At 46.1% G+C, this 115343-nt stretch carries 116 protein-coding genes (1 of these 116 running past the window's edge); 77 read left to right on the top strand and 39 right to left on the bottom strand.

What is annotated here, in order from left to right; genetic code table 11:
* The 5 genes in view from F4V45_RS04415 to F4V45_RS04395 are tightly spaced (at most 35 nt apart) and all read left to right on the top strand, a layout consistent with a single transcriptional unit that may run on beyond the window.
* Positions 1-1330 carry the 3' portion of a hypothetical protein gene (locus tag F4V45_RS04415; protein ID WP_150337236.1) on the top strand. The gene continues 653 nt to the left of window position 1, outside the view, so 1330 of the gene's 1983 nt are visible here — the last part of the coding sequence; its start codon lies off the left edge, out of view; it ends in the stop codon at positions 1328-1330.
* Positions 1327-1917: a Holliday junction branch migration protein RuvA gene (ruvA, locus tag F4V45_RS04410; RefSeq protein WP_150337235.1), complete on the top strand. Its 591-nt coding sequence runs from the start codon at positions 1327-1329 to the stop codon at positions 1915-1917. The genes F4V45_RS04415 and ruvA overlap by 4 nt, the downstream gene beginning before the upstream one ends.
* 35 nt (positions 1918-1952) lie before the next feature.
* The gene (locus tag F4V45_RS04405) at positions 1953-3302 is read left to right on the top strand and encodes an aromatic amino acid transport family protein (RefSeq protein WP_150337234.1); all 1350 of its coding nucleotides are present in this window, start codon (positions 1953-1955) and stop codon (positions 3300-3302) included.
* 33 nt (positions 3303-3335) lie between these two features.
* Positions 3336-4688 carry an L-serine ammonia-lyase gene (locus F4V45_RS04400; RefSeq protein WP_150337248.1) on the top strand — a complete coding sequence of 451 codons (1353 nt, stop codon included), beginning with the start codon at positions 3336-3338 and terminating at the stop codon, positions 4686-4688.
* Positions 4689-4712: 24 nt separating this feature from the next.
* A complete protein-coding gene (locus F4V45_RS04395) occupies positions 4713-5933 on the top strand; it encodes an ATP-grasp fold amidoligase family protein (protein WP_246145043.1) in 1221 nt (406 codons plus the stop codon).
* 49 nt (positions 5934-5982) lie between these two features.
* Here the strand turns inward: F4V45_RS04395 and F4V45_RS04390 are convergent, their stop codons facing one another.
* Together F4V45_RS04390 and F4V45_RS04385 are read right to left on the bottom strand one after the other, a co-directional pair.
* Complete coding sequence (locus tag F4V45_RS04390; RefSeq protein ID WP_150337233.1) at positions 5983-6255, bottom strand: type II toxin-antitoxin system RelE/ParE family toxin; 273 nt, start codon at positions 6253-6255, stop codon at positions 5983-5985.
* Positions 6256-6456 (bottom strand): hypothetical protein, encoded by a 201-nt coding sequence (locus F4V45_RS04385; protein ID WP_150337232.1) that lies wholly within the window; start codon positions 6454-6456, stop codon positions 6256-6258.
* Between F4V45_RS04385 and F4V45_RS04380 the strand changes: the two genes are divergently transcribed.
* A complete protein-coding gene (locus F4V45_RS04380; RefSeq protein ID WP_170235169.1) occupies positions 6445-7014 on the top strand; it encodes an ATP-grasp fold amidoligase family protein in 570 nt (189 codons plus the stop codon). The two genes, F4V45_RS04385 and F4V45_RS04380, sit on opposite strands and share 12 nt — an antisense overlap.
* Here the strand turns inward: F4V45_RS04380 and F4V45_RS04375 are convergent.
* Positions 7011-7538: an ATP-grasp fold amidoligase family protein gene (locus tag F4V45_RS04375; RefSeq protein WP_170235168.1), complete on the bottom strand. Its 528-nt coding sequence runs from the start codon at positions 7536-7538 to the stop codon at positions 7011-7013. The two genes, F4V45_RS04380 and F4V45_RS04375, sit on opposite strands and share 4 nt — an antisense overlap.
* Before the next feature lie 18 nt (positions 7539-7556).
* On the opposite strand from F4V45_RS04375, the gene F4V45_RS09425 reads away from it, so the two are divergent.
* From F4V45_RS09425 to F4V45_RS04365, 3 genes are all read left to right on the top strand, one after another.
* Entirely contained in the window at positions 7557-7799 is a 243-nt protein-coding gene (locus tag F4V45_RS09425) for a hypothetical protein (RefSeq protein WP_170235167.1), read from the top strand.
* Entirely contained in the window at positions 7777-8058 is a 282-nt protein-coding gene (locus F4V45_RS04370) for a type II toxin-antitoxin system RelE family toxin (protein WP_150337229.1), read from the top strand. The genes F4V45_RS09425 and F4V45_RS04370 overlap by 23 nt, the downstream gene beginning before the upstream one ends.
* A gap of 65 nt (positions 8059-8123) precedes the next feature.
* Positions 8124-8537 carry an ATP-grasp fold amidoligase family protein gene (locus F4V45_RS04365; protein WP_342779751.1) on the top strand — a complete coding sequence of 138 codons (414 nt, stop codon included), beginning with the start codon at positions 8124-8126 and terminating at the stop codon, positions 8535-8537.
* Here the strand turns inward: F4V45_RS04365 and F4V45_RS04360 are convergent, their stop codons facing one another.
* From F4V45_RS04360 to F4V45_RS04330, 7 genes are all read right to left on the bottom strand, one after another.
* Positions 8538-8888 carry an ATP-grasp fold amidoligase family protein gene (locus F4V45_RS04360; RefSeq protein WP_281292475.1) on the bottom strand — a complete coding sequence of 117 codons (351 nt, stop codon included), beginning with the start codon at positions 8886-8888 and terminating at the stop codon, positions 8538-8540. It abuts the gene before it with no gap.
* 74 nt (positions 8889-8962) lie between these two features.
* A complete protein-coding gene (accA, locus tag F4V45_RS04355) occupies positions 8963-9892 on the bottom strand; it encodes an acetyl-CoA carboxylase carboxyl transferase subunit alpha (RefSeq protein WP_023929803.1) in 930 nt (309 codons plus the stop codon).
* A gap of 39 nt (positions 9893-9931) precedes the next feature.
* On the bottom strand, positions 9932-11170 hold the full coding sequence (locus tag F4V45_RS04350) for a beta-ketoacyl-ACP synthase II (RefSeq protein WP_150337226.1): 1239 nt from the start codon (positions 11168-11170) through the stop codon (positions 9932-9934).
* 97 nt (positions 11171-11267) lie between these two features.
* Positions 11268-11498, bottom strand: a complete 231-nt coding sequence (gene acpP / locus F4V45_RS04345) for an acyl carrier protein (protein ID WP_023929801.1) — start codon at positions 11496-11498, stop codon at positions 11268-11270.
* Positions 11499-11572: 74 nt separating this feature from the next.
* On the bottom strand, positions 11573-12316 hold the full coding sequence (gene fabG, locus F4V45_RS04340) for a 3-oxoacyl-ACP reductase FabG (RefSeq protein WP_150337225.1): 744 nt from the start codon (positions 12314-12316) through the stop codon (positions 11573-11575).
* Positions 12317-12385: 69 nt separating this feature from the next.
* Positions 12386-13411, bottom strand: coding sequence for a S1-like domain-containing RNA-binding protein (locus F4V45_RS04335; RefSeq protein ID WP_150337224.1), 1026 nt, complete (start codon positions 13409-13411; stop codon positions 12386-12388).
* Entirely contained in the window at positions 13411-13854 is a 444-nt protein-coding gene (locus tag F4V45_RS04330) for a GatB/YqeY domain-containing protein (protein WP_246145041.1), read from the bottom strand. The genes F4V45_RS04335 and F4V45_RS04330 overlap by 1 nt, the downstream gene beginning before the upstream one ends.
* Before the next feature lie 234 nt (positions 13855-14088).
* Here F4V45_RS04330 and F4V45_RS04325 point away from each other — a divergent pair, with 234 nt between their 5' ends.
* From F4V45_RS04325 to F4V45_RS04315, 3 genes are read left to right on the top strand one after another with little or no spacing between them, the layout of a single operon-like run.
* On the top strand, positions 14089-15540 hold the full coding sequence (locus tag F4V45_RS04325; RefSeq protein WP_150337223.1) for an LLM class flavin-dependent oxidoreductase: 1452 nt from the start codon (positions 14089-14091) through the stop codon (positions 15538-15540).
* Positions 15530-16600, top strand: coding sequence for an ATP-grasp domain-containing protein (locus F4V45_RS04320; protein ID WP_150337222.1), 1071 nt, complete (start codon positions 15530-15532; stop codon positions 16598-16600). The genes F4V45_RS04325 and F4V45_RS04320 overlap by 11 nt, the downstream gene beginning before the upstream one ends.
* Before the next feature lie 11 nt (positions 16601-16611).
* Positions 16612-17631 carry an LLM class flavin-dependent oxidoreductase gene (locus tag F4V45_RS04315; protein WP_150337221.1) on the top strand — a complete coding sequence of 340 codons (1020 nt, stop codon included), beginning with the start codon at positions 16612-16614 and terminating at the stop codon, positions 17629-17631.
* Positions 17632-17703: 72 nt separating this feature from the next.
* On the opposite strand, the gene F4V45_RS04310 is transcribed toward F4V45_RS04315, so the two are convergent.
* The 4 genes from F4V45_RS04310 to F4V45_RS09420 form a co-directional block, all read right to left on the bottom strand.
* A complete protein-coding gene (locus F4V45_RS04310; protein WP_150337220.1) occupies positions 17704-18780 on the bottom strand; it encodes a DNA adenine methylase in 1077 nt (358 codons plus the stop codon).
* Positions 18773-20332 (bottom strand): AlwI family type II restriction endonuclease, encoded by a 1560-nt coding sequence (locus tag F4V45_RS04305; RefSeq protein WP_150337219.1) that lies wholly within the window; start codon positions 20330-20332, stop codon positions 18773-18775. The genes F4V45_RS04310 and F4V45_RS04305 overlap by 8 nt, the downstream gene beginning before the upstream one ends.
* Complete coding sequence (locus F4V45_RS04300) at positions 20319-21173, bottom strand: Dam family site-specific DNA-(adenine-N6)-methyltransferase (RefSeq protein ID WP_150337245.1); 855 nt, start codon at positions 21171-21173, stop codon at positions 20319-20321. Before F4V45_RS04300 ends, F4V45_RS04305 begins: the two co-directional genes overlap by 14 nt.
* 187 nt (positions 21174-21360) lie before the next feature.
* Positions 21361-21510, bottom strand: a complete 150-nt coding sequence (locus tag F4V45_RS09420; RefSeq protein ID WP_170235164.1) for a hypothetical protein — start codon at positions 21508-21510, stop codon at positions 21361-21363.
* Between the two features lie 141 nt (positions 21511-21651).
* On the opposite strand from F4V45_RS09420, the gene F4V45_RS04295 reads away from it, so the two are divergent.
* A complete protein-coding gene (locus F4V45_RS04295) occupies positions 21652-21810 on the top strand; it encodes a hypothetical protein (RefSeq protein ID WP_246145039.1) in 159 nt (52 codons plus the stop codon).
* A gap of 87 nt (positions 21811-21897) precedes the next feature.
* On the opposite strand, the gene F4V45_RS04290 is transcribed toward F4V45_RS04295, so the two are convergent.
* The 5 genes from F4V45_RS04290 to F4V45_RS04270 all read right to left on the bottom strand — a co-directional run bounded on the left by F4V45_RS04290 (position 21898) and on the right by F4V45_RS04270 (position 27393).
* Positions 21898-22167 carry a TRL domain-containing protein gene (locus F4V45_RS04290; protein WP_150337218.1) on the bottom strand — a complete coding sequence of 90 codons (270 nt, stop codon included), beginning with the start codon at positions 22165-22167 and terminating at the stop codon, positions 21898-21900.
* Positions 22167-23471 (bottom strand): argininosuccinate synthase, encoded by a 1305-nt coding sequence (locus tag F4V45_RS04285; protein ID WP_150337217.1) that lies wholly within the window; start codon positions 23469-23471, stop codon positions 22167-22169. Before F4V45_RS04285 ends, F4V45_RS04290 begins: the two co-directional genes overlap by 1 nt.
* Before the next feature lie 67 nt (positions 23472-23538).
* Positions 23539-25698: an ATP-binding cassette domain-containing protein gene (locus F4V45_RS04280; RefSeq protein ID WP_150337216.1), complete on the bottom strand. Its 2160-nt coding sequence runs from the start codon at positions 25696-25698 to the stop codon at positions 23539-23541.
* Positions 25695-26708, bottom strand: coding sequence for an ABC transporter permease subunit (locus F4V45_RS04275; RefSeq protein ID WP_150337244.1), 1014 nt, complete (start codon positions 26706-26708; stop codon positions 25695-25697). The genes F4V45_RS04280 and F4V45_RS04275 overlap by 4 nt, the downstream gene beginning before the upstream one ends.
* A gap of 52 nt (positions 26709-26760) precedes the next feature.
* Positions 26761-27393 (bottom strand): DJ-1 family glyoxalase III, encoded by a 633-nt coding sequence (locus tag F4V45_RS04270; protein WP_150337215.1) that lies wholly within the window; start codon positions 27391-27393, stop codon positions 26761-26763.
* Positions 27394-27669: 276 nt separating this feature from the next.
* Here F4V45_RS04270 and F4V45_RS04265 point away from each other — a divergent pair, with 276 nt between their 5' ends.
* The 14 genes from F4V45_RS04265 (at position 27670) to hypD (ending at position 39349) form a co-directional block, all read left to right on the top strand.
* A complete protein-coding gene (locus F4V45_RS04265) occupies positions 27670-27945 on the top strand; it encodes a TM2 domain-containing protein (RefSeq protein ID WP_150337214.1) in 276 nt (91 codons plus the stop codon).
* A 41-nt stretch (positions 27946-27986) separates the two neighbouring features.
* Positions 27987-28334 carry a hypothetical protein gene (locus tag F4V45_RS04260; protein WP_150337213.1) on the top strand — a complete coding sequence of 116 codons (348 nt, stop codon included), beginning with the start codon at positions 27987-27989 and terminating at the stop codon, positions 28332-28334.
* A gap of 122 nt (positions 28335-28456) precedes the next feature.
* Positions 28457-28987: a hypothetical protein gene (locus F4V45_RS04255; protein ID WP_150337212.1), complete on the top strand. Its 531-nt coding sequence runs from the start codon at positions 28457-28459 to the stop codon at positions 28985-28987.
* Positions 28988-29238: 251 nt separating this feature from the next.
* A complete protein-coding gene (gene flgH / locus F4V45_RS04250) occupies positions 29239-30018 on the top strand; it encodes a flagellar basal body L-ring protein FlgH (protein ID WP_150337211.1) in 780 nt (259 codons plus the stop codon).
* 9 nt (positions 30019-30027) lie between these two features.
* Entirely contained in the window at positions 30028-30807 is a 780-nt protein-coding gene (pseF, locus tag F4V45_RS04245; protein ID WP_150337210.1) for a pseudaminic acid cytidylyltransferase, read from the top strand.
* A gap of 49 nt (positions 30808-30856) precedes the next feature.
* Complete coding sequence (gene metG / locus F4V45_RS04240; protein ID WP_150337209.1) at positions 30857-32887, top strand: methionine--tRNA ligase; 2031 nt, start codon at positions 30857-30859, stop codon at positions 32885-32887.
* Positions 32887-33939 carry a hypothetical protein gene (locus F4V45_RS04235; protein ID WP_150337208.1) on the top strand — a complete coding sequence of 351 codons (1053 nt, stop codon included), beginning with the start codon at positions 32887-32889 and terminating at the stop codon, positions 33937-33939. Before metG ends, F4V45_RS04235 begins: the two co-directional genes overlap by 1 nt.
* Positions 33939-35027 (top strand): tRNA 5-methoxyuridine(34)/uridine 5-oxyacetic acid(34) synthase CmoB, encoded by a 1089-nt coding sequence (gene cmoB, locus F4V45_RS04230; protein WP_150337207.1) that lies wholly within the window; start codon positions 33939-33941, stop codon positions 35025-35027. The genes F4V45_RS04235 and cmoB overlap by 1 nt, the downstream gene beginning before the upstream one ends.
* On the top strand, positions 35027-35470 hold the full coding sequence (locus F4V45_RS04225) for a hypothetical protein (RefSeq protein WP_023929779.1): 444 nt from the start codon (positions 35027-35029) through the stop codon (positions 35468-35470). The genes cmoB and F4V45_RS04225 overlap by 1 nt, the downstream gene beginning before the upstream one ends.
* The gene (locus F4V45_RS04220; RefSeq protein ID WP_150337206.1) at positions 35471-36604 is read left to right on the top strand and encodes a glycosyltransferase; all 1134 of its coding nucleotides are present in this window, start codon (positions 35471-35473) and stop codon (positions 36602-36604) included.
* Positions 36605-37339: a hydrogenase nickel incorporation protein HypB gene (gene hypB / locus F4V45_RS04215; RefSeq protein WP_150337205.1), complete on the top strand. Its 735-nt coding sequence runs from the start codon at positions 36605-36607 to the stop codon at positions 37337-37339.
* Between the two features lie 9 nt (positions 37340-37348).
* Entirely contained in the window at positions 37349-37606 is a 258-nt protein-coding gene (locus tag F4V45_RS04210; RefSeq protein ID WP_150337204.1) for a HypC/HybG/HupF family hydrogenase formation chaperone, read from the top strand.
* A gap of 36 nt (positions 37607-37642) precedes the next feature.
* Complete coding sequence (locus F4V45_RS04205; protein WP_150337203.1) at positions 37643-38188, top strand: DUF2147 domain-containing protein; 546 nt, start codon at positions 37643-37645, stop codon at positions 38186-38188.
* Positions 38189-38200: 12 nt separating this feature from the next.
* Positions 38201-39349 carry a hydrogenase formation protein HypD gene (gene hypD, locus F4V45_RS04200; RefSeq protein ID WP_150337202.1) on the top strand — a complete coding sequence of 383 codons (1149 nt, stop codon included), beginning with the start codon at positions 38201-38203 and terminating at the stop codon, positions 39347-39349.
* Between the two features lie 20 nt (positions 39350-39369).
* On the opposite strand, the gene gltS is transcribed toward hypD, so the two are convergent.
* Together gltS and fliW are read right to left on the bottom strand one after the other, a co-directional pair.
* Positions 39370-40725, bottom strand: a complete 1356-nt coding sequence (gene gltS, locus F4V45_RS04195; protein ID WP_150337201.1) for a sodium/glutamate symporter — start codon at positions 40723-40725, stop codon at positions 39370-39372.
* Positions 40726-40808: 83 nt separating this feature from the next.
* Positions 40809-41243, bottom strand: a complete 435-nt coding sequence (gene fliW / locus F4V45_RS04190) for a flagellar assembly protein FliW (protein ID WP_023929772.1) — start codon at positions 41241-41243, stop codon at positions 40809-40811.
* Positions 41244-41384: 141 nt separating this feature from the next.
* On the opposite strand from fliW, the gene F4V45_RS04185 reads away from it, so the two are divergent.
* The gene (locus tag F4V45_RS04185) at positions 41385-41642 is read left to right on the top strand and encodes an RNA-binding S4 domain-containing protein (RefSeq protein WP_023929771.1); all 258 of its coding nucleotides are present in this window, start codon (positions 41385-41387) and stop codon (positions 41640-41642) included.
* Between the two features lie 21 nt (positions 41643-41663).
* Here the strand turns inward: F4V45_RS04185 and F4V45_RS04180 are convergent, their stop codons facing one another.
* Entirely contained in the window at positions 41664-42071 is a 408-nt protein-coding gene (locus F4V45_RS04180; protein ID WP_150337200.1) for a helix-turn-helix domain-containing protein, read from the bottom strand.
* Between the two features lie 143 nt (positions 42072-42214).
* Here F4V45_RS04180 and F4V45_RS04175 point away from each other — a divergent pair, with 143 nt between their 5' ends.
* From F4V45_RS04175 to F4V45_RS04165, 3 genes are read left to right on the top strand one after another with little or no spacing between them, the layout of a single operon-like run.
* Positions 42215-42490 carry a 7(1) septoil knot domain-containing protein gene (locus tag F4V45_RS04175; RefSeq protein ID WP_150337199.1) on the top strand — a complete coding sequence of 92 codons (276 nt, stop codon included), beginning with the start codon at positions 42215-42217 and terminating at the stop codon, positions 42488-42490.
* 4 nt (positions 42491-42494) lie between these two features.
* A complete protein-coding gene (locus F4V45_RS04170; RefSeq protein ID WP_150337198.1) occupies positions 42495-43193 on the top strand; it encodes an ion transporter in 699 nt (232 codons plus the stop codon).
* Positions 43186-44010, top strand: a complete 825-nt coding sequence (locus tag F4V45_RS04165; RefSeq protein ID WP_150337197.1) for a hypothetical protein — start codon at positions 43186-43188, stop codon at positions 44008-44010. The genes F4V45_RS04170 and F4V45_RS04165 overlap by 8 nt, the downstream gene beginning before the upstream one ends.
* 20 nt (positions 44011-44030) lie before the next feature.
* Here F4V45_RS04165 and F4V45_RS04160 read toward each other — a convergent pair whose 3' ends face one another.
* Together F4V45_RS04160 and F4V45_RS04155 are read right to left on the bottom strand one after the other, a co-directional pair.
* On the bottom strand, positions 44031-44339 hold the full coding sequence (locus F4V45_RS04160) for a hypothetical protein (protein ID WP_023929766.1): 309 nt from the start codon (positions 44337-44339) through the stop codon (positions 44031-44033).
* A gap of 32 nt (positions 44340-44371) precedes the next feature.
* Positions 44372-45748, bottom strand: a complete 1377-nt coding sequence (locus F4V45_RS04155; RefSeq protein WP_170235163.1) for an NFACT family protein — start codon at positions 45746-45748, stop codon at positions 44372-44374.
* A 60-nt stretch (positions 45749-45808) separates the two neighbouring features.
* Here F4V45_RS04155 and F4V45_RS04150 point away from each other — a divergent pair, with 60 nt between their 5' ends.
* From F4V45_RS04150 to F4V45_RS04140, 3 genes are read left to right on the top strand one after another with little or no spacing between them, the layout of a single operon-like run.
* Entirely contained in the window at positions 45809-46849 is a 1041-nt protein-coding gene (locus tag F4V45_RS04150) for a glycosyltransferase family 9 protein (RefSeq protein WP_150337195.1), read from the top strand.
* 9 nt (positions 46850-46858) lie between these two features.
* Positions 46859-47944, top strand: coding sequence for a type II secretion system F family protein (locus F4V45_RS04145; RefSeq protein WP_150337194.1), 1086 nt, complete (start codon positions 46859-46861; stop codon positions 47942-47944).
* The gene (locus tag F4V45_RS04140; protein ID WP_150337193.1) at positions 47941-48969 is read left to right on the top strand and encodes a 4-hydroxythreonine-4-phosphate dehydrogenase PdxA; all 1029 of its coding nucleotides are present in this window, start codon (positions 47941-47943) and stop codon (positions 48967-48969) included. The genes F4V45_RS04145 and F4V45_RS04140 overlap by 4 nt, the downstream gene beginning before the upstream one ends.
* Before the next feature lie 17 nt (positions 48970-48986).
* Here the strand turns inward: F4V45_RS04140 and F4V45_RS09415 are convergent, their stop codons facing one another.
* The 3 genes from F4V45_RS09415 to hemE form a co-directional block, all read right to left on the bottom strand.
* The gene (locus F4V45_RS09415) at positions 48987-49154 is read right to left on the bottom strand and encodes a hypothetical protein (protein WP_170235162.1); all 168 of its coding nucleotides are present in this window, start codon (positions 49152-49154) and stop codon (positions 48987-48989) included.
* Positions 49155-49399: 245 nt separating this feature from the next.
* On the bottom strand, positions 49400-51418 hold the full coding sequence (locus F4V45_RS04135) for a methyl-accepting chemotaxis protein (RefSeq protein WP_150337192.1): 2019 nt from the start codon (positions 51416-51418) through the stop codon (positions 49400-49402).
* Positions 51419-51577: 159 nt separating this feature from the next.
* Complete coding sequence (hemE, locus tag F4V45_RS04130; RefSeq protein ID WP_150337191.1) at positions 51578-52621, bottom strand: uroporphyrinogen decarboxylase; 1044 nt, start codon at positions 52619-52621, stop codon at positions 51578-51580.
* A gap of 144 nt (positions 52622-52765) precedes the next feature.
* On the opposite strand from hemE, the gene F4V45_RS04125 reads away from it, so the two are divergent.
* The 14 genes from F4V45_RS04125 to F4V45_RS04065 all read left to right on the top strand — a co-directional run bounded on the left by F4V45_RS04125 (position 52766) and on the right by F4V45_RS04065 (position 67497).
* Positions 52766-52981, top strand: coding sequence for a carbamoyltransferase N-terminal domain-containing protein (locus tag F4V45_RS04125; RefSeq protein WP_150337190.1), 216 nt, complete (start codon positions 52766-52768; stop codon positions 52979-52981).
* Positions 52938-55067: a carbamoyltransferase family protein gene (locus F4V45_RS04120; RefSeq protein WP_246145029.1), complete on the top strand. Its 2130-nt coding sequence runs from the start codon at positions 52938-52940 to the stop codon at positions 55065-55067. Before F4V45_RS04125 ends, F4V45_RS04120 begins: the two co-directional genes overlap by 44 nt.
* A 10-nt stretch (positions 55068-55077) precedes the next feature.
* Entirely contained in the window at positions 55078-56346 is a 1269-nt protein-coding gene (locus F4V45_RS04115) for an SGNH/GDSL hydrolase family protein (protein WP_150337189.1), read from the top strand.
* A gap of 13 nt (positions 56347-56359) precedes the next feature.
* Complete coding sequence (locus F4V45_RS04110) at positions 56360-56728, top strand: hypothetical protein (RefSeq protein ID WP_246145028.1); 369 nt, start codon at positions 56360-56362, stop codon at positions 56726-56728.
* A 100-nt stretch (positions 56729-56828) separates the two neighbouring features.
* Positions 56829-58079, top strand: a complete 1251-nt coding sequence (locus tag F4V45_RS04105; RefSeq protein ID WP_150337187.1) for an SGNH/GDSL hydrolase family protein — start codon at positions 56829-56831, stop codon at positions 58077-58079.
* Positions 58079-58228 (top strand): DUF5989 family protein, encoded by a 150-nt coding sequence (locus F4V45_RS09410; protein ID WP_170235161.1) that lies wholly within the window; start codon positions 58079-58081, stop codon positions 58226-58228. Before F4V45_RS04105 ends, F4V45_RS09410 begins: the two co-directional genes overlap by 1 nt.
* A gap of 281 nt (positions 58229-58509) precedes the next feature.
* Complete coding sequence (locus tag F4V45_RS04100; RefSeq protein WP_150337186.1) at positions 58510-58692, top strand: hypothetical protein; 183 nt, start codon at positions 58510-58512, stop codon at positions 58690-58692.
* A gap of 115 nt (positions 58693-58807) precedes the next feature.
* Positions 58808-59932 carry a sugar-transfer associated ATP-grasp domain-containing protein gene (locus F4V45_RS04095; protein WP_150337185.1) on the top strand — a complete coding sequence of 375 codons (1125 nt, stop codon included), beginning with the start codon at positions 58808-58810 and terminating at the stop codon, positions 59930-59932.
* Between the two features lie 13 nt (positions 59933-59945).
* Positions 59946-61121 carry a pyridoxal phosphate-dependent aminotransferase gene (locus F4V45_RS04090; RefSeq protein ID WP_150337184.1) on the top strand — a complete coding sequence of 392 codons (1176 nt, stop codon included), beginning with the start codon at positions 59946-59948 and terminating at the stop codon, positions 61119-61121.
* A gap of 30 nt (positions 61122-61151) precedes the next feature.
* Complete coding sequence (locus F4V45_RS04085; protein ID WP_150337183.1) at positions 61152-62033, top strand: HAD-IB family hydrolase; 882 nt, start codon at positions 61152-61154, stop codon at positions 62031-62033.
* A 177-nt stretch (positions 62034-62210) separates the two neighbouring features.
* Positions 62211-63098 carry a J domain-containing protein gene (locus F4V45_RS04080; RefSeq protein WP_150337182.1) on the top strand — a complete coding sequence of 296 codons (888 nt, stop codon included), beginning with the start codon at positions 62211-62213 and terminating at the stop codon, positions 63096-63098.
* Between the two features lie 72 nt (positions 63099-63170).
* Positions 63171-64430: an NAD(+)/NADH kinase gene (locus F4V45_RS04075; protein WP_150337181.1), complete on the top strand. Its 1260-nt coding sequence runs from the start codon at positions 63171-63173 to the stop codon at positions 64428-64430.
* Between the two features lie 54 nt (positions 64431-64484).
* The gene (locus tag F4V45_RS04070; RefSeq protein ID WP_150337180.1) at positions 64485-66047 is read left to right on the top strand and encodes an AAA family ATPase; all 1563 of its coding nucleotides are present in this window, start codon (positions 64485-64487) and stop codon (positions 66045-66047) included.
* 835 nt (positions 66048-66882) lie between these two features.
* Complete coding sequence (locus tag F4V45_RS04065) at positions 66883-67497, top strand: outer membrane beta-barrel protein (RefSeq protein WP_150337179.1); 615 nt, start codon at positions 66883-66885, stop codon at positions 67495-67497.
* A 293-nt stretch (positions 67498-67790) separates the two neighbouring features.
* Here the strand turns inward: F4V45_RS04065 and F4V45_RS04060 are convergent, their stop codons facing one another.
* Complete coding sequence (locus F4V45_RS04060; protein ID WP_115010938.1) at positions 67791-68027, bottom strand: hypothetical protein; 237 nt, start codon at positions 68025-68027, stop codon at positions 67791-67793.
* Positions 68028-68276: 249 nt separating this feature from the next.
* Between F4V45_RS04060 and F4V45_RS04055 the strand changes: the two genes are divergently transcribed.
* Entirely contained in the window at positions 68277-71735 is a 3459-nt protein-coding gene (locus tag F4V45_RS04055) for a type ISP restriction/modification enzyme (protein WP_150337178.1), read from the top strand.
* Between the two features lie 27 nt (positions 71736-71762).
* Here the strand turns inward: F4V45_RS04055 and F4V45_RS04050 are convergent, their stop codons facing one another.
* The 9 genes from F4V45_RS04050 to F4V45_RS04010 all read right to left on the bottom strand — a co-directional run bounded on the left by F4V45_RS04050 (position 71763) and on the right by F4V45_RS04010 (position 83282).
* Complete coding sequence (locus tag F4V45_RS04050) at positions 71763-72137, bottom strand: GtrA family protein (RefSeq protein ID WP_150337177.1); 375 nt, start codon at positions 72135-72137, stop codon at positions 71763-71765.
* Between the two features lie 139 nt (positions 72138-72276).
* Positions 72277-74265, bottom strand: a complete 1989-nt coding sequence (locus F4V45_RS04045) for a hypothetical protein (RefSeq protein WP_150337176.1) — start codon at positions 74263-74265, stop codon at positions 72277-72279.
* A 57-nt stretch (positions 74266-74322) separates the two neighbouring features.
* Positions 74323-74970, bottom strand: coding sequence for a class I SAM-dependent methyltransferase (locus F4V45_RS04040; protein ID WP_150337175.1), 648 nt, complete (start codon positions 74968-74970; stop codon positions 74323-74325).
* Complete coding sequence (locus F4V45_RS04035) at positions 74927-75190, bottom strand: class I SAM-dependent methyltransferase (protein ID WP_246145026.1); 264 nt, start codon at positions 75188-75190, stop codon at positions 74927-74929. The genes F4V45_RS04040 and F4V45_RS04035 overlap by 44 nt, the downstream gene beginning before the upstream one ends.
* A 48-nt stretch (positions 75191-75238) precedes the next feature.
* Positions 75239-77512: a DUF8201 family protein gene (locus tag F4V45_RS09710; RefSeq protein ID WP_246145024.1), complete on the bottom strand. Its 2274-nt coding sequence runs from the start codon at positions 77510-77512 to the stop codon at positions 75239-75241.
* A 39-nt stretch (positions 77513-77551) separates the two neighbouring features.
* Positions 77552-78538 (bottom strand): glycosyltransferase family 2 protein, encoded by a 987-nt coding sequence (locus F4V45_RS04025; RefSeq protein WP_246145022.1) that lies wholly within the window; start codon positions 78536-78538, stop codon positions 77552-77554.
* Between the two features lie 367 nt (positions 78539-78905).
* Positions 78906-80558, bottom strand: coding sequence for a GDSL-type esterase/lipase family protein (locus F4V45_RS04020; protein WP_170235160.1), 1653 nt, complete (start codon positions 80556-80558; stop codon positions 78906-78908).
* Positions 80551-81849: an SGNH/GDSL hydrolase family protein gene (locus F4V45_RS04015; protein WP_150337173.1), complete on the bottom strand. Its 1299-nt coding sequence runs from the start codon at positions 81847-81849 to the stop codon at positions 80551-80553. Before F4V45_RS04015 ends, F4V45_RS04020 begins: the two co-directional genes overlap by 8 nt.
* Entirely contained in the window at positions 81849-83282 is a 1434-nt protein-coding gene (locus F4V45_RS04010; RefSeq protein WP_150337172.1) for an MBOAT family O-acyltransferase, read from the bottom strand. The genes F4V45_RS04015 and F4V45_RS04010 overlap by 1 nt, the downstream gene beginning before the upstream one ends.
* Before the next feature lie 288 nt (positions 83283-83570).
* Between F4V45_RS04010 and F4V45_RS04005 the strand changes: the two genes are divergently transcribed.
* From F4V45_RS04005 to F4V45_RS03890, 27 genes are all read left to right on the top strand, one after another.
* Positions 83571-85820 (top strand): TonB-dependent receptor, encoded by a 2250-nt coding sequence (locus F4V45_RS04005; protein WP_246145021.1) that lies wholly within the window; start codon positions 83571-83573, stop codon positions 85818-85820.
* Positions 85821-85927: 107 nt separating this feature from the next.
* Entirely contained in the window at positions 85928-86155 is a 228-nt protein-coding gene (locus tag F4V45_RS04000; RefSeq protein ID WP_150337171.1) for a hypothetical protein, read from the top strand.
* On the top strand, positions 86125-87873 hold the full coding sequence (gene asnB / locus F4V45_RS03995; protein ID WP_150337170.1) for an asparagine synthase (glutamine-hydrolyzing): 1749 nt from the start codon (positions 86125-86127) through the stop codon (positions 87871-87873). Before F4V45_RS04000 ends, asnB begins: the two co-directional genes overlap by 31 nt.
* A gap of 160 nt (positions 87874-88033) precedes the next feature.
* Complete coding sequence (locus F4V45_RS03990; protein ID WP_150337169.1) at positions 88034-89338, top strand: hypothetical protein; 1305 nt, start codon at positions 88034-88036, stop codon at positions 89336-89338.
* A complete protein-coding gene (gene gspM, locus F4V45_RS03985; RefSeq protein ID WP_150337168.1) occupies positions 89331-89873 on the top strand; it encodes a type II secretion system protein M in 543 nt (180 codons plus the stop codon). The genes F4V45_RS03990 and gspM overlap by 8 nt, the downstream gene beginning before the upstream one ends.
* Complete coding sequence (locus F4V45_RS03980) at positions 89873-90202, top strand: hypothetical protein (protein ID WP_150337167.1); 330 nt, start codon at positions 89873-89875, stop codon at positions 90200-90202. Before gspM ends, F4V45_RS03980 begins: the two co-directional genes overlap by 1 nt.
* On the top strand, positions 90199-91764 hold the full coding sequence (mshL, locus tag F4V45_RS03975; protein ID WP_150337166.1) for a pilus (MSHA type) biogenesis protein MshL: 1566 nt from the start codon (positions 90199-90201) through the stop codon (positions 91762-91764). Before F4V45_RS03980 ends, mshL begins: the two co-directional genes overlap by 4 nt.
* On the top strand, positions 91754-92512 hold the full coding sequence (locus F4V45_RS09405; RefSeq protein ID WP_170235159.1) for a hypothetical protein: 759 nt from the start codon (positions 91754-91756) through the stop codon (positions 92510-92512). Before mshL ends, F4V45_RS09405 begins: the two co-directional genes overlap by 11 nt.
* Positions 92427-93914 carry a GspE/PulE family protein gene (locus F4V45_RS03970; RefSeq protein WP_170235158.1) on the top strand — a complete coding sequence of 496 codons (1488 nt, stop codon included), beginning with the start codon at positions 92427-92429 and terminating at the stop codon, positions 93912-93914. Before F4V45_RS09405 ends, F4V45_RS03970 begins: the two co-directional genes overlap by 86 nt.
* A 31-nt stretch (positions 93915-93945) precedes the next feature.
* Positions 93946-94527, top strand: a complete 582-nt coding sequence (locus F4V45_RS03965) for a hypothetical protein (RefSeq protein ID WP_150337164.1) — start codon at positions 93946-93948, stop codon at positions 94525-94527.
* Positions 94528-94570: 43 nt separating this feature from the next.
* Entirely contained in the window at positions 94571-95539 is a 969-nt protein-coding gene (locus F4V45_RS03960) for a hypothetical protein (protein ID WP_150337163.1), read from the top strand.
* Positions 95540-95575: 36 nt separating this feature from the next.
* Positions 95576-95806 carry an NAD-dependent epimerase/dehydratase family protein gene (locus F4V45_RS09910; protein WP_281292473.1) on the top strand — a complete coding sequence of 77 codons (231 nt, stop codon included), beginning with the start codon at positions 95576-95578 and terminating at the stop codon, positions 95804-95806.
* Positions 95772-96689 carry a UDP-glucose 4-epimerase GalE gene (gene galE, locus F4V45_RS03955; protein WP_342779750.1) on the top strand — a complete coding sequence of 306 codons (918 nt, stop codon included), beginning with the start codon at positions 95772-95774 and terminating at the stop codon, positions 96687-96689. The genes F4V45_RS09910 and galE overlap by 35 nt, the downstream gene beginning before the upstream one ends.
* A 9-nt stretch (positions 96690-96698) precedes the next feature.
* Positions 96699-98609 carry an FAD-dependent oxidoreductase gene (locus F4V45_RS03950; protein WP_150337162.1) on the top strand — a complete coding sequence of 637 codons (1911 nt, stop codon included), beginning with the start codon at positions 96699-96701 and terminating at the stop codon, positions 98607-98609.
* Between the two features lie 9 nt (positions 98610-98618).
* The gene (locus F4V45_RS09400; protein WP_170235157.1) at positions 98619-98780 is read left to right on the top strand and encodes a hypothetical protein; all 162 of its coding nucleotides are present in this window, start codon (positions 98619-98621) and stop codon (positions 98778-98780) included.
* 15 nt (positions 98781-98795) lie between these two features.
* Entirely contained in the window at positions 98796-99494 is a 699-nt protein-coding gene (locus F4V45_RS03945) for a hypothetical protein (protein ID WP_150337161.1), read from the top strand.
* Positions 99463-100161, top strand: a complete 699-nt coding sequence (locus tag F4V45_RS03940) for a hypothetical protein (protein ID WP_150337160.1) — start codon at positions 99463-99465, stop codon at positions 100159-100161. Before F4V45_RS03945 ends, F4V45_RS03940 begins: the two co-directional genes overlap by 32 nt.
* 42 nt (positions 100162-100203) lie before the next feature.
* A complete protein-coding gene (locus F4V45_RS03935; RefSeq protein ID WP_150337159.1) occupies positions 100204-102102 on the top strand; it encodes a DUF1561 family protein in 1899 nt (632 codons plus the stop codon).
* Between the two features lie 80 nt (positions 102103-102182).
* Positions 102183-102443, top strand: a complete 261-nt coding sequence (locus F4V45_RS03930) for a hypothetical protein (protein ID WP_150337158.1) — start codon at positions 102183-102185, stop codon at positions 102441-102443.
* A gap of 24 nt (positions 102444-102467) precedes the next feature.
* A complete protein-coding gene (locus F4V45_RS03925; RefSeq protein WP_150337157.1) occupies positions 102468-104417 on the top strand; it encodes a hypothetical protein in 1950 nt (649 codons plus the stop codon).
* Between the two features lie 98 nt (positions 104418-104515).
* Positions 104516-104716 (top strand): hypothetical protein, encoded by a 201-nt coding sequence (locus F4V45_RS03920; RefSeq protein WP_150337156.1) that lies wholly within the window; start codon positions 104516-104518, stop codon positions 104714-104716.
* 82 nt (positions 104717-104798) lie between these two features.
* Positions 104799-106217: a glycosyltransferase family 61 protein gene (locus tag F4V45_RS03915; RefSeq protein WP_170235156.1), complete on the top strand. Its 1419-nt coding sequence runs from the start codon at positions 104799-104801 to the stop codon at positions 106215-106217.
* A gap of 73 nt (positions 106218-106290) precedes the next feature.
* Positions 106291-107334 carry a DctP family TRAP transporter solute-binding subunit gene (locus F4V45_RS03910; protein WP_150337154.1) on the top strand — a complete coding sequence of 348 codons (1044 nt, stop codon included), beginning with the start codon at positions 106291-106293 and terminating at the stop codon, positions 107332-107334.
* 10 nt (positions 107335-107344) lie between these two features.
* Positions 107345-107965 (top strand): TRAP transporter small permease, encoded by a 621-nt coding sequence (locus F4V45_RS03905; protein ID WP_342779748.1) that lies wholly within the window; start codon positions 107345-107347, stop codon positions 107963-107965.
* A gap of 33 nt (positions 107966-107998) precedes the next feature.
* Entirely contained in the window at positions 107999-109294 is a 1296-nt protein-coding gene (locus F4V45_RS03900) for a TRAP transporter large permease (protein WP_150337153.1), read from the top strand.
* Positions 109295-109471: 177 nt separating this feature from the next.
* A complete protein-coding gene (locus F4V45_RS03895; RefSeq protein ID WP_150337152.1) occupies positions 109472-109987 on the top strand; it encodes a glycosyltransferase family protein in 516 nt (171 codons plus the stop codon).
* Positions 109956-111008, top strand: coding sequence for a hypothetical protein (locus tag F4V45_RS03890; protein WP_150337151.1), 1053 nt, complete (start codon positions 109956-109958; stop codon positions 111006-111008). Before F4V45_RS03895 ends, F4V45_RS03890 begins: the two co-directional genes overlap by 32 nt.
* 77 nt (positions 111009-111085) lie before the next feature.
* Here F4V45_RS03890 and thiC read toward each other — a convergent pair whose 3' ends face one another.
* On the bottom strand, positions 111086-112444 hold the full coding sequence (thiC, locus tag F4V45_RS03885; RefSeq protein ID WP_150337150.1) for a phosphomethylpyrimidine synthase ThiC: 1359 nt from the start codon (positions 112442-112444) through the stop codon (positions 111086-111088).
* Positions 112445-112626: 182 nt separating this feature from the next.
* A complete protein-coding gene (locus F4V45_RS03880; RefSeq protein ID WP_246144998.1) occupies positions 112627-113208 on the bottom strand; it encodes a YceI family protein in 582 nt (193 codons plus the stop codon).
* A gap of 352 nt (positions 113209-113560) precedes the next feature.
* Here F4V45_RS03880 and F4V45_RS03875 point away from each other — a divergent pair.
* Positions 113561-115343 (top strand): hypothetical protein (locus F4V45_RS03875; protein WP_150337149.1); only part of this gene is annotated, 1783 nt, incomplete at its 3' end.

The raw sequence follows: 115343 nt of genomic DNA, 5'->3' as shown, positions 1-115343 counted from the left end.
TGAGTTTGGCGATGGTGGAGTAGCTGGGCGCAATCTCCTAGGAGAATACTGCACGCCAAGTAGCGCAAAGCAGCGCATAATCCCAAGCGAACAAGAGCATATCACCCATAAAGCCTACGATGATAGGATAGAATACTTCAGCCAAGTCCAAGGCTTCATCGCCTTGCATAATCAATTCACCGCCCCTTTTGCCAAAAAGAGCCACAACACAGGCGAGCAGGCGGATATTTTTTGCTTCTACACGCTGCCAAGCTCCCCGCTAAAATCCACCCAAACCCCGCCCCTACTAGGCGGGATACAAGCCCACATCACACTTAGCATAGAATCTAGCGACAGCAGTATCGATGCGCTAGGCGATGGCGTGTATATCGAGGCGGAGCATATAGAAATTAGCGGTGATCTAGGGAGCAGCACTACCATTAAAGCAAGGCATTTAGTCATCAATGGCGCGACACACAAAAGCTCTAAAATCCTAGCCCAAAATGCCAAGATCCTAACCCACAGGGGGCTTTTGATCACCCAAGATTGCACGATTAAAAATGTAGATTCTGGCACAATCTATGCTAAGAGTGCTAGAATCCAAGAGGCTAGGGCTAGTAGCATTTATGCAAAGTCGATCCACATAGATCGCCTGCGCTCTGCCAACTCCTGCCACTTTAGCACACAGCTCCAAGTCCAAGAAATCCCCAAAAGCCACGGCGATGACAATGCCCTAATCTTTAGCCTACTAGGCTCTAGCGATTATCGCGACTATCTCTACAATGCTAGAGCCTACCACCGCGATAAGTCCCAAACCCTAGCACGCATAGATTCTACCCTAAATGCCCTGCTCCCTAAGCTTAGTAGCGCGCAAGTCTTTTTGCAAAAGCTCCAAGGCTTTACCAAAGAGCAGCAAGCAATCGCGCTAAAAGAAGCCAAATTCTCCCAAACTTATGCAGAGTCCTTGCTTCTTATCAAGCTCTACAAAGCCACCCTAGCGCGCAAAAACGCCTTGCAAAAATCCTTACACACCCTAGCGCACACCACAATCCCAGCCCTACAAGCTAGGCTTGCAAATGCGCGGCTTTGTATCGGCAATGTGCTAGGCTTTGAAAACTACGCGCATATACAAAAGCTAGAGCTGGGTCCTAGCGAGCTAATGAGCGAATCTCTCTTGCTTGAGTATAATAAACGCGCTGTAATCACTATCGCGAAAGTCAAAGAGCCTAGCGGGCAAGCAAGCACGCCAAATGCGCAAGCTAGCCTAGAATCTAGCGCGAGCTTAGATTCTAGCTCTTTAGATTCTAGCGCGAACCACACCCCACTAATCCACTTAAAGGTAGAGCAATGATCTGCGGTCTAATTGGCACAATCCACAAGCTAGAGCCTATGCGTGTAGAGCTCAATGTCCAAGGCGTGATTTACGCCATTGCTATCAGCGTGCAAACAAGCGCGCATTTGCGTATCAAGCTAGAATCTAGCCTAGATTCTAGTGCTATCCACCTACACACCACACATATCATTAGAGAAGATATGCAAGCCCTCTTTGGCTTTGTGGATACTTTAGAGCAAGAGACTTTTGAGCGACTGCTGAAAATCAATGGCGTAGGCAGCAAGGTTGCCCTTGCAATCCTTAGCACCTTTAGCGCGCAAAAATTCCTAGAAATCATCGCTAGCAAGGATATTAAGCTACTGCAAAAAGTGCCCGGAGTGGGCGCAAAAAGTGCGGGTAAGATTCTGCTAGATTTAGCGGGCTTTTGCGAGCAAGTGCTAGAATCTAGCAAGCCCCAAACCCACATAGCAAGTAAGCACGACATCACTAGCGCGCTAGAAGCCCTAGGCTATAAGGCAAGCGAGATTAGGCAAGTGCTACCAAATATCACAGCTACCGATACACAAAGTGCGATCAAAGAAGCCTTGCGCTTACTTGCACGCTAATGTATAATAGCCGCCAACCAAGCTAAGGAGAGAGTATGCAACACAACACACCCACAAACACACCGCCCAAATGGAGCTCATTTGATACGCGCTGGATGTTATCACTTTTTGGCACGGCAGTAGGTGCTGGGATCTTGTATCTGCCCATTAAGGCTGGAGGCGGGGGCTTTTGGCCCGTGGTGGTAATGTGCTTTGTCATTTTTCCTATGGTGTATTTGAGCCACAGAGCATTAAGCCGCTTTGTCTGCCAAGCAAATGGTAATGACAAAGACATCACCCACGCCGCAGAAGAATACTTTGGACGCAATGTAAGCGTGTTTATCTCTATTTTGTATTTCTTTGCGATTTTCCCTATTTGCTTGGCGTATTGTGTAGGGATCACCAACACATTTGAAAGCTTTATTTATAATCAGCTTTTGCCCCTGCTAGATTCTAATGGTGGATTAGCCGCATTTATCAGCTCTATCTATACTACCGAGCTTAATGAGCGAGGCACACAGGTGGCGAGCTTGCTGCCATTATGGCGGGCGATTTTGGTATTTTTAGGTGTAAGTGCGTTTATGCTTATTATGCTCTTTAGCGAAGAGTTTATCACCAAAGTGTGTGAATGGCTTGTGTATCCGCTATGTGCGATACTTTTCATCTTTTCACTCTATCTTATCCCACATTGGAATCTAGATAGCTTAAGCGAAGTGCCAAATATCAAAGAGTTTTTGACAATCGTATGGCTTACCCTGCCTGTGCTTGTCTTTAGCTTTAATCACTCTCCGGCGATTTCTACATTTTCTTTAAGTGTGAAGCGAACTTATAAGGAGCATTCCGTAGCAAAGGCAAATCAGATTCTATTGCGCACAGCGACTATGCTTTTAATCTTTGTGATGTTTTTTGTCTTTTCTTGTGTGCTGTGTCTAAGCCCGGCAGAGCTTGCAGAAGCTAGGGCGCAAAATATCCCTGTGCTCTCCTACTTTGCTAATAAGCTTGATAATCCTTTCATCTCTTATGGTGGTCCTTTGATAGCGTTTTTGGCGATTTCTAGCTCGTTTTTTGGGCATTATTTTGGGGCGCGTGAAGGAGCGTATGGAATCGTGCGTAAATGCTGCAAAATCGCGGGGAATGAAAATCCAAACCTTAAAGTTATAGCCGTAGTTTGCACAAGCGTAATGTATGTGGTAATGCTTCTTGTAGCGTATATCAATCCTAGTGTGCTTGGCTTTATAGAAGACTTAGGCGGTCCAATCATCGCAGCAATTCTTTTCCTTATGCCAATCATCGCTATTTATAGCGTGTCAAAAATGAAGCAGTTTAAAAACCCAGCCCTAGATGCCTTTGTGTTTATCACAGGGCTTTTGACAATCTTCACCGTGGCTTATAAGCTCATAGGGTAGCGCGTGAGTGAATCTAGTGTAAGCGATCTTGCTATGAGCAATCTTGGCATTTGCAAAATCGGCGTAGGTCCTTCATCATCGCACACGCTAGGACCGCTGATTGCTGGCAATAGATTTTGCGAGCAAATTGCCCCCAAGCTAGAATCCATCTCTAAGCTTACTATCACGCTCTATGGCTCGCTCTCACTCACAGGCAGGGGGCATTTGAGTGATAAAGCGATTTTATGGGGGCTAGAAAACTTGCAGGCAAAGACCCTTACCAAAGATCTCCAAGCCGCCACGCTCACACGCGTCTATGACACAAAGCAGCTTAATCTCTGCGGAGCAAAGCTTATAGATTTTGATAGCAGCAGCGACATCATCTTTAGCGATGAGTTTTTACCCCAGCACGAAAATGCCCTACGCATAGAAGCTTACAACGCACAAGGGGCAAAAGTGGATTCTAGCACTTACTTCTCTATCGGCGGGGGCTTTGTCAAAAGTGCGCAAGAGCTAGAATCTAGCCAAGAAGAAAAAGTGGATTCTAGCCTTTGGCAGATAGAAAACGCCACCAAAGCCCTCTACCTCTGCGATGAGAAGTCCTGCGATTTAGCCGCGCTCTCACTAGAGTATGAGCTGCAGTTCCGCGATGAGAGAAGCATTAAAACCTACTGCCTTGAAGTGTGGGAGTGTATGCAAGAAGCCTACAAGCAAGGCACGCACCCAAGTGAGACCTATCTCCCGGGCAAGCTGCATTTAAAACGCCGCGCGAAGGGCTTGTTTGAGCGCGTGCATACCACAAGCGATCCGCTGGGGATCATTGACTTTATCTCGCTCTATGCCATAGCCATAGCTGAAGAGAATGCCAGCGGCGCGCGTGTGGTAACAGCCCCTACAAATGGTGCTTGCGCGGTGATCCCAGCAGTGATGCTCTATCTAAAAAACCACACCATAGGCTTTAGTGATGACAAAGCCATAGAATTTCTGCTAACAGCTATGCTTATAGGCTCTTTCATTAAGAAAAATGCCAGCATAAGTGGCGCGGAAGCAGGCTGCCAAGCAGAGATCGGCTCGGCTAGCTCTATGGCAGCAGGTGCTATGGCTACCATACTAGGCGCAGACCCTAGGAAAGCTTGCAATGCCGCGGAGATGGCTATGGAGCACCACTTAGGGCTTACTTGCGACCCTGTGGGCGGGCTTGTGCAAATCCCTTGCATAGAGCGCAATGCCTTTGGCGCGATCAAGGCGATTTCTGCTGCTAGAATGGCAATGACACGCAAAAGCACCCCCATAGTCAGCCTAGATGAAGTGATAAAGACAATGTATCAAACCGGCAAAGATATGAATGCCAAATACCGCGAAACCGCCCTAGGTGGTCTAGCCAAGACGCTCTCAAGCGTTTGCTAGCCACCCCACACATAAGGAGATCCAATGAGCCAAGAGCCACAATCTTTCAAATCCCGCCTTAAAGAGAGCATTAAGCATAATCCCATCTACACAAGAGCGATCCGCCCACTGCGCGTGAAGCTAAATACCCTCATAGAATCTAGGCTCACAGATGAGGAATACTTCCTGCGCCGACATAAAAAGATCTTTGGCTACACGCCAGACTTCCGCAATCCCAAGACCTTTAATGAGAAGATTATCCACCGCATTTTGTTTGACAGAAGCCCTGTTTATACCGCGCTAGCCGATAAGCTAAAGGCTAGGATCTACATCGCTGCCACACTCTACCCACTCTATGAAAACGCGATAAGGGGGGGGGCAGAGTGTAACGCAAGCCTAGATTCTAGCTTAGATTCTAGCGCACAACCCACCATACAAGCCCTAGCTAAGACCAATCTCCTAGAGCCTAGCTCCCCACTCTTTGCCCCCATCGATACGCTAGAATCCACCCTTTTTGCCACCAATATCTGCCCCTATTTGCCTAAGCTCTATGGGATTTACAAAAGCTTTGATGAGATAGACTTCGCCCACCTGCCCCAAGCCTTTGCGATAAAGACCAATCACGACTGCGGTGGCGTGGTGCTTGTGCCAAATAAGCAGGAGTTTTTGAGCGATCAAGCACGCTTTGAAGATGCTAGGAGCAAAATCCAGCAGCATCTAGCCACCAATTTCTACACCCTTTTCCGCGAGTGGCACTATAAAGACATTGAGCCGCGCGTGTTTATCGAAGAGCTTTTAGGAGCTTCTAGCCCCGCAAACACCGCGCCTAATGCAGAATCTATCGCAGACTCCAGCGCAAAAACATTTGAAAATAACGATTTTCATAACAAAATTGCCCAAAACCTAGAATCCTATAAAGCCCCAATAGACTATAAATGCCATACTTTTGGGGATAAAATAAGTCACATTACTGCCATTTTGGATAAATTTACCAACCAAACAGAAATTGCTATGGATACAAATTGGCGAAAAATGCCTTTTGATTTTGAAAAAAGAGCAAGCAATCCTCCAGCCAAGCCGCATAATCTCGCGCTTATAATCAATATCGCCCAATCACTTGCTAGCCCCTTTTCCTATGTGCGCGTGGATTTGTATCTCATTGATAATACCGCTATCGTAGGTGAGCTGACTTTCACGCCCACAGGTGGGACAGAAAAATTCACCCCAAATGAGTGGGATAGAAAATTAGGCGACTTGTGGAGATAGGGCAATAAGTAAAGGCAAGGGGCAAAAGCAGAGAAGGCAAAGCTAGAATCTAGCCTTTAAACAGCTCGCTATGCGAGCCTACTTCTACGCAAGTGAGTATAAGGGCGTTGCGATTTTTGGCATAGATGAGTAGCAAATCTGGCTTGATATGGCACTCGCGGAAGCCCTTTAGCTCGCCTGTGAGTTTATGATCTCTGTGCTTTGGCTCTAGGCTCTCCCCACTTGCAAGCGTGTAAATCACGCCATCAAGCAAATCTCTATCATCTTGGCTTAGTTTCTTGCGCTGTTTTTTGTATTTGGCAGTAGTGTGGATTTCAAACATCTAAGAATCCATAGCCTTTTTGTAGCTTGCAAAGTCTTTAAACTTCTCTACCCTGCCATTTTTCACAGCTCTCACACTGCGCAAAAGCTCTTCGCTTGGCTCTTTTTGTATGGTGAGCTTGACATTTGCTAGCTTGGCTAGGCTTTTTAGGGCGTTGGTGAAGTCTTTGCTGGCATTTTTGGCGGTGATGTGGATAGTCATTGTCGCTCCTTTGTTTTGGTGGATTATACACTAGAATCTATAAGTGATTGGATAGATTTCCCCCACCTTGCAAATAACGATTTTCATAACAAAATTGCCCAGCAAAAGGGCTTAGATTCTAGCTCTGCAAAGGTGGATTCTAGGTATGTAGCGGATTCTACCTCGCCCCAGCCCCTAGAATCCACCTTTGCCTACAAAGCCCCTGATGATTATAAGTTCCATTGCTTTGGGGATAGGGTGTTTTCTGAAACGATTATCGATCGCGGGAGCAATACGCGCTGCACATTTTTTGATGAAAGCTGGAATCCGCTTGAAGTAAAGATCACCTACGATTTTGCGCAAAGAGCGATAGAGAAACCAAGCGTGCTGCCTCTAATGCTTGAGATAAGCAAGCGACTTTTTGATGATTTGGGATATTTGCGCTGCGATTTTTACTTGCAAGAAAATAGGATTTTACACATAGGCGAGCTGACTTTCACGCCCGGTGGCGGAGTGCTACCAATCTCGCCTAGGGAGTTTGATAAGGCTTTGGGGGAGTTTTGGGAGATAGCGCGCTAGTGCCATAAATCGCCTAATTTTTTATCCCACTCATTTGGGGTAAAATGTCCTGTGCCGCCCTCTGGAGTCATCGTAAGCTCGCCCACAATAATCGCCCCACAAATACTATACAAATCCACGCGCACGAAACTACAACTTTTGCTTAGTAGTCTAGCTATATCAAGCATAGTGGGGAGATTTTGCGGCTTTGTTGGGGTGGTGCTTGGCAGCGGGTAGTAATACACCACTTCTAGTGCATTCCACTCTGTATCAAACATTGTGCGTGTGTGGCTAGTGAATCGCTCTGTATCGACTTGGATAAAGATTTGCCCCCCAAAGCAATGGAACTTATAATCATCAGGGGCTTTGTAGGCAAAGGTGGATTCTAGGGGCTGGGGCGAGGTAGAATCCGCTACATACCTAGAATCCACCTTTGCAGAGCTAGAATCTAAGCCCTTTTGCTGGGCAATTTTGTTATGAAAATCGTTATTTGCAAGGTGGGGGAAATCTATCCAATCACTTATAGATTCTAGTGTATAATCCACCAAAACAAAGGAGCGACAATGACTATCATCGTAGAGAATGTCAAAGAAGAGTTTCTGCCAAGTATGAAAGCATTTACAAAGGCGATCAACGCCAAGTGCAAGGTGGAGAAGCCTGCGTGCCACAAGCTTAGTGAGTCAAAGGCTATGCGACAGATTGCAAACGACTTTGCCGCGATGCCTAAAGAGCAGCAAGATCGCTTGCGCGATGAGCTAGAAACTTTAGTAAATGGGCAGGGCTATGCAGATTCTACTAACAAATAAAGCGGAAAAGTTCCTAGCTAAGCAGTATAAGGGCGATCCACACGGGATACACTTGGTGCGGCTTTTCATCGATACGCATTTGCAAGAGTCTCCAAACCCAACGACCCTGCCCAACTGCGCGAAACTTCAGGGGCGGTATAAATCTATGGGCAATCTTTGGCGGTGGCGTGTGGGGAAATACCGCATAATAGGCGATGTCAAATCTCAGCAGCTCACACTTGAGATTATCGAAATCACCACGAGAGAAAACGCATATTAAACCATAGTGCGCGACTTGGCGTTACTAAACCTGCAAAAACTTAAAGCTTAGGTCTCTTTTTAAAAATCATTCCCCACCTTGCAAATAACGATTTTCATAACAAAATTGCCCAAAACCTAGAATCCTATAAAGCCCCAACAGACTATAAATGCCATATGTTTAATGGCACATTGAGTCATATAGATGCAATTATTGATAAATTCACCAATCAAACTGAAATCGCTATGAGTCCCACTTGGGAGAAAATGCCCTTTGACTATGACAAAAAAGCCACGCATATCCCACCAAAGCCACATAATTTAGCCTTAATGCAAAAAATAGCCACAGCACTCGCTGGCAAGTTTTCTTATGTGCGGGTTGATTTATACGAAATTGATAAGCAAATTATCGTGGGTGAGATTACTTTCACGCCCACAGGTGGCACGGATAGATTCTCGCCTAAGCAGTGGGATAGGAATTTAGGGGATTTGTGGGTCTAATCACGCGTGCATTTTCCAGCGATCGCCAAGGATATGATCCCACTCTTGTGGGCTAAATTTATCTGTCCCGCAAGCAGGGGTAAATGTCATCTCTCCAAAAAATATCGCAGAATCTATCTCATACAAATCCACACGCACATACGCAAAAGGCTGCGATAATAGCGAAGCGATTTGCTTCATAGTGGGTAGGTCTTTTGGCGGTGGCGGGAGTGCGGTAGCTCTTTTTTCATAGTCAAATGGGAGCTTTTGCCACTGCTCATCTAGGGCGATTTCTTCTTGATGGACAAACCGCCCTCTAATCACTTCTATATGACTCAATGTGCCATTAAATATGTGGCATTTATAGTCTATTGGGGCTTTATAGGATTCTAGGTTTTGGGCAATTTTGTTATGAAAATCGTTATTTGCAAGGTGGGGGTAGAAAGCTACTCGCTAAAAGCTCCGTAGCGCATAATCTTATCATAGCGTTTTTGTAAATAGTCTTTGTCTTTTAGAATCTCGCTTAAGCTCGCTAGGAAATACTCTTTAATCGCTTGTGCCGCACTCTCTCTATCTCTATGTGCCCCACTTAGTGGCTCTGGGATAATATCATCGATCAGCTGGGCTTTTTTCAGCTCATCAGGGGTGATTTTCATCGCCTTTGTCGCGGACTCGATTTTAGCAGGGTCATTCCACAAAATCGCCGCACAACCCTCGGGAGAAATCACGCTAAAGATAGAATACTGCATCATAGCAAGCCTATCAGCCACAGCGATAGCAAGCGCGCCACCACTGCCCCCCTCACCTATGACGACAGAAATCGTAGGCGTGCGCAAAGCTGCAAACTCTTGGAGATTCTTTGCGATAGCTTCACTCTGCCCCCGCTCTTCTGCGCCGATCCCCGGATACGCGCCAGCAGTATCAACAAGCATAAGTATAGGGAGTTTAAACTTCTCTGCAAGCTTTGCGGCTTTGAGTGCCTTGCGATAGCCCTCTGGGTTTGGCATACCAAAATTTCTAGTGATTTTGTTCTTTGTGCCCCTGCCCTTTTCTTCGCCAATGACCAGCACAGGCTGCTCATCAATCTTGCCTATCATACACACGATCGCTTTATCATCGCGGAAATGCCTATCCCCGCAAATCTCATACGCATCTTTGAGAAGTAGCTCGATATAATCAAGCGCGTAAGGTCGATCTGGGTGGCGGGCAAGCTGGAGCTTTTGGTAGTCGCTCATATTGCCATAAACTTTTTTAAGCTCTTTTTCTAAGTCTTTTTGCAAAATCTCTTTAGCCGCAGTATCTCCGCGCATAGAAGCTAGCTCAATGTCATCTTGAATACTCTTAAGCTGTTTTTCAAAATCTAAACAAGTCGCCATTGCCACTCCATTCTACGCACTTCTGCCCTTATGCGCTCGCTAAATCTTCTTAAAGATAATCACGCCATTAGTGCCGCCAAAGCCGAATGAATTGCTCATCACGGCGTTGATTTGTGCATTTCTAGCAGTATTTGGAATATAGTCAAGATCACATTCTGGGTCGCTATGCTCTTGGTTAATCGTAGGGGGGAGAACGCCAGCTCGCATAGCCATTATAGAAATCACCGCTTCAATCGCCCCAGCAGCACCTAAGCAGTGCCCGATCTGTCCCTTTGTCGAGCTAACAGGCGGGACATTATCTTTCCCACCAAAGACCTTCTTCAGTGCCATTGTCTCAAAAAGATCATTATACGCCGTGCTAGTGCCGTGTGCATTGACATAATCTACCTTAACATCTGCCATAGCAAGCGCGGCTTTCATCGCACGCGCGGCACCCTCGCCCTCTGGAGCAGGCGTGGTGATATGGTTAGCATCACCGCTCTCACCAAATCCGGCAACTTCTGCATATATTGTCGCTCCGCGCGCTTTGGCGTGCTCATACTCTTCCAAAACAAGCGCACCAGCACCCTCACCCATAACAAACCCGCTGCGGTCCTTATCAAATGGGCGAGAAGCCTTCTGCGGCTCATCATTGCGCTCAGATAGTGCTTTCATCGCGGCAAAGCCCCCAATGCCCACAGGGCAAATGGTCGATTCTGCGCCGATGACTAGCATCGCATCTGCGCCATTTAGCATAATTGTCTTGGCTGCTTCTATGATAGCGTGTGTGCCGGCTGCACAAGCAGTAACACTAGCAAGATTTGGACCCCTAATGCCAAACTCTATGGAAGTAAAACCACCTAGCATATTCACAAGCGCACTTGGTATGAAAAATGGCGTGATTCTCCTAGGTCCCTTGTCAAAGCAAGTGATAGAGTTTTTTTCAATATTTATCAAGCCGCCAATCCCAGCACCAGAGCTCACGCCAAAGCGATCGCCAAGCTCTTCAGCGCAACGCCCATCGCTCCCTAGCAAGCCACTATCACTCATCGCTTCTTTGCTAGCTTTGAGTCCTAGCTGGATAAATCTATCCGCTTTTTTCACATCTTTTGGACTTAGGACTTCCTCGGGATTAAAGCCCACAATCTCCCCTGCTATAGAGACAGGGAAGTCGCTAGCATCAAAGGAAGCTATTTTCTTTATGCCGCATTTGCCCTCAACAATCGCAGAAAAAGAATCCTCCCTATTGAGTCCAACTGCGTTAATCATACCAATGCCCGTAACGACTACACGACGCATATCACTCCTTCATCATCAAACTTCCACGCAAGATCCCACAGACCCTGCAAGCTCCGCGGCATAAGTCATAGAAAGACGCTAGCCGCGCGCAAAATGGCTATTTATTTGCTTCGATAAATGCTACGACATCGCCGACTTTTTGGATTTTGTTTGCTTCTTCATCTGGGATATTTACGCCAAACTTCTCTTCAAGTGCCATAATAAGCTCTACAACATCAAGAGAATCTGCATTAAGATCTTTTACAAACTCTGCCTCTGGGGTAACTTTATCTGCTTCTACACTAAGCTCTTTTACGATTACTTCCTTGATCTCATCAAACAATGCCATACGATACTCCTTACAAGTGTGTTTAGAATTTGGGATTCTAACAAAAAAATTTTAGAAATTACCTTAAATATATATTACATATACAAGCCGCCATTGACCTTAAGCACTTCGCCTGTGATATAGCTCGCACCATCACTTAGTAGAAATGCCACCGCTTCAGCTACCTCAGCACTCTGCCCCAAACGCCCTAGTGGTATGGTCTTTTGATACTGCTCTTTTACTTCTTGGCTTAGAGCTTCTGTCATATCTGTTTGGATAAAGCCCGGAGTAATGCAATTAAAGCGCACATTGCGTGCAGCTCCCTCATAGGCGAAGCTCTTACTCATAGCGATCACACCGCCCTTGCTTGCAGCGTAGTTTGTCTGCCCCATATTCCCACGCTCGCCCACGATAGAAGCGATATTGACCACCGCGCCAAATCGTTGCTTACTCATAAGCTTTAGCCCTTCTCGGCAGCCGATAAAGCAAGAGAGTAGATTTGCATCAAGCACCTTTGTAAAATCCTCTGTCTTCATACGCAAAGCAAGCTTGTCGTTGGTGATACCAGCATTATTGACAATATAGCTTAGCTCGCCATCACTTTGCACAATCGCTTGAAGCCCACGCACAAAGGCTTCTTCATCGGTTACATCAAACTCCACGACCGCTGCCTTGCCGCCACTGGATTCTATCTCGGCTTTGAGTGCGTCAGCAATTTCTGGCTTGGAGCGGTAGTTGATCCACACCTTTAGCCCATAGCCTGCTAGCACTCTAGCAATCTCTGCGCCAATCCCACGCGATGCGCCTGTAACTAAAACATTTTTCCCACTAAATTTCATACAACGCTCCTATCAATAAAATAAGCCCACATACTAGCGAAAATTTGTAACGCGCATTTATTGCGTAAGCTACACAAGCTCTATGCCTACTTGTGGGTTTAGGATAATAAGCTTTCGCGCAAGCAAATCGCTCAATGCGCGCTTTAAAGCCTTTTTGCTCATACCAAGCAAAGCAAAAGTGGATTCTGGGCTAGAGTCATAATGCACCGCGAGCTTGCCGCCATTATCGCGCAGCACTTGCAGAAGCTTTGCCGCACTCTCATCAGCGCGATCGCGCTTATGCAGCACGAGATCAAGCTTGCCATCTTTGCGGACATTATGGATAAACGCGCTAGACTCTAGCCCAAGCCCAAGCCCCATCGCCGCTAAAGTGGATTCTGGGCTTTTTTGTTTATCACGCACGCTTTGGGGCAGATACACTAGCCCATAGTAGCGAGAATCCACCACCACGCTCACACCTAGATCGCTCACAGAAAAAGGCAGTATAGAGACCTTTTTGCCCCGCGCATAGCCCTTGGTGCGATAGGGTAGGAGATGAGATTGTATGTCCTTTTTGGCGATGAGTCGGCTAGATTTATCAAGTGTGATATACACCGCCACACGAGAATCTAGCGGATACTTTGCAGGGGTTTTACTAGGCATAAAGATGTCTTTATCAAGCCCCAAGTCTAAAAACACGCCATTGCCAGCATAGCTCACCACGCGTAGAAATGCCACTTCACCACACTGGGCTAAAGGCATTTGAGTTGTAGCCACGGGGCGATCAAGCGAATCTGTATAGACAAAGGCTAGCACTTTATCGCCGATCTTTGCTTGCGCGGGGCAGAATTTCTTGGGCAGTAGCACTTCATAGAGCGCGGGTGTCGTGGCTTTTAGCTTTGGTGATTTGGTGGAATCTAGCCTTTGATAAGCACTAGAATCTAGCCCTTTGCATACTTTAGATTCTAGTGTTTCACGCGCGCTAGATTCTAGTGTGAGATATGCGCCGTGCGGGCTTAGGCGCGCAATTTGCAGGCGATTTATCTGCCCTATGGTTATGCCTAGATTCTTAGGTTTATGCTTTTTTTGGGGAGATGTATTAAATGTGGCAGGCATTATTGTAGCAAGGACTTTGCCATTGTGGAGATCCTGCGCCCATCGGCGACATCGCTTAAGCTCTTGGCTTCTTGCATTACCTTGCCCAAATCTTTTAGCCCGCTAGCTTGCACGCGCGCGATAATCTCTTCTAGTCTTTGGCGCAGCTGCTCATCACTAAGCTGGGTGGGCAAATAGCGTAAAATCACTTCCATTTCTTTGCTCTCTTGCTCATACAAATCCGCTCGCCCTGCTTGCTTATAGGCTTGCGCCGCGTCCTCTCGCTGCTTATACGCGCTTTTTAAAATCTTTAGCACAGCATTATCATCAAGGCTAGATCGCGTATCGACTTCGACTTGCTTAATCGCAGCATTAAGCAGCCGCACACAATCGCGCAAAAATGTATCCCCACTTTTCATCGCTTCTTTTAAATCCGCCTGTAACCGCTCTTTGATACTCATCATCACTCCTTCTCAATTATGGTGCAATACTTGCAAATGCGTGCAAATGCGTGGAAGTATAGCAAATCTAACTAGTTTAAATGATTGAACTGGATTCTAGCTCTTTACAAAATCTATAAACACAATATGTGTTTAATAGTAACACTCTGCAAAAAAATCGATAAAATTATCAAACACATATTGTGTTTATAGAAAAATTAGCCTATTATTCCACCAAATATGACTTAAGGAGAACCTATGAGTAAAACGGACAAGCAAATTAGCTTCAACGCCTTTGAGATGAATTGTATTTCGCATTTAAGTCCGGGGCTGTGGCGGTATCCAAACGATCAAGCCCTAAAATATAAAGACATTGAATATTGGCAGAATATCGCACAAATCGCTGAAAAGGGGCTGTTTGATGCGGTGTTTATCGCTGATGTTTTGGGCGTGTATGATGTGTATGGGGGCAATGATTGTGGGGCGTTAAAGACTGCCCTGCAAGTGCCTGTCAATGACCCCACACAGCTTGCAGTCATTGGTGCGGCGGTTACTAAGCACATAGGCTTTGGGGTAACCGCTGGCGTGCCTTTTGAGCATCCCTATCCCTTTGCTAGACGCCTTAGCACGCTAGATCATCTCACAAAGGGGCGAGTCGGCTGGAATATCGTTACAGGCTATCTGCCAAGTGCGAATAAAAATATGGGCTCAAGTGAGCTGCCCCACGATGAACGCTACGATGTGGCTGATGAATATATGGAAGTGATTTATAAGCTTTTAGAGGGTAGCTGGGAAGATTCTGCGGTGATTTTAGATAGGGAGAGTGGGGACTTTGCCGATCCAAATAAAATCCATCACATAGGACATCACGGCAAATATTTTGATGTCCCGGGTATTCATCTGTGTGAGCCAAGTATCCAAAGAACCCCTGTGCTATTCCAAGCGGGGAATTCTCCGCGTGGTAGGCAGTTTGCCGCTACTCACGCAGAGGCTATTTTCATAGCCCCACCTACAAAGGAATACGCTAAAATCGCCGTCAAACAAGTGCGAGATGCTTTGATACAAGCCGGACGCGATCCATATAGTGCGAAAATCTACATTCTAGCTACAATCATCACTGATGAGAGTGAGAATCTAGCACAGGCTAAATATAATGACTTACTTAGTTATTCTAGCAAGGAAGGCTCTTTAGTGATAAATTCTGGTTGGCTAGGCGTAGATTTAAGCCGCTATGACTTAGAAGATCCATTAAGCAACATTAAATCAAACGCCATAGTCGCACAAGTAGAAGCCTTGAGTAACTCCACGACAGAATCTGGCAAGGAGTGGCGACTAAAAGACTTGCTAAAACTCACAGGGCTAGGCTGTCAAGGACCAAAGTTTGTAGGCTCACCTACGCAAGTTTGCGATATTTTACAAGAAGTGATCGCATATAGCGATGCTGATGGCTTTAATCTAGCCTACGCGACAACGCCCGGGAGCTTTGAAGATGTGGTGCGATTTATCGTGCCAGAGCTTCAAAATCGCGGCGTGTATAAGCAAGAATACACGCAAGGCTCACTGCGGCATAAACTCTTTGGCAAGGGCGATAGGCTAGATTCCACACATATCGCTTCACGCTATCGTGTGGGCGGGGCAAAAAGCACAATCAATGATTATGCGAACACAGGGCGATTTAAACACAATAAGGAGCAAGACTATGTTATATGATTCACAGGGCATTTACATAATCCACGAAAATCCCGAGTGGATACCGCCTTTTAAGGAGGCGTTTGATAGGGCTGGGGTGAGTTTTAGCGAAATCCTTCTCACACAAGGGGGGATCACTCTAGATTCTATCCCACCAAATGGGGTGTTTTGGAGTAGGCTTAGTGCCTCAAGTCATACGCGTGATAATGCCTTTTCTAAGGAATATGGTCGTGCGTTGTTAGCGTGGCTAGAAAGCTATGGGCGTTGCGTGATAAATGGCAGCTCTGTGCTAGAGCTTGAAGTCAGCAAGGTTAAACAGGCTTTGCTTTTAGAATCCTTTTTTAAGTCTCAAGGCGTGGATTTTAAAACGCCACAAACACTTGCGGTATTTGGGAAAACTGATTTAATCAATGCGGCAAGTAGTTTTACCAAAAAGCTAGACAACAAGCCCTTTATCACAAAGCATAATCAAGGTGGCAAGGGCTTAGGTGTAAGGCTTTTTGAAAATATAGAAGAGTTTAGAGACTATGTGGATTCTAGCGAATTTGAGCTGCCAATTGATGGCATTACGCTATTGCAAGAGTATGTAGAATCTAGGGAAGCTTTTATCACGCGATGTGAGTTTATCGGCGGGAAGTTTCACTATGCGGTGCGAGTGGATACGAGTAATGGAGCTTTTGAGCTATGCCCGGCTGATGCGTGTCAAATAGATTCTTTAGATTCTAAAGCGGATTCTAGTAGGGATTCTAAGTCGGCGGATTCTAAAGCAGAATCTACAAAGCGACCTGCTCTTGCTGGGGCGGCGTGTGAAGTGGGAGCTGGGGATAAGTTTAGTCTGCGGAAAGAGATAGATTCTAAAAGTCCTATTGTGCGGTGTTTAGAGCAGTTTTTAGCAGCGCATAATATCGCTGTGGCGGGGATTGAGTTTATTGAGAGTGTGAGTGGGGATATTGTGGTCTATGATATAAACACAAACACAAACTACAACTCTACACTAGAATCTAAGATTAGAGAGAGTGGCGGCGTGGCAGCGGCGGATAGACTTGTGAGTTTTTTAAAAGAGCAGTTTGACAAACAATAAAGGAGCGTAAAATGAAGTTTGGGTATTGGAGTCCGGTGTTTGGCAGTTGGCTTAGGAATGTAGATGATGATAGCACGGAGTGTTCTTGGGAGTATATCCGCGATTTAGCAATAAGGGCGGAGAATCTAGGCTATACACTCACCCTTGTGCCAGAGCTGTATTTAAATGACATTAAGGGTGAAAAAGCCCCAGCCCTTGATGCGTGGGCTATCGCTAATGGTTTGGCAGCGGTTACCAAAAAGATTGAGATTCTAGCGGCTTTGCGTCCGCAGTATCATCAAGTAGCACTCACTGCCAAGCAGATTGCTACCATTTCACAGATTTGCAATGGGCGATTTTCTATCAATATGGTATCAGCGTGGTGGGAAGAGGAGGCTAGGCAATATGGCATAAACTTTGACGCACACGATGATAGATATACGCTCACACACGAATACACCGATGTTTTACGCGGATTTTGGAGTAAAAGTCCATTGCATCATAGCGGTAAGTATTTTAGCTTTGAAAATTCCTATAATGAGCCTAAACCGCCTAAGATTCCGCTTGTATATGCCGGGGGAGAGAGCGAGATAGGTAGGAATGCTATCACACAATTTGCAGACTTTTATCTCCTGCACGGCGGCACACTTGAAGAGGTGAGAGCAAAAATTACTGATATGAAAGAGCGAAAGAAAAGGGCAGGATTGCCGCCATTTAAGGGCTTTGGTATGGCGGTGTATATGATTGTGCGAGATAGCGAAGAAGAGGCACAAGAGGAGCTAAAGCGAATTACTACCATTAAAAATTACGCCGATTATGAAAACTCCTATAAGAATTTCACAGGCAATTCACAGCTTGATGTGGAGATTAGTAAGCAGGAATACAGCGTGTCTAATCGCGGTTTGCGTCCAAATCTAGTTGGCACGCCGGAGAGTGTGGCACAAAAGATTAGAGCCTATAAAGAAGCAGGGCTAGATTTGCTTATCATTCAGTGTGCGAATATGCAAGAAGAGCTAGAATATATCGCTAAAAAGGTTATGCCGTTGGTGTGAGAAGCTTAAGCGCAGCATATCAAGCTTGAAACCATATTTATTTTTGTCCTAGATTTTAGCAGTCGCTAGAATCTAGGAAGGCTTTTGCTTTATCTCACACACAAACACACATTCTTTATGCTCTTTGAAGCTTGTTTTTCTATCTGTTTTGCCGCTGCTAAAAGGCGTGTGTGGGAATGTGAAAAGCGTTGTTTTACCGCTAGATTCTAAGATATTTTGCAAGGCTTGTAGAGAGATTTTATTTGCACTTGAGCTTGATTTGGAATTATAAGTATTATTATAGGTTACTACTAAGATTCTAGCGATGTTGCTAAGATTTGCAACTAAATCTTTGAACGCCTCTTCTGCTCTAGCTGTGCAGTATAGACTTAAATTTTCTGGCTTTGGTTTTAGGGCTATGCCATAGAGTTTTGGGCTATGGTTTTTGGCTAGGGTATCTAAAAAGTGATAGAATCTGCTGTATTGCCTAGAGTTATAAGGCGGATCAATAAAGGCAATATCAAGCTTTGTATTTTGTGCGCGAAGCAATTTTGCAAGGGTATTAGAATCTTGCTGATAAATCTCTGTGTGTATATGTGGATTTACATAAGGCTTAATAAGCTCAAATTGCAATCTATCTTTTAGCATTGATTTTTTGCGATAAGCATCATAATGCCCCACCGTATTTGCGACTTTATCCACGCTATAAAGTAAGCTTGCAAGCAGGATAAAATATTCTTTTTGATTGATTGCTTTTGTATGTAAAAGCTCTTGTATTTTCTCTCGTATATATCCCATAAATTTGCAATCATTATGGCTAAAAAATGTGCCACTAAAATGCAGAGAATAGTAATTTTCACCTAGCATAGCAGAATCTAGCTCTAAAAATTCCTGCCTTATAGAATCCAACTTTTCTTGGCTAAAAGACTCTTTAGCAAAAAAGCCTTGATATATCACAAAATTCGCATATAAAAAATCATTGATATAAAACTGCTTAAATTCTGGCTTTTGCATAAAATAATGGCTCACCACACCTGTCCCAGCAAACACATCAAAAAAGCGTAAATCACTCTTTTTAGTGTAGTCAAAACAATGTATAAGCGCGGAATCAATATGTGCTAAAAGCTTTGTTTTTGCTCCTGTATATCGGCGATTATGGGGGTTAAACATTGATTATTTCCATAAAACTTTTAGCTATCTTAAGCTTATGTATAAAATCTACAATATCAAGGTTGTAAATAGCTAAATTTTCATCAAATTTTAAAAAGGCTGCATAGCGTTTAGAATCCTCAAAAATTTTAGGAGCAATAAATAAAGCAAAGACTTCTTTATCTTGCGATTTTTCTTTATGCTCCCTTAAATGTCTGCTAATAGGCAAAAGTTCATTATTTACCTGTCCCCTACCACATATCAAACTTACTTCCACAAGAGATTCTAATGTGTTATTTTTGCAAACAATATCAGGCATATTGCCACTTGCGTGGCTTTTAGGTATGCCCTCATCATCAACACTATAATTTGGCAAAACAATCAAATCTATAAAATGTTGCTTTAAAGCAATCGCACTTAAAAATTCAAATCTTGTAGGCTCTGGGATAAACTTAAATATCGCATCTTTGCTTGATGATTTTTTGCTACTTAAAATGTGTAATTCTTTATAAATTTGCTCCTTTGTATAGCGATGAGCAAAATCTTGTAGGGCTTGTAGTCTAATATCTTTTTGTTCTTGGTATGATATTTTTTGTAAAGATAATATGTGAGAATCTATATTTCCCATATATGTAAAATATTCTTCTTTTGAAGTGAAGTCTGGCTGTTTTGTATAAGTTTTTAGTATATATTCTATTTTTTGATTTTCAAAAGTATTAAAGTCAATAAATCTGCCACCTCCGCGCAAAGAGATAATGCCTGTAATTCGCATTTTGCGGATATAATCATCAATGCCTTCAGCACAAACTTGAGAGATTTTAAAGCGTGTTGTATTTGTAGATTCTAAAATTTCTAAACAAAGCTCATAAGCATTCTCATTAGAATAATTAAAGCTAGGATATTGTGTTCTTAAAGATAAAATTTTATGCGCTAAATCTTTAGCATTATTATCTTTCCAGCACAAAAATAAAACAATTTCTAGCCTATGAATCTTAGAATCTCCACACAAATTTTTAAGTTCTTTCATTGTGTTTAAAAGCAAAATTAAAGGCATATTTGCATTAAGCGTATTTCTAAATGGATTGTTACTATAATATTTCATTAGACAATTAAGAAAAACATTATTTATTTTTTCATCATTGCTTGGAGTCTCTCTATATGCGTCAATCAACAAATGCCCTGTGTTTGAGATTTGCAAAGGCTTATCCATAGCATAAAAACAAAACCCAAATTCCATACATAGCTTATACCAAGTATCAAATCTTGAATCCCAACCTTTAGTAAATCCTGCTTCTTTATGTTTTTGCGGTGAATTTGTGATAATTTCTTGTATTTCTTGCAGGTTAAATTCTCTATCAGATTCTAATACTTCTTTAAAATGTCTTTGTGCATACATAGGGGTATAAAGTTTTTTCTGTATAAGTTTTTCTACAATGCTCATAATAATTGTATGTGTCAATAAGTGATTTTCATAAGGCAATAAAACCTCTAAAAATGCAGGCATACGCTCTGGATTTCGGATAGTTGTGCTAAAGGATAAAAGTTTGTATTTCTTACTTCTAGCTTTTGACATTGCTTACATATACCTCTTTAGAATCTTTTTTAATAGAATTATCATTAAAGCTTATGTAATTGCTTTGTATTGTGTGGCTATGAAAATCTTGCATAAATGTTTGTAAAAGCGTGTTTGTTTTGCCTTTGTGAATTAAAAGATTGCTTAGCCCCCATTGCACTCCTTTAGAATCTAGCTTTTTTAAAAGCGTATAAAGCTTAGATTCTAAAGTTTCATTCCATAGCTTATTATACTCGCTACCGCTAATAAGATAAGGTGGATCAAAATAGATAAAATCCCCTTTTTCACATTCTAAAGATTCTATAAAATCTATAAAGTGAATATTAAAAAAATCTATATTTTTATTTTCCATAAAATGAAAATAATCTTGCAAGGCTTGATATACATTAGCATTAAAATCCACATTGCCAACAGGCAGATTAAATTCAGCCTTACTATTAAATCGCAAAACACGATTAAAGCCATAGATAAGCAGCACATAAAGTCGCAAAAAATCATTTTTATTTGTATTAAAGTCTTGCCGCAATTGTTTGTAAGAATCCTTATTGAATTCTGCGAAATAGGTTTTCTTATAGCGTGCTTTTAGTGCTTTATCTGGCGTGTTATTTAAAAAAGAGCAAGAGAGATTATAAGATTCTATCAAGTCAAAAAGCTTGTCAAAAAAGCCCTGTGTATCCTTGCTGTGTTGTGCTAAAAATCTATGCAAAGCAATGAGATTAGAATCTATATCATTAAGTTTATAAGATTTTGCATTGATATTTAAAAATGAGCTTCCGCCACCACAAAATGGCTCGATATAAGTATTTATCATCTTTGGAAAAAGCTTTTTAAGTTGTGGCATAAGCTTATATTTATCGCCGACATAAAACAAAGGCGAGCGGATAATAGTATTATTTTGCCCAGAATCCTTGTAAGGCAAGTCGTGATAGGTGAATAAATTTATTTGTTTTAAAGCCTGCGTCAAATATTTTCCTTAAAAATTAACTTGGTGAATTTTACAAAAAGAATCATTAAGCTTAAATTGTTTTTTACACTCCCACCAATAAATCTACACAAGCCCCCATTTCTCTTGGGCAAAGCGGCAAGATTTGCGGCAATAGCTTTGCCTTAGAGTCTGTGTAGTTAATAGGGCTTTGAATGGGTGTAAAATATGAAATATCTTCACAAACTTTTGTCAAATATAATCCCTTATTAAGTAAGACTAGTTACCTAAAGATAAGTTGAAATGCTAGTATTTTACATAATGCTTGTGTAATTTTATCCTTATTATGATGAAACTTAACAAGTTTTGAGTAGAGATTAGCAAGCAAGGATATAGCGTGTCTAATCGCGGTTTGCGACCAAATCTAGTTGGCACACCGGAGAGTGTAGCACAAAAGATTAGAGCCTATAAAGAAGCAGGGCTAGATTTACTCATAATCCAATGTGCTAATATGCAGCTAGAATATATCGCTAAAAAGGTTATGCCGCTTGTGTAATGGGCTTTAGACTAAGTTTAGATTCTAGCGGCTAGAATCTAGGGCTATATTGATCCCCAAAGCCCTACAAGCTAGAATCCACTTCAATCACTCACCTGTAACAATTGTCGTGCGCTTAGTGTAAATATAGGGGAAGCCATTGCGCGCGAAGTCTGTGGTAGCGATTTTCTCTATCCCGCCATTGCGCGCAGCAGCGGCGATCGTGCAGTCTCCAAAGTCAAAAAAGTAGAAAAAGTTCTTACATATCCCTATGCCCGTTTTCTTACTACTTGCCATACCTGTGGCACTCCCGGGCGTATAGACCGTGCCACAGCCATAGAGTAAAAAAGCTAGCATAAACGCGAGACTTTTGCGCATTATTTTTGCTTCTTTTTTGCCTGATTTTTTGCTTCTTTTTTGCCTGATTTTTTTGCGCCATTAGATGACTTATCAAGCTTTTTGGATTTTTTAGACTTTTTGCCTTGTGCCTTGCCTTCGATGATAAAGCGCAGGGCATTAAGCTTGATAAAGCCTGCGGCATCTTTTTGATCATAGACGCTATCTTCTTCAAAGGTGCTATATGCCGCGCTAAAGAGTGAGTTGCTAGACTCTCGCCCTAGCACCATTACGCTGCCTTTATACAGCTCTAGGCGCACAAGCCCATTTACGCTTTTTTGCGTGGTGTCAATGAGAGCTTGCAGAGCTTCTCTCTCCTTGCTAAACCAAAATCCATTATAAATAAGACTCGCATAGCGCGGCATAAGCTCATCTTTTAAATGCGCTTCTTCTCTATCAAGCGTGATAGATTCTATCGCGCGATGTGCTTTTAGATAGATCGCGCCACCCGGTGTCTCATAGCAGCCGCGTGATTTCATACCGACAAAGCGGTTTTCCACAAGATCAAGCCTGCCGATGCCGTGTTTAGAGCCTAGTGCATTGAGCTTTTGCCAAAACTTCGCAGGGCTTAGCCTTTTGCCATTTATCGCTATGCCATCGCCCTTTTCAAACTCTATGGTGATGACTTCAGGCGTATTGGGGGCATTTTTAGGGCTGACACTCCACCGCCACATACTCTCTTCTGGAGCTTGGCTTGGGTCTTCAAGATTCTGCCCCTCATAGCTAATGTGCAGCAAATTTGCGTCCATTGAGTAGGGGGACTTTTTCTTCGCATTCTCAATGGGGATTCCAGCCTTTTTGGCATAGGCTAAGAGCTTTTCTCTGCTATTTAGGTCCCACTCTCTCCACGGGGCGATGACCTTAATCTCCGGGTCTAGCGCATACGCACCTAGCTCAAAGCGCACTTGGTCATTCCCTTTACCTGTGGCTCCGTGGGCGATCGCATCTGCACCGACTTTTTGCGCGATTTCTACAAGCCTTTTGGCAATCAGTGGGCGCGCGATACTTGTGCCCAGCAAGTATTCCCCCTCATAGATTGCATTAGCACGGAACATCGGGAAAACAAAATCGCGGATAAACTCTTCTTGCAAATCTTCTATGAAGATATTTTTTGCCTTAATGCCAAGCTTTAAGGCTTTAGCGCGCGCTGGCTCGACTTCCTCGCCTTGCCCAATATCTGCGGTGAAAGTTACCACCTCGCAGCCATAAGTATCACCAAGCCACTTGAGAATCACGCTTGTATCAAGCCCGCCACTATATGCTAGCACTACCTTTTTTACTGCCATTGCTACTCCTTTGTGCGTTATGGATAGTCGATTATAGCAGATTTGGCTAGAGCTTAAGAGCTTTAGGCTAGATTCTAGCTTGAAGCAAAGCTCTCGTGCAAGGGTGGATAGGCGCGCTAAAAACTTGTGCCACTGCGCCTTGCTCCACCACCTGCCCAGAATCTAGCACGATCACTTCTGCACACATCGCCTCTATGACATTAAGATCGTGGCTTATGACAATATAGCTTAAGCCAAGCGCACATTGCAGCCCTATAAGCAGCGTGATAATGTCTTTTTGCGTGCTTTTATCAAGTGCGGAAGTGGGCTCATCAAGCAGCAGGATTCTAGCCCCACTTGCCAATGCCCTAGCAATGCACACGCGCTGGGCTTCTCCACCGCTAAGCGTGTGGCTATATCGATAGAGAAAGCTGCTGGATAGCCCTACTTGCTCTAGCAGCTCTATAGCCTTTGGGGTAAGGGCTTTGGCTTTTTTCGCCTTATAGCTCTCTCTAGCTTGCAGAGCTTCTTGTAAAATCTCTAGCACGCACATTCGCGGATTAAGGGCTAAAAGCGGATCTTGGAAGACGATTTGCACCATAGAGACAAACGCTTTATCGCGCTTTGTGCTTGTGTAGATAAGTGGCTCTTGTGCGGCATTTGGCAGGCAAAGCTCTCCACTATGCCCCTCTAGCCCCAAAATCCCAAGGGCTAGGCTAGACTTCCCACTCCCACTAGCTCCAATGATACCAATGCTATCCCCCGCTCTTAGTCGCAGATTTACCCCCTGTATCGCTAGGGTTTTGCGCCTTGTGAAAAAGCCCTTAGTCGTGTAATACACGGCAAAGTCCCGTAGGTCTAAGCACACCTCGCCCGCACTAGAATCTACTTTTTTAGGTAGGGTTATGGCGGCAAGGAGCTTGCGTGTGTAGGGGTGTGTTGTTTTGGCTTGGCTGGAGAATTGGGCTTGGTTTGGTTTGGGCGTTGGCTTTTTGCGAAAAAGCGGGGAGTTTGTGTCTCGCTGCGGAGATAGACCGCAAGTCTTATCCCCTTGCTCACCACTGCACAACCCCACTTTTTCATCAAAAATCCTGCCGCCTGCGGTGTTTTGAGAAAACATATTTTGCGTGTTTTCATCGTCATTGCGAGACACTGCGCTAGCAGTGGCGTGGCAATCCATTTTCGCACTAGAATCCACTTGTGTGGATTTGTGGATCGCCACGCTTTGCTCCCGCAAAGCTCGCAATGACGAGCAGGAAGCGCGACTTTCTTCTTCTAGGATTCTAGGAATTGCGGTGGGGCTTTCGTAGTTTTTAGCAAATTTTGGGGCAGAGCAAGAGTCTGCGGTTGTCCCAAAATTTGCTAAATCTGCGAAATGACTACTTAAAGCGCAATCCCCCAAGTCGCTTTTGGATTCTAAGATTGTGGAGCTAGAATCGTGGCTTTTCAAGCCGCGTGCGGAGATAAGGCTAGGTCGCCTATCGCACAAGCGCGGCGAAGAAATCCACGATTCTAGCCCACAAGCTGAATCCATTATGTTGAGATGATCGCAGATTTTCCCCCCTTGCATCACATACACCCTCCCCGCAAACCTCCCTATCAAGCCCAAATCGTGCGTGATAAATACAATTGCCATCTCTGTAAAAGAATCTAAAAGTGCTAGAATCTGGCTTTGTATATGCGCATCTAGCGCAGTTGTAGGCTCATCGCAGATAAGAAGCCTAGGGCGCGCCAAGCTCATCATCGCAATGCACACGCGCTGGGCTTGTCCGCCGCTAAGCGTGTGGGGCAAGCGGTGCTTCAAAGTGGATTCTAGCCCCACAGATTCTAGTGCCTGATCGATTAGGGTTTGATACTTGGCTTTTGGTGTGTGTGGCAAATGCAAGGCACACATTTCTGCTAGCTGCTTTCCTATGGTGTGGAGTGGATTTAGCGATAGCTTTGGAGATTGGGGGATATAGGCGATTTTTTGTGCGCGGATCGTGCGCCAAAGGGGCGAGTTTATGGGGATAGTGGCTAGATTTTGCTCTATGCCTTGGAAGCGGATCTCCCCGCGCTCATTGCCTTGCACAAGTCCCATAAGCAGCTTTGCTAACAGGCTCTTCCCACTGCCAGACTCCCCCACAATCCCCACACGCTCATTTGCCCACACTTCTAGTGCTATATCTTGCAGGGCAAAATCCCCAAACTCTGCACACAAATCCCGCACACACAGCAAAGGCACGCTAGGCTCTAAAGCAGACTTCATCGCCGTTGCACGCTAGGGTTTAGCATATCTCTCACCCCCTCGCCAATAAAACACAGCAAAGAAAGTAGCAACGCCACCGCGCTAAAGCCGCTTAGGGCTAAATGCGGAGAGGCAAGATTGTTTTTCCCCTGCTCTAGCAGCTCCCCTAAGCTTGCACTCCCCACAGGCATACCAAAGCCCAAGAAATCAAGCGTAACAAGCGTGCCAATGCTCCCCACCATAAGAAAAGGCACATAAGCAATCGTGGCGATACAGGCATTTGGCAAAATATGCACGAGCATTATACGCATATCACTAGCCCCCAAAGCACGCGCAGCTTTGACATACACACTCTCACGCACCCTAAGAAACTCCGCCCGCACAATCGCGCTTAATGGTATCCAGCTAAAAGCTAGCACAATGCCTAGAATCCACCAAAAGCTAGGAGTAACAAAGCTTGAGAGAATGATGAGTAAAAAGAGTAGCGGGATACTTGCATACACTTCTATCCCCCTTTGCCCGATGAGATCGATTAGCCCTCCATAATATCCCTGCAGCCCCCCAATGCCAATGCCAATCACCACACTGCATACACTCACAATCAGCCCAAAGGCTATGCTTGTGCGCAGACCATAAATGAGCCTTGCTAGCACATCTCTAGCTTGATCATCAGTGCCTAGCCAGTGCTTGCTTGAAGGTGGCGTTGGAGCTGGGGCGTGCAAATCTAGCACGATAGTGTCATAGCGATATGGGATAGGGGCTTTTAGCACGAAGCTATCACGCAAAAGCTCTTGCATATATGGGTCGTTATAATCAGGCTCGGTGTAAAAATCCCCGCCGAAAGTGGATTCTGGGTAGCTCTGCCATAAGGGGAAGTAAAAATGTCCGTTGTAGTAGATAAGCAGGGGCTTATGATTAGCAAGCAGTGGTGCTAGCAGGGCTAGAGCACAAAGCGTGGCAAAAAGATAGAGCGAGATTCTAGTGCGCGAGTTTGTGGCGAAGATTTTCCAGCGATTTTTCCACAAGTGCAGGCGGTGGTGTGCCAAAGCCCTAGAATCCACTTTTGCCAAGCCTTAGCACTGCCTAGCATATAACATACATACTAGAAGCAAAAGAAGGTATATCATCTAGTAGCAGCTCTTTTCTCACCGCTTGGGCGCGATCATTTCCTAGCAAGTAGCGCGCAATCTCTAGGGCGAAAAGCGGCGCGCTAGCAGGACCAGAAGCAGTGATTTGAGAGCCGTGCGTAAGGACACCTTCTTGTTGATAGTGCAGATTTTGGGCTTGGCAGCTCTCATAGCAAGAAGACTCACAGCCCGGATAGCAGGTGAAGTATCCCTGCAGCACATTGGCGCGTGCTAGCACAATGGGTGCGGCACAAATAGCAGCGATAAGCTTGCTAGCCTTAGCAAAATCCTGCAAGATTGATGTAACTTCAGCACTCGCGCTAAGATTTTCCACCCCCCTAAGCCCACCGGGCAGGGCTATGCCGCTTAGAGATTCTAGCGTGCTAGAATCTAGGCTTGCTAGATCATAAGGTGCTAGTATCTCTATATCGTGTGCGCCTTTATATGCCCTAGCACCGCTAATGCCAGCTAGCAGGACATTGACCCCACATCGGCGCAAAATATCCACCACACTCACGCACTCAATCTCCTCAAAGCCATCAGCTAGGGGGACTAGAATGGATTTAGCCTGATCTTGGATCGCTTGCATAATCACTCCTTTACTTTGTGTGTGGGCATTGTAGCTAATGTTTAAAAATACACGCGCAAATAAAGCGCGATGATGGCTCTCTCAACATAGCAAGCAGGACTTAGAATTAAGGTGGCAGATGCGCTTACTTCGCACTCATTACTTTGCCCTACTCTACAAGGCAAATAGCACAAGGTAGAGTGGCTTTGTGCCTGTCGGCTGCTTGCGTTTTTTTTTTTTTTTGTGATAGGGTTGCGCCCTGCATTTTGGTGCAAAATTTAACACAAAGGACTTCTTATGGCAGAGACAAATACGGCAGCAGAAAAAGTTGTAATTGTAGGAAAGAAAAAGTCGCCTGTGCTTGGATTTTTCCTAAGCTTCTTTCTTGGATTTTGGGGTGTAGATAGATTCTACAAAGGCGAGATGGGACTAGGGCTGCTTAAGCTTTTCACGCTTGGTGGGCTTGGGATTTGGTATGTTATTGATTGGTTTGCTGTGCCTATGGGGATTAGCTCAAATAATAAGCATATAGAATCGCTTGAGCTTATGGCTGTGGCTACGGCTAATTCTTAATCTACTTTTAGATAGGCTCACAAAGTTGAATAGGAGCAAAAATGGCAAAGGTTGTTGTAGTTAGTGAAAAATCTGCAGTTTTAGGTTTTGTGATCAATCTGCTTGGGCTTGGATTTTTTGGCTTTGATAGATTCTATAAGGGGGATTTTATCCTTGGGACTTTTAAGCTGATAATGGGGGTATTTATGGCTATTGGCGGCTTATTTTTTGGTTTTTATTTGGTAACCGATGAAGCTTCGCAAGCTATAGAAAACGGCAATACTTTTTTGCAGTATTCTCGTTATGTGGTTGGTGGGTATTTCTTTTTGTGGATTTTTGATTTTATCCTTGTGCCACTTGGGATTATCAAAGATAATGCCAAAAAACGAGCCAAACTCGCTATGTCTTAGGGCTTAATCAAGGGTGTGCAAATTTCATTAGGTGATAGATAGCTTTGCGATACAAGGGCTTTGAGCCTTGTATCGTAGCCATAGAATCTAACAAGATTCAAAACTACAATAAGGAGTGAAAAATGGATATGCAAGAGCTAGTTAAAAAGCATATAAAATTTACAAGTCAGGGGGATTTTATAAGAAGTGTAAAAACACTTAAAGCTAGATATAACCTTAGCGATAGTGAAGCAGAAGCTTTTGCTAATAGCAATGAAATGGAGCATATTAAGCTTATGAAGAGTAAATTTACACACAAACAATCTAGTGCCAAAAGACAAGGTATAAAGTTTGGATTCAAAAATTTTGAGGAATTTTATTATTGGTATGAAGCTCAAGGGGATAGGTGCCATTATTGCAATACGGAATTTGCATTGCTAAAAAAAGTGTTTGCTAAGGAGCTTTTAGATTCAAAAAAGTTTAATAGCACACCACATATGGAGCGTAAAGATTCTAATGCTGGGTATAGTGTTGATAATTGCGTGTTGGCGTGTTCCTTATGTAATAATGCTAAAAGTGATATGACGAATGATAAAAATTTCAAAACCTATTTTGGCGAAGCGATAGGGAAGTTTGTCGCTGATTTATATAGTGGTATCATCACAAATAAATAAGATTCTATACAAAAAGAAATAGAAAATTTAGCATATAGATTCTACAAACCCCCCGCTAGTCTTGCCACCACTACTCCACACAGCGTATGTAAATATATCCTTATGTATAGCCATAATTCGCATAGTAGTCTATATGCTCATGCGTATAGCTTAACTCTCTCTAAGGCTCTGCGATTTGCTCCACACTTACATAGTGAGTGGAACGCCCTTTGCTTTAACCACTACCAAAACACCACTTAAGGATAGCCTAGATGAGCATTGTAAGGACACAGCCAGTACACACAGCCAAAAGCCCTAGAATCCAGACCCGCACATCACGCAAGGCGCGCGCGATCACCGCACTAGCACTAGTGGCTAGCGCGCTAAGCCTAGCCCACGCCCTAAGCCCAGAGATCGACTTCAATCCCCCAGCCTATGTCGATGAAATGCCTAGCAAAGAGTTCCTCCCAGCTCCTGCGCAAGCAGGCTCACTCTTTGGGCAAGGCGATCGCCCACTTTTTGCCGATAGGCGAGCTATGCGCCCAAATGATCTTATCACCATCAATATCGATGAGAGTTCCAACGCCTCACTCTCTAGCTCCAAAGACTACACAAGCACAAGCGGTGGCGCAGTCAATGCCCCTGTGCTAGGCTATAATGGCAGCGATGAGCAAGCCGCCAAAGACACCCAAGACCTAAACAACCAAACCAACTACACCCTGCAAAAAACCGCCGATAACTCCAACTTCAAAGGCAGCGGACAGCAAAGCCGCAATGACGCGCTGAAATTCTCAATAACCGCTAGAATCCTAAAAGTGCTAGAAAATGGCAACTACTTCGTCTATGGGCACAATGAAGTGCTAATCGATGGCGAAAAGCGGCTAGTAACCATTAGCGGCGTGATCCGCCCATATGACATCGAGCGTGACAATAGTATTTCATCAAAGTTTATCGCAGACTCCAAAATCGCCTACACAAGCATTGGCGCGATCGGGCAGACCAACCACAAAAAAGATGGCACAAAAGCCATAGAAGATGAATTTCCATTTTAAGCAGATTCTATGCCAAATGCCGCTGCTTTAAGCCCTAGCGCGCCAAAAACTATCGCGCTAATCCCAGCGCGAAGCGGAAGCAAGAGAATCCCACATAAAAATATCAAGCCCTTTTGCGGCAAGCCCATCATCGCCTATCCTATCACCACTGCGCTAGAATCTAAGCTTTTCTCACGCGTAGTGGTGAGCACAGACTCACAGCAAATAGCCGATATTGCCCAAAGCTATGGCGCGGAAGCTCCATTCCTACGCCCAAGCTCTTTAAGCGATGACTTCACGCCCACTGCCGCGGTGGCACGCCACGCGATCAAAGAGCTAGGGCTAGATTCTAGCTCTTGCGATGTGCTTTGCGTGATCTACCCCACTGCCCCACTTTTGCAAGCAAGCTTTCTCGCTCAAGGCTTGCAAGCTCTGCTAGATTCTAGCGCGGCATATAGCTTTGGCACTCTAGAGTATAGCTACAATCCTTACAGAAGCTTTAGCATTGATGAGCGCGGTATTGCTATGCTTTTCCCCAAGCACTATCTTAAACGCTCCCAAGATCTGCCTAGGATCTACCACGATGCCGGGCAGTTCTACTTCGGGCGAGTGTGGGCGTGGCAAGACGAGCTAGCCATATTTGCGCCGCACTCTTGCCCAATCATTCTCCCCCACTCCCTAGCCCAAGACATAGACACGCTAGAAGACTGGAATCTAGCAGAGCTAAAATACCGCGCCCACCTAGAATCTAGCTTTTTAGATTCTAGCTCTGCTGCTAGGCTTCACCAAACCACAGGCGATGGCTACTAGATTTAAGCTTGAAAGCTTATAATACGCACTATTTACACCAAGGACTTGTATGAAGCAGCTCATCACCACGCCCATTTACTATGTCAATGATGTCCCCCACATCGGACACGCCTATACGACTATCATCGCTGATATGCTGAAGAAATACAAATGGCTTAGGGGCGAGGAAGTGTTTTTACTCACAGGCACTGATGAGCACGGGCAAAAGATCGAGCAAGCCGCCAAAGCAAAGGGCAAAAGCCCCAAGGCTTATACTGATGAGATTAGCGGGCAGTTTCGCAGTTTGTGGGATTTGATGGGGATTGATTATGACTACTTTATCCGCACCACAGATGAGCCGCATAAGCAAGCGATTGTGCAAGTGTTTGAGCGACTATGTGCTAATGGCGATGTGTATTTGGGAGAGTATGAGGGGGATTATTGTGTAAGCTGTGAGAGCTTTTTCCTAAATGTAGATTCTGGGATTTGCCCAGATTGCGCGGGGAGCAAGCCACTTAGCAAGATCAAAGAAGAGAGCTACTTCTTCGCCCTAAGCAAGTATGAGAAAAGGCTTTTAGAGTGGTATGCAAGCAGTGAAGATGTGATCTTGCCCAAATATCGCAAAAATGAAGTAGTGCGCTTTGTAGAAAGCGGCTTGCAAGATCTCTCCATTTCTCGCACAAGCTTTGAGTGGGGGGTCGCCCTGCCTAAAAAGAAAGGTGCGCAAAAGCAGCATATCGCGTATGTGTGGCTTGATGCGCTCTTTAACTATATGAGTGCGCTTGGGCTTTATCAAGGCAACAAGGCGGAGTCTAGCGAGCTAGAATCTAGCCTAGATTCTAGCTCTTTATCAGTGCTTGGAGAGAAAATGCCATATTGGGAGTGTGCCACACATATCGTAGGCAAAGATATTTTACGCTTCCACGCGGTGTATTGGCCTGCATTTTTGATGAGTCTAGGGCTGCCTCTGCCTAAGCATATTTATGCACACGGCTGGTGGATGCGCGATGGACAAAAGATGAGCAAGTCGCTTGGCAATGTGGTTGATCCTAAAGCTTTCACCAAAGCTTATGGAGCAGAAGTGCTGCGCTACTATTTGCTTAGAGAAACACCCTTTGGGCAAGATGGCGACTTTAGCCAAAAGCTCTTATGTGAGCGGATCAATAGCGAGCTAGCAAATGATCTAGGCAATTTGCTGCATAGGTTTTTAGCTATGTGTGCGAAATATGCTCCAAAGCAGGCTGGCAGCCGCTATATGCTGGATAATAAAGAAGTGGCGGAGTTTGTTGTAGAGCATTATGGCGATGAGCTCAAAACTCAGTGCAGTATCATAGATGAGATAAACAGCGGGCTAATAGAATCTATGCAGATAAAAGCATATATAGAAGCTATTTGGAAGCTGCTGCATTGTAGCAATGCAATGATCGCTAAATACGAGCCGTGGAATCTCTTTAAAAATGGCAAATATATGGAGCTAAATGCGATTTTAAGCTTTGTGGGATATACCTTGCTAAAGGTCGCGCACGCGCTATATCCCATAATGCCAAAGACTGCTAGGACTATCGCTAGCGCATTTTGCCAAGAAATCTCACCAGCTTCTTATATCTACTATATCAAGCAAGATAAAATATTTCACTTCTCACTTGAAGTGCATACAATGCCTCCCCTTTTCCAAAAGCTAGATTCTATGCTAGTCCCAGAAGCCGCGCTAGAATCTAGCCCCACTCAAAAAGCGCAAGTAGATTCTAGCTCCACACTAGAAGATGGGCTTGCAAATCTTGTGAGCATAGAGGATTTTAGCAAGCTTGATATACGCGTGGGGGAAGTGCTAGAAGCAGAGCCTGTGCCTAAATCTACTAAGCTTTTGCGCCTAAAGATTGATCTAGGCGAGAGCGAGCCTAGAGTCGTGCTAAGTGGTATCGCGCAATACTACGCCCCACAAGATCTGCTCAACACGCAAGTCTGTGTCATAGCCAACCTAAAGCCTGCCAAAATTATGGGGCACTTTAGCTATGGAATGATACTTGCTAGCAAAGATGATGAGTCCCTATCGCTTGTGCGCATAGATGGGAAGAGAAAAAATGGGAGCAGGATAAGCTAGTGCAGGAAGTTACACAAAAAGTCCAAGATATTGTCGAAATCATCAATGGCGAGCTGATCAACTCTCCAGCTATCGGGGGGTTTAGCGGGTATTGCACAAAGCTTGAGAATATCAAGCGAGGCAGCCTATTTTTCGCCGCGCACCCTAGAGATATAGAGCCAGCACTTGAGAAGGGTGCGTTTGGCATTGTGTTTGATAAGTTTTTGCAAACAAGGCTCAATGACGATGAAATCGCGTGGGTTAAGGTAGAATCTATACAAGATGCCATTATCCGTCTTGCGCGCTTTGAGCTGCTAGCGCGCTCTATCCGTGTGATCACCACCAACCCCACACAATACCTAATCGCCAAATCCCTAATCCATAGCAAAAGTGTGCTGTTTTTTGATGAGAGTCCCATCGACTTGCTTGATGTGGTTGAAGAAGTGCGCCCCGCAATCATCATCGCCAAATCCCAGCAAGTGCTTGATCTAGCTCTAGAGCCTATCCCCTGTGAGACTCCAGAGCAGCTACCCTTTGAGCTAATCACGCCGATGTCGATGTTTGAGATTAAGTTCTACTACAAGCTATACTCTTACAAAATCTCCCTGCCTTGTGTGTTTGTCCCAGAGCTTGGGGCTGTTGTGGATCTATGCTTGCGCGAGCATATCGAGTGTGATTTCGCACATTTTGAGCCTAGCTCCACACTCCTGCCAATCTCTCTAACCAACGATGCTAGAATCCTATCTTTTGGGCAGAGCTCACGCGTGATTATCCCCACAAATGATGAAGAGATCTTTATGCGCTATGGTGAGTTTCTTAGCAAAGAAGCCAAATGGGCGAAAGTCGTGGTGTTTGTCCCTACAATCCTTGATGATGAGCAAAGATTCTACGCCCTTTACAATCAGCGCAACAACCACCCACTCCAAGCAATCCGCTATGACTCATCTAATGAGCTGCCCCTACTGCTAAAAACCACAGAATACAACTTCGGGCTAATCTTTGGCATAAGCACGCAGGGGCTAGTTTTTGTGCTATCACAAACCCCACAAGAATATGCCCCCACACTTTTTTAATGCCAAATCCACTAGAATCTAAACATATAGCTCCCCTATATCGCGCTATCACAGAGCTTGATAAAATCGTGCCAAAGGGTTGCGCGAGCTTTAGCTATGAAAATGGCGTGCGAATTAGCAGCGAGCTATTTGATAAGCCGCTAGATTCTAGGGGGCTTGAGCTTTGCACTATGGTGGGTGAGCTAGCAGAGCTAGAGCAAGCCCACACGCTCCTAGACTCTCACACACTAGAATCTAAGCATTGTGTGCTTAGCGCGCTAGCCCTGCTAGCCTATAAGCTTAAAGGCTGGCGCAAAGGTCCTTTCACCCTTGCTAGCCCTAGCTGCTCACTCCACATCGATAGCGAGTGGCAGAGCTATATGAAGTGGGATCTGCTAGCACCCTTTGTGCGCGCAAATGGAGCAAAGATAGCAGATGTGGGGTGTAATAATGGATTTTATATGCTAGCAATGTCCGCTAAGGCATTGCAAGAAGCAGGAGAGAGTGCTCCTTATAGTAGCAAGGGAGCTTGCGCGCGGATTTATGGCTTTGACCCTAGTGCGCTGTTTTACTGCCAATTTGCCTTCATCAATCATTTTGTAAATCTGCCCATTACTTATGAGCTTTTAGGGGTGCAGGATCTGCCTAGCTTCACCAAAAAAGAGAAGTTTGATGTGATTTTTTGCCTAGGGGTGCTCTATCATCGTAGCGATGTGTTTGCCTGCCTAAGGTCCCTAGCCCAGAGCCTAGACAAAGGCGGGGTGGCGTTTATCGACACGCTTATCTTTGATATAAACGATGTAGCTAGCGCGCTAGATTCTAGCGTTAGTGGGCTTCCCCTAGTCCTTAGCGTGCGCCAAAGTTATGCTAAAATGAGCAATGTGTATTTGCTCCCAAGCCTTAGTGCATTAGAGGGCTGGTGTGAGCGGTGTGGGTTTGAGTGTGTGGAAGTGCTAGCGATTATGCCTACAACCACGCAAGAGCAGCGCAAAACACGCTGGATAGACTCTCTAAGCCTAGAGAATTTCCTAGACCCAAATGATAGCAGCAAAACCATAGAAGGCTACCCAGCACCCAAACGAGCCTATATCAAAGCAAGGAGAAAATAATGGACGAAGAAGAGTTCCAAGAGCGGCAGATTGTAGGCGATAGGGTCGTAGGCACGACAATCAATATGCACTTTTGCGGGCAAGTGGGGGAGATGAGCAAAGATAAAGCACAAGTTACACTCACTACGCGCGAAGATATGGAAGTAGAGCCCGGGATCACGCACACAGGCTTTGTGCAAGCAGCCGCAGGCTTTGCCGCACTATGTGCGATCAACAAAAAAAACTCCATCATTATCGGCTCTGATGTGAAGTTCCTAGCTCCTGTGGAGACAAATCAAGTCGTCGAGCTAAAGGCAAAGACAATGCTTGGCGATATGCGCAAATGCGAAGTGAAAGTAGAAGGCTTTGTGCTAAATATTAAGATTTTTGATGGGCTATTTTATATCGTAATCTTTGACAAAAAACTCTTCAAGCTTAAGCTTAAAGACGACAAGGAGCTTTGATTGGTCATCGTGCTTGTAGTCGATAGCTTCGCGGATAAAAGCAATGGCACTTCAATGACAGCCGCGCGCTTTGCTAGCGCACTTAAGGAGCGGGGGCATAGTGTGCGCGTAGTCGCTCCCTATGTGCAAGGAGATGGATTCTACCCTGTCAAGGAGCGGTATATCCCCATTGTTACAGAAGTCTCAAAAGCGCAGCATATGGTCTTTGGCAAGCCTGATGTAAAGGTGCTAGAGCAAGCCATTAGAGGCGCGGATATTGTGCATTTGTTTTTGCCCTTTAAGCTAGAGCAAGTCGCCTTGCAAGTGGCAAAAAAAATGGGCGTGCCATATATGGCAGCCTTTCATCTCCAGCCAGAGCATATCACCTATAATATCGGCTTGCAGAAGTTAGCCCTGCTTAATCGCTTCATCTTCTGGCTTTTTAAACACCGCTTTTATCGGTATATCGCCCATATCCACTGCCCTTCCCAGCTCATTAAAGATGAGCTTGAGAAAGCTGGCTATAAGGGCAAAAAGTATGTGATCTCTAATGGCTTTGACCCTAAGTTTAAGCCATTAGATTCTAGTGGCAAGCCTAGCGATGAGCTTATCCATATCACAATGGTTGGTCGCTACTCTAAAGAAAAGCGACAAGATCTAATCATCAAAGCCATCGCGCAAAATCCTTATAGAGATCAAATCAAGCTCCACCTAAAGGGCATAGGACCACTAGAATCTAGCCTAAAAAAGCAGGCAAAGATCCTGCCAAATGCGGTGGATTTTGGATTTTTACCACCAGAAGAGCTAATAAAAGTCTTGCATCAAAGCACGCTCTATATCCACGCTGCTGAAGTAGAAGGCGAGGCGATTGCAGCACTAGAGGCGATAAGCTGCGGGGTCGTGCCAATTATCGCAGACTCTAAGGTCTCGGCTACTAGGCAGTTCGCGCTAGATTCTCGCTCACTTTTTAGAGCTGGAGATGCGAGTGATTTGAGCGAGAAAATCACCTATTGGATAGAGCATACACAAGAGAGAGAAGAGGCGAGCAAGCTCTATGCTAAGTCTGCGCAAAACTACACCCTAGAATCCTCCATCACCAAGGCTATCGCGATGTATGAAGAAGTGATACACGACTATCAAGCACAAAGGAGCTAAATGCCAAAGGAACAAACGATAAACAACCCAACCCTTTCACCAAAATCCCTACAAATTGTAGAGAAAATCCTAAGTAAAAACGACAAAAAAGCCAACCAAATGCGCGAAGTGTATGCGCGCGATAATCTCTATGTGATCAATCTTATGAGCTCGCCCGGTAGCGGGAAAACGACTTTGCTCGAGCATTTTGCAGCGATTAAGGCGGTGGGGGAAGATAGCTTTAGCTTTGCGGTGATTGAAGGAGACTTGCAAACCAATCGCGATGCCACTAGGCTAGAATCTAAAGGCATAGCCGCCCACCAGATTCTAACAGGGGCTGCCTGCCACCTAGAAGCCGCTATGATAGAAGACGCCTATAACGCTCTAAAGGCGCGAAATGCGCTTAGCGTGGAGTATCTTTTCATCGAAAATGTGGGGAATCTCGTATGCCCAGCTAGCTATGATTTGGGCGCGGATCTTAATATCGTCTTGCTCTCAAGCACAGAGGGCGATGATAAGGTGCTAAAGTATCCTACGATGTTTTTATGCGCTGATGCGGTGGTGATTTCTAAAAGTGATGTGTGTGAAGTGTTTGACTTTAACATCGCTAAAGTGCAAGAAGATCTAGCAAAGCTAAAGCCCGATATCCCGCTGTTTTGCACAAGCAGCAAGGATAGTGCGAGTATAGAAAATCTCGCGCGATTTATTGTAGATTGCAAGAAAGGTGGCTATCATTCTAGCCATTCTTTCAGCTAAGGAGTGTGTATGTGCCTAGCGATCCCTTCTAAAGTGCTCTCCATAAATAGTGAGACAAACACCGCCACCATCGAAACGCTAGGTGTAAGCAGGGAAGCAAGCCTAGATCTTATGCAAGAAGAAGTGCAAGTGGGCGAATATGTGCTGCTGCATATCGGCTATGTGATGAGCAAGATCGACACGCAATCCGCACTAGAATCTATAGAGCTCTATAAGCAAATCGTGCAAGAGATAGAGCGGGATATGGAGGAAGAAGAGCTCGATTAAACCCCAAGAGACTATACAAACTACCAAGGAGCAATAATGCAAACACTTAAGATTTTTCAAGCGGCTTGGCTGGCATTTGCCCTACTAGCAGGGGCTAGTGTGAGCGCAGGAGCTAGTGATTCTAGCGTATTAAATGGCTACTATATGACACATATAGGTGATAGTGGGCGGCAGAGTATTGTGGAGTTTTTCACTAAGAATGGCAAGTTTTATGCCTATGGATTTGCCAATGTCGATGGCAGTGGTCCTAAAAAAGACAGCAAAAACCCAGACCCAAAGCTAAGGGAGCGATACGACAAGGGCGCGGTATTTGTCTATGGGCTAAAGAGTGATGGCAAAGGCAGCTTTAGCGGTGGGGAGGTGTATAACTATGATGATGGCAAAACCTACCACCTAAAAATCACTAAAGATTCTAGTGGCAAGCTAACTTTGCGTGCGAGTATCGATAAGCTAGGAATGATGGGGCAGACACTTACTTGGACGCCGCTCACACAGGAGCAAATCGCCAAATATGAGGGCGAGAAGCCAGAGCCAAAGGTTGTAGAGGACTCTTACCAAGCATTGCCACAAGCGTTTAAATAAGGCTGTGAAAAAGTGGATTCTACAAATACTCCAAAGAGTCCCGCGCTTAACACAAAGCTCCTTTTAGAAGGCTTCCGCGATAAAGATGCGATCCTAGCCCTTAAGCGCGAGATACACGCTATCGCCAGAGATCTCCCAAAGCCACTTTATATGATGGAAGTGTGCGGCGGGCATACGCACACACTTATGCGCTATGGGCTAAACCAGCTCCTACCAGAATCTATCCAATGTATCCACGGACCGGGCTGCCCTGTGTGCATAATGCCCAAAAATCGCATCAACCAAGCCTACACCATCGCTATGCAAAATGATGTAATCCTCCTAACCCTAGGGGATATGATGCGCGTGCCCGGATCGCTAGGGAGCTTGCAAGATGCTAGGGCTAAGGGGGCTGATGTGCGCTTTGTGTATTCGCCTATGCAAGCCCTAGAAATCGCTAAAGCCAATCCGCAAAAGCGCGTGGTGTATTTTGCCATAGGGTTTGAGACAACCACGCCAATGACCGCAGCAGTGCTTGCACGAGCGATAGAATCTAAGCTTACTAATCTCTTTATCCATAGCAATCATGTCTTAGTCCCGCCGCCTTTGTATGCGATTTTAGGCAGTGGAGATTCTAAAATTAACGCCTTAATCGCGCCATCACATGTAAGCGTGATCGCAGGCTCTAAGATTTATGAGCCAATTTTTGAGCGATTTGGCATACCCATTGTGGTAAGCGGCTTTGAGCCTGTGGATATGATGGAGAGCATCGCGATGATCGCACGCCAAGCCGTGTGCAATGAGCCTAAGCTTGAAGTGCAGTATAAACGCGTAGTAACACGCGAGGGCAATACAAAAGCCCAAGAGCTTATGCGCACTTATTTTGAGCCAAGAGAGAGCTTTGAGTGGAGGGGCTTAGGGGAGATAGCAGGCTCAGCACTGCGCTTACGCGATGAGTTTAGCGCATTTGATGCAGAGAGAGAGTTTGCAAATGTGCTAGACTACACGCCAATAGCAGACAACAAAGCCTGCCGATGTGGCGATATTTTGCGCGGTGTGGCAAAGCCGCTTGATTGCAAAGTGTTTGGCAAGTCCTGCACCCCAGAGCACCCACTAGGAAGCTGTATGGTAAGCAGTGAGGGGGCTTGCGCGGCGTATTATAAATACGGGCAAGCTCTTTAGATCTAGCTAGAATCTAAGCTCTAGCAAAGGCTCATAAGCGTGTGCGCTAAGCTTGATAGCACTTGCGCACTAGAATCTAGGAGCGTGCCAGCTTGCTCGCTGCTAGATTCTACCGAGCCTTGTGGAAAGATACGCAGTAGCAAAAAGCCCTGAATCACAAGCAAATTGATAATATCGATGAAAAATGCCCCCACAAGCGGGACGATCATAAATGCCGCGTGGCTTGGACCATAGTGGTTGGTAACTGCTTGCATATTGACCATAGCCGTAGGCGTAGCCCCAAGTCCAAACCCACAATGCCCCGCTGCAAACACACTTGCATCATAGTCTTTGCCCAAGAATCTAAAGGTTACAAATATCGCATAGGCTATCATCATCAATGTCTGCACGACCAAAATCACAATAAGCGGCAGCGCAATGTCTGCTAGCTGCCAGATTTTGATAATGAGAAACGAAAGAGCCAAGAAGAGTGCCAAGCTCACATTGCCCAGCACGGATACTTCCCTATCAAAGACGTGGTGGATTTTAAGCGCGGCTAGGGCATTGCGCAAGATAATCCCGCAAAACAAGCACCACACAAATGTAGGGACATTGATCCCTAGTTGATCGCGCAAGGTAGGCGCGCTCACTTGAGTCATAAAATTCCCCACAAGCAGACAAATAGCAATAAGTGCCAAAGACTCTAAGAAAGAAGCAGTGGTGATGAGCCGCTCCTTTTGCGGGGCTTCAAAGTTGCTCGCTAGCGTGTTTTGCTCACTAGTATCGCTTGGGGCTAAGACTTTGCCTTGGTTTGGAGTTTGCAGCTTATGCCTGCGTATAAGGAAACGCGCGACAGGACCACCGATAAACCCGCCCATCACAAGCCCAAAAGTCGCGGCTGCAAGCGCAGCTTCTCTGGCGTTGCTAAGTCCATACTGCTTGTTTGAGAAAACATCTGCCCAAGCCGATCCCGTGCCGTGCCCCCCACTCATCGTAATAGAGCCGCCAAGCATACCTACTAGTGGATCTATCCCCATAGCAAGTGCCAGCCCCACGCCCACGATATTTTGCAAAAACAACAGCCCCACCACAATCACCAAAAACAGCACCAAAAGCCGCCCGCCCTTTTTCAGCGATGAGAAGTCCGCACTTAGCCCTATGCTTGAGAAAAACGCCAGCATTAGCGGATCTTTCAAAGCTTCATCAAATGTGATATGCACAGAAAAATACTTATAGCCGATAAAAATAGCGATACAGACAAACACGCCCCCCACAACAGGCTCTGGCAGATCAAAATCCCGCAGAAATTTAATGCGCGCTAACAGAAACCGCCCAAGCAGCAGCACCGCCACCATAGCCACCAGCGTGGAATAAAAGTCCAAAGAATACTCTCTCATATCAAACCCTACTTAAAAAATACGCGTGGAAAATACGCGCACCTAGTGTGCCACAGCACAAAAAAAGCGAAAAATACAGCAGGCTACTGCGGATTAGTGTCATTGGGAGAGTCTTTACCCGCAAGATCTTCCCCCTCTTTATACCACTTAGAAATAGGCTCGGCAATGCTATATGCTGGGTATTTGAAGCTATCTAAGACAATTTGCGCCATTGTTTGATTATCAAAGTTAAACACTAGGGGAGCTAGAAAGTTAATTGTGGATTGCTGGATTGGCGTTTGCATTACCATAATATTGGCGACAAAGATATTTTTCGCATTTTCTAGGTCTAGCAGAAGCTTTATAGCCACGGGCACTTCGAAGTCATACTCTCGCAAGATGAAAGGATTGACAAGCACAAATACCGGTGCTTGCGCATCGACATTACTCAAGCGCATAAAAATCTCATCGATTTTTTCAAGCTTCATCTTCACAACATCTTCAAAGCCTAAAATAGGCGACTTGACTTCAAAAACCATCACGAACCTTTAAATTTGCAAACTTAAGTTAGTCGCCGATTCTATCTAATTTTTTGTGAAAATCAAATATACACCGCGGATATTCTTGGGATTTTGCTACAATCTAGCCGCGATCTATCTAGTAAATGAGCGGGAGAATCTATGCGGATTGATAGCTTTCTTAATGCCACAAATATTGTCAAAAAGCGTTCAATCGCACAAGATATGTGTGCAAATAATATTGTCGAGATAAATGGTGTGCGCGTAAAAAGCAGCAAAGAAGTGCGCATAGGCGATGTGATCACTCTCTACTTTCTCACTTATAAAAAGTCTTACAAGATCCTAGCTATCCCCACCACGCGCACCACGCCCAAATCTCTCTCTGCGACTTTTATACAAGAGATCCCCACACAAGAGTAGCAAACATAATGCAGCAAAAGACTATAAGCTTTGTAGAATCTCATTGAGCTGGATTGTCTTTTCTTTTTGACTAAGGAGCGTTTTTTCAAGCGTTTCTAGGGACTTTGGGCTGATGTATTCTAGCAGTTCTACAATATGGCTATATTTAGCAAGATTTGGGTCTTGTAAGCAGAATCTTTGAAGCATTTTGTGCGGTGAGCTTTGGGAGAAAAGCTCCTGCTCATACACACCCAACGCATCGGCGATAAATGGAATCATATCTGCCTTTAGCTCGATATTACCATTAAGATAGGCATAAATGCTAGAGATTGTGGGCGTCTCACCCGTTTTATTTGCACGCAAGCCCAAGTCTATAAGGCGATTGACAAGCTCTTTTTTGCTTAGATTTTTTCGCTTTAGAATCTCATTTATTTTATCAATAACTTTCATTCCGCTTTCTTCTACTCTTTTTGGTTTATCAAAGATGTAGATTTTAGTCAGTAAATTATAGGTTTTATATATATAAATTATCGTTTATCAATAAAGCAGTTTCATACAATGCTAGCTCAAAATTTCATTGAAAAGGAGCTGTTATGGCAAAGGTTTGTGTAGTAGCGGAAAATAAAGCAGATGTAAAATGCTTCAAGGTTACACAAGAATTCAAGGCGGATTTACTTGTGTATGAAGTAGATAAAGACTTTAAAGCAAAGCACGATGGTTTGTGGTATTTTGAAGATAGAGATAGTAAGGCTACAAGCACTATTGCTTGGGTAGATAAGGATTTCAAAGCCGATTTAAAAGTATTTTTTGTAGATAAAGACTTTAAAGCCAAATGGAAAAAGCCACATAAGCTTCAAAATAGACTTTAGCATTATGAATACTTTTATTCATTCTAGGTTGTTTCAAGGCTTAGTGCTTAGTATTATCATTTTAGATTCTATAGTTTTGGGAGCATTGACATTTTCATTTTTGAAAAACAATTCTATCCTTATCGCTATTGATAGAATCTGTTTATTGTTTTTTTGCATTGAAATGTGCGTGAAAATCCTTGTGCTACGCAAAGAGTTTTTTCTCTCAAAGTGGAATCTCTTTGATTTATGTATAGTGGTTTTATCTGTCTTACCGACGACAATCATAGGCAATATTGCTATCCTACGATTGTTTAGGGTGCTTAGAGCCGCGCGACTCTCTTCATCTGTGCCACAGCTTCGGTTTGTCATCGCAGTTATCACAAGGAGTATCCCTAGTGTTGTATCCATAGGTGTTTTGCTCTTGCTTGTGTATTACATCTATGCGGTGCTTGGCACACAACTTTTTGCCACAGCTGCGCCAGAGTATTTTGGTGATTTGGGTAAGAGCTTTTTCACACTTTTTCAAGTGATGACAGGGGAGAGTTGGAGCGGAGCGATAGCACGACCTATTATGCGAATATATCCTTATGCGTGGATATATTTTATAAGCTATATGATCATTGTGAGTTTTATCGTGCTAAATATGGTCATAGGCGTGATTGTTGATAGCATTAGTGAGATAAAAGCTCAAAAACTAGAAAGGGATAATAAAGATGTATGAATACGATATACACAAGCGGTTTAGCGAGAAAAATGCGAGATGGTATGAATGCTACTTAGAAGACTCTCTCTACAAAAGCGATAGCGTGAATGCAGGGGCAAACACAGGGAGTGGGGCTAAAGGCGGTAGAAAGCTAAAGAGCTTTTATGATGAGCTTTGTCGGCATATTTTTGATATAAACCTTAACTTGCTTGAGCAAATAGGGGACTTTCCTATCACATACAATGAGCGCAGCAACTCTGCTGCTATTGCTATGGCGCTCTCTCGTCTTACGCCTTATGTGATGAGTGAGTATGGTGTGGATTGCAAAGGTGTAGATTTGCGAGAGGACGAAAGCCAAAATAAGAAGCACAGGCGCACGATTGACTTTTGGTGTGCGACAGAGGATAATAGGTTTGATATATGGATAGAATCTAAACATTTATGGCTTAATGTCGGCAAAAGGGCTAGGTGGGAGTTTAGCAGCAGCTGCATAGAGCGCATTAAAGAAGCCATTACGCAAGTGCGCGATATAGGGCAGTTACAGCAAGCAGGAAAACTCGCGGATTACGATAGCTTTAAGCTCGCGCTTTTTTCTATCAATGTCTATTGCGCTAAAGAGCAAGCCCCAGATATGAATGAGCTAGATTCTATTCCCTACGAAGTGGCAGAGATGATACAAAATGTCGCAAATGATGAAATGGGGGTGCGCCCACAAGGTGTGCTATGCTCCGCCCTTGATTTGCGCCCTAGTATTGATACACCTAAAGAAAACACCTATCATCTCTATGAGAAAGAATACCTGCCCTTTGTGCTTCTATGCGGCGTGGTGCTATGAGTGTGATCTACACCTAGAATCTACACTTTGATATTGAGCAAATGCGCACTCTCATCGCTATTTAGGCTAGAATCTAGCGGGTTTGACTCTTCTTGCTCGCTTGGCTCTCGCTCTTCTTGCTCTCCCTCCTCCCACTGCCCATTGCCCTTGGTGTCTTTGTCGATTTTGTTGCCCGTTTCTGTGGGGCGCACTTCTTGGATTTCTTTAAGCTTGTCTTCAAACTCTTGGGGGATCATATCGCCGCGCTGCATAGCGTTTGCGTGAGTGGCAGAAGTCGCTTGCATATTTTGATTGATATAAGTGATATTGCCAATAGGTGAGATTGCCATAATGCCTCCTTGTATAGCCTTAAGCTTCCTTGCTAGCTTATGCGGTAGTGCAAGCTTTTATGCTTGCTATACACCACCTGCGCACCGCTAATAATCTTCACAAATTTTCTCTTTGTATAATCGACACAAAAATCCCCTTGCTTAAGTCCGCTCACCCCTAGTAGAATCTCGCCCGCTTTATGGATAGTGGATTCTGGGGCGGTATTTTTCCCACAATGGATAATCAAATGCGAAGAGGGAATATCACGGATATGTAGCCATAAATCATCAGCACGCGCGGATTCTAGGAGCTTGACATTCTCCCTTTCATTGCGCCCTATGGAGATCTTTATCCCTTGGATAAACACGACTTCTGCTTGCTCATTTTGGGGCTTTTTCTTAGCACTCTGCTTGGCTTGGGGCAAAAGGATAGCGAGTGTGTCAAGCTTGCTTGCACGCTCTATAAATGCCAGCTCCTTGTCTAAAAAGCTAATTTTCTCCTCTAAATTTGTAGCTTCTTTGTGGATATTTTTTGCCTTTCTAGCGAGCTTTTTGGACTCTTTGAATAGCTGATTGATCGCAGCTTGTGGCGTGCTGTGAAGGGGCAGTGTAATGCGCCAAAGCTCTCCGCTCTCATCAGTGATCTCCACTTGGGTTTGGTAGGGCTTTAGCGTGTGTAGGTGCATTAGTGCTAGATTGGCTTTGTGTTGTAGCTCTGTGGATTCTAGTAGCAAGGACTCAGCTTTAGGCAAGGACTCTAGCAGAGCTTGCGCGCGCGTCTTTATGCGCGTATAGTGGGCTAGCAGGGAGTGCTTCATAGATTCTAGCTCGCGAGCATTTGCAAGCTCATAGGCACGCGCCAAAATATCAGGCATAGATTCTAGTGCTATGGGGGGCTCTTGCATTTGTGGGCGTGGGTTTGGGGGCATTTTGGCAAGGGGTGTCCCTACTTTCACAGGGCGGCAGGAGATCGCTTGAGAAATATGCCGCAATGCTTCTATGACAACCCCGCTAGCATTAAGAATAATCACATTTGTATGCTTCCCGCTAAATTCAAACTGCACGATTGCTCTGCTTTGCTTATAGCTTCCTTGCTGCAAAAGCTCTAGGCGCAGGATTCTGTCATTATCATAAAGCGTGCTAGAGAGAATCTTAGAGCGATGAAGCTTGGATAGAGCGACATCAAAGGGGGCATTATAGTGCTTGGGACCTAAGGGGGTATCTTTGCTTGTGTAGGCATAGCTATTGCCCCTTACCATAGAGAGATAGAGAGCAAAGCTTGCGTCCCCATTAAGAGCGGCTTGGAGCTCTGGGCTATGGCAGTGGTCTAGGGTGAGCCTTAGCACCATATCTTGCACGCGCTCTATGCGCACAAGCCTTTCAAAGCACGCACAAAATCGCGCAAGCGCATCGACTTTAGCAAGTGTCATTGAGCTCCTTTGCAATGGGCGGTGTGTTATAATGCCATAAAATCTAGGCAAAGAGTAGCAATGATTGGATTCTATCGTGCGGCGTTTCTTGGGGATAATGTGATTGCCATAAAGGCTCTGCTTATGCTGCGCCATAGCTATGATGGAGACATTATCATCTACACAAATACCCAAGGGGCGCAGATTTTCTCAAAGCTTAGTGGCTTTATCTGCGTAGATTCTAGTGCTATGAGTAAGCAAGAGCTACTAGCTCATATCAACGCCCAGCACTTTGAGTGCTTTATCCTAACGCAGCCCAACCGCTGGCGTTGTAAGCTCCTAGCTCAAAGCAATGCCAAGCGCATCATTTCCTTTGCCACTTTGGCAAATCTCCTTAACCCACGCATTAGCAAGGTGTTTTTCTCGCGCGCATTTTCGCAAATCCCTTACCACAAAGCACTATGCAAGCTTGTAGCAAAGGTAGATTCTAAGAGATTTGCCAAAGCTAGCACAGACTTTTCTAGCTCTATCTACCCCCAATTTCGCTACCCCATAGATGAAGACGCAAAGGCACGCGTGCAAAACACACTAGATTCTGCTACACACTATTTGATCACGCCAAAGCACACGCCAAATCCTAAAAGCCCAGCAAACTTAGCCCCTATCATCTGTCTTAATCCCTTTGTCAAATCCACGCGCATAAATCTCCCCCTATCAGCCTACATCGATCTAGCCTATAAGCTAGCTGCGCGCTTTGAGTCTATGCGCTTTGTCATCTTGCACTATGAGGGTGCGCCCACACCCTGCCTGCAAGATCCACCGCCAAATGTCTTTGTCTTTAGCAACGATGATAATCTCGCTAATCTCATCGAGCTACTGCGGCTCTCTTGCTTACTCATTAGCCCAAGCACAGGCACAATCCACCTTGCAGATATGCTCCATATCCCAACCATTGGGATCTATAACCGCAAGGACTCTAGGCTATGGCTAGGCGATAGTATGCAAAAGCAGCATTTAGTCCTTCTCCAAAAGCCCCTAGAGCAAAGCTCAGCGCAAGCCATAGAGCAGGCGCAAAAACGCGTCTATACCCTTGCGTGCGCTATGCTTGAGCCACACTCTTAAAGAGCTTCTATGCTCCACACCCATACGCCAAAGCCCAAAAGATTAGCCTACACGCCAAAGCCTAGCCCCTTGCATATCGCACAAGACTTGCGGCTTTTGAGCATTATGCTGCGAGCTAGTATCTCACTCCAAGAGACCCTAGCCACACTAGCGCACACTAGCCAGAATCCACTTTTAGCCCGTGCATATAAGCAGATTCTATCCCAGCTCCAAGCAGGTGCTAGCCTACCTAATGCCCTGCAGCCCTTTAGCCATATTTTCTCCCCTATGGGCATAGCTCTAATCCACTCTGGCGCAGAGTCGGGCAACCTTAGCCAAATCCTAGAGGTCCTATCGCGCTACTTCCACACCACGGCTAAAACGCGCAGCAATTTCCTTAAGGCATTGTTTTATCCACTCTTTGTGCTACTTGGCATTGTGGGGGCATTTATCATTATCGCGCTTTTTGTGATCCCACAATTTAGCGAGATTTTCGCAAGCTTTGGCGCAGCCTTGCCCCTTAGCACGCAGGCTTTAATTGCTGCTTCATCGCTTGTGCAGGAGTTTTGGTGGGCTTTTGTGCTGCTTTTGGTGGCTCTAGTGTATGTGGGCGTAGTTTGTAAGCGTAGTCAAAATGCCATCTATATGGCGAGCTTACGCGCTCTGCTGCGCGCACCACTGCTTGGCAGAATGCTTGTGTATAAGGATTTGTGGGGGTATTTTCTAGGGTTTTTCTATCTCTATCAAGCTCGCATAGACTTCCACAAATCCCTGCCCATAGCCCTATCTAGCGTGCAAAATCCAGTCATTAAACAAAGCATAGCAGAATCTTGCAAGCAAGTCTCACTAGGGCTTGCGCTTGATAGGGCGTTTAGCTCTTGTGTCTATATTGATCTAACCTTACAGAGCTTCCTTGCCACCGCGCAAAAATCCGGCGAGCTAGAATGCGTGCTAGAGCTATGTGCGCAGTATTGCCAAGATATTTATGAGCAGCAAATCACAAAGATTCTAGCCCTTATTGAGCCATTTTCTACGATTATCATCGCGCTTTTTGTAGGCTGGCTGGCATTTGGGATATTTCTGCCTATTTGGGAGCTAGGGAGCATTAGTCTATGAGTGGAGAAAAAAAGCTAGCCATAAGCATAGGCGATAGCAATGGCGTAGGCTGTGAAATCATCTTGCGAGAGCTTGAGTGGGTTTTGTATCAATGTGGGCAGCTGCCTAAGCAGTCCTCTAGCGCGCTAGATTCTAGCCCTGCGCTTTGCACGCCTATTATTTGCGCACATAAGAGCCTACTAGAATCCGCCCTACAAACGCTACTTGCGCGCGGCGGGGTAGAATCTAAGCGCGCTAGCTATATCCACTGCTTGCTTGATATGGTGCGCTTTGAGCCTCCAAGCTTAAAGCCCCCGCCAATCCACATCGCCCAAATCACCGCGCAAAGCGGGGCATATAGCTTTGCTAGCTTTGCGCGTGCTGTGGAGCTAGCAAGCCAAGATCCACACACTGCCGTGCTAACACTGCCTATCCACAAAGCCGCGTGGAAGCAAGCGGGGGTGCAATATGCTGGGCATACGGAGTATTTGCGCGCGCATTTTAAGCAAGAAGTCATTATGGTGCTAGGCTGTAAGCAAATGCTTGTCGCGCTTTTTTGCGACCATATCCCACTAGCGCGCGTAAGTGAGCGCATAAGCGTGGAGAGCTATAAAGAATTTTTATGCACGCTGGAATCTAGCCTAGATTTTACCCAAGCCCTTGTGCTAGGCTTTAATCCACACTGCGGAGACTATGGCGCAATCGGCGGAGAAGAAGACGCCCTAATCCAAGCCGCGCTAGAATCTGCTAATGCTGCCATAGGCAGAGAGGCGTTTGTAGGGGTGGTCGCGCCAGATAGTGCTTTCACCCCTGCTATGCGCGAGCGATTTTGTGTCTTTGTCGCGCCCTATCACGATGTAGGGCTCGCGCCGCTAAAGGCACTCTACTTTGATCAAAGCATCAATATAAGCCTAAATCTCCCTATAGTCCGCACTTCTGTCGATCACGGAGTAGCATTTGACATCGCTTATCGGGGCATAGCTTGCACCGCCAGCTTTCGCAATGCGCTACACTTCGCCCTTACATCACTCCAAGCTAGAATCTAGCGTGAAAGCCCCTTTTGTCATTGCGAGACTTGCTTGGGCAAGGCGTGGCAATCTATACTAGAATCCACTTTTAGTTTTGGGGGCGTTGGCTTTTGCGTGCTTTTGGTGGATTCTACGGCAGTGCCTGCGGTTACATACGACCAAGTATGCGCCCTTGCCACTGCCTTGAAAGCCCCCAAAATCATCGCAAAATCCTGCCGCCTAGTTACTTTTTTAGATTTCTGGCATTTTTGGAAAACTTGCCCTTTTTATCCAAACGATTCTAAGGGTTGCGGTGGGGCTTTTGGAGTTTTTTGGGGATTTGGGGGCAGAGCTAGACTAGAGGTCTGCGGTTGCCTCCAAAACAAGGGGCACCGCTCGGCGTAGCCGATGTTTCTTTAGAAATCCCCAAAATCTGCGGAATGCCTACCCAAGACTGAATCGCTTGTGGTTAGATCTTTTTCTTATTTGCATCATCTAAGATCGCCTTGGCAATCCCTGATACATCTTGTGAGATTTGTGAGCTAGCATTAGCGATGCTTACATTCTCTTGGGTTACAGACTCTAGGCTAGAGATGGCTTCGTTGATTTGTGTAATGCCTGCGGTTTGCTCTTTGATAGATTCTGCCATATCATTGATTGATTGCACAAGTAGGTTTGTGTTGGCTTCTATCTCACCTAGAGATTTACTTGTGCGCTCTGCTAGCTTTCTCACTTCATCAGCTACGACTGCAAAGCCTCTGCCGTGCTCCCCAGCTCTAGCAGCTTCTATGGCAGCATTTAGGGCTAGGAGGTTTGTTTGATCGGCTATGTCGCGGATAATGCCGATGACATTTCTTATATCTTCTGTTTGCTGGATTACTTCATTGGTCCTGCCAGAGACATTTTGCATAGATGAAGTGATCTCCTCTACGGCAGTGGCAGTTTGCTCTAGGCTGCTGGCTTGGGAGTTAGAAGATTTCGTAAGGGCGGCTACGGCTTCTTCTAGCTTATCACTTTGAGAGTGGAGAGAATTGGCAAACTCTAGGGAAGTTTTAAGCATTTTTCTAATCTCTTCTCCTAGAGTGTTAGTAACTACTTCTACTCGCCCTTGTGCATTTGCTACTTCTGTGGTGAAGTCTAGGCGGGTGTAGGAGTCAAAGACGCGAGCGATTTCATTAGTATCACTACCGATTTTCTTTTGCAAATCATCGAGCATATGGTTTAGCACATCTTTTAGCTCTTTTAGTTGAGGGTTGTGCGGAGTCTCTGTGATGCGTGCTTGCAAGTCGCCGGCTTCTATCTTTTTGGCTGTTTGGACAGACTGCTCCACGGCTTTTGTGTCTTGGGCTAGCCCATTTTGCGTGCGCTCGATATTTTGATTGATAGCAGCTGCCATCGCCCCTAGCTCATCTTGGCTTTTTAGCATAAGTGGCTTTGGCGCAGTTTTAGACTCGTGGTTAAGATATTGAAAAAACCCTACAAGCAGCTGCTTAATCGTATTGATCGGTGCAGTAAAGTAGCGGACGATGAAAAATATCCCAACCGCACCAAGCACTATCATAATGCTTGCCAAGATAATAGTCTCAATCAAGTTTTTATTCACCGCGCGAGTATAGTCTGATTTATCCGCAGTGGCAACAATCGTCCAGCCAAAGGGAAATTGCTTATAAAATCCTAGCTTATCAACAACATCGCCATTTGGCATACGCAAGTCATAGTCAATTATCCCCTCGTGGTCAGGGTCATTTCGTAGCTTCTCTTGCAGGGCAACTTCTACATCTTTTGATAATCCACTTTTGACAAACTCCATATCCTCGTGTGAGAAGATCGCACCACCATTATCCGTCATAAATACACTCATCGATGGTATCTCGGCATTTTTGAACGCCTCAAAGCGCGCTTGGAAGCCATCTACCGGTATGTCAAAGCCCACCACCCCAACAAACTTGCCATTTTTGATGATAGGCATTGTCGCAGTGGCAAAGTCGTGTCCTTTATACTTACCTACGGCACTTTTATACACAGGCGTGATAATGCCAGCGTTTTTCTGCTTAGTTTGGATATACCACGGGCGAGTGCGTAGATCTGTCCCATCTGTGCTATCCCACGCAGGTGATAAATGTCCATTGCCATTCTCACTATAATCCTGCAAAATCGTCCTGCCATCATCTTCATAAACAACAAACATTAAAGGATATTTCGCAAGTGAAGAAGTGGTGCTAAGGATCAGCCGCTGGGATACGACATCGTTGCGATCAGTTTTGGCTATATCTCTTGCCACCACGCGCAAATGCTCTTGGGCTTCATCGCCCATAGTGATGAAAATACTCTTATAGCTAGCTTCTAGGGTCTGCTTCTGGATACCTTGGTAGAGATCGATAACCTTGCTAGAAGTCTTTTGGAAGTTAAAGTAGCTTATGATGACGATAATGACAATAAAAATGCCCATCGCGCTTATCGTAAGCTTCCCACCTAATGAACGAAACATGCAAATCTCCTTAAAGCATAAGTTATACAAGTGTCAAAGTATCGGTCAAACAAAGGCGCGATTTTAGTAAAATCTAGCTTTTTATTTGCTTAATATTTTAAGCAAGCTAGAATCTAGCAGCGCGGGATCACACAGCTAGGTGAGTGGCTATCGCTTGGTTTATCGCTTTGTCTTCTCGCGCACCATTTGCACTAAGGCTATGGCATTTTCTCGCGGCAAGTCTGGGAGCATTCCGTGCCCTAGGTTGAAGATATGTCCGCCTTGCTTACCCATAATACGCACAATCTCATCAACGCCTCTCTCCATAGCCGCCCTGTCATAGAGCAAGGCTGGCTCAAGATTGCCCTGCAGCACAAACTTATCCCCTAGGATCTGCTTCGCCCTCCCCATACCAACGCCCCAATCCACTCCAAACACTTCAAACTCCGCCCCACACATATCCACCTCATAGCGGATCTCCTCTAGCAGTGCGCCCACACCTTTGGGGAAAAGCATCACCGGGACACTTGGGAAGTCCTTTTTAAGCGCGCGCGCGATCTCACACATATAGCTAAAGCCAAACTCTATATACGCGCGTGGGCTAAGCGCACCTGCCCAGCTATCAAAGATCTGCACCGCATTTGCTCCCGCTCGAATCTGCGCACTCAAATAGGCTATAAGCTCTGTGGTAAGCTTGCTAAGGAGTGTGTGCAAGGCTTGCGGATTGGTATAAAGCAGTCTTTTGCTCTGTGCATAGCTCTTGCTGCCTTGCCCCTCTATCATATAAGTAGCAAGTGTCCAAGGCGCACCGCAGAATCCTATCAAAGCCTTGTCTTTAGCAAGCTTTGCGCGCACGCTAGAAATCGTGTCATACACATAGCTAAGGCTCTCTTGCACGCCACTTTTAAGCGCGTTTATGCTTGACTCATCACGCGTAGTTTGCAAAAATCTTGGACCCTCCCCCGCGACAAACTCAAGCTCTAGCCCCATAGCCATAGGCAGCACCAAAATATCACTAAACAAAATCGCCGCATCGACATCAAGGATCTCAACGGGCTGGAGCGTTACCTCCGTGGCTAGCGCGACATTTTGACACAGATCCAAAAAGCTCCCCGCTTTTGCACGCGTAGCCTGATACTCGCTTAAATACCTGCCTGCTTGGCGCATAAGCCATATAGGCGTGTATGGAGTGTCTTTCTTCAATGCCGCATCGATAAAAATCATCGCTTATCCTTAAAAGTAGTATCGCTTAGTTTGAGCGTAAAGTATGGGCTGGATTCTAGCTAATATCGCTTAAAAGTGGATTTAAGCAAGCACTGCTATAATCGCGCTTTATTTCCCCGCACACACCATACTCAAAGGATAGCGATGAGAATCCTAGGGATTTCTGCTTACTACCACGATAGCGCAATCGCGCTTTTAGAAAATGATCGCATTGTATTTGCGCTGCAAGAGGAGCGACTCTCGCGCATTAAAGCAGATAATGCGTTTCCCAAACTATCCATTGAGGCGTGTTTAGAGTATCTTAGTAAAACTTCTAATGATGATATTTTGCGGGGGGGGGGGGGAATTAGATTCTATTGATTCCTTTGTTTTCTATGACAAACCCTTCCTAACCTTTGAACGCCTGCTTGAGACCTACTTTGCCACCGCACCAAAGGGCTTTCTAAGCTTTGTAAAGGCGATTCCTGTATGGCTTTCAACAAAGCTTTTTTTAAAAGAAACTATCGCACGAGAGCTAGAATCTTTGTATAAAAAACTCTATCCGCAAAAAAGTAAGCAAGAGATTAAAGCATTTAAACAAAAAGTGCTAAATAATCTCTACTTTAGCGAACATCATTTAAGCCATTGTAGTTCCGCATTTTTCCCAAGCCCTTTTAGTAATGCTGGGATTCTAACCCTTGATGGCATAGGTGAATGGGCGACTACTACCATTGCTAAGGGGCAAAATAATCATATTGAGATTTTACAAGAGCTGCATTTTCCGCACTCTTTAGGGCTTTTATATTCTGCTTTTACTTATTATCTAGGTTTTAAAGTCAATTCTGGTGAATATAAAGTGATGGGTTTAGCCCCTTATGGAGAGCCAAAGTTTGTAGATATTATCAAAACGCATTTAGTAGATATGAAGCCTGATGGGAGCTTTTCACTCAATATGAAGTATTTCTCCTACACCTATGGGCTAAAGATGACAAATGCCAAGTTTGATAGCCTTTTTCACGCACAAAGAAGCCCAGAATCTAAGCTAGAACAAATCCATATGGATATAGCTGCAAGCCTGCAAGTTGTAACTGAAGAGATAATGATAGCCCTAGCTCGCACCACAGCTAGACTAAGCGGTAGTAGGAATCTCGTCTTAAGCGGTGGTGTCGCACTCAACTGCGTAGGCAATGGCAAGATTTATCAACAGCTTATCAAAGAAGAAAAGCTGCTCGATCATATTTGGATACAGCCGGCAAGTGGAGATGCAGGAAGTGCGGTGGGGTGTGGGCTAGCGTTTTACCATATAGAATGCAAACAGCCTAGAAATGTGAATTCGGTCTTGGGTGAGTATTCGCACGATTGCCAAAATTTTGGGGCAGTCATTACCGAAAAGGTAACTCCTGCCCCCAAATTTCAGCAAAGCCTACAAAGCCCCACCGCAATTCCTAGAATCCGTGAAGAAAAACAAGCCGAGTGTGAAAAAGCGGATTCTAGCACCGCTCAAAATCTAAGCGAGCCAGCACAGGATTCTAGGATTTTAGAGAGCAAAGACTCAAATGTGTTTTTTCAAAACGCAGATAGGCGGCAGGATTTGGGTGATAGAATCGTGGCTTTGCAAGGCGAGTCAAGGGCGCATACTAAAGCGTATGTAACCGCCGACTCGCCGCAGCAATCCGCGATTCTAGCCCCAAAGCCAACGCCCTTGCTAAAAGATTCTATGCAAGGAAGCTATTTAGGATTGTCTTACTCCAACGATGAAGTCCAAGCCACACTAGATTCCCTAAACGCAGTCTATGAAAAGCATCATTTTGATACGATTAAAACACTTACTGCAAAAGCCCTAACACAAGGCAAAGTTGTGGGCTGGCATCAAGGGCGGTGTGAGTTTGGACCTAGGGCGTTGGGGGCTAGATCCATTCTAGGCGATCCTAGAAATACCACAATGCAAAAGACAATGAATCTAAAGATTAAATACAGAGAATCTTTCCGCCCATTTGCCCCAAGTGTGCTGGACTTTGCCATAAATGAGTGGTTTGAGTGTGATTACATTAGCCCGTATATGCTGCTTGTAGCCCCTGTGAAAAGGGAGAAATGCTACCCACTCACACAAGAGCAAAAAGAGCTTTTTGGCATAGATAAGCTTAATATCGTTAGAAGCGAGATTCCAAGTGTTACGCATATTGACTATTCTGCCAGAATCCAAAGTGTGCATAAAGAGACTAACCCGCGTTATTACGCACTTATAGAGGAGTTTTATAAGCTTAGCGGTGTGCCTGTGCTAGTGAATACAAGCTTTAATGTGCGGGGCGAGCCTATGGTGTGTAGCCCTTATGATTCGTATGCGTGTTTTATGGGGACAGAGATGGATATGCTAGTGATTGAAGATTTTATTCTTTACAAAGAGAAACAGCCCCAAGAGCATATCGCAAGGTTTAAAGATATTAAAGACAAATATGAGCTTGATTAAAGGAGAGCGTATGGGAGTATATAGCAGGCTAAGTGTGAGAGTGCGCGCGCTATTGTGGGCTTTAGTGTGGGTGCTAGGGAGTCTAGCGGCTCTAAAGCTAGATAGCGTGCTAAAGGGGCGCGCAGGCTTTGGCATTATGCCCTTTGTGGTCATTGGCATAGGGGCTTTAGGGCTGCTCATCTACCTTGCCATAGCTTCAAAGCACAAAGCCCTTAAGCTCGCACTCTCTTATCTCACCATACTCCCACTCTGCCTAATCATTGGCGAGCTTTACGCACACTACAAGCTAGAATCTAGCAGCGAGCAGGACTCTTGCGCTGCTAGCACGAGCGGCACTTATGCGAGCGATTACTTCACCCCAAGCCCCATCACAGGCTACAAAGGCAAGCCAAACACCACCGCCACCGCGCACAAGAGCACACAAAGTGGGAAAAGTCTCTACAATGTCTCCTACACCACCGATGAGCTTGGCTGGCGGATCACGCCTAGCAGCAAGCTAGATTCTAGCTCGTGTGTGCTCTTCTTTGGTGATAGTTTTACCATAGGCGAGGGCGTGCAGGACAATGAAACCCTGCCCTTTTACTTTGGCAGAGCATTGGGCAAGCAGGCAAATGCCAGAATCTATAACTTCGGCTTCCACGGCTATGGACCCCACCAAGCCCTAGCCCTTGTGCAAAGCGGGGAGATAGCGCGCATAGTCAAAGACTGCCAAAGCGTGCTAGCTATTTATGAGAGCTTGCCCGGGCATATCGCTAGGGCTGGTGGCTTCTCGCCTTGGGAGCAAGGCACAAATGCCCCTAGATTCTACCTTGATCCTAGTGGCTCGCTAAAGTGGGGCAATGCATATTTGCATAAAAGCCCCGTGCTAGCCAAGCTTGCCCCTAAGCTTAAAGCCCGCCTAGCACAGAGCTATCTCTACAAGCTTTTGCAGCCTAGCTATGGCTATGATGAGAGCTATAACGCCCTGTATTTTGCGATTATTGACACGCTGCAAAAGCAGCTAAAAGAGCAGTTTGGCGCGCACTTTACGCTTGTGCTGTGGGACGCTACGGATTTAAGCGATGAGATAGAGCGCAAGGAGTCGCACGCGATTATTAAGCATTATAAAAACGGCTTAGGGGGGGGGGCTATGGATTTAGTGCTAGTTAGCGAGATTTTGCCCAACTATAAGCGGCAAAGGGAAGCATATAGCATAGATAGGTGCGATCTACACCCAAATGCTAGGGCTAATGAGCAAATTGCACGCTATCTAGTGGATTTGCCAAATCTCATAAACTAAAAAAGGAGCTATTATGAGCACACACGACTTACGCATATTCTTAGGCATCTGGGCAGGGATTTTCGCCCTCTTTCTCCTTAGCGGAATCGTGCTACACGATCATTATAGAATCTGGGCGATTGTGGGGCTAGGAGTCGCCCTAGCCTTGCAAGCTTACCCCAAAGCCAGCCACCCACTCTACATCGCGCAAATAAAAATCGGCAGCATACTTGGCTGGTGCATTTCTCGTGCAACTTTGGTGGTGCTCTTTGCGCTTGTGTTTGTGCCTTTGGGGCTAGTGTTTAAGCTAGCTAGGCGCGATACTCTCGCCCCAAAGCTTCATAATGATAGCTACTTAATCAAGCGCGACAAGCAGCCCACAAGTATGAAAAACCAATTTTAATAAGGAGTCCTATGCTACGCAACAAATATCTAACGCTTGCATTATGGATTCTAGCTTGGCTTGCACTTAGTGCCATAGTGCTAAGCTAGATGGAGTGTGTATGCAAAAATTTGAGTTTAGTATCGTGCCTTATGCGTGGATTAGCGCAGCATTTACGCTACTTCTCATCTACTTCGCGCGCAAGTCCCACACCCAAGCCCTTAAGCTCACGCTCTCTTATCTCACTATACTCCCACTTTGTATAATCGTGGGCGAAGCATTTTTCTACTACAAAAAGCTTGCTATAAGCAGCAGTCGGCTTACACAGCCGCACGAGATTTTAGGCTTTGCTAATACGCCCAAACTCTTTATCCAAACTCCTTTTTCAGTAGATGGCAAGCTTGTTTATAATCCCACTTACACGCACGACACTTATGGCAACCGCATAACACCAAACAACCCAGAATCCACATCTTGTATCAACATTTATGGCGGCAGCTTCGCCTATGGATCTGGGCTTAGTGATGATGAGACTTTAGGAGCGTTTTTAGCCAAAGATCTGTCAAATTTCCATATCAATAACTTTGGCATAGGTGGCGCAGGGGCGCATACAATGCTAGCGCGGCTGGAGTTTGGTATCGATAGCCACGAGCTAAATAAATGTGAGCAAAACATCTTTATCTACATCATCATTCCGCATCATATTTATCGTGCATTAGGCGCGGTGCTAGGTCCAAAATACACGCTAGATTCTACCGGCACGCCACACTATCAAGGCATTTTCACCAAAGAAGCGCAAAAGCCCTTCTATAAAGAAGACTACGCAAAGCCCAAGCACTTCACCATACAAGAGAAGCTTATAAATCAGCTTGAGAAATCCTATATAGTTAAGTTTGTCTCAAACCCTAATCAAAACTATGATTCTAAAGATCTTTTAGCCTTAGAATCGTATCAAATCGGTGTCGCCTCTCACCCTGACATATCATTACCCATTAAAGACACGCAAACCTACTTCGCCATTGTGGGCAGAATCCAAGCCCTTTTGCACGAGCGATACAACGCGCCTTTATATGTGCTTGTGTGGGACTACGATATGCACGCGCAGTTTTTAGACAAATACGATAGCCTAATACAAGAGAGCCTAGCAAAAATGGGCATAAAGTTTTGGAAAATGAGCGAGATTTTAGGAGATGAGTATAAGCAGGATTTAGCACGCGTTAGGCGCGGAGATTTGGAGCATTTCGCTTATAGGATCTCGCGCTGGGATACCCACCCAAACGCTCGGGCAAACGAGCAAATCGCACGCTTTATTGCCGAGCGGATTAGGGGCGGCAACATAAAGGCAAGCAAACCAACCAAAAAGGAGCAGTAATGAACCTCATAAAAGAACTCTGGGCGTTTTTGAAAGAGCGCAAGAAATTTTGGCTTTTCCCTGTGATTGTGGTGATGCTTTTTCTAGGTGCGCTTATTGTGCTGGCTAAGGGCTCAGCAGTCGCACCATTTATTTATACGATTTTTTAGCGCGAAGGATTCTGGTGGATTCGGCTTTTAGGTAATCATAGCGGCGATTTTGTGGATTTTCTAAAGAAACATCGGCTAACGCCGAGCGGTATCCCTTGTTTTAGGGCAACCGCAGACCACTAGTCTAGCTCTACCCTAAAATCCACAAAAAGCACCACTAGCAACACCGCAATTCCTAGAATCCTAGGGGGAAGAAAAGAAGCCCTCCTCCCGCTCGTCATTGCGAGCCGATTTATCGGCGTGGCAATCCACAAATCCGCAAAGCGGATTCTAGTGCGAAAATGGATTGCCACGCCTTGCCTAGCGGCAAGGCTCGCAATGACAGAAAGCACGCACTAGTAAAAGTAGATTCTAGCCCAAACGATTCTAAGATTTGCGGTATTGCTTCGCTTGTTTTGCGTGATTTTTGGGGTAGGAGTTACCTAGGCGGTAATGACTACTCCAAAAATCACGCAATCAGGTGAATGATTACCCAAAGCTGAATCGCTCAAGGCGGTTTAATGAATTTTTAAGGGGGGGGGAGTAGCATTCCCACCCAAATCCCAAGTGCTAGCCCTAGCACTAGGACTAAGGATAAGAATGCTAAAGCCCCTTGCCAAGTCTCTCTACAAGCGCGCCAAGTCCGCTTACCACACTCGCCAAGCGATGAAGTATTTTGACCAAAAGACGCAAAATTATCTAGCCATACACAAGCACCTATCCCCACTGCCAGAGCCTGCCAAGCAAGAAGCCCTAGAGTTTTGGCAGCCCCTTTTGCCCAAGCACCGCTTAACGCACACGCTTAGCTGGCATACTATCATCTATAATTCTAACCGCTTCTGCCCCACGCACCCCGCCTATTTAGACAATGCTTTCTACTATCTCACACTCCTGCCCTATCTCAACACGCAAGGCTACGCCAAAGCCCTAGCGGATAAAAATTACGCGGATATGCTTTTTACCTCCTATAACCGCCCAGCCACCATCGCCAAGCGCATAAATGGCAGCTACTATGCGCTAGATTCTAGCTCTCCACACCTGCGCCATAAGCTCATCACCAAAGATGACTTCATAGCACTTCTGCGCGCAAGCACGCCCTGTGTGATCAAGCCCACAAAAGCTAGTGAGACAGGCTCTGGCACTAATATCCGCCTGCTAGAATCTAGCCTAGACAAAGATGAGCTAGAATCCTTGCTGCGCCACTATCCAAGCGACTTCATCGTGCAGGACAAAATCGCGCAACACCCATTTCTAAGTGCGCTTAATCCCACAAGTATCAACACGATCCGCGTAGTAAGTCTGCTGTATGAAAACCACTTTAGCATACTTGCTTGCACGCTGCTTGTTGGTGAAGATGGGCTCACTTCTAATGGCGGGCATTTCCGCATAGGGATCGATATGGACTCTAGGCTATTGCGGGACTTTATCATTAGGGGCAAGGGCGAGCCTATCGCTACCTTGCCAAATGCTAAGGATCAAAGCTACAAAACCACGCCGATCCCTAGCTTTGATAAATTGCTAGCGATGAGCAAAGATATGCACTCGCTTTTGCCACACTTTGGGCTAATTGGCTGGGACTTTACTATCGATAGCAATGGCAGCCCACTCTTTATAGAAATCAACCCAGATGTCCCAAGCTGCGAGATCCCCGAGCAGACAAACTACCCACTCTTTACAAATCATTTGCACATTATCAAGCGCGCCGCTACGCATAAGAGCCTATAAGCAAAGGATAGCGATGATACACCTTAATGCCAATGACTTAGCCCTAGCACATAGCCTTGCCAAGCTTAAGGCTGCTTCTGGCTCACATAGCCCAAGTATCGCTACTTTGAGAGAGACACTCCCCGCCCTAAAGATCAAAATCGATGCGTGCTTTTTGTCCAATCCTTATGCGACCGATCTCTTTATGCAAGAGCTAGAATCTAAGCTTATCGCTCAAGGTGGCTTGCGCGATGCCCTAGAGTTCTACCCTAGTCAAAACGCAGCCATAGCCCAAAAGCTAGCAAAGTATCTACACATAGACTCTCCCCATATATTCATCGGTAATGGCGCGATAGAAGTGATCCAAGCAGTGCTGCACAACTTCGTGCGCACAAACCTAGTCGTGCCAATCCCTACTTTTTCATCGTATTATGAATTTGTGCGAGATGGCGTAGAAGTGCTGCTCTACAAGCTTCCTAAAGAGCAAAACTACGCCCTAGATATAGAAGCCTACACCAAGTTTATCCAAGACCACAACGCCAAAAACGCCCTAATCATCAACCCAAACAACCCAGATGGCGGCTATATCCCCTATGACACCTTGCGCGAGTGTTTGGCTAGGCTAAGGCATTTGGAGAGCGTTATCATAGATGAGAGCTTCTTGCACTTTGGCTATGAAGATAGCAGCCTAGAGCAAATTAGCTACACCAAGCTTGTAGAAGAGTTTAGCAATGTCGTGCTTATCAAAAGTATGTCTAAAGACTTTGGCGTAGCGGGCTTGCGCGCAGGCTATGGGGTGATGGCGAAAAATCGCGTGGAAGCTTTACTACACAATGGCTACTTATGGAATGTCAATGGCTTGAGCGAGTTTTTCTTCAGTCTATTTGGTGATGATGAGTTTCTGCAAAAATACGAGCGCGTGCGCAAGTCCTACATCACCCAAACGCAAGAGTTTTTCAAAGCTTTGGGGCAGATAGATTCTATAAAGACCTACCCCAGCAAGGCAAACTTCGCACTAGTTGAGCTACTCAATGGCGCAAAGGCGCAGGATTTGTGCATAAAGCTTCTTAGCAGCTATGGGATTTATACTCGCTCTTGTAGCGATAAAATCGGCTTAGATGGAGAGTTTTTGCGCATAGCTAGCCGCAGCGAGCAGGAAAATACGCAGATTTTACAAAGCTTGCAAGAGATTTTTAAGGGAGATTTTTAAGGGAGATTTTCAAAGTGCTAAAGGGGTGCGATGAAGCAGATTCTAGCGATTTTTGACTTTTGTGAGAGTATTGTAAGTATCCAAAGTATCCCGCCGTATTTGGAGCTAGCGCGCAAGGCTAATAGCGCGTATAGGTCGCCGACAAGTTTGAGGCAGAGGCTGCTGCGTAAGGGAGCTAGGCTTATATACACCGCAATTCCTAGAATCCTTGAAGAAGAAAAAGAAGCTGAAAAAGACAAAAACGCCACAACTCTAAACGACTTGGCGCAGGATTCTAGGATTTGCGATGAGAAATCGGGGCTTTTCAAGGGCTCTCAAGGGCGCGCACTTGGCGTGCGTAACCGCAGAGAGTCCGCAGAAATCGCCGATTTATCGCGCAAAGCCGAATCCACCAGCAAACTCCGCTTCTACCTACACCCCCCTACTTATCCAGAGCTAGCTGGGCTGCCTCTATCAACAGCCCTATCCCTAGCCCAATCCTATGCCCTAAGCTTGCGCACTTATAGCAACCAAAAGGTCCTAGACAAGCTTTTATGGCACAAAGCGCAGGGGCACACCATAGTCGTGGTGTCTGGCGGGCTTGGCATTTATATCCGCCCATTTATGCAAGAATTTGGCATAGATACAATCCTAGCCGTAGAGCTAGAATCCACTTTTGATAAGCAGGGGCGAGAGATTCTAAGCGGCAATCGAGCGGGGCTACACACAATGCAAGAGCGCAAGCTCTATGCCCTAGATAATCACCTAGACTTAGCGCAATACGACTTGCCAAACTCCTATGCTTATAGTGATTGCCCAAGTGATGTGCCGCTGCTCTCTCTTGTGGGGAAGCCCTGCGTGATCCAAGGTAGCCAAGAGACGCGGTGGGCAAAGTGGGCAAAGATTCTAGGCTATCCAATCTTAGTGCCTTAGTGTTGCTGGGATTCGGCTTTGGGTAATCATAGCGGCGATTTTGTGGTCTGCGGTTGCCCCAAAATTTGCTAAACCTGCGGAATGATTACCCAAAGCTGAATCGCTCCCCTTAAGTTTCTTCAAAAAATGCCGAATATTAGGAATATTTATTGCTAGAATAACGCCAAAGGACGCGCGATGAATATTACTTATTGTGATCGATATGTGCAAATCGAGCTGCTTAAAGGCACGCGCTTGCTCGATAAAGTCCTAGAATACGCGCAGAAGCACTTCTCTAAGCACTATCGCCTATCTAGCTCCTTGCTAATCCTAGATGATGGCGAGCGGTTTAAAAAAGACTATTTAATCAATTGGACTTACCACGCCACTTTGCAAAGTGAGCAGGAGAGCACCAAGCTCCTACCAAGTCCCACTAAGCCCAGCCAAGCCCAAAAGCTAGAATCTAGCCTAGAATCTGGCGCGCAAGCAGATGAGCAAGAGAGTGAGCCTAGCGAGCTTGAGCTACTTTTGCGCCACTCGCACTTGCCTATACGCATTAAAATCACTAGCCCTAATGATATGCTAAAGCGCGTCAAAGTCCATATCCATCTAACCAGCCTTGATCAAGTGCTTTTGCGCTTGGAGGAAGACGACAGAGTCGCGCGCCGCTATATCCGCACGCTCTTTGGCAGTAAGATCATCTATGAAGTGGAAAATGAGTTTTGCATTAACGCTGCGGGGTATAGTGAGTCGATGTGGGAGAGTGTGATGAGCCTGATTAGCTCGCGCGTGATCCACAATGTCGCCCTAGAGTTTGAATACCAAAAGCCAGAAGAGAGCGAGAGCTTTTTGACACGCGAGGAATATCTCTTGCGCAAGTGTTATAGCGAGCTAGATGTGGGCTTTGATGAGTCGCTAGAAGCGGTCAAAAAGCAGTATGTCAAGCTTGCCAAAATCTTCCACCCAGACAATGCCCTAGACAAAGACCCTCAAACCCAAGAATACTACCAAGACCGCTTCAAAAAAATCTCCCACGCCTACAAGACGATCAAAAACGCCAAAGCTCACAAGCGCGCCACTGCTTAGAGTTATGCTAGAATCTACTTTCAATTAGCGCGCGCCAAAGAGTATGGCAGAACAAGTAGTAAGGTATAAAGCGTGAGAGAGTCGCAAAAAGTCGCAGCAAAGCCCAAACCCCAAAAAATCGACAAAATCGCCCTAATCGTGCGCCCAGAGTCCCCTGAGCTTGCAGATGCGTGCAAAGAAGTCATAGCGATATTTGAGCGATTTGGGGTAGAAGTGTGCGTGCTAGAATCTAGCGTGGCAAGCTTGGGGCTAGATCCTAGGCTTGCTTGCAAGGAGAGTGAGCTGGGGGAAAGGGCGCAGGCATTAGTGAGCTTAGGGGGTGATGGCACGCTCATTTCTGCGGTGCGCAAAAGTCTAGGGCTAGGTCTGCCTGTGCTTGGTATCAATATGGGGCGGCTGGGCTTTCTCACTGCCATTAAGCCTAGCGAGCTTGAAGAGTTTGTGCCGTTGTTGAAGTCTGGGGGGTATGTGATAGATTCGCATCATCTGCTACAAGGACTCCTTGTGGATTCGGTCTTGGGTGAGCAATTTGACAAGATTGAAAATTTTGTGAAAGGCACGGACAGGGAGTCCGCTAACCTTCCCCAAAATTTTCAAAACTTGCAAAGCCCCACCGCAACTCCTAGAATCCTTGAAGAAGAAAATCAGGCTGAAAATGAAACCCAAACCGAGCTAGAATCTAGCTTTAAAAAAGCGGATTCTAGCAACGCCCAAATTTTCAATGAGTCCGCAAAGGATTCTAGGATTTGCGATGAAAAATCTTTGCTTTGCGAGCGCACACAAGGGCGCATACTTGGCGTATGTAACCGCAGGGCGCGCGATGCAATCAAAGATTTATCGCGCAAAGCCGAATCCACCAGCGAGCAACCAGCACAAGAAACGCCCAGCCCCTTCTATGTCCTAAACGAAATCCTAATCACCAAAAAAGACATCTCCGGTATGACCAAAATCTACGCCACTATCAACAACGAGCACTTCCACACCTACCGCGCTGATGGGCTCATCATCGCTACGCCCACAGGCTCTAGCGCGTATAATATCTCCGCAGGCGGCTCGCTCGTGCATCCACAATGCCGCGTGATTTTGCTAACGCCTATATGTGCGCACTCCCTCACGCAACGCCCCATTATCATAAGCGACAATTTTTGCCTGCAATTTAGCGTAGAAGAAGACTCGGTGATAATGCTTGATGGGCAAGAGCGCATAGACTTCCGCAAGGGCGACACACTCTTTGTGCAGGGCTCTTTCCCTATCCAGCTGATCCAGCACCCCAAGCGAAGCTACTTTGCCGTGCTAGAAGAGAAGTTTGGCTTAGGCGGCAAGCAAGTATGATGAAGTAAAGCGACTTAGCAAAGCACGATAAAAAGAAGCGATGAAGGAGAAGCGATGATCAAAAAGCTACACCTAGAAGACTCTATGCTATTTGGAAGCTTGGAGCTAAACTTTAGCGCGGGGTTTTGTGTCTTTAGCGGTCCTAGCGGCAGTGGGAAGAGCGTCCTTATGGACTCGCTTTTAGCCTGCTTTGGGCTCAAAGAGCCAAATGCTTCTGTGATTGAAGCAGACATTCTGCTAAGCCCTAGTCTCATCAAAGTCTTTGAAGAAGAGCTAGGCATCGATAGCGAGCTGCTCAACATCAAAATCATCAAAAAAGACAAAATCCGCTATTTTGTCAATTTCACCCCCATTGCCAAAAGACAGCTAGCCCAGATCCTAAGCCGCTTCACCACCCATATCCACTCACGCGGCGGCGATGAGCTAGGGGCTGCAAGCTTGCTAGGCTTGCTAGATCGCCTAGCCATAGCTAGCACACAATCCCACGCCAAAGCCCTGCAAGACTTCGCGCAGGATTTTGCCCAGCTAGATTCTAAGCGCAAGCAGCTAGATGAGCTACAAAAGGCAGAATCTAACCGCCAAAGCCTTATAGAAATCGCGGAGTTTGAGATCGCCCAGATTCACTCCATAGCTCCCAAAAGTGGCGAGTATGAAGAGCTACTAGCACTCAAAAAGACTCTCTCACATAAAGAAAAGCTCCTAGAGTCCATCGCCAAAGCCACCGCCGCGCTAGAATCTAGCTCCGCGCTAAGCTCTGCCCTAGCCCTGCTAGATAAGCCAGAGCTGCAAGCCACCCTAGAAGAAGCCCTAAACGACACCCAAGCCACCCTAGAAGAAGAGTCCCAAAAGCTAGAAAACTTGCAAGACTTAGATGTAGAGAGCCTGCTAGCTAGGATCTCTGCTCTCTCAAGTCTCATCACGCGCTATGGCAGCATAGAAGCCGCCCTAGCACACGAGCAAGCCCAGAGAGAGAAGCTAGAAGCCCTGCAGGATTCCAGCACTAAGACAAAAGAGCTAGAAGACCGCATTGCCGCGCTAGAATCTAGCCTAAGCTCCCAAGCCCAAGCTCTCACGCAAACGCGCCAAAGCGCGCTAAAAAGCCTGCAAGACTCCTTGCAAGCCCTATGCCTTGCCCTAAAGCTTAAGCCCATCTCCTGCACGCTTTGCCCAAAGCCCCTAGACCATAGCGGCAGCGATATGCTAGAGCTTAGGCTAGATCACAGCAGTATCGCCACACTCTCTGCCGGGGAGTTTAACCGCCTGCGTTTGGCAGTGATGTGCGTGGGCGCGCGGCTGGAGAAGAAGCAGGGCGTGCTAATCCTAGATGAGATCGATGCGAATTTAAGCGGGGAGGAGAGCGAGGGCGTGGCACGCGTGCTCCAAGAGCTAGCCAAAAGCTATCAAGTCTTTGCCATCTCTCACCAGCCCCATATGCCAAGCCTAGCCACCGCGCACTACCTAGTGAGCACTGATGGCGCAAGCTCGCAAGTCCGCCTGCTTGATAAGCAAGGCAGAGTGCAAGAGCTAGCTAGAATGATCAGCGGAGCAAATATCACCCAAGAAGCCCTAGACTTTGCTAGCAGGCGACTAGAGCAAGGGCAAGTCTCTGCAAACTAGATTCTAGTAGCAACGCCTTTTCTCGTCATTGCGAGCCTTCCGCAAGGAAGGCGCGGCAATCCAAAAATCCACAAGCAACAAAACAAAAAAGCACAAAACTAGATTCTAGGGCAAAATCCATTTCACAAATCCTTAAGCAAAGAGCCTATATGCAAGAAAACCTAAGCACTCCAAATATTTTACAAGCTACTCAATCCTACAAACAAGCCCTACTTGACACCGCTAAGCTAGATAAAGCCAGCGTGATAGCTACCGCACACAGCTAGCGCGTAAGCGCGCAGATTGCCCTAGTTATTTACTTGTTTTTTTATCGTGTATGATAGCTCTAAGAGCCATTAAAGGAATAACAAACACCGATAGAGCTATACAAGCAAGAATAATCGTGTTTAACATCACAAATCCTCCAATTCATCTATTTTCTTATCAATGTAAATTGAAAGCCATACTACAACAAGCACCAGAAATACGATAGATAGTAAGCTTAGAAGTAGTAGCCAAGTTTCTAATTTTGAAAATTAGTAATGCTCCAGCCAATAATCGCTAGCAATGTAGCGACGACTATACCTAGCCAGAATCTAAGCATTGTCAATCGCTCTTTGTGCTTATCAATCTTTGCCATTCTTGGATTATATCACACTCCCCAACTAATTAAAAAAGTGCAATATTGCTTCTTTTTGGCGTAGTCCCCAGCGTAGTGCAGAGCAATTAGGCTGACAGGCGAACGCCTAAGGGGTGAAGCGACTGCTAATGACTGCCGCACTACGATATTTTTGTAATTTAAGCTTAAACAAAAAAAATAGAATTGTGCTTCAATTTGAGATTTAAGGAGATTGATGTGAAAAGTCGTTTGTTTGGTTTAACTGCAATTATTTGTTCTTTGGCGTTTGGGACTCTCCAAGCAGAAAATGCTACAAAGTCCAATGATTCACAGGGTTATGGCAAGTTTTTTATCGGTGCTGGTGCTACATTTTTTGGTGGGGAAATGCATTTTGGTGCAGAAGCTTTGGCTGGATATCAATATTATTTCCCTAAGGAATACTACATTGCTGATAAATTCAGGCAGGGCATTAGGGGATATGGAGTTGTTGGATATGGCTTTTGGAGTGATAGCCACACATACTACGATGGGGATAAGTGGTCTTATACAACGCATAGCTTCCCTATACTTGCTTTTGTGGATTATACGCTAGACTTTACACCAAAAGAAAAGTATGTATGGGGGATATTTGGTGGGATTGGTTTGGGGGCTCTTCCTAGATATGGGACATACACATACACAGATAGAGAATACGCAGGTGCGTATAATAGCTCAGGAAGTGCAACTAATTTTGATGTTGGATGGGCTGTTCGAACAGGCGGAAGCCTAACGATAGACAATAAACATCGATTTGAGCTATCTCTTGGTGGTGGGTATCAGTATGTAGGGCTACGATATATGCTCTTTCTCTAAATCCAACTTCTACGCCCGAATTTAAAGCATATAGGCAAGTATGTAGGGTAAAATCCATTTCACAAATCCCTAGCAAAGAGCCTATATGCAAGCCACCGCCCAAAGTCAAAAACTAGATTCTAGTGTGAAAGTGGATTTGTAGATCGCCACGCTTTGCTCTAGCAAAGCTTGCGATGATGGGTTAAGGTAGATTGCTTGGGCTATTTGTTGTTTTCTAATGTCGCAGTATATGCACTATATGCTATGATACAGAATCCAAGAATAATAGAGCCAAATACAAGATATTCCATTTCTTACTCCTTTTTGCTTTCATAGATTTGCTTGATGATTTTTCTCATTTTCTTGTTGATTAACAATGCGATAAATGCAAACATAAACAAAAGAATAATAGATGAAATTATAATCCATAATTCGCTTTTGTTGTAGTTTGTAGCTAGCCAGCCAATTATAGCTAAGAATGAAGCGACAACTATCCCTAGCCAGAATTTTAATATTGCTAAATCCTCTTTTAATCCATCTAGCTGTGGCATTATTCTCCCTTTAATAGACTTAGCTAGTCTTAGCCCTTGTGCTTCTCTTGGCAGTGCTTATACTCTAGGGTATTTGTGCTTGTCAAGCGCAAATTGTAGCAAATGTTTAAAATAGGGGCAATGCTCCACATAATACTTAAGCGAGCAGCCGACACTTTGTCATTGCGAGCGGTGCTTGCACCGCGTGGCAAAGCAAGCGTAGCGCAGCTTCTTTAGTAATCCACAAGCAACAAAACAAAAAGCACAAAAGTGGATTCTAGGGTAAAATCCATTTCACAAATCCTTAAGCAAAGAGCCTATATGCAAGAAAACCTAAGCACTCCAAATATTTTACAAGCTACTCAATCCTACAAACAAGCCCTATTAGACACAGCCCAGCTAAATAAGTCAAATGAGCATAGCTATCGCACACAGCTACAAAATCTGCTTAATACCCTAAAAGACCCGCCTGTCCGCATTATCCACGAGCCACAAGCAGAAGCAGGGCAAGGAGACATTCGCCCGGATTTTAAAGTATATAGGCAAGTAGATTCTACCACTAGCCTTAGTTATAATGCCCTTGTGGGCTTTATAGAGTGTAAAAAATGGGGCAAAAGACTAGAGTTTGATGTCAAGGGCAAACAGATTGAAAAATACCTTGAAGTGTGTCCTAATATCCTGCTAACTGACTATAATCGCTTTATACTCCTTAGCTTTGGTAATGTGATTGATGATATTACGCTTTTCCCTTATGGGATAGATTCTAATCTCTTTAACAACAATGCTACGCTAGATTCTACCACTGCGCTCAAGTTTTCTACCCTACTTAGCACCTTTTTTACCACTACGCCAAATATCACTAGCAAAGATGAGCTTATCAAAGTGCTATCCACACAGAGCTTTTACCTTGGGCTAAAAGCTAGAGAATCTTATCACTCCACACCACGCACAAGCTTTCACAAGTTTTTTGAAAAGACTTATGAGACCTTTGGGGCTATCACGCGATATGGCTTAAGCATTGAAGAGTTTTGCGATTTATTAGGACAAAGTGTCGTATATGGGCTACTTGTAGCGTATTTAGAGAGTGAGTTAGATAGTGCTAGTCCTTTGGAGTATGTTGGCGTTGAGAGTATAGCCACGCTTCTGCCTAAAGAGTTTCATCTTTTAAGCGAGTTTATCTACTTTTCAATCCCTAGCTTCCATATCCCAGAGCCTGTATCCTACGCGCTTGAAAATATCAAAAAAACCATTGCTCTTATAGATAAACCCGCCCTTGCCACAATGCTCAACACACAAATAGAATCCATATCCATCTATCTCTATGAAGACTTTTTAAAAGCCTATGATGATTTGCGTGGCAGTGAGAAGCGTAAGGAAGGGGGCGTTTTCTACACGCCAGAGCCCATTATCAACTGCATTTGCTCTAGTGTGCATTCTCTACTCAAAAGCCACTTCAACAAGCCAAAGGGCTTTTTGGATAGCAATGTCAAAGTGCTAGATTTTGCCACAGGCACAGGAAGCTTTCTCGCTAAAGTTTTTGAGCTTATTTTAGATGAAGAAAAATCACGCGTATGGCAGCAAGAAGCCATTAGAGAGAAGTTTCTTAAAGATATTTATGGCTTTGAGCTAAGCTTTGTGCCTTATATCGTAGCACATATTAAGCTTTCTTCTATCCTTAAATCAAGGGGCTTTAGCAGCTTTGATAGTGAGAATAAGCTCCAAATATTCCTTACAAACACGCTAGATTTAAGCACTCAAGCTGATTATCAAATGACTATGCCTTTATTGCTCTTAGAAGAGCAAGACAAGCTTGCACGCAGGATTAAGCACACAGATGAAGTGCTAGTGATTATGGGCAATCCTCCATATAACAATAAAAGCAAAAACAATCTCCCTGAAATCCAAAATCTCCTTAGCACCTACAAGCAAGGACTTAATGAAACGAAAATCAACCTTGATGATGACTACATTAAATTTATGCGATTTGCACAATGGAAGCTCCTAGAGCGGTATAATCCAGCTGAGTGCGCTCCTTTAGTGCTAGATTCTAGGCAGGGGATTATGGGCTTTATCACAAATAATTCTTACATTTGGGGACGCACTCATCGCAAAATGCGAGAGTCTCTCTATAATGCCTTTGATAGAATCTATATCATCAATCTCCACGGCGATAGTGAGAAAGATAGGAAAGAAGATGAGAATGTGTTTGATATAAGAGTAGGAGTTTGCATATCACTATTCATCAAATACCCTGAAGGGCATTCTGGCAATTCGTCTTTGGGTAATCATTGCGTTGATTCCACAAATTTTGAGAGAACCGCAGACCTCAAGTCTAGCTCTCCCTCAAAATTTGTGGAAAACAGCACAAGCACCACCGCAAATACTAGAATCGTGGATTCTACAAACACAGATTCTCAAAAAGTGGATTCTAAAATCTTCTACTTCTCCACAAGTGATAATGCAATTTACAAAAGAGCGGATAAATATGCCCTGCTCAATGACATAGCCCAAAAGGGCTTAGATTCTATCTCTTGGCAGAATCTAGAGTGTGAAGCACCTTACTTTTGGTTTATCAAACGCGATTTAGACTCACACGAGTATGAAGAGTTTTTTGCCCTAGCTGAAGATAAGGCATTGGGAGATTCTAAAGCGATATTTGAGACTTATGGCAGTGGAAATAAAGCCGAGCGAGATAGAATATGTATCCATTTTAATGAAGCAGATTTGCATAATCTCTTGCACGATTTTTGCACCCTAGATACAGAAGCTATCCGCACAAAATACACACTCAAAGAAGATTCTAGGGATTGGAGCGTGGATAGGGCAAAGGCTGATGTGCTAGAGCATTTTACAAAAGCTGAAAAATCTCCTTTAATCCAGCAAATCGCCTATCGTCCCTTTGACACACGCTACACATTTTTTAGCGGTAAGAGCAAGGGGTTTTGGGGGACACCATCAGCTAAAATTTCTAAGCATTTTCTTCTAGGGGGGGGGCAGAATCTTGGGCTATGTTTTACCAAAGATTACACAGGATATTACGAAGCTCCTTTGATAGCAGATTCTCCTATTGACATTCACTATAATGGCGGACAATCCTACATCGCCCCACTCTATCGCTACGAGCAAACAACAGGCGATGATGAGAAGCAGACGCATAAGCTAAAAAAACTCCCAAACTTTACAGAATCTTTTAAAGCCTACTGCCAAACTCATAAGATTCTAAAATCCAAAAGCCCGGAGCAGATTTTACACTTCATCTATGCGAATTTGTTCCACCCACACTACCGAGCAAAATACGCACAATACTTACGCATAGGCTTCCCGCGTATCAACTTTGAAGTAAGCAAAGAGAGCTTTGAAGCCCTAGAGTCTATCGGCAGGGAGTTAGTAGAGCTTCATCTGCTGCGTAAGATTCCACAAGATTCTAGCATTTACATTGACTTTAGAAGTGAGGCTAAAAGCAGCCCTAACTACACGATACAAAAGCTCAATACCAAAAACCGCTTTGTAGATTCTATGCTGATACTCAATGATGATTTATGTATCAAAGGTGTAGATACAGCAGTCTATGACTACACCATAGGCGGTTACAAGGTGATAGAAAAGTGGCTAAGCTACCGCAATGACTACACTTGTAGTAAGCTTGAGCTAGAGCATTTAGAATCTATCTGCAAGATTCTAAAACGCACTATCGCCCTGCAAAAAGAGCTAGAGCAAATTGCGTTGTAAGCAAAGCCCCTACCGATACACCCCCAGCTACCGATACACCCCAAGGTAGCGCGCTAGGAAGTTAAACACAAACGCCACGCCTGTGGCGATGATCTTGCCCACCATAGCAGAAGTGCCCAGCCACTCCACGCAGGCATAGAGCACTCCCATATCAATCACAAGCCCCCCAAGGCTCACCAAATACACCAGCACACCCTCTTTGAGCAAGGAATGCCTACGCGATGTGAAGATGAAAATCCTAGCGAAGATGAAGTTCCACAAAGTCGCTATGACAAAGCTTAGCACCCCAGAGAGCAGGTATTGCAGCCCAGCTTGCAAGCCTAGATAGAAAACCGCCCAGTTAATAAGCGCGGCACTCCCGCCCACGATGACATACTTCACAAAGCTAGCAATATGCCCCATAGCACTGCACTCCTAGAATCTAAAGCCGCGATTATACCCAATAGAAGCTGGTAGAATCTAGCCAAATGCAAATGGATTGCCGCGCCTTGCCAAGCAAGTCTCGCAATGACAAATAGCAGCATTAGTGAAAGCCTAGATTCTACTCAATGGGCTTAAACTCCACCTTGATCTCACGCCCTATAATCCCAAACTGCCTAAGCGTGTGCGCAAACCAAGGGAAAAACCACCCCTCCCACTGCCAGTGTGGAAACTCCTTTGGCACAAAAATAGTTACAGAATCTAGCCCGCTAGATTCTGTAACTATCACCTGCGCTACCCACGATTTGGCATAGCTTCTATACTGCAAGTAGGCATCTCTAGGTCGCTCATCATAGCCCTGAAATGGATGTAAAAAGCCAAAGCCCACGACAAACACAGCAGGCGCGATGAGCCTAGGCATAAAGCGCAGCAGAAGAGAGAGCCACACGCAAGCAGTGAGCGCGACACTTAGCAGCAGCCCACTCATCAAATAATGCTTCGCCCCACAAGATGAGACGATCCCTATATAGCCGATCATCAAAATCGCAAGCCAAAGAATGTGCGCTGCAATAATGCCGCGAAGCTCTCTATGCCTAAAGGCTAAGGCTAGCACGCACAATGCCAGCACGATAAAAAGCACCCAAAATCCAGCGCGGAAACTTTTGAGATGCTTTATCGCATAGGAAATCCCAAAGCCAAAGTCATAGCCGCTGCAGTAGCTCCCGCGTCCGCCATTTAGCCCATACCACACCGCTATGAGAAATAGCCCCACGCAAAGAGCTAGGCAGAGCGCATAGAAGTCAAGGGACTTGATAAGTGCTAGTGGGCTTAGGGATTTGTGCTGCTTGATTTTGGCAAGGGTGGCAAATAGTAGCGAGATCCCACAATAGCTTGATAGGATAAGCGCGGAGCTTGTCATAGAAAACTGGCTAAGATAGAGTGCTAGTGCTCCTATGCCTATAAGTGCGTGTGTGGTGGGATCAAAGCTCTTGCAAGCGTGCGCATACTGCTTGCTAGGGCACAGAATCTGTGCAAATTGGTAGCGCATAAGCAGGGTAAGCAGGGCTAGATTTAGGAGATTTGGGATAATGTAAAAGGCTGTGAGAGTAAGCGTGTAGCCTAGCCCCTCTGCCTGCAAATCCGCTGGCAAAAATAGTGGCATATAAGAAGCCTTACTCGCGCAAAAGCCGATGATGACAAAGCTGCTTGTGCTAAAAAGAGCTAGAATCTGGTGGCGCGTGATAAGCAAGCTCAAGCGATAGAGAAGATAGCACAAAGCAAGCGTAGAAGCACTTAGCACAAACGCACAGGTATAGACCATCGCATCGATGAAGTCTAGCCCACTAAGTGGCATAAACACATACGCACACAGCACGCCAAGCCCAGCGTGTGCTAAAAGCGGCAGAATCCTATCTGGGATCCAGCCATTATCGCCCGGCTTCATCGTGCCATAGATACTAAGGTATTGCCAATCATCACCCCAAAAGGGCAGCGTAGGATAGGCATAGCCAAAGAAGAGTAGAAATACACCAAAAAGCGCGAAGAAAAAGACAAAGGTATAGAGCTTGCTGGACTCTGCTTGCTTGTCATTGCAAGCAGGCACACTGGAATCTCTGTCATTGCAAGCATTCTTGGGCGCGTGGCAATCCACTGCGGTGCTGTCATTGCGAGACTTGCTTGGCAAGTCGTGGCAATCTATACTAGATTCTAGCTTTTGGGCGTTTGGTCTATGGATCGCCACGCCGCTTTGCGCGGCTCGCGATGACGATGAGCTAGAATCTAAACCACTAGATTCTAGGCAAACTTGCTCGCGGTTGGATTTTTGATCTTGCGCCTGTTTTTTATTAACGCTTTTGGATTCTAGGATTGTGGAGCTAGAATCGGGGCTTTGCGCTTTTGATTCTACTTGCTCGCGGTTGGACTTGTAGTTTTCATTACTGCTCTGGGATTCTAGGATTGTAGATGAGAAAGGCTTGCTTTGCGAACGCTCGCAAGGGCGCATACTTGGCGTATGTAACTGCAGCGAGCGTGAAGCAATCAAGCCTTTATCGCTACAAGCCGAATCCTTACAAGATTCCCCCCCCCCCCGTTTGGCTGGTATCTCTCGCATATTTTCTCCTTTAAACATCAATAGCAAGCCGCGATTATACCCAATAGAAGCTAGATTCTAGGCGCGCTTGTGGATAATGGCGAAGTTGTTCATACCTAGCTGAAAGTATGTATGCTTTGTGAGTGTAAGCTCTGGGACAGAAGCGACTAGCTCGCGTAAATCACGCTTGTTGTAGTAGCGTTTATGGTCGGCTATCTCTGCTTCGCTTACAATCTTTAGCCTAAAGGCTAGAAACTCTAGCACAGGCTTGGCTAAATGGCTAGGCACGGTGAGAAGCAAGATGCCATCTGGCTTTAGCACGCGCGCGATTTCTTCTAGCATCGCTTGTGGGTGGTGCAAATGCTCTAGCACTGCTAGCATTGTAATAATCTCAAAGCTTTCGTTGGGAAAGGGCAAGTGGCAGAGCTTGTGGGGTGGGGGCGTTGGGTTGGTGGATTCGGCTAGCACACTAGAATCTAAGTTTTGGGTGTTTGGACTATGGATCGCCACGCCGCTTTGCGCGGCTCGCGATGACAGGGAAGCCTGATTTTCTTCTAGGATTCTAGGATTTGCGGTATTGCTTGTGCTGTTTTTCACAAATTTGGGGAGAGAGCTAGACTTGAGGTCTGCGGTTCTCTCAAAATTTGTGAAATCAGTGCAATGACTACCCGAAGCCGAATTCTTACAGGATTCCCCCCCCCCCCGTTTTGGCAGACTTAGGCTCAAAAAAGTAGCTAAAAGTATGAAGCTTTTCTGTGCGTATCTCTGGGGCTTTGAAGTCAATGCCAACGCCGCGCGCGATATAAGGCTCAATCTCGTGCAAAAGCCTAGCCTCCCAGCCGCAGCCAATATCAAGCACGCTAGGGTTGCTAAAGGCTTGTATGCTAGGCAGGACACGAGCTAGGCGCATTTTGCGTAGGGTGGATTCTAGTAGGGCTTCTTTCATTCTATATTCCTTTGCATTGGCTCTTCCTTTGATTTGCTATCGCTTTTGCTAGGGCTTAGGCTCTTGCGTGTAGAACATCTCTCGCCCTAGGAACTCTCCCTTGCCTAGATTCTGGTTGAAGTAAGGCGTCATCGGGCGCGCTTCATACAAGATAGCTTGCGTGTTTTCATTTGGCGTATCAAAGCGCACATACTCCAGCACACCTAGATCACTCACACGCTCTTGCACATACACTTCACGCACTTTAGGATACTCAAGTATCCCCCATTTATCGTGGCGGTAGAGATTAGGCACGCTAATTAGGCTAAAGAGCACAAAAGTCCCCACAAGCCACCTTGGTCTCTGCCACATACACGCCACAAGCAACACCCCCCACACGATCACAAACATATATCGCCCATTCATAAACATCGGCGCACACGCTAGCACAAAGCCAAGTGCCAGCCACAAAGAGCCAGCCCTATATGCTTGGCTTAGCACATAGGCAAAGAGTATGCCAAGCAAAGGGATCAAATACACCATACCAAAGCGCGGATCAGGTCCAGCGAAAAACCAATACAACACCCCTATGACAATGCACACAAGCACCACGCCAAAGCCACTCACGCGCCTGCGTGTGTAAAGCCTAGAGGCAAGCACAAAACCCAGCCCGATAAAAAAGCTATACACAAAGTATTTGAAGTAGCTAAAGTAGCGCGTCTTCATACTAAACCACTCCACCATCCACGCAGAGTCTGCCAGCACTTCACGGCAGTTTTTAAGCGGGGCGCGCGCCCAGCTCATAATCCAGCATACTTCATTTTGCCTAGCTTCTTCACTCACCGCCCAAGGCAAGCTTGTGATATAGCCAATGCTTGCAGGATAGGCAATCATACCTGAAGTCGCCAGCCCTTTAAGCACCCAAGGCAGCACAAGAAGCGCACTAAGCGCGCCTAAGCCCAAAAGCCCTAGCAAAAACTTCTTGCTTAGGATTTGGGATTTATACACCAGCACAAAGCTTATGGCGACGGCTAGGATTAGCGCGAAGTTGGCGATTTTGACCATTGTGGCAAAGAGGGCGAAGAGAAAGAGCAGCGCAAAGAGTGGAAGTTGTGATTTGGGCGTTGGCTTTTTGGCTAAAAATGGCGATTCTAAAGAAACATCGGCTAACGCCGAGCGGTATCCCTTGTTTTGCTGCGGCGATTCTGCGGTTACATACGCCCAAGTATGCGCCCTTGAATCGCCTTGCAAAGCCCCATTTTTATCACCAAAATCCTGCCGCCTAGTTGCGTTTGTAGAATTGTGGCTTTGTAGATTTTGGGTGTTTGGACTATGGATCGCCACGCCGCTTTGCGCGGCTCGCGATGACGACTCTAGCGCGGTTTTGCTTTCAGCTTGATTTTCTTCTAGGATTCTAGGATTTGCGGTGGGGCTGTGGGAGCTTTGCGGATTTTCTAAAGAAACTTCGCTTCGCTCGTTTTGGGGAAGGTTAGCGACCTTAGCGGTCGTGCCTTTCACAAAATCCGCAACACTACCGCATTGCTCACCCAAAGCCGAATCCATTATGTAGAGCAAAGTCGCAAAGATTGCTACTCCAAACACCACGCCCACCCCCTCCACATACAGCCCCATAAACTCGCCCCACTTCAAAATCAGTGGGAATGGCATAAGAGCGCAGATGATAAAAAGCTCATAGAATCTAGCTATGCGACTTTGAAGCAGCCGCACAAACGCCAAAAACGCGCTAAAAAGGAGGCTAAAATACATCACTTCATTGCCCACGAAGCTGCGTAAGCTTGGGATCATCTGCGAGACATCAGTAAGCGCGTAGAATCCATAAATCAAGCCATTGTATCCCAAGCGCGTATGGACATTACCTAGCCCAAAGACTAGCGGGGACTCTTGTATCCAAGTAACAATCTGTATATGGTAATTCACACTATCGCCCACAGAATCACTAAGCGTGCTTAAAGGCAGCACCACAAGCAAAGCAAGCAAGCCACTAAGAGCTACTTGCTTACCAGCACCTGCCACAAATGCCCTAAGCCCAACACCAAAGAGTATAAGCCCAAGTAGAGCCACCACCACACTTACCCACCCCCACAGCGGGAAAAACAAATGCCACACGCAGACAAAAAACATAAGCATAAAGCTCCCAGCGATAAATGCCAGCAAGCTTGCTAGAGCTAGTGAGCTACCAAGCAAGCTCCCAAAGATCGCATACCGCTTACACGCTAGCTTTAAAGCCATAAGCCCATAGCCATACACCGCCAAAATCCACGCACAAAGCACCAAGGCTATTGCCCCATTTATCACGCCAATATGTAAAAGCTTTTCTATCATCGCTATATCCTTGTTGTGTTAGTTATCTAGTGTAGTTATCTAGCCCTTGAAGCGATACTTCACTATCGCCCAGAGCGCGCGGAAGCCATCTTTGACTCCGATCTTTTTGCCCTCTTCATAAGTCCTGCCGTAGTAGCTTATGCCCACTTCATAGATTCTAATGCCCTTGATTTTGGCGATTTTTGCCGTGATTTCAGGCTCAAAGCCAAAGCGATTTTCTTCTATGGTGATGCTTTGAATAATCTCGCGTTTAAAGACCTTGTAGCAAGTCTCCATATCAGTTAGGTTTAGGTTTGTCATCATATTTGAGAGCAGGGTTAATAGCCCATTGCCCATTCTATGCCAGAAGTAAAGCACGCGGTGGGACTCCCCACTCACAAAGCGCGAGCCAAAGACCACATCTGCCACGCCCTTTTCAAATGGGGCTAGGAGCTTTGGGTATTCATTTGGGTCGTATTCTAAATCTGCATCTTGGATAAGCACGAGATCGCCACTTGCGTGGGCGATTCCTGTGCGAAGGGCTGCGCCTTTGCCTTGGTTTTTGTCGTGGTAGAGAATTTTTAAAGAGCAGTTTTCTTGGCTAGGCTGCAATGTGGCTAGAATCTCCCTTGTGCCATCGGTGCTGCAGTCATCTACGATAATGATTTCTTTGTGGTAGGGGATTTGCACGCTTTGCACCGCTTGCAAAATATCTGCGATCGTGGATTTTTCATTAAAGCAGGGAATGATAATGGAGATAGAATCTAAGATGTTTTTGCTGTCATTGCAAGCATTCTTGGGCGCGTGGCAATCTACTGCGGTGCCGTCATTGCGAGAAAAATCGCTAGATTTTTCGTGGCAAAACAAGGGATACCGCTCGGCGTTAGCCGATGTTTCTTTAGAATCTATACTAGATTCTAGATTTTGGGTGTTTGGACTATGGATCGCCACGCCGCTTTGCGCGGCTCGCGATGACGAGTGGGAGGCTTGGCTTTCTTCTTCTAGGATTGTGGAGCTAGAATCGGGGCTTTGTGTTTTTGATTCCACTTGCTCGCGGTTGGATTTGGGTGATAAAAATGGGGCTTTGCAAGGCGAGTCAAGGGAGTTACCTTGAGTGGTAATGACCGCAGGCTCGCCGCAGTAATCGCCATTTTTAGCCCCAAAGCCTACGCGCCTAAGTTGTTCCCCCCCCCCGTTTGGCTGGCATCTCTCGCATCATACTCTCTCCTTTACACATCAAGCCCTAGGGCTGATAAAAGCGCAGATTATAGCAGATTTCACTAGAAAACAAGCGAAGCGATGTTTCTTTAGAAAACAAGCGACAGCGGTGCGAGGCGAAGCCGCAGCAGGTTTCTTTAGAAAACAAGGGATACCGCTCGCTGATAGGCGATGTTTCTTTAGAAATGCTTGGCTCTTAGAAATCTTTAAGCTCCAAGTCCTGCCATATCTCTTCTGGTGCGCTAGACTCCGCTGGCATAGGCAAAGGGCTAGAATCTAAGCTTTGGGGCTTGCTTGCAGGGCTTGGCTCTTGTGGGGCGGAGTCTTTGGGGGCTTTAGGGCTATCTTTTTTAGATTCTAGGGGCTGGGCTTGGCTTGGCTCTTGTGGGTCTTGCACTAGCTCTTTTGACTTGGGTGTAGAATCTAGACTTTGAGGCTCTTGGCTAGAGTCTTGCTCCTTTGTATCTGGCTCTTCTTTTTCTTCTTTGGTGAGTTTTTGGGGCTTTTGGGTGGGCTTTGGCTTTTTGCTAGGGTGCTTGGCGTGCTTTTGCGCTAGCTCTCTTAGGTGCAAGGCAAGCGACTCTGCTACAAGCTTGTAGCCATAGGGACTCAAATGCACATCAGGCTTGGAGAGAGCTTGCGTGATCCACTTTTGCTTCCCGCCGCTCTCATCGATAAAATCCTGCATATCAAAATACAGCGTGTTCTCATCTTTAGCCAGCTCTCTTGTGGCTTGGCGCACGCTTTCATAGCTTTTGCTTTGGACATAGCTGCCATTTTTTTGCTTCAAGCGCACTTGCGGCGCGCCTAGCAGGAGGATACTCGCCTTTGGCTGGAGCTTGCGCAGAGTGCGGATAAGCTTGGCGAAGTTCTGCTTATAGAGCTTGGTGTTGATCGTTGTAGCAATCGCGTCATTTGAGCCATAGGATAAGATGATTAGATCAAGATCAAGCTCCTCTAGCTCCGCTTGCCACAGCCCTTGCTCCCACTTTTGATACAAATCACTGCGCGCGCCATTTATGCCTAGATTTATCACATAGTTGTCGTTTTTCTTGCTAATGATATAGCCTCCTAGCATTGCATTAGGCAGTAGGGACTCTATATGGATAGGGAAGCGCAGCGACATAGGCTCGCTAATGTGCCATTTATCCGCCTTTTTCGCCCCAAGTCGCTTAGACTTACCGCTAGAATCCTTCACCACAAATGCCCCCAAAGTGCTAGGAGCTTTAAACACAAAGCGCGTGCTGAAGTCTTGATTGTCTTTAGAAAAGTTGAGCGAGAGCTTCACAAATGCGCCCTCTTGCTTAGCTCGCGCGATGATCCCACCTAGTGGGTAGCTGTTTGCCCCATCTTTTCGCGAGTTGATAAGCTCAAAGCCTTTGTGCTGGTAGTGTGTGAGCAGATTTTGGTGGAATGCCGGGAAAATCGGGTAAGCAAAGCCGATAGAATCCACCTCCATAAACCGCTCGCGCAGCACGCGCGGGATAAAGTCCCCTGCGATATGAGAGTCCCCAAACACCGCGATCCTTAGCCCTAAATCCTTAGTGTGCGGCTCTGCTTCTCCCCCAAGTTTATAAGCTAGATGTGGGAAATTCTCTTCGCCAAAGTCAATTAGCTCGCCCTTTTTTGCCATAGAGTCTAGCACGCTTTGGGCTGGGAGCTTGGGCAGTGGCTTTGCGGGCTTTTTTTTAGACTTTTTGGCTTGGGGCTTGGATTTAGCCGGAGTCTTTGCCTGCGTGGATTTGGGCTTGGCTTGGGAGCTGGGCTGGGCTTTTGAGCTTTGTGTATTAGCTAGGGTAAAGCTAGTGATACACGCACAAAGTGCGCAAAAAAGTAGAAGCCTAGTCATTATCGCTCATAAACAAGGATTCTAGCGCGGTGGCAGCTGATGTGTCTTTAGAATCCATAGATTCTACTTGCGCACTAGAATCTAGGAGAATGTGATTGCTGGGCGTTGTGGATTGCTTCGCCGATAAATCATCTCGCAATGACGGGGAAAAGCTAGAATCTAAAAAGTTAGATTCTAGCGGGGCGGATTTTTCGCGTTCAGCTTGGTTTTCAATTTCAGCCTGATTTTCTTCTTCAAGGATTCTAGGAATTGCGGTGGGGCTTTGCAAGTTTTGAAAATTTTGGGGAAGGTTAGCGGACTCCCTGTCCGTGCCTTTCACAAAATTTTCAATCTTGTCAAATTGCTCACCCAAAGCCGAATCCCCACTAGAATCTACCATCTCTAGCCGCTCTAACAACAGCCCCCCCAACACCCTAGACCCATCTCCACTAAAGTGGATTCCATCATTTGCGCGCAGCTTCACGCTCTTGCCAGCTTGCGTTTTGCCATAAGCAGTATAGACTCCTTCAGGTGCTAGAGCCGCATTTGATGGCAGAAACACTGCCTTGAAGCTCGCCACTTCTCTAGCATACAGGGTGTTTAAAAACACTAGCTTGGCATTAAGGCTAGGCTTTTTGACAATGGGAGCTTCATACCACACGACAATGGCATTATGCGCATTTGCCGTCTCCAAGATCGCCCTAATGCGCGCGCTATAAACCTCCACCCACTCGGGGCTAGCGTATTTGATCTTGGGCATATTGTAGGGATCATTTGCACCCACCATAATCACCACGACCTTGATATGCGGATTTTTGGTAAAGGCATCGTTAAGCGTCTTACCCCAATCAAAAAAATCCACATAAGTAAGCCCTGTGCTTTGCTTAGCTATATCAATCACGCTAAATCCGCGCTTTTTAAGCTCCCTGCCAAGCGTCATACCAACCCCTTGCATCAAGGAGTCCCCGATAAACAAAAAGGTAGATTCTGGCTCTAGGATAATGCGCCCCTCTTGCGTGATAAGCGGGTAGATCACCTGCTCAATCTCTGGCTCTGGCTCTTGCTCTATCTCGGGCTCAAGGCTATGCTCTTGCACACTTAGTGCTAGCTCTTCTTTAGATGGGAAAAGCCACGCACGCACAGAATCTAGCGCGCGCGCTGGAGTGCCTAGCGCGTAAAGCACAGGCGAGCTAGGGTCAAAGGGCGTGGTGTGGTATTTTTGCTCGATGTAGGAGAGCACGCTTTTGTTCATCACTGCAAGCACAAGCACAAAGCCTAGCACAAGCGTTAGGAAAAACTCATAAATACGCATCAAAACCCCGCGTAGATGAAGTTTGGAATCCCATCAGGCATTAGGCAAAAGACCACCACAAGCACGACCCCTAGCAAAATGGGCTTTAAGATATTTGGGATTTTGTAGAGAGAGAAAACACATCGCCGCAAGAGACTCTCACACAATGGATAAAGAGCAAAAAGCACAAAGCCCACCACTAGAAGCACCACTTCAGGCAAGTGGATAGGCTGGGAGAAATTCTCCACAAACGCCCCCAAAAACGCCATAGAATCACCAAAATCCTTGTAGCAGAAAAATACCCACGCAAATGTTACAAAGCAAAAGGTGCAAGCTCTTGCCACAAAGCCTGCAAGCACGCCGCTGCCAAGCCCTAGCCCCAAAGCGCGCAGGCTATTTAGCCACACAAGTCCTAGCCCGTGCAGCACCCCCCAGATAAGGAAGTTGATCGTATTGCCGTGCCAAATCCCAGAGAGGACAAATGCCACCATCACAGCAAGCTGCGCGCGCCAAAATCCGTGCCTAGAGCCACCTAGTGGGATATAGACAAAATCGCGGATAAAGGTCGATAGGCTTATATGCCACCGCTCCCAAAAATCCTTGAGATTGCGCGCCATATAGGGCATATTGAAGTTTGACGGCAAAGTGAAGCCAAGCATTAGTGCAAACGCACACACAAGATTGACATACCCGCTAAAATCGCAATAAATCTGCACGCTATAGCCAAAGATCCCAAGCAGCAGCTCGATAGCGTTGTAGTTAAGTGGGTTGCGCAAGATGGGCTCTGTGTATTCCTGCACATAGGTGGCGATTAAGACCTTTTTGACAATCCCAAAGAGCAAAAGAGTGATGATGAGATTTGCACTCTTGCTCTGCCACAACCGCAAAGACTTTAGCTGAGAGAAGAAAAAATCACTCCACATAATGGGACCAGCGATAATGGTGGGGAAAAATGAGAGATAAATAGCGAGATTAGGCAAGGACTCTAGCTTGGGATTAGTGATATAGACATAATCACTTGGCGCGTGCTTTGCGTGATAAATTGCCACAAGATAGGTGATAGAAGCAAAGCTATAAAAGCTAAGCCCTAGAGGGAGCAAAATATCTATATCGATAAAATCTAGCCCAAAAAAGCGCAAGAGATTTTCAAAGCCATCTTTAAAGCTAGCAAAATACTTAAAAAAGCTAAGATTGCATAGCACCAGCGTAATAGCAGCCAGTAGCCCCGCCTTGCCACTGCCTGAACTCCCAGCTATCATAAAGCTAGCCCCAAAGATAAAGAGCGTATAAAGCGCTAGCACCAGCGCGAAGTAAAAGCTCCCAAACCCCCATAAAATCGCATAGTTGAAGACAAGCAGCAGGGCATTTTGCCACGCTAAGTGCTTATGCAAGCACCAATACGCGATAAAAAATGCCGCAAACACCAGCCCAAACTCTATGGAGAAAAAAAACATACCGCTCCCACACCGCTAGATCTAGAATCTAAAGCGCGAAGTATAGCAAAGCCTAGCTTAAGGCGTAAGAAGCGCGCCCTAGAATCTAGCACATTGCATAGAGCAGAGCTAGCTAATGTTTAGTCTAGGAGTGGGGCGCAAATGCGGTATCACCGCGATAGTTTTGCATAAAATGAGAATGATATTTATTTTTTAAGAAACATATAAATAAAAATTAGGAACTATTACCATTTTATAAATGCTGCGCTTGCGCAGGCAAAACCACCAAATATTCTTAAAGGATCTATAATGAAACCAAACCTTACTCTCTCACTTAGTGCGAGCTTGCTTATCCTAGCTCAAAGCCTAAATGCTAACACCAATGCAAAGCCACTAGAATCTAGCCAAACTAGCCAAGAGACAAGCGCGCCCCAGAGCTTACCCCAAGCTTTAGGCTCTAGCAAAGCTCAAACCCCCACAATGCTAAATCAAGTCAGCGCATTTGCTAGGAAAAATGCCCAGCTAGATAGCCTAAACCGCAACACCTACACCCTAGATAAATCCCAAATCACTGATAAAGGCTACACCTCTAGCACTAATATCTTCCAATATATGCCCTTTGTCCAGCTTAATGACACAGGGCTAGGGAGCAATATCGACCTGCGCTCTCAAGGCGCGCGAGCTAACACATCTGTGCAAGTGCTAGTTAATGGCGTGCCGACAAATATGCTAGATTCTAGCCACGGCGTTACGCCCATTAGCACACTCTCCCCTAGCTCCATAGAAGCCATAGAGATTCTGCCCGGCGGCGGTGCGGTGATGTATGGCAATGGCACGCGCGGCGGGGTAGTATCTATCACCACGCAAAAACGCTATGAGAAGCCTTATTTCTCCGCGGGACTTAGCTATGGCAACATTATCGCTAGCACAGGGAATAATATCAATGCTGATGTGAAGCTTGGCACAAAATTTAGAGGTGATACACGCAGTCCCATTTATGTCTCTTTAGGCGCAGCCTATATCCATAAAGGCGGACCAAGGGTAGGCGATCTCACCCAAGGAGCGCAGGCAAGCGGCTCTCTTGCCATAGATTTTGGCGATAGGGTGAGTATGGATTTTAGCCTAGATTACTTTGGTGGGAGTATCAAAACAAGCCCGAACAATTCTTTCCAAATCACGCCAAACCCTAGCAGAGATGAGCGCACCAAAGCTGGCTATGGTAGCTTGCACAACACGCAGCACAGACTTGATGCAAGCCTAGGGCTAGTGGCAAATCTCACCCAACAATCCAAGCTTGATGTGCGCACATTTTTCCACCTAAATCGCATTGATTATGTGGATTCTACGACTAATCTCGCGCTCTATATGAACGCCTTTAATAATGTCCGCGCGGATCAAAATGGCTCATTTTTTGACGACAAAAAGGCGGGTGCGATTGTGAAATACGACTTACACCACGATAAAGGTCGCTTCATCGCCGGGCTAGAATCTATCTACAATCGTGGGGAGAGAGCGATGAATCAGCATATATTCTGGCAAGGCGATCCTGTGTCAATGATGGGGCAACAAGTCAGCAAATATGACCACACGATGAAAATCCCATTTCAAGGCAGCAAGTGGAGCAATGCGGCTTTTGCGATAGAAAAATACGATTTTACCAAGCGATTTTCACTCACAGGCGGGGCGCGCTATGAGTGGGCTTACTATGACATTGATGTCGCTTATGACTCTACCATAGCTATGACTATGGGCAATCGCCCTATGCAAATACCCACCACCGCCAAAGGCAGCCTGCAAGACTCGCTACACAACTACGCCCTAGAGCTTACCCCAAGCTATGCATATAGCGACTCTGGCGCGCTGTATTTGAAGTATGAAAAGGGCTTTTTCTCCCCAAGTCCCAACTCTTTACTAAAGCGCGATGGCAGGAGCTACACTGCTACAAATCTCAAAAAGGAAGAATACCACACCATAGAAGCGGGGATTAAGGACTTTTTTGGCGATTTTTTGAGCCTATCTCTTAGCGCGTTTTACACACTTACTACTAATGAGTTCTACACCATAGGCAATGCCCACTCCCTAGGCGGCGTAAGCTACAACAACTACGACTTCACGCAGCGCGCTGGGGTGGAAGCTTTCTCCCAGCAGTTTTTCTTCAACGATGTCCTGCACTTTAGCGAGAGCTTCACTTATGTTGATGCAAGGATTTTGCAAGATAATGGCAGCAAAACTAATCGTGCTATCCCCTACACAAGCAGCTACAAAGCTACTTTAGGAGCGAGTCTCTCTCTAGGGCGACACTGGAATCTATGGACCCAGCATAGCTTCTTTGGCGCGCAAAAGGACATTGTAGGCGGCAATATCCCCGCATATAGTCTAAGTGATATTGGCGTGGAGACAAACTATGGGGGCTTTTCTTTAAGTGCTGGGGTGCGCAATGTGTTTGATACCTTTTATTACAGCTATTACAACAGCGATAAAAGCGACCCCATCGCGGGCTATGGATTCTTAATAGGAGCTGGGCGCACGCTATTTGTGCAAGGGCGATATAGCTTCTAGCCTTTTATAGATTCTAGGCAGATGAAGAAACAAAGCGTAGCTGCAGCTCTTAGTGAAAGCCAGCGCATAAAATTGTATAATTCGCCATTTTTATGCAAGGAGCTACTATGTGCGGGATTTTAGGGATTTTGGGGCGGAGCGATGAAGCAAATTTCACCAAAGCACTCCACACACTCACCCACAGGGGACCAGATGCCTTTGGCGTGTATGCAGGGGAGTCTATCACGCTAGGGCACAGACGCTTATCGATCATCGATACCAACGAGCAGAGCAATCAGCCAATGCACTTTACAAATAGTAATATTTGCGGGGGGGGGGGGCGAAGTGGATTCTAAATAGAAGTGATCAAAGCCCGCTTTATAGCATAGTTTTTAACGGAGAGATTTATAACTACATCGAGCTAAAAGAGCAGCTCAAAGCCAAAGGCTATATTTTCCACACGCAAAGTGATACTGAAGTCGCGCTAGCAAGCTTTATAGAGTGGGGGGAGTCCTGCTTAAACCGCTTCAATGGTATGTGGGCTTTGGCAATTTATGACCATAGAGCTAAACGCCTTTTCCTAAGCCGCGATCGCTTCGGCAAAAAGCCGCTATTTTACGCCTTTATCACCACGAGCAAAGGAGAGAAGCAGCTCATCTTTGCTAGCGAGATGAAAGCGATTTATCCCTACTTAGCACAAATTTCCCCATCACACACCTTTAGCGCGATGAGTGCTAGGGCAAATATCTTCTCCTATCCACAAACCCACGATACCCTAGTAGATGGGATCTACCGCTTCCCCTACTCACACTATGCTTTTGTCAATCTAGGAGATGGCAGCCTCACCCCCACGCGCTACTACAATATCCTAGACCACTTGCGCCCAGCCCCTAGCACCTATGAGCTAGCAAAGCAGGAGTTTTTCACACTCTTTTGCGATGCAGTGAGAGTGCGAATGCGCTCAGATGTAACCATAGGCACTGCGCTTAGTGGGGGGCTGGACTCTAGCGCGGTGATTTGCACGATGGCACACCTTGCCAAGCAGGGAGCAGAAGCGCAAAAAGACTGGCAGCACGCCTTTGTCGCCTGCTTTAAAGACACGCACCAAGATGAGAGCTGGTATGCCAAGCAAGTAGTCGATCATATCGGTATAAACGCGACTTTTAAGGAGATTGAGCCGCTAAAGGAGTGGGATAATATCTATAAATATTTCTATATGCTAGAAGATCTCTATGGGCGCATACTCCTGCACGATATTTTGATTTATAAAGAGCAAAGGAGCAATGGCATCACCGTGAGCCTTGATGGACACGGATCTGATGAGCTATTTTGCGGATATGGGCATATCCCCTATGCTTTGTGGGATAGCCGCTATCACCCACTGCGATTATGGCAGCTTTGCCACACGACTAATGGCACGCGCCTGCACCCAGAATCCACTTTTAGCGTGCTAAAATCTAGTCTAAATATGTTTGCTCGCACGGGGGTAAAAAGGCTTATCGGCAGAGAGATTATTAAAAGCGCGGATTCTAGCCACCCAAATTTCAAAGCTATGGATACGCTTAATCAAGTGCTGTATGTGCTGTTTTTTGAGACGCTGCTACCTGTGATTATCCGCGACTATGATAAATGCTCGATGATTTCAAGCATAGAGATACGAATGCCCTTTATGGATCATAGGCTTGTGGAGTTTATGTTTAGCCTGCCTTATCACTACAAAGTCGGCGGCGGCTATACTAAAAAGCTCTTGCGCGATAGCATTGGCACACTTATGCCAAGCTCTGTTACTTGGCGCAAGCCCAAGCTAGGCTTTAATGCGCCTATGGCAGACTGGATAGCGCGAGATAAAAGCCACAATGGGCTAAAAGAGTGGTTTTTAGACATTGCGCACTCTCAAGACTTCCTAGAGTGCCCCCTTGTGCCTAATGCCAAAGAGACAAAGGAGCAGATTCTAGCCCTAGCTAATGGCAATATCGCCCAAGAAAACGCCCAAAACACCGCAGAAGAAGTATGGTGCGCGCTCAATCCTTACCTATGGCAAAAGTCCATAGCCCAATACGCGCTTAGATTCTAGGGCAGATATGGGCTAGCACGCTTGCATAAAATGTAACAATCTAGAGCAAAAAGCTAGAATCCATATTGACAAAAATTTAGGCATTTAGTTAGAATCGAAAGCTTTTGTGTAAAGAGACTTGAAGCAAATCTCGCCCCCCTGCAAAATTGTAAGGATATGTATGACTAGCTTGGCTCAAAAGTATGCGACTACTGCAAAATATTTCGCCTACGCAAGCCCACAAGAAAATGCAAGAGAAAATCCACGCTCTGCTATGAGATTTCTCAACGATCAAGGGCAGGCTATCAAGCCTAGCTTCCGCCATATACGCGTCTCTTGTATCTCACACTCATCATTACAGCTAGCCACTATCCCCTGCCCAAAGCTTGACCCCAGCCAAAAAGAGCTCTATGACATCTGCGTGCAAAAGCAGATCCTTGAGCCTAGCAAGGCATATCTCTTTAGTGCTATCCCCCTTGGTGCGCCAGCCCCGCAAGCCCCTATAAGGCAATACAAAATCTTCGCGCGCGAGCTTGCAGAGACTCAAGTAGATTCTAGTAGCATTAGCCCTAGAATCTATGAAGATTTAAGCGCGCAAGTCCTTATCCCACTAATCCTGCTCCCACTCGCGCAAGATAAGCAAGTAAGCGGAGTGTTTTTACTCGATGATTGGCTTTGTGTCTATGACAAGGGCGCGCTACTCTATGAGTGCGTGTGCAGCGATCTCTCATCGCTCTATGATGCGCTTAGCTTCATTGGCTCAATGTATGGCAGCCCTAAGGCGATCTTCTACTACCAAGACTTTTTGCAAGATCTCTCGCAAGATCTTTTGCCAAATGCGCTAGATCCACGCACGCTAGATTCTAGCCTAGTGCGCATAGAGCCTATCACAAAGCCACTCTACCAGATCCTTGATGACTCCTTGCACTCCCAGCGATTTACCCCGCTCCATAATCCCCACGCCAAGCAGCTTTTACAAACAAGTAGCTTCTGGCAGGGGCTGGGGCTTGTGGCGTGCTGCGTGCTTATCCTTGCGCTGCCATTTTGCAAGCTTTTGTATGCGAGCTACCTTGATAACCAAGCAAGCGATTTACGCGAGCATAATGCCCAGCTCACCCAAACTCTAAAGTCCCAAAACCTAGCCATAAGCAAGCTACCTCATCAAAACACCCAAATCACCGACACTATCCACCATCTCTACACCATTAAGTCCCGCTACACTTCTCGCCTAGAGATTCTCTCCACACTCTCGCAAATCGCGCGCAAGCACGAGACTTGGATCACTTATTTGCAGCTAAGTGGTGGGCTAGAAAAGGGCGAGACACTCCTAGAGCTCTCCTGCCAATCGCAAAATCAAGAAAATCTCCAAACCCTGCTACTCTCCTTGCAGCAGAGTCTAAACCTTGAAATCATCTCCACAGAAGAAGAGTCAAACCCAAGCGATGTCTTTGGCACAAAAATCACGCTAAAGATCGGCTATGCCTAGACTCTTTACCGCTTGCGATCTTTGGCTTATGCAAAAAAGTGCGCGCGAAAAGCTCGCGCTCTTTGCCCTGCCCTTGGTGCTGTGCGCTGGCGTGGCTTTCCTTGTGATCTTACCGCCAATTGATACTACCTTGACACAAAGCAAGTTTGCCTATGACACGCAAGAGAAGCTTGCAAACGAGCTAGAATCCACTTTAGCCCAGCTAGAAGCAAACTCAAGCCAAGAAGAGCTAGCAAGCACCCTAGCCTACAAGCAGCAGCTCCTACATAGCCTGCAAGAGCGCGCACTTACCAATGCCCAGCTTGCCACAAAGCTAGCGAGCTTTAGCAAGGGTGAGAAGCGCAAAGGCGCGCATTTATCCTTTAGCACTATGGGTGATGTGGATATGCTAGAAGATATTATTGAGCTCTTAGAAGCGCAGTATTTTGTCTTCATCGAAAATCTTGCCATTAACGCCCCTTTTGCAAGTAGCCTAGAGCTGTCCTTTGATGTGCTAAATCTAGGAGAAACACTCCATAAGCTTAAAGAGCTGTGATGAAGCGGTGTGTGTGGGCTATGCAGCTGTGTATGCTACCCCTTTTTGCCCAAAGCCTACCCCAAAGTTTGCAAGAGCAAGTAAGCGTGCTTTTGCGCCAGCCTCCAGCGCATAATCATCGCATATATAATGTCTTTGGCGAAAAGGAAGTCGAGCTCAAAGTCTCTGCGATTTTAAACCACAAAGCCCTAATCCACAACACTTGGTATAAGGTGGGCGATAAAATCGGCATTTTTATCATCACGCATATCAACGCACAAGAAGTCGCACTCATAGACAAAAAGGGCAACAAAAAGACCCTAGCCCTGCAAAAAAGAGTCTTTGAATGATTGCCCTAGAATCTGCCACACACTCACTTAAGCCTAGATTCTACTGCGCTAGCTTTGCGCGCCAGATTCCGCACCGGATTCTAGCTATATTGCTAGTATGCACCCTCTTACTCTCCATAACCCAAGCTAATGAATGTGCTAATAGATCTTTCACCCTCCAAAGCAAGCCCAATCTCTCCCCCAAGCTCCTACTAGAAGAGATCGCACTTGAGTGCAAGCTCTCTTTAATCCTAGAAAACAACGCCCAAAACGCCTTAGATAAAACAAAAGTAAGCTTCTCTTTCCACAAGGCAAAGATACAAGAGATCCTCTCCACCATAGCCAAAGCCAGCGATACACATTACTCCCTAGAGCAGGGGCTTATCCGCTTTAGCCACCTACGCACGCAAACTTTCCATATCAACTACATCGCCACCGCACGCGTGGGCAGCTCCAATACCGATGTCGTCTATGGGCAAGAGTCTCAAGCCCAGTCCCTAACCCCACACACAAGCTACCACCAGCCCTACGCCACCAACCCCCTAGGCGATGACATACAGACAAAAGCCCTAACCCAAGGCACACAAAGCCCAATTTTTGGCAAGTCAGGCACGAAAATCTACTCCATTGATGAGCTAAATTTCTGGGGCGATTTAGAAAATGAGCTTATCGCCATAATCTACCAAGAAAACGACAGCTACAATCCCAAGCACCCACGCATTATCATCAACAAAGGCGCAGGACTCATCACCATAAATGCCACACCAAGCCAGCTAGATCGCGCTAGAATCTACCTAGATGCCCTGCAAGCGCGCCTAAGAGAGCAGGTGCAAATCGATGTGCAAATCTTCCACATAGAGCATAGCGATATAAACACGATCGGCGTAAATTGGGGCAAGCTCTTTGAGCTAGGCATTAACACCGCGCCAAACACCTCCACCCCGCTCTTTAGTGCTAGCTCTAGCGGGCTAAATTATGGCGTATATGTCTTCTCGCAAGATCTATCAATCGGGCAAATCGTGCAGTTTCTCCAAGAATATGGCAAGACCAAGTCCGTCTCCAACCCAAAAATCATCACCCTAAACAACCAGCCAGCCATCATCTCTGTGGGCAATGTCCTGCGCTACTCCCAAAGCCTAATCTACCAGACCTCCACCAACTCCAGCACAATCCAAAACACCGGCTACCAATACCCAAGCGTCTTTAGCGGTGTGCTGCTTGATGTAACGCCCTCAATCTATGGGCAAGAAATTATCCTAAAAATCAACCCCTCCATAACCGCGGCAAAAGACCCCTCCATAGAAAACCAGCCCCAAGCCCTAAACGCTCCGCCCAATCTCTCTACCAATCAGCTCTCCTCCATTGTGCGCATACAAAATGGGCAGCGCGTGATTTTAGGCGGGCTTATCAGCGAGACAGATTCTACACAGACCAAAAAGCTCCCCCTGCTAGGCTCAATCCCCCTGCTCAAATACCTCTTTTCCTACAAAAAGAGCATAAAGCAAAAGCGCGAAATGGTCATCATCATCACCCCAACCATTATCGATAATCAAAGCACGCCCTACACAATCAATGAAGCCTAGATCCCTAAAATCCACCGCAAGCAAGCTTTCACAAATGCGCACAAAGCTTACTCTCACTTGCACTAGAATCTGTGCCGCCCTAAAGCCCAAAATGCACCAAACATATAGGCTGCTTGATAAAATAACTACTAAAGCAAATAAGGCAAAGGCATTTTGCAAGCGAGCAAGCACTTATACTGCAACGCTTCTGCGCACACTCCTTGCACAATGCCTAGCCAAAAGAAACGCACTCATCACTCTAGCCCTGCTGTGTTTGAGTGTGTTTTTTGGGCTGTGGAGTGTGTTTGTGCTAGGCATACTCTATGAGCGTCAAAGTGCGCACCAAGAGAGCTTGCGCAAAGCCTTAGCCCTAGAATCTAGCACGCCTACCACTCTCCCCACAAGCCCACCCAAGCAAGCTCGCCCACAAACTAGCACCCCAAGTAAAGGCAACATCGGTATGGGGGACTCGCTCCAAGCCTTAAGCACAAAGCCTCCAGCAATCCCAATCCCCGATGAGAAAGAGAGCATTATCACAGGTAATCTCACCTACACAAATGCCCTAAGCATTGCTAAAAGCAATCTTCTAGCACAAGATTTTACACGCGCTAGAATCTGGCTATATCGTGCATTTTTACTCCACAATGGTGGCAAGGAAGTATGGGAGCTGTATTGGCTCTCCTTTGAGCAAGACTACCACGCAAGCATTGAGCAAAAGCAAGCCGCCTATACACTCTACCTCCAAGCTAAACGCTATTATGGATTCTAGGAGCTTAGAAATGGTAGAAACAAGCAGAAAGCTAGATCTATCAAGCTTTGCCCCACGCAAGCTCCACACAGAGATTTTACCTGCAAGTTTATGTGAGAAATTTGGCGCGATCATTTATGCAGCCACTGACACACATATCACAATCGTGCTAGCTAAGCCTAGCGAGCACTCTAAGCAGCTCCTAGCCCATCATCTAGCTCCGCACCTAGCTCTAGGCAAGCAGCTAGAGTTCTGCCTTGAAAGCTCGTTTTGCTTTTATTGGATTCTAAAGGCGGTGGGCTTTGTGGAGCATTTTTACTTACTTGATGAGGTGGATTCTAGGCTGCACTATCTCTTGGAGCAAGCCCTAGCACTTGGGGCAAGCGATGTGCATATCGAGCATAAGCCCCACTATGCAAGTATCCGCCTAAGGATTGATGGGATCTTGCGCGAGATTGGGCGCATAGAGCTTGATGACTTTAGCAAGCTCTCAAGTAAAATCAAGCTAGATTCTAGGCTTGATATTACTGAAACACGCCTACCCCAAGATGGGCGAATGCAAAAAAACTTTTTACACAAGGACTATGACTTCCGCATATCCTGTATGCCGCTTTTGTATGGAGAGTCTATTGTCGTGCGCCTTTTGCATAAGCACACTACTCACCTTAGCCTTGATACCCTTGGGCTATCTCCTAGCACTGCAAGTGCGCTACGAGACTCTATCACTAAAAAAAGCGGACTTATCCTTGTCGTAGGACCAACAGGCAGCGGGAAATCCACCACCCTCTACGCACTCTTAGAGGAGCTGCAAACCTTGGAGAAAAAGATCATCACCATAGAAGATCCTATCGAGTATCAAATCTCATCAGCCACGCAAATCCAGCTTAATGAAGACATAGGATTCTCCTTCTATGAAGCTCTAAAATCCACCCTGCGCCAAGATCCAGACATTATCCTAGTAGGCGAGATCCGCGATAAGCAGACCCTAGATCTAGCCCTTAATGCCTCCCTTACAGGGCATTTAGTGCTAGCAAGCTTGCATAGCCACGATTGTATCTCTAGCCTTGAGCGGCTCTTTGAAATGGGAGCAGCGCGCTCTGTGGTAGCGACAAGCCTGCTGTGTATCATAGCCCAAAGGCTTGTAGGCAAGCTTTGTGATAACTGCAAGCATAAAACTCCGCAAGGCTATGTCTCTAGGGGCTGTGAAGCCTGCGATGGCAGCGGGATTAAAGGACGCATAGTGCTTGCAGAGCACCTTAGCATTGATGACTCGCTTCGTGCGCTGTTTTGGGAGGATTTATCTGGGGATTGGCGTTTATCCTTGCGTAAGGCACTTGTAGCGCGCAAGCTCCCCACACTCAAAGATGATGCCCTAAGCAAGTGCGAGCATATCGACTATCGCCAAATCGCCCTACTAGGGTAGTATGCTATACTTCGCATTTTAAGGAGTTAGCTTGAAAAGATCTATATCGTTTATCATCGCCTGTGCGCTTGCGTGTGTGAGTGCTGCGCTTATGCTAGCCCTTCTAGATGGCAGCCACAACTGGGGCGGGGACTTCTCCCAATACATCGCCCAAGCAAAAGCCCTAATCGCTGGCACAATCCCCACCCAAATCGCTAATAACACACTAATGATGAGTCTTAATGACTTCCCCTATGGTCCAAATGTCTATCCGTGGGGGTATCCGCTACTGCTTGCGCCAGTGCTTGCAATTTTTGGGGAGAATCTGCTCGCGCTTAAATGTGTCAATATCGCGCTTTTTTCACTCTTTATCATCTGCTTTTATTGCTATGTATCTAGGCGGTTTTCTATGGGAGCTAGCATCACGCTCACACTAGCTTTCGCGCTAAACCCTATGCTTTTATCCTTTGCAAGTGGCAATATCCTAAGCGACATTGCCTATATGTGCGCAAGCTTTATAGCAGTAGTGGTGCTGCAAGCATTTGTAGCACCACTAGAGCAGGCAAGCAAGCTTGCTGCTTCTACTATGGCTACTAATAATTCTTTTAATAATTCTTTGGGGGGGGGGGCATAAAAGTTTAGGGCTGCTTGCTTTAGGAGTGCTTGGCGGACTTAGTATGCTCTGCGCCTACCTTATCCGTAGCAATGGCATAGCAATCCTAGTAGCCCTATGTGCCTTGCATCTCTACTATCTCACCAGAATCCAAAAGCAAAAGCTCAGGTATCTAGCCTTAAGTGCTGTGCCTTATGTGGTATTTGCACTTGGAGTGGTGCTTGTGCGCTATGCTTTAGACTCTGCTGGGGGAGAGGGGCATATCGCGCTGCTGCTAGAGAGTATCTCGCTTAAAACTATCGTGCGCAATATCATCTACTACGCTGGAATCTTTAGCGACTTCTTCGCCCTGCCAAATCCGCTCGCTCTGCTTGCGCCTAGTCTGCTAGAATCTAAATATGCCTTTTTACTGCCCAATCCTTTAGGGCTGCTTGTGTGGGCTGTGTGCTTGTATTTCCTTGTGCTAGGCTTAAGAGCGTGCTATAAGCGCGATATGTTTGCGGCTTTATTTGTGGGGGCATCACTAGCGATTTTGATTATCTGGCCCCCACTACAGGGCATTCGCTTTGTATTTAGTGTCCTGCCATTTCTAGCAATATGGATCGCTTGGGGTGTGCAAAGGACCTACTCCAAACGCCCCAAGCTTATCATCGCAATGTGCGCGCTAGTGCTTGGCTACTTCGTGCTAAAAGATAGCTACCACCTAGCAAGCAAGCATAACGCCCTGCCAAGAGCAATCCTAGCCCTAAAGTCCCACGAGTCCTACCCGCAAGCCTTTGAGCTAGAATCTAAGCAGGTGTATGAGTTTATCACCACGCACACAAGCCCAAGCGATATAGTCGTGTTTTTCAAGCCGCGCGTGCTCTATCTAGCGACTAGTCGCCTAAGCTATGCTACAAGCAAGCTAGAGCGGCTCGATAAAGCGCAGTATTTGCTAGAATCTAGCTTTGCCCCACTCTTTGACAAAGAGCAGCTAGCGCGCTTCTCTATCGTGTATGCAAGCGAGCATTTCACGCTCTATAACCTACAATGATTGTGCTATAATGCGCGCTCACCTAAGGACACAGCTATGACAAATCCCATTTTAGTAACCGGCGGGGCTGGCTACATCGGCTCTCACGCCAATGCCCTGCTAAACGCACTTGGCTTTGATACCATCGTGCTAGATAGTTTAGTCTATGGACATAAGCAGGCTCTGCACTACGCGCCACTGCCCAATGCGACAACTTCTCTGCTAGAATCTCTTAAGGCTACTAGTATGGCTAATACTTCTAATATTTCTTTGGGGGGGGGGGCATAAAAGTTTAGGGGAAAGCCTAGAGACCGCCCACACACGCACCACCTTTATCCACGCAGACTTAAGCGACACTTCCGCACTAGAATCCATTTTTAGCACTTATGATATTCTAGCGGTTATGCACTTCGCTGCCTTTGCGTATGTAGGTGAGAGTGTCAAAGACCCTAGCAAGTATTATTACAACAATATCGCCAACTCCTTAAACCTCCTAGAATCTATGCGTAAAGCACATATCAAAAACATCATCTTTAGCTCCACTTGTGCCACTTATGGTAATCCCCTGCACCTACCCATCACAGAGTCCCACCCGCAAAGCCCCATAAACCCATATGGCTACTCAAAGCTTGTGGTAGAAACTATGCTAAAAGATTTTAGCCACGCTTATGGGCTAGAGTATGTCATCTTGCGTTATTTTAATGCCGCTGGGGCAAGTATGCTTTTTAATATCGGCGAGTCTCATAGCCCTGAAACGCATTTAATCCCACTTCTTTTGCAAACTGCTTTGGGGCAGAGAGAATCTCTTAGCATTTATGGCGATGACTACCCTACAAAAGATGGCTCTTGCGTGAGAGACTATATCCATATTGATGACTTGGCAAGTGCGCATATTCTAGCCCTAACGCATCTGCTAAATGGCGGCAAGAGTGAAGCCTTTAATCTCGGCAATGGCTTGGGATTTTCTATCTTTGAGCTGCTAGAGTGTGCTTCTAGGCTTTGTGGCAGACAGATCCCCTACATTATAGAATCTAGGCGAGAGGGCGACCCTGCCACACTCATTGGCGATAGCACTAAGGCACAGCAGATTCTAGGCTGGAATCCACTTTTTGCAGATATTGAGACAATCCTTTCTTCAGCACTCAACTGGCATCGCAACCCACGCTACTAAGGAGCATAAATGACACAAAAAAAGATCTTAATCATCGGTGCAGGACCCGCTGGGCTTAGCGCGGCTAGGGTGCTAAGTGAGAATGGATATAGCGTGGAGATTTTTGAGCTGGAATCACAAGTGGGCGGAATGAGTAAAAGCATAGAGCTTTTTTCACAGATTGTGGATATTGGACCGCATCGCTTCTTTAGCAAGGATACTCGCTTAAATGACTTTTGGCACTCCCACACAAATGGTGAATATGAGAAAGTCTCACGACTTACTAGAATCTTTTATAACCGCAAGTTTTTCTACTACCCTTTGCGTGGCTTTGACGCGCTTTTTAAGCTGGGCTTCCTAGAATCCACTTTATGCGTCCTTAGCTACATAAGAGCAAAAATTAGCCCTTTTAAAGGGGATAGCTTTGAATCTTGGGTGGCAAATGCCTTTGGCTATCGCTTGTATAGCATATTTTTTAAAAGCTACACAGAAAAGCTTTGGGGGATTAAGTGCAGTGAGCTAGATGCGGATTTCGCCGCACAACGCATTAAAGGGCTTAATCTCTATGAAGCGATAAAGTCCGCATTCTTTGGCGGTGGGGGCAAAAAGCATAAGACTTTGGTTGATGAGTTTAGCTACCCCAAAAAGGGCTGTGGCGTGGTATATGAAAATATGAAGCAAGAGATTATCAAACGCGGCGGCGTGGTGCATTGTGGTGTGGAGGTGCTAGGCATTAAAACGCAGGGCAAAAAGGCGGTGGGTATTCACACAAACAAGGGTGAGTTTAGCGGGGATATTGTGATTTCAACCGCACCTTTTAGGGATATGGTGTTGTCGCTAGAAGAGCTAGATTCTAGTGTGAAAGAAATGGCGGGGAGATTAAAATTTAGAAACACGATTTTAGTTTATGTAGAAGTAGGGGATTTGGCTTTACTAAAGAAACATCGGCTAACGCCGAGCGGTATCCCTTGTTTTGAGGCAACCGCAGACCTCAAGTCTAGCTCTGCCCCAAAATCCCCAAAAAACTACGAAAGCAATACCGCAATTCCTAGAATCCTAGAAGAAGAAAAACAAGCTTGGCATAAAAACGCCGACACACTAGAATCCACTTTTGACACCGCCCCAATTCTAAGCGAGCAAGCAAAGGATTCTAGGATTTGCGATGAGAAATCGGGGCTTTTCAAGGACTCTCAAGGGTGCGCACTTGGCGTGCGTAACCGCAGAGAGTCCGCAGAAATCGCCGATTTATCGCGCAAAGCCGAATCCACCCAAAACGCACAAAATGTGTTTTGTAGCCACCCTGACAATAACGCTTACAACGATAGAAATAATGTTAGGATTGTTGATGAGAAATGTGGGTTGCAAGAAAAATCGCAAGGGAGTTACCTTAGCGGTAATGACCGCCGCGATTTTTTGCAGCTCCCGCATTTATCGCAACAAGCCGCATTATTTAAAGATAATTGGATTTATGTGCATAGCAAGGATACCCAAACCGGCAGAATCACCAACTTCGCCAATTGGACTAAAGACTTGCAATGCGGCAAAGATTCTGCGATTTTATGCCTTGAGTATTGGGCAAATGATGATGAAGCCTTGTGGAATCTAGATGATAATGCTCTAAGTGAGATGGCAAAAAGGGATTTGCTAGAATCTAAGCTTGTAGCAGACTCTAGCCTTATCAAAAACACCAGCGTGCTAAAAATCCACAAAAGCTACCCTGTGTATGAGCGGGGCTACAAAGATAACTTGCATAAAATCTACAAAGCCCTAGATAGCTTTAAAGACTTGTATTTCATCGGGCGAAATGGGAGCTTTAAGTATAACAATCAAGACCATAGCATTCTTATGGGGCTTATGTGTGCGGATAAGATTTTGGGCAGGGAGTGTGATTTGTGGCATATTAACACAGATTATGACTATCAAGAGAATGGTAAGGCTTAGGATTCGGCTTTGGGTAATCATAGTGGCGATTTAGCAAATTTTGGGGTAACCGCAGACCTTATGTCTAGCTCCACCCCAAAATTTGCTAAAAGCCCCACTAGCAACACCGCAATTCCTAGAATCCCAGAGAAAATAACCAAGCTGCAAATGTGTTTTGAGCCAAGCAACTAGGCGGCAGGATTTTTGATGAAAAAGCGGGGCTGTGCAGCCTTTTGTGCGGAGATAAGCCTTGAGTGGCTATCGCACAAACAAAAGGCAAACTCCCCGCTTTTTCGCAAAAAGCCAACGCCAAACCAAGCAAAGGAGCAAACAATGTTACACAATCTTTTTACACGATTTCTGCAAGCTGCAGATTCTATCGCGCAAAAACGCGTATATATCGCTAGCTTTATGCTGCTTGTGCTACTTGCCACAAGCGCGCTATTTTACCAGCACGCTAATCACTTTGGCGATGTGGATTACCATATCCCAGCGACTATTCTAGCCCAGAGCCACGACTATGATTTGGAGGGCTATGGACTAAGCTTTGTCAAAAGCGATGAGCTAGGCGTGCTCTCCTTTAGCCATTATCGATCTGCCATAGGCGTGCAGGGCTTTTTCTATGCGTGGCTGCACAATGCGCTTGGGCTAGAGAGCTTAAAGCCCTTGTATAGACTCGCTGCATTTTTTAGCGCGTTATGCTTGCTTATATGCGCGTTTCTGCTAGGCAAAATCTTTGGCAGGGCGTTTGGGATTATCTTTTTTCTCTCGCTTTTTACAAGTGGCTGGGTGGCAAACTTTAGCGGGAGTCTTTACTTTAGCTTTGGCTTTTGGATTCTCCCTGCGATTTTTGCTTTGAGTCTGTATAGACATATTGCTATTTATTCACGGGGGGGGGGGGAATAAATATACAATCATCGCTTTTTGCCTGTGCTTTACCTTTGCCATAGCCCTACGGGCAAGTATGAGCTATGAGTTTCTTACAAGTATTATTTTGTTCTCTCTTAGTCCATTTGTTGTAAGCTTTCTCTATGGAGTGCTTACAGGCTCTCAAAGCCCTTTTCTTAGCCTTTCAGTAAAGCAGTCTTTCAGCTATGGCTTAGGGCTGTTTATCCTTGCTTGTGTGGGGTTTTTGCTTACCTTTATAGTCCATACTTATATCCGCGGTGGTGGGGATTTATGGGTTGGACTTATGGATATTTATCACAATGACTTTTTACGCAGAATGGTAGGGGGCAGCGCGAAAGACTTTGACCCCGTTTATGCCGCCTCGCTTAATGCAAATGCCTTAGAAGTTATTAGAATCTACCTTAGCAAGCCCTTTATGCTCCTTTTGCTTGGCGTAGCTGTTTTCGCCTGTGTTAAAGAGTCTAGCAAATCTTATAGAAGCTTTTATATCGCCTTGCTTGTGTGCTTTGCCCTGCCTGCGTTAAGCTGGTTTGTGCTTGGCAAATCTCATAGCTATATCCACAGACATTTTTGCTTTGTGCTATGGTATCTTGGCTTTTGGGCGAGTCTTTTGTATGTGCCTATTTACTGCTTATACCGCAGGCTCTGCCACCCCACTTGCTAAAGTGCTACAATATCCGCCTAACTCCACACACAAAGGTCGGCGATGAAGCACTCTTGTCTCTCTATTTTGCTGCTACTATGCACACTACAAAGTATGCTAGATTCTGCCCCCACACCAAAGAAAGCGCACACTCCCAAAGACACTCCTATCAAAGTCCATACCAGCGTGAATACCTTCTGCTACACGCCATCGCCTGCTAGCAGTGGGATCTACTTGCAGCTAAATCTCTGCGGCGATGACGCCTCCCAAAAAGCGCGATATGATGTCTTCTCGCGCCTTGCTTATAAGCTTAATGGCAGCTGGTTTTGTATCACCGCGCCTGATTCTGTGAGCAAAGGCAGAGCGAGCAAAGACTATGCCCTGCTCACACCCTGTACTATCAACAACCGCGCCCAGCAGTGGATACTCAAAGATATGCACTTTTATAATGCCCAGCAAACCTATATGCTAAAAGACGATGGCAGCTATATTTATGCCGCTAAATTGCGTGATACTTCACTGCCGCGCCACACACTTAGCGATGATATGCAAAGCTGGATAGACACCATAGCCCAGCCCGGCAGCCTTAGCATAGAGACTTTTATCGCGTGGGATTTGCCCTCGAAATTTGGCAATGAACGCTACTTCCTAGCAGGCAATCACTCTAGCAAAAACACTACGCCCATTTACTACAACCTCCAAAGTGGGCATATCGCTCTCTTTAATGCCCCAAATGCTAGGCTTGATTGCGCGTATGCTGATGATAATGGTGCGCAGTGGGAGTGGATATGGTGGGCAAAATGCAGCGATGAGACACCGCCTAAGCTCAATAAGGCGTATTGGAAGCTTATCCCCACCAAAGCAAATGAAGTAGCCTTGCTCAATTTTCAAAACAACCCCTTACGCCTTACACGCTATGGACCATCGTGGGGCGTGCCCTATATCGCTACACCAGAATATATGCAAGGCGACACGGGCAATGCCGCGATCTCTGGCTTTGCCATAAGCAATGATGCGCTAGAGTGGCTGCGGTTTATCAACGCTAATGCTGGGGAGAATCTAAGCACCTGCCCAGCCCCAAGCAATAGCCCAAACCCCCCTAAGAAAACACGGCACAAACGCTCCCCCAAGCCCACGCCCCTGCCCTCAAATTTCCGCTTTAGCAGTGAGTGGCGCGATCGCTTCTTAGCCATTATTACTACCACCGATAGCTCGATGAGCGCGGCAGGGATTTGCGGGGTATGCCTCTTGCAGTCTTTTCAAATTGTCGCAGAGATTTTGGAGAATCCTAGCAGCCCTAGGCGCAGTGGAGGCTATTTCTTTGACACGCAATATAGGGCGAACCCCTTTGTCTCCTTTGGGCTTAGGCACTCGCTTTTATATGAGAGCTTGCACGATATTTTAGGGTGGTTTCGCCTCTATGTGCGGCGCGAGTTTGTTACCCCAGAGTTTATCTCCCTAAGCAGCAACAACACCGCCGTGGCAAGCGCGATTTCCCTGCTGCCTCAATATGATTGGAATATCCCAATCCTTGGGCTAAATCCTGAGCAAAACAACCGCGTAGCCGAGCATATCCTGCACGCACCGGGTGGAAGCGTGTTTATCTTGCTAATGGATTTAATCACGCCTGATGGACGCAGAGGCTCGCACGCTATGGTCGCTATCCGCACCAATGATGGCACGCGCATTATCCCCACAAATATTTTGCTAAGTCAAGAAGAGTTTGCCGCCTATACGATTCCTGTTTATACAAGGCAGGATTTTTTATCGCGTTTGGTTGAAGGGGGCTATACTTTAGAGCGGCTTGCTGCGCTTCAAGCAAGCGCGTATCACACGCTGCCCTTTGCTAGCGTGGTCTCAGCTGGCGATTGCAGTGGCGATGGGGCTGGGCGGCGCGGAAGTGGGGGTGCGCTTAGGGCGGAGGGGGTGAATCAGTGTGAAAGCGGGCGGTGCTTGTGGTAGGTTAAAAAGTATTCGGCTTTGCGCGATAAATCGGCGATTTCTGCGGACTCTCGGCGGTTACGCACCCCAAGTGCGCGCCCTTGAGAGTCCTTGAAAAGCCCCGATTTCTCATCGCAAATCCTAGAATCCTAGCTGGCTTTTTTACATTTTTGGTGTTGTCCCTAGAATCCACTTTTACATCGTCATTGCGAGGCGATAAAATCGCCGAAGCAATCCATAAGGAAACACAGATTCTAGTGCCAACCTTAGAATCTATCTTACTTATTTTAAGCATTTCTCTTTGTCTCTTTAACCTATCCCAAGCTTCCCACAAGCGCAAAAATGCTAGAATCCGCCTATAAATTTACTCTTCTCTAAGGACTATAATGAAGCTAGATTCTAGGATAAAGCGCGCGCTCATTGCTTGGAGCTTATGCGCAACACTTGCACTTTGCATATTTGGGGGCTTGCGGCTTGCTAGCACAGATAAGCTGCTACAAGCAGATATACGCGTAGTCGATACGCTAGAATCTAGCGATCAAGCCCACCACTACACTGCTAAGCTCATCTTTTCAAGCCCAATCTTTCGCGCACACAAAGACGCAGTGGCAATCACAATCCGCAGCATAGACTGGGACCTAGCCCAAGCCCCAAGCTTCACACATCCAAGCCCAGATAGCAACCGCCTAGAGCTTATCTCACAATCCCCCCTAGAGCTTGGAAGCCACATTGGCACGCTTTTTTATAGTGCTAAGATTCTAGCCACTCCCCTGCAGAGCACGCTACAATGCTTTAGCTTCGTGCTTTTACTATGGCTTATGATCATTTTTATCCAAAGAGTAGCAAGCTTAAACGCCTCTTACCCGCGCAAGCTAGAATCCACTTCTAAATATTCTTGGGGGGGGGGGCATACAAGTCTAGCTCCGCTTACTCGCAGGGACAAGGCGTTTTTATGCGCTAGTTTTGGGCTTATTGTGGGGCTTTTTGTCTTTCAGTTTTGGCTAGGCTTCCCGGGCTTTCACATTATCGGTGATACTTATGGCTCCATTGCTTTGATCAAAGACAACTGGCACCCTGTGTTTATCCCCTATGTGCTAGAGCTGCTTTATGCAATTTTTGGCAAGCATCTTTACTATCTCTATCTATGGAATCTCGTGCCTTTTTATGTAGGGCTTTTGTTTTTGGTGTGGGGCTTTTACCTGCGCTTTCGCTCACTCTGGGCACTGCTGCTGCTCTTTCCCATCTTTATAGGCAATATCTACTTCCAAAATTTCGTGCAATACCACAGCTTCGCGCTACCTATGCTGCTATTTTGCGCGTATAGTATGGTGCTTTTTGCCCTGCTCGTGCCTGTGCGGCATCCTAGGCTTTTGTGGGGGGCGATTGTAGTGGTGCTATGCTTCGCGCTGCTGTGGCGACATAATGCGATATTTAGCGTCTTTCCCATAAGCTTTGTGCTCGTGTATGTGTGGCTACAAGATAGGGGGCTAGATCCCAAGACCTTTACACGCAGCTTTGTCAAAGCCACTGCCCTAGCGGCGATCATCTGCCTTAGTATCGCCACCATAGTCCCAAAGCTGCTTACAAAAGGCGTAGCCTACCCCACAAACGCCACACTCCTGCACCAAATCGCGGGCGCGTGCGTGCCAGCTGATGATGCTAGCTGCTTCAAGCAAGAATGGTATCTCCCCAATAAAGGCTGGGAAGATGTCAAAGCCCTCTACACAAGCAGCCTGCTTGATGCCGATCCTTTCAATGTCCCTTGGGCGTATGATGACCTGCGCCCAATCCCCCACGGCAAGATAGAGGGGCTAAAAAGGCAGTGGATTCTAGCTATTGTAAAGCACCCCATAAACTTCCTAGCCCACGAAGCACGCTTTTTAAAAGCGATGTGGTGGCAGAGCCCGGGGTGGATCTTTGATAGCGCAAAGCTACAAGAGAAACCCACGCACCCTTGGCACATTGAAGCGAGCAAAGACTTCCCCAAAAATGAGCAAAGTATCACCCTAAGCCCCTTGCAAACTAAAATCTATGACTTTCTATACACGCACAAGCTCACGCTCAATCACATTTATGGCGTTTTGCTAAGCCTTTTTGTCCTGCTTGCTTCCTTTGTGCTATGGAGATTTAAGCCCAAAATGCGTAGCTCTCTGCTGGTCTTTAGCTTTAGTGCTTCTTTTGCTGGGTTTTTTAGCGCACTTTTTATCGTGGCTTTTACCCCTGTAACAGAGACGCGCTATATGTCGCCTGTGCTGCCGCTTGGGATTATTGCTTGTGTGGGGCTTGTGGCGGCACTGCTTCATATAAGAGACAAAGGCAAATCTAGCACATTATAGCCCACAAGCCATAGCAGTGGAGCTTTACCAAGCTTTTATTTCAAAATAGGCACAATTGCGCGTTTGTATTCTAAATCCACATTTATTAAGGAGATGCGATGCTGCAGCTACTTTTCCGCATTTTAGAGAGCAAGCGAACAGGCTTTGAGCACGCAAGGCAGTGCGGCGACCTAGCCCAAGAAATCCCCATAGAGCCAGAATCTAACCTACTCATCTGTGGCAATGGCATTTTCTCTTATGCTGATGATGAGAGCTTGCAGGGGCTTATAGAATCGCAGTTAGGGGGGGGGCGTAGATAAGGATTCAGCTTTTTGGCTAGAAACGGCGATTTCTGCACCGCGCGAGCTCGATAGACCATCAGTCTTATCTCCCACGCGCGACTTGAAAAATGCCATTTCTAGCGCAAAAATCTTAGAATCCCAGAGCAAGCCTAGAGAACAGCACCAATCTTTCCGCGAGCAAGTTGCACTAAAAAGCACGCAAAGCAAGCCTTTCTCATCTACAATCCTAGAATCTCACAGCGGTGGCGAAAAGCAAGGCAACAAAGACGATTGCAGCGGCAGCGAAACACACATCACAAAGAACGCCCAAACCCCAGAATCCACTTTTCAATCACTAAGCATTCTTACAAACAACACCCATTCTCCGTCATTGCGAGCTTTGGCACAAGACAAAGCGCGGCAATCCATATCCACGCAAGTGGATTCTAGCCAAAAGCCAGCACCCAAGCCCTACAACAACTTCCACTTCCAAGACATTTTCGGCAGCTTTCATCGCTTTTTCCGCCCTTATACTTACCGCTTCCGCGCACTTTTTGTGCGAGTCTATCCACAAGGCTATTGCTATAGCGATGATAGCGAGATTGTCATCACCAAATCGCATAAGGCTATCATCTCTCAAACTTCCTACCCCACCCACGCCTTTGCCCTGCCTAGAAACGCATCAAAAGCGCGCAAGATTCTAGAGTCCTTAAAGCAGTGCAAACTATGGGCTAGATTCTACTATCAAAAGCTATTCAAGCTCCACAAAATTAGCGGCTCTCTAGCCCTGCTCCACCAAGCCACCAACTACTACCACTTCCTAAGCGAAAGCATAGCTGCCCTAGAGCAGATCCGCCGCAGCGGACTAGAGCCAGACTACTACCTCCTAGCCAAAGATATGCCATATCAAAGACAGATGTGGCAGATTCTACAAATCCCAGAATCTAAAATCCTCCCCCTAAACCCAAGCCGACTCATACAGGCTAAATCCCTAATCGTCCCAACGCTTATAGCAAACTTTGAAAGCGTGGAGTGGCGCGATGGGGTTACACATCATCGCACGCTTGCGCTGCCGCTACTCTTGCAGCAGTTTTATAGAGACTTTGCCACACTTCTGCCCTCACCAAGCAAAAAGCGCAAAATCTTCCTAACTCGCCCAAGCGGCTCTAATCGCCACTTAGAAAACACCAAAGAAGTAGAATCTATCTTCACCGCCTTTGGCTATGAAATTATCCTGCCAGATGAGTTAAGCCTAGTGGAGCAAGCTTGTATGGCTAGGGAGAGTAGCATTATCGCAAGCCTACACGGCGCAGGGCTTAGCAATGCCTTTTTTATGCAAGAAGGCGCGGTGGTGTTTGAAATCTTCCCGCAGTATTATCACTACTCTTGCCCGCAGTTTTGCGCTCTGCTTATGGGGTGTAGATACTTCTATATGGTAGCAACGACCACTGATACAAGCGCACACCCCCAGCAAGAGAGCGCGTATGTATGCCCACATTTATTGCAAAAAGCGTTACAAAAGCTAGAAACATACCTATAAGCCTTATAAAAGCCTGCTAAATGGCTAGATTTTGCGCTAGAATAAACCATCTTAAAGTAACCAAGGAGTGCAAATGAAAGCAAGATCAAACCTCACAAATATAGTGAAGCTATGCGGTGGAGTGCTTGTAGCAAGTGCGCTTAGCATAGGGCTTTTGGGCTGTGGTGATAGCACACCAAAAGAGCAGGAAAGCTACACGATTAAATTCTCCCACGTTGTTAGCTCTGGGACACCTAAGGGCAAGGCTGCGGACTTTTTCGCCAAGCGTGTGGAAGAGCTTAGCCAAGGCAAAATCAAAGTCGAGGTTTTCCCATCTACGCAGCTTGTCGATGATGACAAAGTCTTCCAAGAGCTTAAGCGCAACAATGTCCAAATGGCAGCCCCAAGCTTCTCCAAATTCACCCCCATTGTCAAAGAGTTTAATCTCTGGGATGTGCCTTTCATCTTTAGAGATAACGAGCATTTGCATAAAGTGATGGATGGTGAAGTGGGCGATATTTTGAAGGAAAAAATCGCGCAAAAAGGCTTTATCGCGCTGGATTATTGGGACGCTGGATTTAAGCACTTTAGCTCTAATAAAAAGCCCATTGTCCTACCAGAAGATGCCAAGGGACAAAAGCTTAGAATCCAAACTTCAAAAGTGCTAGAAGAGCAGATAAAAGCTATGGGCGCAAACCCACAGGTCATAAACTTTGGCGAAGTGTATTCTGCTTTACAAACAGGCGTAGTTGATGGGACAGAGAATCCGCTCTCAAACTTCTACAACTCCAAATTCTACGAAGTGCAAAAGTCTCTAACACTCTCTAGCCACGGCTATTTGGGCTATCTTGTTGTGATGAGCGAGAAGTTTTGGAGTGAGCTGCCAAGCGATTTGCAAGACATAGTGAAGCAAGCTATCAAAGAAGCCACAGAATTTGAGCGAGAAGAAAGTGCGCGCGATGAGAGCCAGCTGCTAGCAAATCTCAACGACTATGCCAAGCAAAGTGGCAAGCTAACAATCTACACGCTTTCTAACGAGCAAAAAGCACAATGGGAGAGCACGATGAAAGCTATTTATCCTAAGCTTTATGACATTGTAGGAGAAGAGCTAATCCAAAAAACCCTAGAAACAAACTAAAGAATCGCGCGTGAAAAGAGTGTTGCGATTTTTAGGTGCGCCTTTTGTGTGGGCACACCTAAACCCTAGCGTGCAAAAATTCTTCAAAGTCCTTGATACAATCATCGCACAAATCAACAAAAACATCGCCGTATTTGGGCTTGTAGCTGGGGTGGTGATTGTAGCTATCAATGTCTGCTTGCGCTTTGTCTCAAGCTTTTATCCTAGCGTGCATTCTCTAGCGTGGGGCGAAGAAGTCTCAAGCTACTGCTTTATTTGGAGCGCGCTCTTTGGCTCGGCGTATGGATTCCGCAAGGGCGTGCATATCTCTGTGATGGTGCTTGTAGAGAAGTTCCCACCAAAATGGGCGAAAGCTAGCGTGCTGCTCTCCCATATCCTTAGTGCTTTGTTTTTAGCGTTTATGGCGTGGGCTGGGATTGTAACTTGTGAGCTTTATTATAATCTTGGGCGATATTCTGAAGCATTGCACGAAGTGCCTTTGTGGATATTTCTGCTGTGCTTGCCTTTGGCATTTATCGGGGCAACTTATCGCGTATGTGAGAAAATCTATGAAGTCTCTTTCACACCCGCAGAGCTTGTAGCTAAAAAAACGCAAGATGAAATTATCCACGATACCGCTATTAAGGAATAGAATGCGAAGTTTTCCTACTAAACAGGAGCGATTATGAGCCTTGCTGTGCTGTTTTTGCTGCTTTTTGTGCTGTTACTTTTGGGCGTGCCTGTGGCAATCGCGCTTGGCATTAGCTCTCTCATTTGCCTGCTGCTTTTCACAAGCCACGATATAGCTGGAATCCCAGATATTTTTATCGCCGCTTTTAAGCCCACGCTTATGGCGATCCCTATGTTTATCCTAGCGGGCTCTTTGCTTAGTAAAGGCAGTGCGGCGGGGCGGATCGTGGATTTTGCCAAATCGCTTGTTGGGCATTTGCCCGGTGGGCTTCCTATGAGCGCGATTCTAGCGTGTATCATCTTTGCCGCAGTGAGTGGCAGCTCTCCAGCCACGGTTGTCGCCATAGGGTCAGTGATGTTTGTCGCTCTAAGTCAAGCAGGCTACCCCAAGCCCTACTCTGTGGGAGCGATCACTACTGCTGGAAGCCTTGGGATTTTAATCCCACCATCTGTGGTGATGATTGTCTATGGGGTTACTGCAAGCGGGCTAAGCGATTTGCACGGAAAAGAAATTGCCGTCTCTATCGAAGCTCTCTTTAAAGCCGGCGTGCTGCCGGGGCTTCTTGTGGGCTCTCTTATGATGCTCTATACATACTTTGGGGCTAAAAGGCTAGGCTTTAAGCGCGGTGAGAAAGAGAGTCTACAAGCACGAGTAAAATCCTTTGGGAGAGCATTTTGGGCACTGCTTATCATCGCCGTAGTCATTGGCGGGATCTATGGTGGGATCTTTACCGCCACAGAAGCCGCTGGGATCGCCGTGGTCTATGCCTTTATCATCTCTGTGTTTGTCTATAAGGACTTACGGCTAAAAGATCTCTATGCCGTGTGTCTTGATGCAGCAATTACTACAGCGATGATTTTTCTTATCATCGGCTGTGCGGTGGTGTTTGCGCATTTCCTTACAAGCGAGCGTATCCCGCACGCCATAGCAGCATTTCTCATCGAGCAAAATATGAGCTGGTGGATGTTTCTCATCGTGGTTAATATCGTGCTATTTGTTATGGGGCAGTTTATGGAGCCTAGCTCTGTGGTGATGATTATGACCCCGCTATTGCTCCCCATAGCTGTTTCACTTGGGATTGACCCCATACACTTTGGGATCATTATGGTGCTAAATATGGAGCTTGGTATGATCACCCCGCCCGTGGGGCTTAATCTCTTTGTCGCAAGCTCTCTCACAGGGCTTGGGCTTAAAGATGTCGTGGTATCTGTGCTGCCTTGGTTTGCTGTGATGCTTGTGGGACTTTTGCTTGTTACCTATATCCCGCAAATTTCGCTGGCATTGGTGTAAGGACATCTATGCCGCAGCTAGTGCGCTTAAGATTCTGGGTTTAGCCTATTTATCATCGATAAAGCTTGCGCTAGTCCTGCGCTCTAGGTAGATAGCTACCTAGAATCCACTTGATAGATCCAAACTCTGCTATAATGCGAGCTTTTATGTCTCAAATCTCCTAGCTGTTGGTGAAGTATGAAAATATCTAAAAACATAAGCGCAAATAGCGCGCTTTGGACATATCTAGCCATTATGGTGCTAGCTCTTGGCGTGCTAGCTAGAATCTACTGCTATATATGGCACAAGGATTTATGGCTTGATGAAGCAATGCTAGCTTTTAGTATGTATGGAATCTCTTTTAGGGAGCTGTTTTTCGCGCCACTTCCCTTCACGCAAGCCGCACCGCTTGGCTTCTTGCTTGTCTCTAAGACTTTGGGTGCTGTGTTTGGGTATAGCGAGTGGGTGCTTTACTTCCTGCCTTTTGTATGCGGGCTAGGCACGCTTATCTTGGCATATATGATTGGCAAAAGGCTCTTCTCTCCCTTTGGCTGCTTTGTCTTTATCCTGCTTGCTGTGGGGAATATGGGGCTTTTGCACTACACCACAGAATTTAAGCAGTATGGGATAGAGGCATTTTGTAGCTTTCTAATGATATATATATATATATATATATTCGCGTTTGGAGCAAAGGAGCAAGCCGCTCTATCTTAGCCTAAGCATTATTGCTTGCTCGCTTTTTGCTTACACGGCGTTATTTCTTGGCGCGGCGATGTATTTGGCATTGCTAGTCCAGCATAGGCGCGAGACTCTAGGCTTTTTGCGATCGCATATTGTGCCTTTCTTGCTTTTGGGCGGATTTGTCGCGCTGTATTATCTGCTCTATATCCGCTATCAAAGGGTCGATGGATTCTACACTTACTGGCAGAGCTTCTTTCTCCCGCATTCACTTAGCGCGTATCCAGCCTTTATCAAAGACACCTTGCTTGGCGTGCTTGAAGGCTTCACGCCTTTTATCAAGTCTCAAGCCGTGCCTGTGTATATGTGTATGGGGCTGCTTGGATTGGTGGTCGCCTATAAGCAAGCGCGCTTTATTTTCACCCTGTGTATATGCGCGCTTTTGGTGTGGGTCGCTCTGTCTTTATGTAGAATCTACCCCTTTGGGCATAGTGGCGTGATAGGCGGGCGACTCTCGCTCTATATGACACCTGTTTTCAATCTGCTGTGCTGCTACTTTTTAGTCGCGCTATTTGCTCGCTGGAAGTGGGCGGGGATCGCTCTTGTGGTGGGGATCTTGGCAGTTACTCTGCTGCGCTATGGCAAAATCTACCCCCATTGGCACTATATCCAGCAAACCCACGCCCTTACTGCTACACTACAAACGCAAGCAAAGGGCGATGACTTAGTGCTGATCTATCGCGCTTCAAAGCCAGCGTTTATGTATTACAGCTTTTTAGATGGCTATGGCATAGCAGATACGCAGAGTCCAAAAGGCGCGCAAGCCCCCTACACCGGCGTGCGATTCACCACCTTTGACAAAGATTTAGCCAAGCTTGAGCAAACCTTGCGCCAAGCAGAATCTAAACGCGCCTTTTTGCTCATCTCCCACTATGAAGAAGAGTGGCTACAAGACTTGCGCGCGACTCTCTTGCGCCTAGATTCTAGCGCGCAATTTATACAAGGCAAAGGCGGCTGGGGAAGCTACCTCATAGTCCTAAACCTAGCCCCCCACTAGCCCCCTAGAATCTACCTGCTAGAATCTCCCCCTAGATTCTGCTTGCTAGAATCCACACTGCCTATAAACACTAGAGCCTAAGCCTGCTCTAGCTCCTTTACCTTATCGCCATACTGCTTGAAAATATCTTGCGTGATTTTGTAGCTGCAAAACTTAGGACCACACATCGAGCAAAACTCCGCTTCTTTAAACACTTCTTGCGGCAGGGCTTCATCGTGGTATTCTCTGGCTCTATCTGGGTCTAGGGCTAGCTCGAATTGTCTGTTCCAATTAAAGGCATAGCGTGCATCGCTCATCGCATCATCTCTCTCGCGTGCTTTAATCCTACCGCGTGCGATGTCTGCGGCGTGGGCGGCGATTTTGTAGGCTAGAATCCCCTCTCGCACATCTTTGGCATTAGGCAGCCCTAAATGCTCCTTTGGCGTTACATAGCAGAGCATCGCCACGCCTTTCCACGCTGCCACGCACGCACCAATGGCACTTGCGATATGGTCATAGCCTGCGGCGATGTCTGTTACAAGCGGTCCTAGCACATAAAAGGGTGCTTCACTGCAATACTCCTTTTGCAGCTTGACATTGCGCTCGATTTGATTAAGCGGGACATGCCCGGGACCTTCAATCATCACTTGCACATCGGCTTGATAGGCGCGTTTGGCTAGCTCACCTAGCACCTTTAGCTCAGCGAACTGCGCTTCATCGCTGGCATCTGCCAAGCAGCCCGGGCGTAGAGAGTCCCCTAGGCTTAGGCTGACATCGTATTTTTGACAGATTTTTAGGATCTCATCAAAGGCTTCATAGAATGGATTCTCCCTATGATAGTGCAGCATATAGCTTGCCATAAGGCTGCCGCCGCGCGAGACTACGCCCATTTTGCGCTTAGAGACTGCTGGCATATGCGCTAGCAAAAATCCGCAGTGTATGGTGAAGTAGCTCACCCCTTGCTGGGCTTGCTTTTCAAGTGTAGCAAGCATTGTGGGGATATCTAGCTTTAGCACATCATTTTGCACATCGTGCAGGATTTGATACATCGGCACAGTGCCAATAGGCACGCTAGAAGCCCCGATGATAGCGGTGCGGATTTTGTCTAAATCCCCTCCGGTGCTTAGATCCATAACCGTGTCCGCGCCGTATTTGATAGAAACCTTGAGCTTTTCTACCTCCTCATCTGCGGAGTTGCAAATTTGGCTTGAGCCGATGTTGGAGTTGATTTTGGTGCGCAGTGCCACGCCTATGCCCATAGGGACAAGGTTTGTGTGGTTGATATTTGCTGGGATTATTAGGCGACCTTTGGCGACTTCCTTGCGCACAAGCTCTGGCTCGATATGCTCGATATTAGCGATATAGCGCATTTCTTGCGTGATGATTCCGCGCTTGGCGTAGTAGAGCTGGGTTTTTATCGGGTCATTTTGACGCTCTTGTATCCATTGTGTTCTCATTAGATTCTCGCTTATTTTGGGTTAAAGGGCTTGCATTATAGCAGAGTTTGTCAATGTGTGATTTTGAAAGAGTCGCTTTGCTCAAAGAAGCTTGCTGGGGCTTGCTTGGCAACTTTGCCCCGCCTTGCAATGACGGAGTAAGCTAGAATCTAGGATTTGCCAGCATAGATTCTAGCTAGGTCCTACTTCACCGGCGCGCTGAAGTAGATCTCTACTTGTGTCCAGCTTCTGCCCTCGTGTAGTGTCTCGCACGCTTTAGCAAGCTTGGCAAACGCCTCACTAAGCCCAAAATCCAGCACATCAATCACGCCCTTTGCTGTGAGTGTGCCGTTTTGGATCGTGTATTGCATAGGGACTTTTTGGCTTTTGCCATTCATCGATACGCTTGCTAGCATTGTGCCTAAATTCTCCCCTGCTACGACTTCTCTAAAGACCACGCGGATAAGCTGCTTGCCCTTTTTGTCCTGCTTAAATTGGGAGAAAAAGTTTGCCTTTAGGCTTGTATCTTTGGCTGCATCGCCGAGATTTATGGCATTTGCCTCCATTGTAGCACTTGCTCCTTCTAGCTGGAGAGCTATGCTATCGCCCTTTTTGAACTTAAAGACAATATTATTAAATGTCCCGCCAACGGCAAGCTTTTTAGGCGACTTATAGGCGGTGAACCCTGCCTTGGCATTGGCTGTGTCAATAGTCTTGGCAGAAAGCATTGAGAGAGAGGCTACTGCTAGGAGTGCTAGCACTTTGTGAAGTCCTAAAGATCGCATTGTAAGTCCTTTGATATGAAATGTGATAAGCAAGCATTGTAGCGCAAGTGCGCGCAATCTTAGCGCGTGGGCTTGGGCATTGCTTGGGTGGGGGGGTTATTTCTCCACACTTTAGGCTAGATTCTAAGAAGCATTGGGGTTTTGTTTTAAAATGCTATAATACGGGCGATTTATCTATAAAGTAAATCACCTTACCAATGAACTTAGGCTGGCACGCTCAATCAAGCCAAGCTTAGATCAAACTTCAATCAAACGAAGGAAGAGATGTGAGACAGAATCTAGCTCAAGCCACTGCACATCGCTGCGCGCGTGCTGTTGGCTGCGGTTTAAGGTGTCTTGGGGGGGGGGGAATATGCGCGCGCTGATACTCGCCCCATTTGTGCTGGCTCTGGGGTTACCTGTCTTTGCGCAAGAGAGTGAAGATATAACAAATAGTGTTTATAACCTAAACAACAAAACCGACGCTACTGCAAAGACCTTTATGGTAAAAGATGTAGAAACCTACAAATCTGGCGACACAGAATTTACCCACAAATATGAAAATGGCGAACTTGTCTTTAACGGCAAACTCACCTTTAATGTCGCAAGTGGCTGGGACTGCGTAGGGCTACCTTGCGGGAGCAAAATCACTGGAAACTTTGAAGCTAAAGAAATCAACCTAAATAGCACCCAAATCGCAGCGGGGCGAGATGGGGCTATGGGAGTGGGAGTGTTTAACTTCACTGCCACAGATAAGCTCACTGCCAATAATCTCTCCCTAACTTTTGCCGCAACTAGCAGAAACTCTCACGCAAACTTCAAAGCGGATTCTATCTCTATGGACAATGCGAAGTTTTATGTCAATGCTGGCGGGCATACGCTGAAGTTTGAATCAAATAAAGACATAGATATAAAGGGCAGCGGCTCTTATATGAATCTCTATGCTGGCAGTGTCGCCTTTGGCGGAGCTACCGCGACTTTTAAGGGGGAGAATCTAAACTTTGCAGGCACGATTGTGCTAGGTAGAGAGAGTGGAGATGATGCGTGGCTAGATTCTGCGCTAAATGGCGCGAAAATCTATGTAGAAGACATCAAGGGCAAAGCAAGCTTTGGCACGATCAAATCGCGCAAGGGGCATATCATCGCCAATAGCAATATGTCTATCGATACGCTAGAAATCCTCCAATCCGCACAAGGAGCAACAGGACACGATATAAGCCCAGAATCTAGGCTATTTCTAAAAGACAATGGCACCTATACGATCAAAAATCTCACCCTACACGATGATCAAGCAAGCTCTCGAGCGTGGCTCTATGTCCATGGTGGGACAGGCTCTAGCTTGACAAGTGAGAATATCACGCTAGGGGTTAATGCTGCTTTCCATAGTGGGGGCATAGCAAAGCTAACAAGCAAGAGCTTAACGCTAAAATCTGGGGCTGCTTTCCACGGCGGTGCTATCACACACACCAGGGTCGATAATATCGCGCTAGGCAGCAATTCTGTCGCGCACTTTCACCACCTAACCCTAACCCCCGGTGGGCAAATCACAATGGACGCTACCAATGCCCAGCTCGTGCTGGATAATCAACTAGTCAATGGTAAAAATGAAGCAGGTGTGCTAGAGCTAGGTGTATCGATGAAAGACTATACAAACAATGTCAATGGCTATGGCAAGCCCCTACTTGCTATCACTAATGCTGGCAATCAATTCCAGAATCTCAATATCCAAGCAGGAGAAGTCAAGCGACTCATTGATGCAGGCGAGATTAAGTATAACTTTGTAGATTCTGCTGGGAAGCAGCAGTTAATCCATTGTGATGGCAGTGCCAAAGAGCAGTGCGCCCAGATTGAAAAGCTCATCGCCATCTATGAGGGAGAGAAGCCAGCAGACAATGGCAACTACACACAAGGGAGAATCGACCTCTCTGCTATGGGACTCAAATACGAAAAGGTGCTCACTTACAACTACATTGGGCTAAAGATTAGCTCTGATAATGCTAATAACCCCTATGACATCGGCGATATCCGTTACTATCTCTATGAGAAATGTGGGCAAGAGTGTGTAGAGAAGATAGGCTCTATCTCTAACACTGCTACAATCACTCAAGAAGTGCAAACACAGCTTAGTGGCGATGGCAAGCAAATCTATGTGTATG

It is taken from the genome of Helicobacter canis (genome assembly GCF_008693005.1).
In the GTDB taxonomy this organism is placed as follows: Bacteria; Campylobacterota; Campylobacteria; order Campylobacterales; family Helicobacteraceae; genus Helicobacter_B; species Helicobacter_B canis.
The sequence above is the reverse complement of the archived record's forward strand: the minus strand, read 5'-3'. Positions and strand labels throughout refer to the sequence as shown.

Coding starts and splice junctions, on each gene's coding strand:
- F4V45_RS03945 (WP_150337161.1), top strand. CDS start 98,796: ATGAAAAAGCGGGGCTGTGCAGCCTTTTGTGCGGAGATAAGCCTTGAG.
- F4V45_RS04135 (WP_150337192.1), bottom strand. CDS start 51,418: ATGTTTCGTTCATTAGGTGGGAAGCTTACGATAAGCGCGATGGGCATT.
- F4V45_RS04140 (WP_150337193.1), top strand. CDS start 47,941: ATGAGTGGAGAAAAAAAGCTAGCCATAAGCATAGGCGATAGCAATGGC.
- F4V45_RS04180 (WP_150337200.1), bottom strand. CDS start 42,071: ATGAAAGTTATTGATAAAATAAATGAGATTCTAAAGCGAAAAAATCTA.
- F4V45_RS09710 (WP_246145024.1), bottom strand. CDS start 77,512: ATGATAGAAAAGCTTTTACATATTGGCGTGATAAATGGGGCAATAGCC.
- fabG (WP_150337225.1), bottom strand. CDS start 12,316: ATGAAATTTAGTGGGAAAAATGTTTTAGTTACAGGCGCATCGCGTGGG.
- F4V45_RS04120 (WP_246145029.1), top strand. CDS start 52,938: ATGATGATATTTTGCGGGGGGGGGGGGGAATTAGATTCTATTGATTCC.
- F4V45_RS04305 (WP_150337219.1), bottom strand. CDS start 20,332: ATGTCAAAAGCTAGAAGTAAGAAATACAAACTTTTATCCTTTAGCACA.
- F4V45_RS04000 (WP_150337171.1), top strand. CDS start 85,928: ATGTGCGGGATTTTAGGGATTTTGGGGCGGAGCGATGAAGCAAATTTC.
- F4V45_RS09425 (WP_170235167.1), top strand. CDS start 7,557: ATGACTATCATCGTAGAGAATGTCAAAGAAGAGTTTCTGCCAAGTATG.
- F4V45_RS04385 (WP_150337232.1), bottom strand. CDS start 6,456: ATGACTATCCACATCACCGCCAAAAATGCCAGCAAAGACTTCACCAAC.
- F4V45_RS04350 (WP_150337226.1), bottom strand. CDS start 11,170: ATGCGTCGTGTAGTCGTTACGGGCATTGGTATGATTAACGCAGTTGGA.
- F4V45_RS04205 (WP_150337203.1), top strand. CDS start 37,643: ATGCAAACACTTAAGATTTTTCAAGCGGCTTGGCTGGCATTTGCCCTA.
- mshL (WP_150337166.1), top strand. CDS start 90,199: ATGATTGCCCTAGAATCTGCCACACACTCACTTAAGCCTAGATTCTAC.
- F4V45_RS04280 (WP_150337216.1), bottom strand. CDS start 25,698: ATGAAGTCTGCTTTAGAGCCTAGCGTGCCTTTGCTGTGTGTGCGGGAT.
- F4V45_RS04210 (WP_150337204.1), top strand. CDS start 37,349: ATGTGCCTAGCGATCCCTTCTAAAGTGCTCTCCATAAATAGTGAGACA.
- F4V45_RS03950 (WP_150337162.1), top strand. CDS start 96,699: ATGACACAAAAAAAGATCTTAATCATCGGTGCAGGACCCGCTGGGCTT.
- F4V45_RS04060 (WP_115010938.1), bottom strand. CDS start 68,027: ATGCCACAGCTAGATGGATTAAAAGAGGATTTAGCAATATTAAAATTC.
- gspM (WP_150337168.1), top strand. CDS start 89,331: ATGCCTAGACTCTTTACCGCTTGCGATCTTTGGCTTATGCAAAAAAGT.
- F4V45_RS04370 (WP_150337229.1), top strand. CDS start 7,777: ATGCAGATTCTACTAACAAATAAAGCGGAAAAGTTCCTAGCTAAGCAG.
- F4V45_RS04080 (WP_150337182.1), top strand. CDS start 62,211: ATGAATATTACTTATTGTGATCGATATGTGCAAATCGAGCTGCTTAAA.
- F4V45_RS04310 (WP_150337220.1), bottom strand. CDS start 18,780: ATGTTTAACCCCCATAATCGCCGATATACAGGAGCAAAAACAAAGCTT.
- accA (WP_023929803.1), bottom strand. CDS start 9,892: ATGGCGACTTGTTTAGATTTTGAAAAACAGCTTAAGAGTATTCAAGAT.
- F4V45_RS04005 (WP_246145021.1), top strand. CDS start 83,571: ATGAAACCAAACCTTACTCTCTCACTTAGTGCGAGCTTGCTTATCCTA.
- metG (WP_150337209.1), top strand. CDS start 30,857: ATGAAGCAGCTCATCACCACGCCCATTTACTATGTCAATGATGTCCCC.
- F4V45_RS04090 (WP_150337184.1), top strand. CDS start 59,946: ATGATACACCTTAATGCCAATGACTTAGCCCTAGCACATAGCCTTGCC.
- F4V45_RS09405 (WP_170235159.1), top strand. CDS start 91,754: ATGAAGCCTAGATCCCTAAAATCCACCGCAAGCAAGCTTTCACAAATG.
- F4V45_RS04330 (WP_246145041.1), bottom strand. CDS start 13,854: ATGATGAGTATCAAAGAGCGGTTACAGGCGGATTTAAAAGAAGCGATG.
- F4V45_RS04225 (WP_023929779.1), top strand. CDS start 35,027: ATGGACGAAGAAGAGTTCCAAGAGCGGCAGATTGTAGGCGATAGGGTC.
- ruvA (WP_150337235.1), top strand. CDS start 1,327: ATGATCTGCGGTCTAATTGGCACAATCCACAAGCTAGAGCCTATGCGT.
- F4V45_RS04110 (WP_246145028.1), top strand. CDS start 56,360: ATGAGCACACACGACTTACGCATATTCTTAGGCATCTGGGCAGGGATT.
- F4V45_RS09410 (WP_170235161.1), top strand. CDS start 58,079: ATGAACCTCATAAAAGAACTCTGGGCGTTTTTGAAAGAGCGCAAGAAA.
- F4V45_RS04010 (WP_150337172.1), bottom strand. CDS start 83,282: ATGTTTTTTTTCTCCATAGAGTTTGGGCTGGTGTTTGCGGCATTTTTT.
- F4V45_RS04085 (WP_150337183.1), top strand. CDS start 61,152: ATGAAGCAGATTCTAGCGATTTTTGACTTTTGTGAGAGTATTGTAAGT.
- hypB (WP_150337205.1), top strand. CDS start 36,605: ATGCCAAAGGAACAAACGATAAACAACCCAACCCTTTCACCAAAATCC.
- F4V45_RS04255 (WP_150337212.1), top strand. CDS start 28,457: ATGGATATGCAAGAGCTAGTTAAAAAGCATATAAAATTTACAAGTCAG.
- F4V45_RS09910 (WP_281292473.1), top strand. CDS start 95,576: ATGACAAATCCCATTTTAGTAACCGGCGGGGCTGGCTACATCGGCTCT.
- F4V45_RS03935 (WP_150337159.1), top strand. CDS start 100,204: ATGAAGCACTCTTGTCTCTCTATTTTGCTGCTACTATGCACACTACAA.
- F4V45_RS03920 (WP_150337156.1), top strand. CDS start 104,516: ATGCTGCAGCTACTTTTCCGCATTTTAGAGAGCAAGCGAACAGGCTTT.
- F4V45_RS04265 (WP_150337214.1), top strand. CDS start 27,670: ATGGCAGAGACAAATACGGCAGCAGAAAAAGTTGTAATTGTAGGAAAG.
- flgH (WP_150337211.1), top strand. CDS start 29,239: ATGAGCATTGTAAGGACACAGCCAGTACACACAGCCAAAAGCCCTAGA.
- F4V45_RS04070 (WP_150337180.1), top strand. CDS start 64,485: ATGATCAAAAAGCTACACCTAGAAGACTCTATGCTATTTGGAAGCTTG.
- F4V45_RS03980 (WP_150337167.1), top strand. CDS start 89,873: ATGAAGCGGTGTGTGTGGGCTATGCAGCTGTGTATGCTACCCCTTTTT.
- F4V45_RS04015 (WP_150337173.1), bottom strand. CDS start 81,849: ATGCGTATTTATGAGTTTTTCCTAACGCTTGTGCTAGGCTTTGTGCTT.
- F4V45_RS04395 (WP_246145043.1), top strand. CDS start 4,713: ATGAGCCAAGAGCCACAATCTTTCAAATCCCGCCTTAAAGAGAGCATT.
- cmoB (WP_150337207.1), top strand. CDS start 33,939: ATGCCAAATCCACTAGAATCTAAACATATAGCTCCCCTATATCGCGCT.
- F4V45_RS04405 (WP_150337234.1), top strand. CDS start 1,953: ATGCAACACAACACACCCACAAACACACCGCCCAAATGGAGCTCATTT.
- F4V45_RS04170 (WP_150337198.1), top strand. CDS start 42,495: ATGAATACTTTTATTCATTCTAGGTTGTTTCAAGGCTTAGTGCTTAGT.
- F4V45_RS04045 (WP_150337176.1), bottom strand. CDS start 74,265: ATGCGAGAGATACCAGCCAAACGGGGGGGGGGGGAATCTTGTAAGGAT.
- F4V45_RS03990 (WP_150337169.1), top strand. CDS start 88,034: ATGACTAGCTTGGCTCAAAAGTATGCGACTACTGCAAAATATTTCGCC.
- F4V45_RS04335 (WP_150337224.1), bottom strand. CDS start 13,411: ATGCCTGCCACATTTAATACATCTCCCCAAAAAAAGCATAAACCTAAG.
- F4V45_RS03910 (WP_150337154.1), top strand. CDS start 106,291: ATGAAAGCAAGATCAAACCTCACAAATATAGTGAAGCTATGCGGTGGA.
- acpP (WP_023929801.1), bottom strand. CDS start 11,498: ATGGCATTGTTTGATGAGATCAAGGAAGTAATCGTAAAAGAGCTTAGT.
- F4V45_RS03925 (WP_150337157.1), top strand. CDS start 102,468: ATGAAGCTAGATTCTAGGATAAAGCGCGCGCTCATTGCTTGGAGCTTA.
- F4V45_RS04100 (WP_150337186.1), top strand. CDS start 58,510: ATGGATTGCCACGCCTTGCCTAGCGGCAAGGCTCGCAATGACAGAAAG.
- F4V45_RS04400 (WP_150337248.1), top strand. CDS start 3,336: ATGAGCAATCTTGGCATTTGCAAAATCGGCGTAGGTCCTTCATCATCG.
- F4V45_RS04325 (WP_150337223.1), top strand. CDS start 14,089: ATGAGTAAAACGGACAAGCAAATTAGCTTCAACGCCTTTGAGATGAAT.
- F4V45_RS04270 (WP_150337215.1), bottom strand. CDS start 27,393: ATGCAAGCGATCCAAGATCAGGCTAAATCCATTCTAGTCCCCCTAGCT.
- F4V45_RS03900 (WP_150337153.1), top strand. CDS start 107,999: ATGAGCCTTGCTGTGCTGTTTTTGCTGCTTTTTGTGCTGTTACTTTTG.
- F4V45_RS04150 (WP_150337195.1), top strand. CDS start 45,809: ATGATTGGATTCTATCGTGCGGCGTTTCTTGGGGATAATGTGATTGCC.
- F4V45_RS04155 (WP_170235163.1), bottom strand. CDS start 45,748: ATGACACTTGCTAAAGTCGATGCGCTTGCGCGATTTTGTGCGTGCTTT.
- F4V45_RS04020 (WP_170235160.1), bottom strand. CDS start 80,558: ATGACTAGGCTTCTACTTTTTTGCGCACTTTGTGCGTGTATCACTAGC.
- F4V45_RS03960 (WP_150337163.1), top strand. CDS start 94,571: ATGCTCTGCGCCTACCTTATCCGTAGCAATGGCATAGCAATCCTAGTA.
- F4V45_RS04165 (WP_150337197.1), top strand. CDS start 43,186: ATGTATGAATACGATATACACAAGCGGTTTAGCGAGAAAAATGCGAGA.
- F4V45_RS04390 (WP_150337233.1), bottom strand. CDS start 6,255: ATGTTTGAAATCCACACTACTGCCAAATACAAAAAACAGCGCAAGAAA.
- F4V45_RS04300 (WP_150337245.1), bottom strand. CDS start 21,173: ATGCCACAACTTAAAAAGCTTTTTCCAAAGATGATAAATACTTATATC.
- F4V45_RS04315 (WP_150337221.1), top strand. CDS start 16,612: ATGAAGTTTGGGTATTGGAGTCCGGTGTTTGGCAGTTGGCTTAGGAAT.
- F4V45_RS04095 (WP_150337185.1), top strand. CDS start 58,808: ATGCTAAAGCCCCTTGCCAAGTCTCTCTACAAGCGCGCCAAGTCCGCT.
- F4V45_RS04035 (WP_246145026.1), bottom strand. CDS start 75,190: ATGAAAGAAGCCCTACTAGAATCCACCCTACGCAAAATGCGCCTAGCT.
- F4V45_RS04320 (WP_150337222.1), top strand. CDS start 15,530: ATGTTATATGATTCACAGGGCATTTACATAATCCACGAAAATCCCGAG.
- F4V45_RS04175 (WP_150337199.1), top strand. CDS start 42,215: ATGGCAAAGGTTTGTGTAGTAGCGGAAAATAAAGCAGATGTAAAATGC.
- hemE (WP_150337191.1), bottom strand. CDS start 52,621: ATGATTTTTATCGATGCGGCATTGAAGAAAGACACTCCATACACGCCT.
- F4V45_RS04290 (WP_150337218.1), bottom strand. CDS start 22,167: ATGCGCAAAAGTCTCGCGTTTATGCTAGCTTTTTTACTCTATGGCTGT.
- F4V45_RS04115 (WP_150337189.1), top strand. CDS start 55,078: ATGGGAGTATATAGCAGGCTAAGTGTGAGAGTGCGCGCGCTATTGTGG.
- F4V45_RS04050 (WP_150337177.1), bottom strand. CDS start 72,137: ATGGGGCATATTGCTAGCTTTGTGAAGTATGTCATCGTGGGCGGGAGT.
- F4V45_RS04260 (WP_150337213.1), top strand. CDS start 27,987: ATGGCAAAGGTTGTTGTAGTTAGTGAAAAATCTGCAGTTTTAGGTTTT.
- F4V45_RS03880 (WP_246144998.1), bottom strand. CDS start 113,208: ATGCGATCTTTAGGACTTCACAAAGTGCTAGCACTCCTAGCAGTAGCC.
- F4V45_RS04285 (WP_150337217.1), bottom strand. CDS start 23,471: ATGGCAGTAAAAAAGGTAGTGCTAGCATATAGTGGCGGGCTTGATACA.
- F4V45_RS04160 (WP_023929766.1), bottom strand. CDS start 44,339: ATGGCAATCTCACCTATTGGCAATATCACTTATATCAATCAAAATATG.
- pseF (WP_150337210.1), top strand. CDS start 30,028: ATGCCAAATGCCGCTGCTTTAAGCCCTAGCGCGCCAAAAACTATCGCG.
- F4V45_RS03895 (WP_150337152.1), top strand. CDS start 109,472: ATGAAAATATCTAAAAACATAAGCGCAAATAGCGCGCTTTGGACATAT.
- fliW (WP_023929772.1), bottom strand. CDS start 41,243: ATGGTTTTTGAAGTCAAGTCGCCTATTTTAGGCTTTGAAGATGTTGTG.
- F4V45_RS09415 (WP_170235162.1), bottom strand. CDS start 49,154: ATGATTTTGGGGGCTTTCAAGGCAGTGGCAAGGGCGCATACTTGGTCG.
- F4V45_RS04185 (WP_023929771.1), top strand. CDS start 41,385: ATGCGGATTGATAGCTTTCTTAATGCCACAAATATTGTCAAAAAGCGT.
- F4V45_RS04145 (WP_150337194.1), top strand. CDS start 46,859: ATGCTCCACACCCATACGCCAAAGCCCAAAAGATTAGCCTACACGCCA.
- F4V45_RS04105 (WP_150337187.1), top strand. CDS start 56,829: ATGCAAAAATTTGAGTTTAGTATCGTGCCTTATGCGTGGATTAGCGCA.
- thiC (WP_150337150.1), bottom strand. CDS start 112,444: ATGAGAACACAATGGATACAAGAGCGTCAAAATGACCCGATAAAAACC.
- F4V45_RS04125 (WP_150337190.1), top strand. CDS start 52,766: ATGAGAATCCTAGGGATTTCTGCTTACTACCACGATAGCGCAATCGCG.
- gltS (WP_150337201.1), bottom strand. CDS start 40,725: ATGAGAGAGTATTCTTTGGACTTTTATTCCACGCTGGTGGCTATGGTG.